The organism is Flavobacteriales bacterium, from assembly GCA_020635855.1.
Classification (GTDB): domain Bacteria; phylum Bacteroidota; class Bacteroidia; order JACJYZ01; family JACJYZ01; genus JACJYZ01.
The window spans coordinates 634,387-749,729 of the sequence record JACJYZ010000002.1 but is presented as its reverse complement, the minus strand read 5'-3'; the positions used below and the strand labels follow the sequence as shown (position 1 = coordinate 749,729).

Here is a 115,343-nt window from a genome sequence, read left to right as displayed (position 1 = left end):
GCCAGTCCGCTCTTCACGTCACCCACAGTGGTATAAACGGTCATCTGGTACGAAAGGCCCGATTCAAAGATCAGCACCTGCAATGAAACCGAATGACGCACCTGCTTCACCCAGGTATGCAGGTTGTTCACCTTTTCAGACAACTTCAGGATTTCCTTAAACCGCTTCTGATGGAACATCATCAGCATGTGGTTGGTACAGGAAATGATATAGTTTCTGGCGCCAAGCTCAATCTGGTCCGGATGGGCATGCATCAGATCAATCACATCCTGGCTGGCCTGAAACGCCTTGTCGACTTCTTTGCGCGACAGGTAGTAATAGCTCAATCCGGCATGCAACTGATACCTGGCATAAAAACACAGGTTGTCTCCCGGCTTGGTGGTAAGCAGCTTTACGCTATCCCGGATGATCGGTTCGGATTCATCCACTCCTTCAAATCCGCCTTTCAGATAGATATCATACATCATCTGTCTGGCAAACCGGTAGCGATTGGCCTCAGACAAATGACGAATGCCTTCACCCACCTCATCCAAAATTTCAATCTGCTGTTTCCGGAACTTATGCACGTTCAGGTAACGGCTGCTGGTGCTAACCTCCCATGTGTTGATCTCCGCCACATACTGGTACAACTCATACCGCTGCGCCTTCTTCCTGGCCCGTTCGAGATGCGACCTGCATTGCTTGTAGAGTCCTTTATTAAAGAGAATCTCGATGCGTGTCATCAGGCTGCGCATGCCGGTCTCAATACTGTCGTAGTATGACTCGAGGCTTTTCAGGATGAGGTTGTAGAGGTAGTTCTTCGCCACCGAGAACTGGTTCACCATCGGATCACCGGCAAATGCTTTCAGCAACTCTTCCTCCTCATAGGACTTTTGCTTGTCGATCAATTTGTACAGCCGCTCGTACTTCTTATTTCCCGACTGCATCGAACTGTACATCATGAAGTACCGCTTTTCGTTACCGGAAAGCGACTTAATCAAATCGAAAAGATCACTAGACTTTGCCATGCTACACCAGATTGAATCCCAATAATAGCATTTATTTAACAAATGGGATACTAAGTTCAAAACTTTCCGTGGCAGAAATTTTCGAATTCATGATAAATCGGAGCTTCCCTGACATCCGGCATGGTCCCGAATATGGTGGTATTTATGAATTAGAGAGGGCAATGAATAAGGCCCGGGAGATGTCCATTTCATCACTACCAAAATCCAAACAAATAAATTCTTCTGACCCTAAAACGGACACGCTGAACCAACCCATTTAACCTTGAATCAAACTCCCATCCGCTTCTATTTCGATTCATTCACAAGTTTCTTGAATGAAACTGTTTGCACTGAAACACAGCCCACCAAGACATATACTTGAAATATGATCCAAATCATTTTTTACAGATCGCTGCTTCGCGATCATTGTACTAAGTTATGATCTCAAAAACGTACCCAACAAATGATCACACGTTATAAATATCTGGCCATAGCAATCGGGTTGTTCTGTTGTTTCCCGCACGACGTAGCCGCCCAGGATGGGGCTGCCATCTTCAAGCAGAATTGTGGTGCCTGCCATATGCTGGGCCAAAGACTTGTCGGACCGGATCTGATTGGCGTCAATGAACGGAGGTCGCAAGACTGGCTCCTTAAGTTTATTAAATCATCCCAATCCGTGATTAAATCAGGTGATCCTGACGCCAGTGATTTGTTTGCCAAATTTAACCAAACAATCATGCCCGATCAATCCCAACTGGGGGATGATCAGATCAAATCGATCCTGGCCTACATATCGGAAGAAACCCAGGCGCGTCAGGTGGTGGTCAGTGCTGTGGAACCCCCTGGTGAAGCAGTACCGGCCCCACCCATTGAATATTCCGATCTGGATATCGCTGAAGGTCGATTGCTTTTCCTCGGCAACAAAAGCCTGTCCCAAGGTGGACCCGCGTGTATCTCATGCCATAACATCAACAACAATGACCTTGTAAGCGGTGGGCTTCTTGCCAAAGACCTGACCAATGTGTACACCCGGTTAGGCGATGCGGGAATAGCAGGTATTCTTGGCGCCCCCCCATTTCCTCCCATGACCACTGCATATACCAATAAAGCACTGGACAGTTTGGAAATTGTTGAACTGACCGCCTTCCTGAAACATGCCGATGATATCAGTCCGGATCAAGAGGTAAAAACAGGCGCCAACATTTTCCTTGTTGGCGGAACCAGCGGGCTGATTCTATTGCTTCTTTTGATCTCCTTCATTTGGAGAAAGAGATTAAGAAAATCTGTTAAGCAGGACATTTACCAGAGACAAATTAAATCTGTATAACCATGAGTTGGATAGTAGACATCATCTCGCCAAAGACCCGGAAATGGGAAGAATTTTATCGAAACAGATGGCAATACGACAAAGTCATTCGCAGTACCCATGGCGTAAACTGCACGGGTGGATGTTCTTGGAACATTCACGTCAAGGATGGCATCGTTGTGTGGGAGATGCAGGCACTTGATTATCCCCTTCTGGAAAATGGACTTCCGCCTTATGAACCCAGGGGATGTCAAAGGGGTATCTCATACTCATGGTACCTGTACAGCCCCATACGTGTCAAATATCCACTCCTGAGAGGTGCCTTGCTGGACATCTTCAGGGAGGAAAAGAAAAAAGCCAACGGTGACCCGGTGAAGGCGTGGGAGAACATACAGAATGACCCTGAAAAGAGGAAACGTTACCAGCGGGCCAGAGGTAAAGGTGGGTTCAGAAGAGTCCATTGGGAAGATGTACTGGAGTTGATCGCTGCCTCCAATCTCTACACGGTCAAAAAATACGGACCGGATCGCCTGATTGGATTTTCTCCCATTCCGGCCATGTCCATGTTAAGTTACGCCTCGGGTGCCCGCTACCTGCAACTGATGGGAGGTGTGAATCTCAGCTTTTACGACTGGTATTGCGATCTTCCGAATGCATTCCCTGAAGTATGGGGCGAACAAACCGACGTTTGCGAAAGCGCCGACTGGTACAACTCCAAGTTCTGTGTCTCAATGGGTGCAAATTTGGGAATGACACGAACCCCGGATATTCATTTCTTTTCAGAAGCCCGGCATAACGGAACAAAAACGGTGGTTATGTCTCCGGACTTCAGCATGGTGGCCAAACACGCTGACCAATGGATTCCTTGCCATGCCGGATCCGACGGTGCTTTCTGGATGGCAGTGACCCACGTTATCCTGAAAGAGTGGCACGTGGATAAGAAAACAGACTACTTCATTGACTATGTCAAAAGGTACACGGATTCAACTTTCCTGGTAGAACTGGAAAAACAAGGGGACCATTACGTTCCGGGTAAACTGGTGCGGGCGAATCAGATCAAAACATTCCAGGGAATCACCAATGGGGAATGGAAATTCCTGTGTCTGGATGAAGCAACCGGTGCGTTTGTTACGCCCAAAGGTACCGTCGGCTACCGTTGGGATGAAGAAAAAGGCAAATGGAATCTGAAATACGAGAATGGTACCGATGACAAAACTTATGATCCCGTGCTTACTTTGCTGGGAAATAGTGACGCAGTTTGCCAGGTTGAATATGAAGAATTTGGGCTGAAGAAAAAAGCACTGCGGGGCGTTCCGGTTAAACACATCGAAACCGTTGACGGAAAAAAGATAGCAGCCGCAACCGTATATGACATCACCATGGCCCACTATGGAGTGGGTCGTGGATTACCCGGTGACTACCCGGGCAACTATGACGACAAAGACGCAGCCTACACACCTGCCTGGCAAGAGATCTTTACCGGTATAGGGCGAAAAACGGTGATAAAATTTGCCCGGGAATGGGCAGGTACCGCGGAAACGACACAAGGCAAGTGCATGGTGATAGTGGGTGCTGCCATCAACCACTGGTTCCACGGGAACCTGATGTATCGCGCCTCAATCATGGCACAGATGCTTACCGGTTGCAATGGTAAAAACGGTGGCGGAATGAACCACTATGTAGGACAGGAAAAACTTGCTCCGGTGGATTCATGGGGAACCGTCATGTCCGGCAAGGACTGGCAAGGCGCCAATCGGTTTCAGCAAGCCCCCATCTGGCATTATATCCATTCAGATCAATGGCGCTATGACAACAACCAGAAATTATACAACAGCGTACCGGAAAACGCCAACGAACTGGCCCATCAACACACTGCAGACTGGGTGGTTAAATCTGTTCGGAACGGCTGGATGCCCTTTTATCCCCAGTTCAACAAAAGCAACCTGGATATTGTCAAGGAAGCACGAGCCCAGGGTGCCAGGGATGAAAAAGAGGTTGTTGATCATGTGGTTCAAAAACTAAAATCCAAAGAATTGTTACACTCGGTGGTGGATCCCGATGATCCCGTGAACTTCCCGAGGGTATGGTTTATCTGGAGGGGAAATGCCCTGATGTCAAGTGCCAAAGGTCATGAATACATGCTGAATCACTATCTGGGCACACATCACAATGACATAGCGGATGAAGTGGCCGGCGAGTCGGTTCAGGATATCATCTACAGAGAAAGCGCTCCTTCCGGCAAAATGGATCTGGTCATTGACATCAATTTCCGAATGGATACGTCGGCCCTGTACTCCGATGTCGTTCTCCCAACCGCATCCTGGTATGAGAAAGCGGATTTGAACAGCACCGATTTACATTCCTTTATTCATCCCTTATCAGAAGCCGTCCCTCCGGTGTGGGAGGCCAAAACCGACTGGCAGATCTTTCAGGCCATTGCCAAAAAAGTGAGCGAGATGGCCAAGAGTTATTTACCCGAGCCTGTAACGGACCTTGTTAATCTACCCCTGTCTCACGATTCAGCCGATGAAATCACCCAACCCAAATTATTGGATTGGAGCAAGGGAGAATGTGAACCCATCCCGGGAAAGACCATGCACAAGATGAAATTGGTTGACCGGGACTACAAACTCATCTATCAAAAATACATTTCGCTTGGTGACGGAGTAGCAAAAAACGGCCTGGGTGCGCACGGCAATCATTACATGTGCGATGACGTGTATGAAGAAATGCTGCAACGCCGCAACCACATCCAGGAAATTGACGGCAAAGAGTACCCATCGCTCAGGGAAGATGTGGAAGCCGCCAACGCTGTGCTTTCCTTATCCACCCTTACCAACGGTAAACTAAACTTCCGGGCCTACCAGAACATGGAAAAGAAAACCGGTTTGGTTTTGGCCGACCTGGGAGAAGGATTGAAAGATGTACGAACAGATTACAAAGACCTCCAGGCACAACCCCGTCGCTACAACACATCACCTGTATGGTCGGGCCTTATGAATAACGGCAGGGCCTATGCCGCATATACCTACAATGTAGACAGGCTGGTGCCCTGGAGGACCTTGACAGGCAGGCAACATTTCTACCTGGATCACGAGGGATACATCATGTTCGGTGAACATCTTCCCACCTATAAGCCCTCTCCGACGCCGGAGGTATATGGTGATCTCCGGAAAACCGTGAACGATGGAAAAGCAAGAATGCTGAACTGCCTTACACCTCACGGTAAATGGCACATTCACTCCACATACGGAGATACACTCCGGATGCTTACACTGTCCAGAGGCATGGAACCATGCTGGATCAATGAAGTGGATGCATCGGAACTCGGCATCAAGGACAATGACTGGGTTGAGGTTTATAATGACCACGGAGTGTATTGTACCCGGGCGTGTGTCAGTGCCCGCATACCTAAAGGAGTATGTATTGTATACCACTCACCGGAACGGACTTACTCCGTACCCAAATCACAGGTAAGAGGCAACCGCCGGGCCGGAGGTCATAACAGCTTTACACGTGTTCACCTGAAACCGAATCTTTTGGTGGGTGGATACGGCCAGTTCAGTTACCACTTTAACTACTGGGGGCCGGTAGGTGCCAACCGGGATACGCATGTACTTGTAAGAAGAATGGATAAAGTTGAATTCTAATCATAACATTTAATAACAGTCCCATGGATATCAGATCGCAAGTCTCAATGGTGTTTCATCTCGATAAGTGTATCGGGTGTCACACATGTTCCATTGCCTGCAAGAACATATGGACCGACAGGAAGGGGGCAGAATATATGTGGTGGAACAATGTGGAGACCAAACCAGGAACAGGTTACCCCACCAAATGGGAAGACCAGGAAATATACCAGGGAGGATGGGTGAAAAACGGTGACACCGTATCGTTGAAGGGTGCCGGAAAACTAAAGGGCCTGAAAAACATCTTCCACAACCCTCACATGCCGGTACTTGACGACTATTATGAGCCCTGGACATACAAATATTCCGATCTGTTTGACGCACCGGAGGGAGATGATCAACCCACGGCAAGACCTGTGTCCCTGGTAACCGGAAAACCGGTGGACGTGCAGTCGGGCCCCAACTGGGATGATGACCTGAGCGGGTCGCCGGATTACGCAAGAAATGACGTGAACTTCAAGGACCTGAGCGGGCCGGAACAGGAAAGTCTCTTCCAATTGGAGCGAATGACCTTTCATTACCTTCCCCGTATCTGCAATCACTGCCTGAATCCGGCCTGCGTGGGTTCTTGTCCGTCCGGCGCTTTGTACAAAAGAGGAGAAGACGGAGTGGTTCTGATCAACCAGGAACGTTGCCGTGCGTGGAGGATGTGTGTAACCGCCTGCCCTTACAAAAAAAGCTACTACAACTGGAATACGGGTAAGTCGGAGAAATGCATCCTATGCTACCCTCGCCTGGAATCCGGTCAGGCGCCGGCATGCATGCATTCTTGTGTAGGTCGCATCCGCTACCTGGGCGTGATGTTGTACGATGCGGATAAAATTCATGAGGTCGCATCTTGTGATGAGAAGGACCTTGTTGACAAACAAATGGCCATTTATTTGGATCCTTTTAGTGAGGAGGTCATCAGGGAAGCAAGAAAAAACGGAATCGCGGATTCTACCATTCGTGCCGCGCAACAATCGCCGGTTTACAAATTCGTAAAGAAATGGAAAATCGCATTGCCATTACACCCCGAATTCCGTACCATTCCCAATCTGTTCTACGTGCCACCGATGCTACCGGCAATGGCGAGCGTGGATAGTGACGGTATTTACGATTCCACCACCAAATCTCTTTGGGCAGGAATCGACCAGTACCGGTTACCGATGAAATACCTCGCATCGCTTTTCACTGCGGGCAATGAAGAAAAAATCAAAGCGGTATTGAGGAAATTGCTGGCCGTAAAAATTCATCGGAGAAACGAAACCGTAGGTGACCTACCCAAAGAAGAAGTAGAAGAAGCATTGGCCCAGGGCAACACAGACCCCAAGGAAGCAGACAGCATTTTCAGACTCACCTCCCTTGCCACGTTTGATGAGCGCTTTGTAATACCTGCAGCTCATCGGGAAGAATCCCTGGAAATGATAGAGGCGACGGCTGATGCAAAAGGTGAAACAGGGTTCGGCTTTAAAATACGACCGGCCCGCGGACTATGATAAAACATGAAACCGACCGACTATACACATTACCGTGCATTTGCAGATGTATTCAGGTATCCTTCGGAAAGCTTTCCGGAGGAAATCCTCAGGTGTAGAAATGTGCTGAAGGACCGATACCCCAAAGTACTTGAATGCTTCGACACATTCGCACAATGGGCGGCAAATACTCCTTTGAACGAGCTGGAGGAAGTATACACCAAAACCTTTCACATTCAAGCAATCTGTTACCTGGACCTGGGGTTCGTCATTTTCGGTGAAGATTACAAAAGGGGATCATTTCTGGTAAACATGAAGAATGAACAGGAGGCAGCCAAAAACGACTGTGGAAATGAGCTACCGGACAACCTGGTGAATGTACTAACCCTGATCCCCCTCGTACATGATTATGCCTTTCGGGATGAACTGGTAGGCCTGATCATTATACCGGCACTGGAAAAGATGCTGGGTGAATTCAGTACGGCAAGGATGGAATTGCGGACAAAAATGCTCAAAAAAAAGCACCATGCCGTTTTACAGGAATCCCAAAGAAACGGCAATGTTTATCAATTTGCCATTCGCGCCCTTCTGGACATATTCCGGCAGGACTTTGAACATGTTCTTAAAGAAAACACAAACACCTTTCAATCACCGGAGGTACTCCACCAGCCAGTAGCAAGTACCTGCGGCACCTGTTCATTTACTTCACATAGACCCATTAAAACCGAAAAGCCATGACGTTGCTATCAACCTATCTACATGACGCTATACTCAGTTTTGTATTTCTCGTCATACTGGTCATCGTATACGCTTCCGCCAATGCCATTCTGAAAGCGAGGCGCACGATCACTGATTTTGGAACAGCTGCACAACCTTCAAAGACTGACTATCCGGGAGTTTTCCTCATCATGGCCGGCGCAGCAATTTCAGCGGTATATCTCCTGTGGTATGGATTGACCAACAACATCGGGATGCTGAATTACATTCTCTTTGCCATATTTCCCTATCTGTCATTGGTCATATTTCTGATAGGTTCAGTATATCGATACCGCAACAGGGGCTTCCAAGTATCCTCACTTTCATCAGAGTTTCTTGAAAGGAAAAAATTGTTCTGGGGCAGTCAACCTTTTCACTGGGGCCTGCTGGTGTTGTTTTTCGGTCACCTGATTGCATTTCTGTTTCCTTCCTCCGTCCTTGCATGGAACGGATCACCAGTGAGGTTGGTGATCCTTGAAACAACCGCATTTGTATTCGGATTATCAGCACTTATCGGCCTGGTATTGCTGATTAAAAGACGTCTTGGCAGCGATCGTGTTCTTGTGGTGACAAATAAAATGGACATGCTGGTTTATGTCACCCTGCTTACACAGATCATTTCGGGACTTGGCGTTGCCTATTTCAATCGATGGGGTTCATCATGGTTTGCCGCCGTGCTCACACCCTATCTGCGATCGGTATTGGCATTCAATCCCGACATCAACGCGGTGAGTGTAATGCCGTGGTCGGTTCAGATACACATCTTTTCTGCGTTCTTCATCATTGCCATTATTCCCTTCACCCGGTTCATTCACTTCCTGGTCGCTCCCATCGACTATATCTGGAGAAGGTATCAACTGGTGATATGGAACTGGAGCCGGAAATCCATTCGTAACTCGAGCAGCTATTACTTTGGCAAGAAGTCGGGAAACCACTGAAGAATACTCCTTACCCGGGAAGATGAATTTGTTTGAATAAATGCAGAGCGTTTTAAAAATTGCCACGAAGGCGCAAAGACACATTGGCCCGTCATAAAATGAGCTATGAATACATGCTTTGGATCTTGGTGCCTTCGTGTCTTCGTGGCAAAAACAATAACGGCATGGCCAAAAGAACAGGGCCATCGCCTTTATATAGTGGAGCTTCCGAGTTAAACCGAAATTCAGCAGGGGAAAGCATCATTGCATGGGGTGAGGTCGCTTAGATGGGACCTCACTCATTTTTTATGCTATAGCTTAGCGTTTGAAGGTCTTTGATGAGCAACCAGTTCTTTCCATAATCTATCAAACCGGTATCCTTCAGCTCCTTCAGGCGCTTCCTCAGGTAGTTGATGGAGATGCCCATTATTTTAGCCAACTCCTTCGTACTATACCTAAGGGTGATGTTACGAAGCGTTTCCACTTGCCTTTCTTCTATCTCGGTTTGCGCCAAGGATGCAAGTGTCTCTGTCAACCTCAGGTCAACGGATTTATGCAAGATGTTTTTGGTTCTGACTTCGATCAGCCCTATCCGGGCGCACAGCATTTTGATTAGCTCATGCCTTACTTCCGGATGACGATCCATCAGCTCGGAAAACACCTCTTTTGAAAGGAATACCGCCCGACACCCCTGCGTTCCGGCGAACGCGGAACAAGCATATTTCTTCTCATTCCGGAAAAAAGATGTGAGACCAACCAATTCGCTGGTCAGGAACAAAAAGATGTTGTTGCCTTTTTCGTCGTGTCTGAAAATCCTGACATTCTGCCCCATCACGTAGTACACGCCCCTCATGGGATCCCCCTCCATGAAAAGAGGTTGCCCAGGTTCATATGTTTGGGTTGTCAGGAGATGATCACCTGACATGAATTTTTCCAAAACAGATACCAGTATTGATGATAACAACATGCCTGCAGGGTATATAAAGTGTTAGCGTTGAACAACCCATTCTAGGTGATCAAATATAACCCGGTGCTTATGGACAGGCTATGACCGGCATCATATAGGCTTATGATACCAGGCTGCGATGAGAAAAGGAAGCAGGATACAGAACCCGTCAATCACACAGGTTGGCAAGTCTGAGCAGGTTAGGTATATCCACAAGTTCTATCCGTTTGCCATTCAGCAGGAGGACATGCTTTTTGTTAAGCTCGGACAAGGTTCGGATGGTCGTCTCGGTGGTCACACCGGCCAGATCTCCAATCTCCCTTCGCGTGAGAATGACGTCTAGGGTCTTCCCGTCTTCCTTCAGACCGAATTTCTCTTTTAGGATCAGGAGTGCTTCCGCTATACGTTCAACAACCGGCTTCTGAGTGATGTGGATTAATTTCTTCTCGGATTCCCTGAGATCTTTGGCGAGCATACGTATCACCTTCAAAGAAAATTCTGTGTTGTTCTCAAGCACCTCCAGAAACTTACTCCTTGGAATGTAACATATGATACTATCTTCCATAGCCGTAGCGGTGGCATTAAAAGGCTCACCACCCAACAACGAACGATAACCGAGTACATCTCCTTCCTTTGCAAATCTCACTATCTGTTCCCGGGCTTCCTCTCCCAACTTATGTACTTTTACCTTTCCCTGGTAGATACAATACAATCCATGGCCGCGATTGCCTTCATAAAAGATCACCTGTCCTTTTTTATAGAAATTATCGCCTCTTTCTTCCGATAATTTGTCCAGCTCCTTATCGGATAAATCACAAAAGAGCATGTTATGACAATGTCCCGGACAGTTTTTACATTCAGGAAGGTCTATTGGGCTTTTGGAACGCATAGTTTTGTATGTATAGATGCTTCTTCAATTTTCAGGAACCTTGCAAAAGCAATTCTTTTCTCTCACCCGCCTCCTTGTATAGCTTCATCTCTTTTCCTCCGGAAGGAAGAATAGCGGGCACGACGCTGGACGTTCCGTTTTCATCAATCGCAACGAAAGTAAAAATCGCCTCATTGGTCTTCATTTTCTTCGCTTTGCTTCGGTTCTCCGACCACACCTCCACCAGTACTTCCATGGAAGTATTGAATGCCCGGGTCAAACTGGCCTGAATGGTGACAACATCCCCCACCTGAATTGACTTTTTAAAATACATGTGAGCGATGGATGCCGTAACGGCCTCCTTTCCGGAATGGCGCTGGGCCGCAATCTCACCGGCAATATCCATCCAATCCAACAATTTACCTCCACGAAGATGGCCCAATGTATTGGCATGGTTTGGCAATACGATCTCACACATGACCGTGCGCGAATCCCTGACTTTCTTGGCTTTTATCATTTGTTGATCTTTCAATCTACATTCCGTCGGTTATCACCCTCCAATGGCAACCATGCTCCGGTTCTGGGTTATCCTTTCCGGATCCGACATATCCTTCAGGGAATTCATTCCTCCCCTCTGCCAGGCTTTCGATCTGATATTTTGCAGAATAAGGGGTGTAACATCACGCCCCTCTCTCATCGGAGTTAGCAAATCGGTTTCGCCATTGGAAAACAGACAGTTTTTCAGCTTGCCGTCTGCAGTAAGCCGAATCCGATTACAATCACTGCAAAACGGATGCGTCACAGACCCGATAATACCGAACGTACCCATGTACCCGTTCACGGTGAAGCAACGCGCAGTTTCATTGGGATTTGCCTGCAAACGGGTGATGTTGTCAGCACCATAGCGAGCAGTCAGCACTTCCATGATCTCGTCATATCCGAATCCCTGGGCCCAAGTCCACTTGTTTCCCCGGAAGGGCATGAACTCAATGAAGCGTACATGCAATGATGTGTTTCGTGTTAATTCCACAAAGTCGGTCAGTTCATCATCATTCACCCCTTTCATCACCACCATGTTCAGTTTCAGGTGAAAGCTCCCATCCTGTAGCAGCTTAACGTTATCTAGGATGCGCCGAAAATAGTTCCTGTGGCTGATCCGCACCTGCCGTTCTTCAACAAGGGAGTCGAGGCTCACATTCACCGACCGAATACCGGCAGCCTTAAATGTATCGACGAACCTATCGACAAGGATACCGTTGGTTGTTACTGCCAGTTCAACAGGTAACGCGCCCAGGGCTTTGATGATCCCGTGGGCATCATTTCTGACCAAGGGTTCTCCTCCGGTAAGACGTATCTTATCAACACCAAGTGCGATGAATTTTTTCGCCATGGCAATCACTTCCTCTGCTTGCATCAACGAGGATCTTTGGGCAAGATCAATACCTTCCTCCGGCATGCAATAAAAACACCGGAGATTGCAGCGGTCCGTAAGAGATATTCTCAGGTAGTTATGGCGTCTTCCGAACGAATCAATCAGCAACGGATCGGAACTTTGCCCCAACCGATGTCTCCCGGAGTCGCCGGCATCGCTTGCATTATCTTGATGTAGGTCCAATTTCACCCCTGATTATGGCATTGAATTCTTCCGTTGTAAGAAGTTGGTGCGCCAACGGAAACAGGATATGATCTTCCCTGTATATGTGCAACCTCAACATCTCGATCAACTCGCGGGCACTGTTAAATGCAGTATCATACACAAACATTCGCGAGCGCTCATCCGGTAGCCTGGCAGCCAGGCCCAGCATATTGAATGCCAATGCTCCCAATTGGATGAACTTGATATGATCATCCTCCATCATATCCACAGCTGTACGCGGAATCGGGCCTTCACCATGTTCATCGGATTCCATCAGCTTTTTGTGAAGCAGTGGAAACAACTGGTGTTCTTCCCGCTGGTTGTGATCCAGGATGTGGTGATCGAAATAGTGAAAGAATTCGGAGAACACCTCATTGATTTCCTGCGTCAACCCATAATGGTTCTCCTTAAAACCCGCCAACGCTTGTTCAAACCGATCAATTTTTTCAATTCCCTTCTTGTGTTCATCCATGAAGTTCTGCAGAACCTTATGCATCTGATCATAGCTCACACCCTCTATCACAGCACCGTCGTATGCTTCAGGGGGATCCATGGGTGAATGTTCTTCCATTTCAAGATCCTTTTCCGCATTCCGCCGGATGGGATCCGATTTGCGCAAATCACCTTCAGGCTTTTTATTTCCCGGCACCAAACGTTTTCCGGTTTTTCTGTCTACTACATCCATGGTCGATATATTTTAGTGTAAATAACGGCGAGAAGGCATTGTAGAAAAATGACGTGCGTCATACATAAATGTGACATTCAACGGAAGGATGCATCGGCCATATATAGCTTATCACCCATATTACATAGCAACACCATACCATTCAAAGAAAATATACTCTTCTCCTTCAAAAGGGTGATTGATGCGCCTTATCATAAATAAAGGTCGTATCGGTTAGCGCCTTGAGAAAACTCACAAGATCCTTTTCCTCCTGCTGGGTCAACTCAAGTTCAAGTCCCCGCATCGGCTTGGTCATGATCGGATCAAGGGTTGCCGAAGGTTGCACATCAAGGTTATAGTGGTGCACCACTTCTTCCAAACTACCGAACCTGCCGTCATGCATATAGGGAGCCGTAAGTTCAATATTCCGGAGTGTAGGTGTTTTGAATTTCCCCATATCCTCGGGGTTCCCGGTCACGTTATACCGTCCTCTTCCTTCTCCGGCATACACCGTTTCCAATCCTATGTTGTGAAAGTCGTTATCTGAAAAGAACGGCGTCGAATGGCAATGAAAGCAATCTCCTTTCTCCGTGAAAAATATACTAAGTCCACTGAGCTCACTGGCATTCAGCAAACCATCCCCCCTGCGCCACCTGTCGTACCTGCTGTTGCCAGAAATCAGGGTTCGGATAAACTGGGCCATGGCCAACTCCGCTTTTCGCGCCGTGATCTCATCACTGGCAAAAGCCTTCCTAAACATTTCTCTGTACGTTTTATCCTGTTGGAGCACTTGCATGTCCGACTGAAAAAACGTTTCCACTTCAAAGCGCATGATATCCTCTATACTTCCGGCCACTTTCCCATCCCATAGGAAATTCTTGTTCCAGCCCAGATTCACATGGGGCAAAACAGCTGTTCCGGTGGTATTCACTGTAAATGATACTTCCTGCACATGACAGGAAGCACATGAGAAACCTTGATTGGGGCCATTGAGGGAAAGATCGGGATCATAGTAAAGCCTCCTGCCTAGCTCCACACCCTCTTTGGTCATGGGGTTATCTCCCGGAACAACCATTGGAGGAAACCTGGGGGGAATGATCAGCTCATACGGTGTGGTTACATATTCCTCATCGCCATCATCACCTTCCTTCCTGCTGCATGCCGAAACAACCACAATCGCAGCTGCGGCACAACAGGTACACAACATCCGTGGACAACGACGCTTTTTCATTTATTTGAATGCAAAAGCATTTGTTCCATTGTTGATCAACTCCAACATCCGGACCTGATCGCCCATGGTATAATTCACCTGATTGAGATCAAGCCGAGTGGGGTTACCAAACCATTCGTTCACATTCATGACCAGATCCAGGCGCTGGTTTTGGAACCTCACGGTTAGGGTGGTATCCAGATATACCGACCCCAAACAGGCATTCGTACCTACATGCAGGGCATAACCGGCCACTGCATTTGCACTATCCAGGAAATGTCCTTCCAATTTGAGAAAGTGATACCCTCCACCCATGGGTTCGGGCCAGGCCATGTTGATGTTCTCCATATTGCCTGGCAGTCCGCCGGTTTTGTTGGAATCCGGAACCAGGCCGATATGAAACGATATCTTGTTATAGTCGCCCACGGGAATGTTTTCCATAACCCATTGGCACGTGGAGGAACGAAAGGCATTCACGTAATGTACCTTCCCATCCGTATAGCTATCAATTCCATCACCGGTCAGGGTGATCCCAGAAACATAGTACTCCAGTTTGGAAACACTGTATTGGTTTCCCGCGGCATTCATATAAACAATGGAATCGGCAAACAATTCCTGTTGGTCAACCTGATGAACGATTCCAAACCGAATGGAGCCCGTTTCGGGAAAAACCGGATGCCGATGACAGGAAGAAAGAAGAAGCAGGGTTACCCAGGCCGGCAAGGCAATACGGATACCGGCCCGGGTGATGCCAGTGGCGGACATCATGAAACCCAATTTTGTCATATCAAATCATTGTTTAACAAATACAGGCTTGAATGTAAACATGAGGTAAGCCCAGTTGTTGACGGCATCCTTGCTTCCGCCTTTCAGTGCTTCCATGGATTTCGTGGCAAGCATCTGGGAGTACCCGGCCTGAAATATCAGTTCTTCCGAAACCTTGTATTGCATACTCAGATCAACCTCCGTACCCAGGGATGCAGACATGGCCTCATATTTTCCTGTTTTGGTCAGCTTTTCGTTGTCCAGTATATCAGCTGCCGAAGAAAACAAATGCACATCCACACCGGCCGAACATTTCTTTTCTTTATAGGCAAGCCTTACATATGCATCCTGCAAACCCACGGTATTCAAATGACTGCCCACATAGAAGTAATCCATAAAACCATTGAACTTGTGGTTGGTACCGTAAAGGGGATTGAACGAGTGATTGTCTTTGTTGGCCGTATCCACCTGACTGGTGCCTGACAGCAATTCATAACCGGCCCCAAGCATCCAGCGCTCGGTGGCATTGTAGTTCAGAGACGCACCCGCTTCATATGCACCCAACTGCTTGTCGGCACCATCTCTGCCCATCTGATAAAACAAATTGGCAGCCGCCTCGCACTTATTTTTTTTGTACGACAGATGGGTTCCTGCTGTCTGACTGTATTTGACACTGTATTCTTTTACTCCGGCTGTATCCGTGGTGGAATACTGCAATCCGTTATTCAGTACAAGAACACTAACCCCCATTGTTTTTAGGTCCCTATGAAACCAGGCATATTGCATGGCTTTATAGTTACCCGTCATTGCGTATACATTTGAGTTCAGCATGGTGGCGTCCTGGTTAAATGCCACACCAACATCAAGCACACACAAACTGTCTTTGTACCGCAATTTCGCGAGATCGTGACTTCGTGCCTGCTGGGTCCACCCGACATTGCCGAATATCCGGTGATCATCGTAAATCAATTCCTGCCTGCCCACCTTCAGCGAAAGGTGTTTATTGCACAATATTTCTCCCCATGCCTCATGAATGGAACTAAATGCATCCGACTTATTGAGTTGAGCTGTACTACCCCAAACCCGCACATCCTGAAGCACAAGCCCGGCCTTGTATGTATCAGAAGCATAATCAAACTTCAACCTGGACCGCTGCTCGGTCCAGAATGCAACATCCTGGTCCTTGGTTGACAATGTTTTGTAGCCATGCAGGTATTCGGTGCGTGGTCTGATTTCACCCGACAAAACAAATTGTGCCGAGGCTGGGGTTGTTTGGAAAGCTGCCATGGCTATTATAGCCACCGTGGCAACGTGAGTAACTTTTTTCATGTCAATATGAATTGGTTCGATGTGTCAACATTGTATTCCGGAATTCTTTCGATCATAAAACCACCAGTTCAGCACCAGGCAAATCAGGTAGTATACCGTAAAACCATACAAGGCATATTCCGGGTGCCCTGCCTTGATCTCCTGACCGAAAATATTGGGGATGATAAATGCTCCGTATGCCGCAATGGCAGAGGTCCAACCCAATACCGGGCCGGCTTTTTCCTTACTGAAGATATATGGGATACTGCGAAAGGTTGATCCGTTCCCGATACCGGTTGCGAGGAACAGCAACATGAAACATCCGAAAAACGGCCACCAGAACTCAAGTGGGTTTGCAGAATTTCTTGCCTTAATCACAAAATAGGCCACCGCAATGGCACCCACTATCTGCAAGACGGTGCTCCACGTGGTCACCTTGGATCCGCTGTTCAGCCGATCGGATATGATGCCGCCTACAGGCCGTATCAATGCGCCAATAGCCGGTCCCAAAAACACCCACAGGCGGTAATTGGCATCGGGGAATATATCCTGGCACAATTTGGGGAAGGCAGCGGAGTACCCGATAAAAGAACCAAACGTCATTGTATAGATGACCGTCATGATCCAGTTATGTTTATCACTCAAAATGGAGAACTGCTTTTTCAGGTTTCCTTGAATGGCCGAAGGTGTTGCATACTTCATCAGCAACACACTGAGAAGAATAACTATAGGAAGCACCACCCACATATTAACCTTCAACCCGATAAGGAGATAACCGCCAACCGCAGCGGCCACCACACCGTAAAACACCATGATCAGCGTTTTGGTGACACCCTGAAAGGTGTTTGGTAATTCCGGCGTTCCGGTAACCACATTGTTCATTCCAATAAATGCGGCAATGGAGGACAAAACCAAGAGCGGTACCCATACCCATCCTGCATTCTGGACCCCAGGAAATGGAACATCGTTTACCACGGCCGTGCTCGCGGATGCAAAGAGGGCAATTGGCACAACAAGGGGGATGAGTTTTTGCATAACCGCCACTCCCAGGTTCCCGATGCCGGCATTCATTCCCAAAGCATATCCCTGCACTTTTTTGGGAAAGAAGTAGCTGATGTTATTCATGGAAGATGCGAAGTTGCCACCACCGAATCCGGACAACAGCGCCATGGCTGCAAAATAGGCATAGGACGTATCCGGGTCACTCAGTCCATACCCGGTTCCCACGGCAGGAATGATAAGCAACGCCGTGGTTACAAAGATCACATTCCGCCCTCCACCCAATGCAATCAGAAAAGAATTCGGCAAACGGAGCGTTGCACCGGCGAGTCCGGCAATAGCCGGCAACGTATAGTACATGCCGTTGATATCCGACATGACCTTTTCATACTCTGCACTTCCTACAGATAGGTTTTTCAACAAACCGAAGGTGAACCCAAAGTCTTTCATGTAGGTAACCAACATGCCCCACATGATCCATACAGAAAATGAAAGGAGCAAAGCGGGGATTGATATCCACAGGTTTTTGTTGGCGATCCTTTTTCCGGTGCTATTCCAGAACTCCGGATCTTCCACATTCCAATGATTGATATTGACTGACATAGCTGATGTTACTATTGGTTCCTATTTAGGTATCCGGCCCTATTTTAATGATGCTCTATCTTCCGCATGGTTTCAGGGTGCTTGGCATGCATCATCTTTTGCACGACACGGCGCATCCATATCAGGCAGATGGCGGAAAGTGCCAGAATAAACATCCAGCAGCTGGTCCATAAACCTGTTCCTTCCAGAAGATAACCGAATATGATCGGGCAGAAGAATCCTCCGAGTCCACCCAACACACCTACCATACCACCTACCACTCCCACCTCATCGGGGAAATAATCGGGGATATGTTTATATACAGCCGCCTTTCCAATTCCCCAGATCGATCCGATCAGGATGGCAAGCACGGCAAACACCCATACATTCGCTTGAAAGTACACATGCGTGATCCCTTTGGCCAGGAGTTGTTTTTTGGTCACCTCATCACCTTGTTTCACCACAGGCTCTTGCCATACCTCTTTTGTAGGAAAAATCAATTCCCTGCTTCCAATATTATCCAACTTGGCTTCCTTGTGTTTTAACGGGTATGTATTGCTTCCAACCACAATTCCCTCGGGAGTAACCTCCTGAACAACTCCACCCGCCCGCGCCATCACTCCGCGGCCCGGAGAGAATATATCCATCCTTGGAACAATCAGCATCGCACTGATCACAACCGATGAACTCAGCACCCAATACATCACCTTTCGTCCACCCCATTTATCCGACAACCAGCCACCCAAAGCCCTGATCACACCGGAGGGAAAACTGAACAGGGCCGCAAAAATCCCGGCGGTGACAAGTGGCAGGAAATACACATTCACGAAATACGGCACCAGCCATTGCGAGAAGGCTACAAAACATCCGAAGACCAGAAAATAGTACAGTCCGAATCGCCACACCCGCAAGGAAGAAAGGGGCGCCAACATACCCGCCAACGTTTTGTTGCTGGTAGCCGGTTTTTTGTTCGTGGTAAAGAGGAAGAAGATAATGGCCATCACCACCAACCCCACAGCGTATATCACAGGCAGCGTTCTCCAACCCTCAATATGGGTTCCGCCATCGGTCAGATTCTTAAGAATGGTAGGGGCCAGCAATGTGGTAATCGCTGCTCCGGCATTTCCCGCGCCGAAAGTTCCCAGGGCTGTTCCCTGCCACTTCTTGGGGTACCAAATCGATGTGAATGCTATTCCCACCGCAAAGCTTGTCCCGGTGAGACCAAACCCGAAACTACAAAGTGCGAACTGCCAGAAACTATTGGCATAACTCAGCAAGAACATGGGAATCGCAGAAATAATCAGCAGCCATGTGAATACCGGGCGTCCCCCGAATTTATCGGTGAGTATTCCAGCTGGTAATCGGAAGATGGCACCTGTTAACACCGGAATACCCATCAACCAGCCAACCTCAACCGGTCCCCACGAAAAAACCTGATTGTCTACCAGAAATGTAACCAGAACACCGTTCAACATCCATGCAGCAAAACATATGGTAAAGGCAAGCGTGTTGAAGAACAAGATGCGGTTGGCTCCTTTGGTAAGTGTTGTCGATTCCATAATTCCAGGGTTTACTGCGTGCGCATTTTACTACAAAAGAAGCCGTTGGCCCATGTACAAAAAATGAGACAGATCATATTTCACCATGAATAAATCAGAATTACATTATCGCGCGAAATACCCGGATAAATGGACAATCCCATCCTCCCATATGTAGAAGAAGCAGCATAAAGGACAGGTCAATGATTTTATAGGTCGTAGCGGTAGATACGGGGCAGATTTTCAATCCTGTTGATGTCGTACTTCAGGTCCTTGATCAGGCCATCTCTTCCGTCATACACCCACCCGTGAATCTGGAGTTCACTGTTCTTCCACGCCCGCTGAACGATGCGGGTTTTCGCCAGGTTGTTGACCTGCTCCATCACGTTCAACTCCACCAACCGATCTTCACGTTGTTCGCGTTCCGTGATCCCGTCAAGTTCCCGGTGATGTATTTCATACACCTGCTTGATTCCTCGCAGCCAATTGTTCACAAATCCGAAATCAGTGTTTTGCATGGCGGCACAGACACCCCCGCATCCATAATGACCGCATACGATCACATGCTTTACGTGCAGAATATCCACGGCATAGTATAAAACACTCAGCAAATTCATATCCGTTTGAATCACCACGTTGGCGATGTTCCGATGTACAAATATTTCTCCCGGGTGTGTCCCGGTCACTTCATTTGCAGGTATGCGGCTATCCGAACAACCGATCCACAGGTACTCAGGAGATTGCCCCAGGGAGAGTTTTCTGAAATAATCCTTATCCTGCCTTACCTGCTGTTCAGCCCAATTTCGGTTGTTACGAATCAGCCTTTGATAGCTCTCTTGCATCTCTCTCGTTCCTTGTTGGTTGTTCATGTAAAAATCCTGCATGCGAAGGACGACAGAAAACCACTTTCAAAACATGACCTGAATCATCAGTCAAACATTCATATCAGATAATCTATGATATGGATCATTGTTTGAGCACCCACACAGCAATAATTTTGGACCATACAATCAAAGGCAAAATCATGATAAACAAACTCGATCAGGTAGGAGCGGTTGTAACTACAGATTACAGAACCGCTTCGGTGTTCCGAAAACATGGTATTGATTTTTGTTGCGGAGGCGGAAAGACCATTGAAAAAGCATGCCAATCCAAAGACGCCAACATGTCATTGCTTTTGGATGAGTTGAATGCCCTCTCCGGTGAAACCGACACGAACGAATCGCGATATACCGAATGGCCATTAACCCAGCTGGTGGATTACATTGTGGATCACCATCACGTGTATACAAAAAGAACCCTTTTGGAATTGGACCAATACCTTTCCAAGGTGGAAAAGGTACATGGCGAACACAACCCGGAGCTAAAAAAGATATACCATCTATTTTCTCTTATGGCCGAGGAATTAACCGTTCACATGTACAAAGAAGAATCGATCCTGTTTCCATACATCCAAACCCTTGACGAATATTGGAGCAAAGGTCAACCGGCACCCAAACCCGGTTTTGGAACCATCCAATACCCCATTCAGATGATGGAACAGGAACACGAACAGGCGGGAGATTGCATGAGTGAAATACGGTCGTTGACCAATGATTATTCGCCGCCGTCCCATGCGTGCAATACATACCGGGTATCTTTTAAACTACTTGAAGAATTCGAAAAGGATCTTCATATGCACGTGCACCTTGAAAACAATATTTTATTTCCACGGGCCATTCAACTCGAAAAAGAATCCAATCAACTATGAGAAAAGAACTAGACCCTACATCTATTGAAAGCAGCGAACTCGTTGAAGAAACGTTCGATTTCTGGTTCCGCGACAGGGAGCATATTCGTTCACCGTTCCCGGAATACATACAACCCAAACTTAAACAGGCATCCATCGAACGTTTCTTCAGCTGGACCAGCAAACTCCAGGATGAAGCGGAAAAAGAAATCACCGACTACATGATTGGTGAACGGTTTGAAGAGATTTTGTTTGAGACCGCACTGGAACTGGTGCAAACGGAGGATGAGAAACTTACCATTTATTACCCTTTCATGCCGCGAATCGGAGACGTAATTGAAGCATCCGATGAAAACAACGGAAAAGCAGGAACCATTTGCGACCGAAGTATTCTAAAAGAAGGAGACAGGACATTCATGAAAGTCGTTATAGATACTAAGACAGAAAACAGCAAATGGGAAACCCGGTTTGAAATCCCAGCCTAACCCGGCGTTTCAACTTACTTACCGAACCTTTATATCATTGCGGTACTGCGTGCGTGTCTCCTCATGCGTCACGGGATTCCATCTCACAAATTCTCCATCCAACCGGTCATTTTCATACCAGCCTTCCGTTAACTTATTTCCGGATGCATCCCAGGTAACCCACAAACCATTACGCTTTCCATTTTTAAAAGCTCCCTCCATCCTTCTCTTACCATTTTCATAGTACCAAACCCATCTTCCATCGGTTTTTGACTGATTGTACCCGCCTGATCGTTTGATCTGCCCGTTACCGTACTGATCCACTTTGTTCCCCGGCCCAGAAAAATGCCAGATGGCCCAAACAAATATGATCAGCGCGGTGATGATCTTATGGTAACTGTTATACCGAAACTGAAACATTCCATTTTGTGGTTACATCTATTCAGGTCTTTTTTCATGGCTGGCTCCGCGCATGATTTTGAAAACATGAAGAATGGATGGAAACAGGGCATCCATTGTTTCCGTTGCCCCCCCGGTTGAACCCGGAAGCGTAAGAACCAATGTGTGCCCGATGGTGCCTGCAATGCCCCTGGAAAGCATGGAATAGGGAGTTCGGGCCTGCCCGTAACTCCGTGCCGCTTCCATCACTCCGGGCATCTGGCGATCCAGGAGGGGCGCTATCGTTTCGGGCGTAACATCCCTTGCAGACAAACCCGTTCCACCAGTATAGATCAAAAGATCCACCCCCAACGCGCAATACACCTGCACCTTTTCCCGGATGGCTTCGGGTTCATCCGGAATGATATCATAACCTGTCACTTTCACATTGCATGCCTTCAACTTATCCATGATTACCTTACCTGCCCGATCCTCTTTCTTGCCGGAAGAGATGGAATCCGAACACACCACCACAGCCGCACTCAGATCCCTCCTGTAGGTATCGGCAAAATCTGATTTACCACCCCGTTTCTCCACCAAACGAATGACGCCTATCTCAATTTTTTTATCAATGGGTTTCAGCATATCATACATGGTCAACGCCACCACCGAAGCCCCGTGCATGGCTTCTACTTCAACACCGGTTTTATATACACTGCCAATCTCCACCCTGATTCTGATTTCCAGATCGAGCACCTCATAAGAAATCCCTGTATACTCAACAGGCAGTGGATGACAATCCGGAATAAGGTCAGGCGTTTTTTTAACACCCAGCAGACCTGCTGCTTTCGCCATTTCAAAAACGTTTCCCTTCGGAACCCGGTTGCTTTCTATCGCCTCAATGGTTTCCGGGAGACTTACCTTAACAACAGCCTCAGCTAAGGCCGTTCGGTAGGTTGTTGGTTTATGGGTGATGTCTATCATGATTCATTTGTTTGTTTTCCACTGGTATGTTTGATCGCCAAAAATCTCCTTGCCGAAGATCGGCACCTTGCTTTTGATAGCCTCAACGATAAAATGAACGGCTTCAGAAGCCGCTTTGCGATGTGAGGCGGAAACAAACACAAAAAGGCATATTCCACCTGCCTCAACAGTACCGAGGCTATGATGAATATGCAGACAGGTAATATCAAATCGAGTGAAGGCGCCTTCCCTGATCTTCTCAAGAACGGGCTCCGCCATTTCCTTATATGCGGAATACTCAATAGCAGATACCGTTTTTCCTTCAACCACATCAGCCCTGACCTGCCCCAAAAACAACTGATGCGCTCCAATCTTTGTTTGGGTCTGATGTTTGGCTATAGACTGCGCAATGGCTGTCGGAGGGATCGCACCCTCCACCCACACTTGTCTTTTTTTCGTTTCTACTTTTTGCATAAACCTTCGTATCATGTATTGTTCATCTCATGCATTCACCGAATGTCAACTCCTAACCTCCGGCGTACGGCGGCAAAACAGCCACTTCGTCACCGGCACGTAGTACCGTTCCACCATTTTCCAAAACCTGATTGACGGCCAACCGGCAGATGGACGGATCCCATGTTTCATATCTCTTTCTCAACAGGAACTGAAGTTCTGCGAGCGTAATCCCTTCGTCAACATCCAGGTTTTCTACCTGCAATCGCACCACGTCACAAACCTGACCGAAATATCTTATTGTAATCTTCATATTGCATCGATTTTCTCCAATTCCCGGGGTGTATTGATGTTCATGAGCACACGCGCTTCAAGAAAAGGATCCTCATCCAATACATCCACATATTTCACGTGCACACTGTGTATGGTCTTTTTCACACTTAGTTGACCCGCCATCAGGCATGCTTCAAATGCAGGCAGGCAGGTACGTTTGTAAACAGCAGTGAGGGGATAAACGGCATCTTTCATCCTGGGAACCACGGCATCAAAACCTTCCGATTGCTCCAACAGCAATCTCAGGAGATCAGGTACCACGAACGGGCTGTCACAGCATGTAAACACATTGACCTCGGTATCAGAAACAGCCAGGGCCGTACAAATACCGGCAAGCGGTCCTGCCCCCACAACCACATCCTGATATATGGGTACGCCCAAACTGTTATACATTTCGCCTTGGGCAACAATGGCCACGGTATTGCAAATAGGTTCCAAAGCACTGATGGCATGCACGATCATTGGCCTTCCCTTCACAACAATCCAGGCCTTATCGCGCCCCATCCGGGTACTCTTTCCACCCGCAAGCACAAACCCTGATATATGCCTTTTCTCCCTCATACCAAAAACAATTTCACACATGCAATCGCCAAAACAAAGGCAAGCATGTATTTTAACCTGGCATTACTGAACCTGCCGCTGCCCATATATCCGCCGAGCATTCCACCGATCATCACCACCGCAACCATTAGGAACGCATCAGAGTCGATGGAAATCCCACTCATCAGCATGCCGCCCATTCCCGCCGCCGAGTTTACCCAGATGAACGGTGCGGACACCGCTGCAGTGGTTTTCATATCGCCCCATCCCATCAGAAGGATAACCGGACTTAATACAATGCCCCCGCCGATCCCGATCATTCCGGACATGAATCCAATCAGAACGCCGGTTACCAATCCCTGCCACAACCTTGGCAATTCAATGTTGGTCCGTTCCCGCCCGAATACGCCTACCATCCGCAAAATGGCAAAAGCCAAAACAACACCCAGCACCTTTTTATATATGGATGCATCGATTCCGACATAACCTCCCAAAAATGCGGCAGGAATAGATGTGATCACAAAAGGATAAAACAAGGACCAACTAAAATGTTTCTGTTTATAGAAATGAATAAAAGCCATTCCCGACACGAACAAATTCAGCAGCAATGCTGTTGGCCGCATCACTTCCGTTGGGAAACTGAACAACGCCATAAGTGCCAGATAGCCGCTGGCACCTCCATGACCAACAGAAGCATATAGAAATGCAATCACCGGTAACAGCAACAAAAAAACACCCACCCAATGAATGGAAGACAACATGGTTAAATAGGGTTTTCTTTTAGCAGGTTTTCCAATTCCTTTTGCAGAAACCGCTCACACCTGGCATTCAGTTGTTCATACAAAGCAATGATCTTCCGTCCGGCATCGGTCAGTTGTGCACCTCCGCCTCCTTTCCCTCCGGGCGCCTTCACAACCAACACCCCATGCGACGTCTGGTTCATGGATTCGACCAGCTTCCAGGCTTTCAGGTACGACATTTTCATTGCCTTGGCGGCTTTGGAGATGGAACCGCACGCATCAATATGCTTCAGCAATGCAATTCTTCCCTCTCCGAGAAATGCACCATTGCGGCCCATGACCCAGAGCCGCTTCTTGATAACAAAGGATGGAAATATATTGCTCACCGTTATATTTTAGAATGTATAACGATCAAATGTAAAAGGTCACAGGAACTCAAAATATGATATGTATCAGTAAAAAGTTGGTTTCCTGCTGAAATGAATCAGCTGGAATTCCTTTGCCCCGGAAGCAACTTCATAGAAGTGGTTTATAATTTCTCGAAACGGGCCTGAAAGAACCTGAGATACTTGGGTTCGTAAATCATCTTCAGACCCTTGATCTCCTCGCGTCTTTCATATACACGAGCAACCGATTCCGCAACAACATCCATGTGTGCCTGGGTATATACACGCCTGGGTATGGTAAGCCTTACTAATTCCAATTCAGGCTGATAGTGCTTCCCCGTTTTTGCATTCCTGCCTGCAGACACGATGCCCCTTTCCATCGTACGTACAGCAGAATCGACATAAATTTCCGCCGCAAGGGTTTGGGCCGGATAAAGTTTTTGAGGAAGGTGGTTAAGGATTTTTTTTGCGTCGAGAAATATACCATGGGTACCAAGCGGCCTGACTACCGGAACATTAGCCGCTTCCAGCTTCCGTCCTAAATAATGTACTTGCCCCACCCTGGCCCTGATATGTAAATCATCAACTGATTCGGCTATGCCGATGGCCATTGCCTCCATATCCCTGCCTGCCAATCCGCCGTATGTATGCAACCCCTCATACACCACCACCAGATTACGGGCTTCTTCAAACAACCGAAAATCATTGATTGCAAAGAAACCCCCGATATTGACCATGGCATCTTTTTTTGCACTCATGGTCGCTCCATCCGTTAACGAACAGATCTCTTTGACAATCCGCTTAACCGGAACATTTTCATAACCCGGTTCACATTGTTTAATCATGAATGCATTCTCCGCAACCCGGGTCATGTCATGGATGACTTTGATTCCGTATTCATTGGTCAGCTTTCTCAATGCCCGTAAGTTCTCCAACGATACTGGCTGTCCTCCGGCCATGTTCACGGTGGTAGCTATCGACACGTATGGTATTTTTTCAGGTCCATGTTTCTTGATCAGGGTTTCCAATTTATTAAGGTCAACATTGCCCTTGAACGGAAACTCACTTTCGGGATCATGCGCTTCATCAACGATCACATCTACAAATTGCCCCCCGGCCAGTTCCTGGTGCAACCGCGTTGTCGTGAAATACATGTTGCCGGGTATGTAGTCACCTTTCTTTATCATTATCTTGGATATAAGATGTTCTGCTCCCCGCCCCTGATGGGTGGGCACCACGTACTTGTATCCATAAAACTCCCGAATGGCTCGTTCCAGGTTGTAAAAATTCCTGCTGCCTGCATAAGCCTCATCTCCCAGCATCATGCCCGCCCATTGCCGATCGCTCATGGCAGCTGTTCCACTGTCTGTAAGCAGATCAATATAAACATCATCCGAATCCAACAAGAAGGTATTATAGCCTGCTTTTTCAATGGCTTTTTCCCTTGCAGTTTTCGAGGGAACATGAACAGGCTCAACAACCTTGATCTTATAAGGTTCAGCCCATGATGACAATGCGGGAATCTTCATATCATTTTTCTTTGGATATGGCCCAAAGCTATGGATGACACAAAGCACACAATATGATCGGTATCATTGTTTAATGAACAGACCACAAACACATCAGCAAGGGTGCCGTTTTAAGGAAGGAAAAAAACTTCAACTTCGCCTCCGGCTTCCACCTCGGTTCTTTCCGCCGGTATATAAACGACAGCATCGGCAAGCGCGAAATCCATCAGCATATCTGAGCCCTGTTTTTCTAATATCTCTACCTGATTCCCATTCGTTTTTGCCTTTAGAAACCATGCGCGTTGATCCTTTTTTCGGAAGGATTGTTTAAGTGACATAATCCTCTTTGCGGGTGTTCCATCTTTATAACCGCTCATTTTTCTCAGGGCAGGAAGCACATACTGGTAATAACACATCAAAACGGCCGCGGGGTTTCCGGGTAAAGCGAACAAAAGGTTTTGCTGAACCAACCCAAAAAACATCGGCTTACCCGGCTTCTGGTTGATTTTATAAAAGATCGGATGAACATTGAGTGCTTCCAGGCTTCGCTGCACAAAATCATATTCACCGACCGAAATACCTCCGGAAACAATAACCACATCCGCTTCTTGTAATGTTTGCCGTATGGCATCACAGGTGGCCTCCAAATCATCCTCCACCATACGAACCCCCGTCGTTTCATATCCTGCAGACGTCAATGCGGTATGTAACAGAACCGAATTGGTTTCATACACCTGTCCCTTGCGCAATGGCTCTCCGGATTTTACCAATTCGCTTCCGGTCACAACCAATCCAATCTTTGGCTTTGCGTACACGCTCACGCGAGTCATACCCAATCCTGTCAGAAACCCAACACCTGCAGGGCCAAGCAATGTGCCTTTGGGCAACGCCACATCTCCTTTGGCCACTTGCCCGCCAACATGTCGGATGTTGGACCCCGCATTGGGGTATACATGCACCGTCATCTCCCAATCTGACCAGGTTGCATCCTCCTGCCGCACAATGCTGAATGTCCCACCCGGCACCATCGCCCCGGTAAATATCCTGAAGGCTTCACCGGGTCCTACAACCACTTCCCTTGTATCTCCCGCTTTCACTTCACCTACTATCTTCCATTGAACATCCCGGTTTCCATCCGGCAACATGCCGATCGCAAATCCATCCATAGCGGATTGCGCAAATGAAGGCAGGGAAATAGGCGCCAGAACATCTTCAGCCACCACATACCCCACCGCATCTTGTACATCAATTCCGATCACAGACAAATGCCCCACGTGATCTTCTATCAAACGCCTGGCATCTTCAACGGCAACATTCGTACGTGTATCGGTCATATCTGAGCATTTTGCAAAACCACAATACATTTCATCACAATAAACCCCACGGTTCTTAACAGGCTTGGCTCTCGGTAACAAGTTCTGACATGCCCTCTCACCGGAGAACAGCACCTATAGCGCCGCATTTTAAATTCCAAATTAACCCAATGAGCAACAAAAAAATACTGACTTATAGCAACCAATCATCTGATCAATATCATTGACCATCCCTGCCAGAATCAGATATCTTGCGGGTTGAATGAAGAGCCTGCAAAAGAAGACCGCTTCTGACACATTGATGTGCACCCACTGCGGTGATCCCTGCAACACATCTCCAATCGTGGATGCGGAGGAACATCCCTTTTGTTGCGAAGGCTGTAAGACTGTTTATGAAATCCTGCATGCATCCGGACTTGACGACTACTATGTGCTGGAGAAAAACCCCGGCCGCAAACAATCCCAGCAGGAACATCGCTATGCCTACCTGGACAACCGGGAGATCGTTGAGAAGTTGCTTCACTTCCACGACGGCCACATGGCCAACATCACCTTGTTCCTTCCACAGATTCATTGCAGCTCCTGTATCTGGCTGCTGGAAAACCTCCATCGGCTGAACCCTGCCATTTACCGCTGCGAGGTCGATTTCGTGAAGAAAGAAGCATTCATCACCTTTGACGAAAGCGCACTCCCGCTGAGACAACTGGCCGACCTGCTGGCCACCATCGGCTATCCGCCCAGGATCACCCTGGACCAGGAAAAACCCGAAAAACCCAAACAGGATCGGGGTTTGCTGTATCGCATCGGCGTAGCAGCCTTTGCATTCGGCAACATCATGCTGCTGAGCTTCCCGGAATACCTGCACAACCCGGTGGAGATCGACGGACATTTCCGATCGGCGTTCGGCCTTATCAGCCTGGCCCTGAGCCTGCCCGTGGCCTTCTATGCAGCATCGGGCTATTTCGCCTCGGCACTCACCGCCCTCCGGAGCAAAACCATCAACATTGACATCCCCATTGCGCTGGGCATTGCAGCTCTGTTCATGCGAAGCACCTATGAGATCCTGGCAGGCACCGGACCGGGATACATGGATTCGCTGACCGGCCTCGTCTTCTTCCTCTTGATCGGCAAATGGTACCAGTCGTATACCTACCGCGCCCTTGCCTTTGACCGCGACTACACCTCCTACTTTCCGATCGGGGTTACTTTATTAAATGGCTCCGCGGAAACCCAGGTCCCAATCCATCAACTCAAAGCCGGGCAACGGGTGCGCATCCGCCACCAGGAACTGATCCCCGCCGACGGTACCCTGGTGGAAGGCGACGGACAAATCGACTATAGCTTTGTCACCGGCGAATCCGACCCCACCCCGAAACATACCGGCGATCCCGTGTATGCCGGAGGCAAACAAACGGGAGAAGCCATCACCGTGGAACTGACAAAGGCCGTTTCCCAAAGCTACCTTACGCGGCTATGGAACCAGGAAGTATTCCGCAAGAACAAAGACCAGGAACTCTCACAAACCGTGCAAAAGGTCAGCTATTACTTCACCATTGGTATCCTATCCATCGCACTGATCACAGGCATTACCTGGTGGTTACTGGATCCGTCAAAGGCCTGGCATGCCATTACCGCCGTGCTGATCATCGCCTGTCCGTGCGCACTGGCCCTCACCCTTCCCTTCACGTTCGGGAATGCATTGCGGGTGCTGGGCAGAAAAGGTCTCTACCTTAAAAATGCCCAGACCATTGAGAAGATGGCGCACCTGGATGCAGTGGTTTTCGACAAGACCGGCACGCTCACCATGGGCGGCAACGCCACGCTGACCTTTGAAAGCGACACACCCCTGGATACGGAAGAAACAAGCCTGATCCGCTCCCTCACCCACCACAGCGGACATCCGCACAGCCGCATCATTTATCAATCATTAAAAGGAAACATTCAACCGGTTGAAGAATACACCGAACTGCCCTTTAAAGGCATCAGCGGTGCTGTTAATGGCATGCGGGTGCGACTGGGCTCGGACGTATTCGTTACCCATCAAACCATACCCGGCCACGACCAGGCCGCAAGGGTTTACATATCGATCAACGGCAACGTCAGGGGATACTTCCGGATCGCACGCCGGTACCGGGACCAAATGAATGAAACGCTGAACATCCTTTCTTCGCAATATGACCTTTCCCTTCTTTCGGGAGACGATGATGCGGACAGACAACAGCTGTCGGCCTGCTTCCCCAACAAAAACCAGCTCCTGTTCCGTCAGAGCCCGATGGACAAACTGCAGTATGTGCAAAAAAAACAGGAAGCCGGCCATCATGTACTGATGGTGGGTGACGGCCTGAACGATGCCGGCGCACTGAAGCAGGCGGATGTAGGACTGGCGATTTCCGAAGATGTGTACAGCTTTTCGCCTTCCTGTGATGCCATCCTGGAAGGCCGGCAACTGCACCAGCTGCCACGCATGCTGCAATACGCGCGGCGGTGCATGCGCATAACATATGCCAGTTTCGGACTCTCGTTTACTTACAACATCATTGGCATTTCATACGCCGCCACCGGCCATCTGACACCCCTGATCGCAGCCATCCTGATGCCGCTCAGTTCGGTAACCATCGTGGCCTTCACCACCGCCGCCACTTTCCTGCTGGGAAGGCGCATCCGGTAACACTTTTCCAAAACGTGACAAAAGTCATGGAGCCGTCTGATAGCAGTCATGATGAATCAGATGCACTTGGCCGTACTTCGCAATTGAATCAGGATTGTACAGCGTCCGAACGATGGGAGTCATCTACATATTAATAGGAGCCAGTTTTCTGGTGGCAGCGATTTTTCTGGTCGCTTTCATCTGGGCCATCCGCTCAGATCAATACAAGGATGACTACACCCCTTCGGTGCGGATGCTGCACGACAATCCACCTAAGCAAAAATCAAATACTACGGACTGATGGAATTGGAAAGATTTTCCTACGACAACAAGATTGTCAGAAACTTTGCCGTCGCCACATTGGTGTGGGGCATAGTGGGTATGTTGGTGGGGCTGGTTGTGGCCCTTCAACTGGTTTGGCCGGATGCCAATGCGGGTGAAATGCTCACCTTCGGACGCACCCGGCCGGTTCACACGAACGCGATCATTTTCGCTTTCGTGGGCAACGGCATTTTCGCCGGGGTGTATTACTCCCTGCAACGCCTGCTCAAGGCCAGGATGTTTTCCGACTTCCTAAGCAAGGTGAATTTCTGGGGATGGCAATCCATCATCGTGCTTGCCGCCGTTAGCCTGCTGTTGGGAAAAACCACCGGTAAGGAATACGCCGAACTGGAATGGCCGATTGACATCCTGATCGCCCTCGTATGGGTTTCTTTCGGGATCAACATGCTTGGCACCATTCTGAAACGGCGGGAGCGACACCTGTACGTGGCCATCTGGTTTTACATCGCCACGTTCGTTACGGTTGCCATGCTGCACATCGTCAACTCCATTGAGATCCCGGTAAGCCTGTTCAAAAGCTACTCGTGGTATGCAGGTGTACAGGATGCGCTGGTGCAATGGTGGTACGGCCACAACGCGGTGGCATTCTTCCTGACCACACCTTATCTCGGACTGATGTACTACTTCATTCCGAAGGCTGCCAACCGACCGGTATACTCCTACAAACTTTCCATCATCCACTTCTGGGCGCTGATCTTCCTTTACATCTGGGCCGGTCCGCACCACCTGCTGTACAGTGCCCTTCCCGACTGGGCGCAATCGCTCGGAACCGTGTTCTCAATCATGCTCATCGCACCTTCATGGGGTGGTATGCTGAACGGACTGCTCACCCTCCGCGGCGCATGGGATACGGTGCGTGAGAACCCGGTACTGAAGTTCATGGTGGTGGCTGTTACCTGTTACGGCATGGCCACCTTTGAAGGCCCGATGATGTCGCTGAAAAGCGTGAACGCCATCAGCCACTTCACCGACTGGACCATCGGTCATACGCACGTGGGAGGTCTCGGCTGGAACGGCTTCCTCACTTTCGGTATGATGTACTGGCTGATCCCGAAGCTTTACAACACCAAGCTGCATTCGGTCCGCATGGCCAACATCCACTTCTGGCTGGGTACCCTCGGCATCGTGTTCTATGTGGTACCTATGTACTTCGCGGGCATTACCCAAAGTCTGATGTGGAAAGAATTCAACCCCGACGGCACATTGGCCTACCCCAATTTCCTTGAGACGGTTCTCCAGATCAAATATGCCTACGCCATGCGCGCCTTCGGTGGCTCGCTCTACCTCGCAGGCGCGGTGGTAATGGTGTTGAACCTGATTAAAACGGCAGCAGCAGGCAGCCTGGTGGCCAACGAAGATGCGGAAGCGCCCGCCCTGGCGAAAGTTTACCAGGCCAAAGCAGGCAGTCACTGGCACCGCGTAATCGAACGCCGCCCCGTGCAGATGCTCGTGTTTTCATTGGTACTGGTGGCTGTTGGCGGATTGGTAGAACTCGTGCCAACCTTCCTCATCAAATCCAACATCCCCACCATCAGCAGCGTGAAACCCTATACGCCGCTGGAACTGCAAGGTCGAGACATCTACATTCGCGAAGGTTGCTACACCTGTCACTCGCAGATGATCCGCCCGTTCCGCTCGGAAACGGCACGCTATGGGGAATACTCCAAAGCGGGAGAGTTTGTGTATGATCACCCGTTCCAGTGGGGATCCAAACGAAACGGCCCCGATCTTCAACGAGAGGGAGGAAAGCGCAACAACGCATGGCACTTCCTCCACCTGATGAATCCCCGACAAACTTCTACGGGGTCTACAATGCCAACGTACGAATGGCTCATCAAACACGAACTTGACACGGCATCCACGGCCGCCAAGATCAATGCGATGATCACCCTGGGTGTTCCTTACCCTGAAGGATATGCCTCACAAGCCAACAATGACCTGATGAAACAGGCCGAAGAAATTTCCGCCGACCTGGCCAAAGCCGACATTGAGGTGCCGAGCACCCGCGAAATTGTAGCCGTGATCGCCTACCTGCAGCGACTTGGAACTGACATCAAAGTCAAAGATGAAGTGGTGAAGACAGCCGAACCCGTGCAGCCTGAAACAACCCCCACAGCATCAACTGACACAACCGCAACTGTTGCACAAACCGGAGAGTAATGCTGAAGTTCATCCAACACCACATGGACACGATCACGAATATTGAAATGTATCCGGTGATCTCCTTCTGCCTGTTCTTCGGCGTGTTCGTGGTGGCCAGCTACCTGGCCATCACCAGTAGCCGTGCACACATTGACGAAATGAAAAACATGCCCCTGGGCAACGACAAGCATGAATCATAATTCAACTACAACACCTACGCACATGAGCCAGCACACATCAAACGGTCGGAGCAACCGAAGATCCGGAAGCGTGAAAGCCCTGACCCTGTCAGCACTCGTGATATTGTTCGCACAACCGGCAGCAGCAGCCACCGGTGATCCCTGGCAACCACAATGGACAGCGTACATCGTTCTGGGCTGCCTTGCTCTCATCCAATTGCTTTTCATAATTGGTATTACCATTGCCATCCGCAACCTGGTAACCCAATGCCACATTGGAAAGAATTCAAACGGTAAATCCACCGCCACGAATGCCGCCGGATTGCCATTTTTATTGGTCACTACATCCGGTTATTTCGACGACCCTTCCCTTATTCTTTTGGTGGTGCTTAACATCATTCTTTTCGGCATATTCATTTCCATGCTGCGAACCCTTCAAAAACTTATCGCTGTGGTTCAAGGCAAAACCGAAGAGGAAGAAACCGATTTCATCACCCAGATTTCCGAAAGCCTGACACGCGCCATCCCCATAGAACGCGAAGAAGAGGTGATGATGGACCACAGCTATGACGGCATCCGCGAACTCGACAACGTACTTCCGCCGTGGTGGGTGTACATGTTCTATGGCACCATCATCTGGGGAGCAGTGTACATTTTCTATTACCACATCTCAGGTGAAGGTGACCTGTCTGCAGTGGAGTACGAAAAGGAAATTGCAGCCGCACAAATAGAAGTAGATGCTTACAAATCCAAAATGGCCAACCTGGTGGATGAAACCAACGTGGAAGCATTAACGGATGCTGCTTCGCTTGAGCGCGGAAAAACGATCTTTCAGACCAACTGCATTACCTGCCACGGCAGCGTAGGACAAGGAACCGGCATGGCGCCGAACCTGACCGACACCTATTGGAAACATGGCGGCGGCATCAAAAATGTATTCAAAACCATCCGTCACGGCGTACCGGAAAAAGGCATGATCTCATGGGAATCCCAGTTATCAGCCGCCAACATTCACGAGGTGGCCAGCTATGTCTGGAGCCTACAGGGCAGCAACCCTCCGGATGCCAAAGCACCTGAAGGAGATCCCTGGTCAGAACAAGACGTTGTTCAGGATGCACCGGCAGACACCACTGCCGTACCATCGGACACCACAAATACAGCGCAGGTTCAGACTGAAACGCCCCAAACCAACACGCCCTGATGTAAAACGGCACAGGGAAAAGAAGGGCAAGATGAGTACATCACATACATCGGAAAGTACATCCTACCGCGACAAGCTGTCGACGGTGGATGAGAAGGGACGGCGGATCTGGATCTACCCGAAGAAAGTAACAGGAAAGTTTTACAACCTGCGCACCTATGTGAGCTGGTTCCTGCTGGCCTTCCTGTTCGCAGGTCCGTTCCTGAAGATCAAAGGCGAACCTTTCCTGATGTTCAATGTACTGGAGCGGAAATTCGTATTGTTCGGGCAGGTATTCTGGCCACAGGACTTCCACCTGTTCGTGCTGGCCTTCATCATCCTGATCGTGTTCGTGGTGTTGTTCACCGTGGCCTTCGGAAGGCTTTTCTGCGGATGGGTGTGTCCTCAAACCCTGTTCATGGAAATGGTCTTTCGCAAGATCGAATACTGGATCGATGGCGACTGGAAGCAACAGAAGGAACTCGACAACGCGCCGTGGACAGCGGCCAAGATCCGGAAAAGAATCTTGAAACATTCTGTCTTTTTCCTGATCGCATTCATCATCTCCAACACATTCCTCGCCTACATCATCGGGATCGGTCAACTGGAAAAGATCATCACCGACCCACCGTCGGAGCACGTGGGAGGGCTTACCTCCATGATGGTTTTTTCGGGGGCATTTTATTTCGTGTTCGCCTTCTTCCGCGAACAGGTATGTACGAATGTTTGTCCGTACGGCCGTTTCCAGGGCGTGATGCTGGACCGCAACTCCATCGTGGTGACCTATGATTATCACCGGGGCGAACCCAGGGGCATGATCCGCAAAAAGGAAGACCAAAGAGAAAAAGGTGATTGCGTGGATTGCCATGAATGCGTACGGGTGTGCCCCACCGGAATCGACATCCGCAACGGCACACAGCTCGAATGCGTGAACTGCACCGCCTGCATTGATGCCTGCAACCACGTGATGGAAAAGATCAAAAAGCCGAAGGGACTGATCCGTTATGCCAGCGAAAGCGAAATCGCCGACCGGGTGAAATTCACCTTCACCAACCGGCTCAAAGGTTATACGGCCGTATTGAGCCTGCTGATCGTGGCCATGGTGGCGCTGCTGGTCACCCGCTCGGATGTGGAAACCACGCTGTTGCGCATTCCCGGCCTCACCTTTCAGAAGATGGATGACGGACGTATTTCCAACATGTACAACTTCAAGGTACTCAACAAAACCGGCCAAGATCTTCCGTTGGCATTCCGCATCACATCAGGTCCCGGAGAGATCAAGATCATCGGGAACCCGGTAGAAGTGGAACCGCATGGCATGAAGGAAGGTGAACTACTTATCATGTTAGACAAAGAAGAATTGCATGATTTCAATGTGAAGGTAACCGTGGGTGTTTACCACAACGAAGAGCTTATTGAAACCATCAAAACATCGTTTTTAGGTCCAATCAAAACTTATTGATCATGAACTGGGGATACAAAATAGCCATTGCCTATACCGCCTTCGTGGTGGGTATATTATATATGGTATACCGCACATCCATCGAAAAGGTAGACCTGATGGACGACAACTACTACGCCAAGGAACTTGCCTTTCAGGAGCAGATCAACAAAATGCACAATGTAAAGGCGCTGGGTGATGACATCGTCCTTTCCCGGAATAATGAAGGAGTGGACGTGAAATTTCCGGAAGAGATTCAGCCCAACATGCCTTCAGGCAAGCTGGTCTTCAAATGCATGGCGGATCAACAGAAGGATTTCGAAGTGGAGATAAGTCCGGACGCAAACGGTATTCAACGCATTCCCATGGAAAAGTTCACCGGGAAATATTACATGGTGCAGGGCGACTGGATGGCGGCAGGCGTGTCCTATTATTCAGAAAAAGAACTGTTCTTAAGATGATCTGGTGGAGCGCCATATTGATGGGACTGGTAGGCGGCCTGCACTGCGTGGGCATGTGCGGACCGATCGCGCTGGCCCTGCCGGTGCATCATCGCCCCTGGAGCGGACGCATCCTGGGAGCGATTATCTACAATGGAGGTCGTGCCGTTACATATGCTATCCTTGGGGCAGTCTTCGGGGCCATCGGAATGACATTTGCCTGGGCAGGACTGCAACAGGCCTTGTCCATCACCCTCGGTGTACTGTTACTACTCACCGCACTCGGCATTCAACTTTCATCGGCACAAAACAAACTATCATCAGGGATCGGCAGGGTGATCACTCCCCTGAAAACAGCATTGGCGAGGCGCATCTCGCTGAAATCATTTCCAGCCTTGTGGATTACCGGAATGCTGAACGGTTTGCTTCCATGCGGCCTGGTGTACATGGCCATTGCCGGAGCCGTAGCCACATCCGGTATCACCTCAGGTGCCTTGTTCATGATGTTGTTCGGTTTGGGTACCCTGCCGGCCATGCTGGGCATGATGCTGGCAGGCAGTCTGGCAGGCAGTCGCATGCGCATGCACTTCCGGAAACTTGTTCCGGTTGTGATCGGTGTGATGGCCATCCTGCTGATCATGCGCGGACTCAACCTGGGCATTCCGTATATCAGTCCGGAACTTACCGGTACCACTCATCACCATTGCCATTGATTTGGACCGGAGTTTAACAGCCTCTCCATTTTTATCCATAATTGAATTTTATTTAGCCTCCCATAACAACCAACAGGCAACACTGTCCAGAATTAAACCTGCGTTAAGCCTTAATTTGGCGCCATAATCAATATTTTATTCCGTATAGAAGGATTACAAAAAAATAGCCAACCCCACTCCGATTCCTTGTTATTCTTTGCAAGTAAAGCCACCATCCCTTACTTTTACCTCACTCCCCACTTCTTGATTATTCTGTGTAGCATAATCTTGAATCTTAGTCTTTCAGTTTTCACCCGCACCTTCCTCCCCACCATGGAAGATGAACAACTGCATACCGGAGAGTTGCTGCTTTTTCACATTTGAAATAAGTTCATCACTGTCGTGCAACCACCCGACCAATGACGGGTATTACCTGGCCCGGCATCACATATCTATTCCACAAGATCTTCTAAAAACATCAGCGGTTTCGGAGCTTCAGAGATCAGGGGTTGACACCACCCCTGAAACATGCGCCAACGGTCGCAACGGAACCGCTGCCCTTATCAACCAATCTGTGTTATGGTGCATCCGAAGGCCCGGTAACCGTATCCATTGCCGGAAGCACACCCGGCACACACCACTGATGGATACCAGGCAACATCACCACAGCTACCCACTCAGGCTTTGTTGCCACTCCCTTGCGGTTACATGGAACGATGCCCGAGGATGCACCTGCACAGTTAAGTTTTCAACACGAAATCCGAAGTCCTGCCAAAACGTTCGTCCCACTTTCGTGCGTGCGGCCCGATACCAAATCCTATACAACCAACACCTGATTTAGCCAATATTTCTTCGGAATTTTTAGTCTCCCGTTGACAAAAATTTGGTTACACTCCAAACAAAAAGCTCATTATATCAACATAAACCAGCTTTTATTTTGTCGGGGCATTTAATAAATTCAGGGCCGAAACCTGAATCAAATGCTTATTTTACATTGCATTTACAGGGTCTATAATGTAAATTTGTTTTAGTTCCGTAACAGAGTGTATCAAGAAGGAATTTGCGAAGGAGTTTAGTTTTTCATCCATTTTATCTATTTGCAACCATTCTCCCCAATGAAAAAGCAAAGCTTTTCTACAAGCGTATTAAGTATCCTGGCCATCCTTATCCTGCCCATACTGGCATGGTCACAACCGGCCAATGATGACTGTAACAACGCAATCCGACTTACCAACCTGAACAATTGGTGTTCCGCCAACGGTGCGTACACGACAGTGGGCGCTACCAACCCCGGCAACCTGGCAAAAGGAACATGCTGGAAAGGAACAGGCACCCACGACGTGTGGTTTGTTTTCACTGCCACCAACAAGGACATAAGGGTTAAGGTAGTTGGTTCCAACCAGCTGGGCGGAAACATGTCACAACCGGAAGTGGAACTTTACACCACCACCGATTGTCAGAACTTCAATATCCTACCCTGTGCCACCAACGACGGATTCATAGATACCGCTTCGGTTTACAAAGGCGGACTGGTGGCCGGTCAGGATTACTACATCCGGGTAGACGGAAGTTTCACTCAGGGAACTTTCAAGCTATGCGTCAACAACTATGATGCACCCGTATATCCGGGATCAGACTGCAACAGTGCACACTGGCTATGCTCCAAAGATCCCGTTACTTCCGGCTCCATTTCGGGTGCTGGAAATGACAACGCGGAGGCCAGCGGTACCTGTGCAGGCGTTTCTCCGGAATCAAACACCGTCTGGTACTATTGGACCTGCAAAACCTCCGGAACACTCACTTACAGCATCACCCCCAGCAACGGTACCGACGACTGGGACTGGGTGCTGTTTGAAATGCCGACCGGCAATTGCGATCAGAAAAGTGCGATCCGATGTGACTATTCCTCCTGCCTGGGTCCGAACGGATCTACAGGAACAGACATGACATCCACAACCACATCCGAGCCGGGCGGCTGCGGAAGTGGTCAAAAACCTTTTGTGAAATATGTGGATATGGTGGCCGGAACCACGTATGGTATCCTCATCAACAACTTCACTTCCGCCAACAACGGTTTTGATCTCACCTTCGGCGGCACAGGCGAATTCGCTTCAGTGGAAGTGGACGCAGGACCCGATCAAACCATCTGCCTGGGAGGAAGCGTTCAGTTAAATGCCACGCCCCAGTACGAATACGGCACCACCACCTATACATGGTCGCCCTCGACCGGACTGAGCTGCACAAATTGCCAGAACCCCATCGCATCTCCTACCACAACCACCACCTACACCGTCACCATTACCGACGAGAGTGATTGCACGTACGAAGATCAGGTAACCGTCATCGTTGACCCCTGTCCGTTTGACATCACCCTACCCGGTGATGAAATCTGCGAAGGCGAATGCACCGACTTGCATGTTACCACAATCGGTGGCACCCAACCATTCAGCTTTGTTTGGGACAACGGGCTTGGAAACGATAGCATCCACAACGTATGCCCGCCTACCACCACCACCTACCATGTAACCGTTACAGACGCCAACGGACTGGAAGCAACAGGCGACACAACAATCACCGTGAACCCGCTTCCGGTGCTCACCACGTCATCCACCCCAACCGATTGCGGCCAATGCAACGGAGGCGTATCGGTAGACGCGGGCACGGGCAACTATACCTATGCATGGGACAATGGTTGCACCTCCGCATCATGCAACAGTCTCTGTCCGGGCAGCTACACAGTTACCGTTACAAGTGAGTTCGGATGCACCTCAACCGCTACCGAGAATGTAAGTAGTTCAGGCGCACCCGTGATCAGCGCCACCAGCACCCCTGAGACCTGCTCGGGTGCCTGCGACGGAACAGCCACGGTAACGGTTGATCAGGACGGTGTTCAACCATATACTTTCGAATGGAGCAACGGCGAAACCAGCAATACTGCCGGAACCATCACCGGGCTTTGCACCGGCGACTACAGCGTGACCATCACCGATGCCACCGGTTGCACCGCAGTAACGTCCACCACCGTGGATGGTCCCGAACCGCTCATCACCACTTCATCAAAAACCGATAACCTCTGCAATGGCGGTTCAGATGGATCTGCAAGTGTGACCGCATCCGGAGGCACGCCCAACTATACGTACCTGTGGGCCCCGGGAGGAGCAACAACAGCAACCGTCAGCGGACTGAGTGCGGGCACCTATAGTGTTACCGTAACCGATGCCAACGGATGTACCTCCGTTTCTACAGAAACCATTGCCGAACCTACAGCACTTGCCATTACCTTCGGATCTGTGGGCACCACTTGCGGAAACCTCGACGGCTCGGTGAACGTGACCGCCTCCGGAGGAACGCCCAATTATTCCTATATATGGATGCCGGGCGGTGCCACCACGGCAACGATGACCGGACTCGGAGCAGGCACCTATGCGGTAACAGTGACCGACGCCAACGGATGTTCCATCACAGGCGATACGGCAGTGGTGGGCATTAACAGTCCGACCGTTACCGTCGACAACACTACAAATCCGCCCTGCAACGGAGACTGTACCGGAACTGCATCGGTATCGAGCACCGGTGGAGCACCCGGATATACTTACCTGTGGAGTGACAACCAGGCTGGCACAACTGCAACCGGACTGTGTGCAGGCACCTATACCGTTACCGTGACCGATATCAACGGATGCACCGCCACCACCACAGCCACCATTACCGAACCCACAGCACTTTCGCAAACCACATCGCATACCGATATCCTATGCAACGGTGAAACCAACGGAACGGCCACCATTACCGTGAGCGGTGGCACTCCCACCTACAGCTACAACTGGCAACCGACAGGAGGCACAACCGCAACAATCAGCGGACTGATCGCCGGCACATACGACGTGACCGTGACCGACGGCAATGGCTGCACCATCACATCATCGGCTACCATCATTGAACCCACCCCGCTCACCCTAACCGTAAGCTCAACCGATGTAAGCTGCGGACAAGCAGGTACCACTACAGCCACACCCGGAGGTGGCACACCTACCTACACCTACCTGTGGGATGATGCAAACGGGCAAACAACGGCAACAGCAACCGGACTCGTACAAGGCACATACAATGTGACCGTCACCGATGCCAGCGGTTGTACCATCACCGACAACGCAACCGTGGGCGGCACACCCCCTCCCACCATTACCCTGCAAGGCACCACCGATCCGCTCTGCAACGGCGACTGTACCGGAACCGCTACCGTGGTTGGCGCCAGCGGAACCCCGCCATACAACTACACATGGGATGATGCAAACAGTCAGACCGCAGCTACTGCCACGGGATTGTGCGCAGGCACATACAACGTTTGTCTCACCGACCAACTCAACTGCCAGGTGTGTACCACCGCTACCATTAACGAACCCACAGCGCTGCTGCTGGAACTGGCAGAAACCGATGAGATCTGTAGCGACAGCAGCGGTACGGTAACCGCTACTCCCGACCAGGGCACATCGCCTTACGGCTACCAATGGAATACCCCTGGCAATTCAACCGCCGCCACCGTGAGCGGACTGAAAGCAGGAACATATGGTGTGGTTGTAACGGATGCCAACGGATGTATCATCGCCGACACCATTTCGGTGCACAACAACATGATCATCCCGCAAGCGAACTTTGTTGCCAATCCGTGGGAAGTTACCATCATGAATCCGGTGATCACTTTTGTAGACAAATCCAGCGATGCCATCTCATGGTATTGGGACTTTGATGACGACAGCACATCCACAAGTCAATTCCCCAGCCACGTCTACCAGGATACAGGCTGCTACAATGTATTGCTGGCGATTGAAAACCAGTACGGATGTGTGGACACACTGGAACAAACCGTATGCGTGAAAGACATTTCAGCGATCTATGTTCCCAATGCCTTTACACCGAACAAGGATGGCGTGAACGACCTCTTCACCGTAGGCCAGTATAACTACTGCGACTTTGAAATGTACATCTTTGACCGATGGGGCAACCTTATTTTCCAAACCACTTCACTGACAGGATGGGACGGCAAAACCAGCGAGAATGTAGTTGCACAGGAAGATGTGTATGTTTGGCTGATCAAGGCAACGGACTGCAATGGCAAAGACTACAAACGCATCGGGCACGTATCACTGATCAGGTAAAGCTATACCGTAGCCAGTTCCCAGGCGGGCAATGCAGCCGTTTCTGTAGCGCTCAGCTTGCGGAGGTCTTGTGAGGTTCCGCCGTCGGCATCTTTACCGAAAACGCTGACAAACCTGGCACCGTGCAACATCTCCTGCCAGGTATAGGAAAGACGGGTATGCACCGTTTGTGAAAAGGTATCATCGAACCCCGTGATGGAGATCAGAAATTCAACGTCCGCTTTTTCATAATCCTTTGCTTCCATTCCGAACAACGGACTATCGGCGTTGATGGGATGGTTCAGTGTCCACGTCATCGGAAAGAACACAATCGATTTCAATTCCAGTTCCAGCGAAAAAAACCTGCGCACCGGAACACCATCTTCTTCTACGACCTTGGCAACGGTTACCTTGGCTTCCATATGGGTGAGCTGGCTGTTGCGCATTTTATTGGCAATACGGCACTGCCAGGCACGCGCGCCTTTGAATGGCGCAATGATGGCGTGGTCGCTCTGCAGCAAACGAGCCTTGGGTCTGGAGAACCGGCCGTACAACAATCCCGTCACGAGGGCGAAACCCAACAGACCCATGAGAGATTCCACCGCTGCAATGGCATTGGTCATGTGGTCACCCGGACTCAGCCTGCCGAAGCCCACCGTACTGATGGTTTGGGTGGAAAAGAAGAAAGCGTTCAGGAACCGGTCGGCAGCATCGGAAGCTTCCGCACCCACAATGCCATTCGGACTCAGGTAATAATACAAAGAAGCGAACACCACATTCACCAGCACAAAATATGCGAATACGATCAGGTTGAACTTCCACCAATGCAAAGTGATCAGTGTATGATACAGGCTGGAGGACTTCCATCTCGATTGTTCGACACGCCGGATATTGAACGAGCCGTTGCGGTTGATCAACCGGGAACGCTGCCCGGAGGTTTTGGTACCGAATCCCAATTCGGATTCGCGGAAGCGCTGGAGGATAGACATAGTTTTTGAGGTTGCTGGCGCAAAGGTAGGCAAAGGAAAAAGGATACCTCCAAACAAAAAGGCCCGTCTGCCAACCGGCAGACAGGCCTTCCCTGCATGAACAAAGGCACACACTTCCAGGGTTGCCTGAACCAGGGCAGTGGCCGGGTTCCTCCTTCCGCGCGTGCCATATGGTTGAACCGGCGGGTCGGATCGCATTTGGTGGTCTCTCCAAATTCTAACCTACATAACGACCCGTCCGAGATCTATACATCGATGCAGAGGTGCGTGCAAAAGTTAAGACGCAAACCGGCGGCATTTGTCTCCCTATAAACGAAACGGCACTTTCAGTTAACGAAAGTGCCGTTTGGGTTTATGAAAAGAAACCACTTACAGTCCTTCCGCCAGTTCCACCAGCTCAATGAAGTCAAGGCGGAAACCATCCGGGTCACTACCCACACCTTTTTTCGCCCACTCCAACACATCCGAAAATCCGGTATTGCCCGCATATTCCGACTTGCGCAACACCATGCCGAAGGCTGACACGGCAGATGCAAACTGCAGCTCGGCAGCCATCCCGGCAGATGGGGCTTCCGCCCGTACCACCTGTGTGAGCAGCTTGCTTTCACTCCCATCGGGAAGTTTGTAGCGCAGCTTGACTGTGGCCAGTTCGCCATCGTTTCCTCTTGTGGCCTGTGTCTTCTGGTATTTCAAAGGATCCACATTTCCCTTTTCGGGGGTTGCACCCACGGGAACGATCTCATACAGGGCAGTCACGGCATGCCCCGCGCCCAGTTCCCCGGCATCCTTTTTATCGTCATTGAAATCCTCCTTCTGCAGCATGCGGTTTTCATAACCGATCAGCCGGTATTGCTGCACTTCCTTTGGGTTGAACTCCACCTGAATCTTCACATCCTTGGCGATGGTGAACAGGGTGGCCTGCATCTCTTTGGAGAACACCTTGTGCGCTTCCTGGTAAGAATCAATGTAGAAGTAATTTCCGTTGCCGGCGTTACTCATCGCTTCCATATCGGAATCCTGGTAGTTGCCTATCCCAAATCCGCATATGGTCAGGAACACACCCTGTTCACGTTTCTTCTCGATCAGCCTGACCAGTCCGTCTTCGGATGATACCCCCACGTTGAAGTCGCCGTCGGTGGCCAATATCACGCGGTTGTTTCCGTCTGCAACCAGGTGTTCGCTTGCCACCTGGTATGCCAGCTCAATGCCAGCACCTCCTGCTGTGGATCCACCGGCCTCCAGCTTATCCAGCGCATCCATGATCGCTTCCTTGTTGTCGCATGAGGTGGAAGGCAGTACCAGTCCGGCCGCACCCGCATACACCACCATCGCTACCCTGTCCCTCGACCCGAGGTTGTTCACCAGCTGTTTGAAGGCACGCTTCAGCAAGGGCAGTTTGTTGGCATCCGACATGGAACCCGACACATCGATCAGGAACACCAGGTTGCTCGCCGGGAGGTGTTCGGTGGAGAGTTTCTTTCCCTGCAAACCGATCTGCAGGAGTTTGTGGGATGGATTCCACGGACAATCGCCATAGGCGGTGTGCACGGCAAACGGTTGATCGTCTTTCGGCCCTTCGTAATCATAAGGAAAGTAGTTGATCATTTCTTCAATGCGAACGGCCCCTGCCGGCGGCAATGATCCAGCCATAAGAAAGCGACGCACGTTGGTGTAGGAGGCGTGATCCACGTCAATGGAGAAGGTAGACAGCGGACTGGCGGCTGCATCATTGAAGCGGTTCTCGGTGGTGTGGGCATAGGATTCTCCCGTCGGTTGTTCTGACTCCCACGCATAGGATTCTGATGCAATCGATTCTGCTTCGGATGCTTCACCCATTTCCATTGCCTCCTCCTGCGTGTATATCTCCATGTTTTCTTTGTAGTGGTTCGTGCTGCATGCGCCCAGTATGGCTACCAGGCCGAAGGCCATCATGGCACCACTCTTTGTTCCAAACTGTATCTTTTTCATGGTCGTTGGTTTTATAGGTTTGACTTACATTTGTGAAGCAAACCTAGGCAGGGGCGAACGGGATGCCCGGCAAAACGGTTGTAAAGACTTTGTAATCCACTTGTAAAAAACCAATCTCCTGTTCACGAAGAAGTTATAGGCAAGCATGCCCACATCGGACCTGACATATTTCGACTTGCTAAAGCAGGAGATCGAGGCCACTTTCCGGTCACGCCACCCGGCCTGTACCGACCCGTTACCGGAATGGAAGGGACAGGACATCGTGGATTTCCAGGAAGACCTCCGCACGGTGGCCGGCGGCAGCATCAGTGAGAAATGGTTTTACACCCACATGAAGAACCGGGCCGAAGCGCTGCCCCGGATCGACATGCTGAACATGCTGAGCAAATACGCCGGACATGAATCGTGGAAGGCATTTTGCTACAAGGCGGATGGTTCCGGTACGAAGGAAGAAGTTGCAGCAGCCGCTCCTCCACCTGAACAACCTGCAACACCCTCCGGGAAATCAAAAAAGAAAAGGAGCAGGATGGCCATCCTGATGGTGATCCTGGCAGCAGCTTTGTCTCCGGTATGGATGAAAAAGAAACCGAAGGTCACCGCATGCACCTTTTGTTTTGTGGAGCACCTTCGCAATGTGCCCGCCTCGGCCGGTCGCATTGAGTTGTTGCTGCTCAGCGACGGTGAGTCGCCCCGGCGCATCCAGGTGGACGCATCCGGGTGCGTAAGCTTCGACACGGAAGACGAGCGGGTGCGGTTCGTGGTGCAATCACCTTATTATAAAACAGACACCATAGAAAGGGTGCTGCATAGGAAGACCGATTACCGGGAGAAATTCTCGCTGCGCCCGAATGACTATGCCATGATGATCCATTACCTGAGCACATCCAACACAAAAGACTGGAAGAAAAGACGGGCACAGCTCATGGACATGATCGCGGAAGACGCCCGCATCCTGCAGGTGGTGGAAGACGGAAACCATGGCATCGAACTCTACAACCGGGAGGAATTCGTGAACAAGCTCACGCTGCCCGTCAAAAGCCTTCGGAACATCGAGGTGATTGAAAGCACCTACAAGGGCGACAAGATATCCTTCCTCCGTTTCATCCAAAACCATGAGGGTCATGAATAGGCTGAACCGGATCTTACCTTATATATGGATGGCCGCCTGGGTGTGGGTCGCCTCCTGTGCATCCGCCCCACAGGACAACGAACAATACGAGGGAGAAGAAACGGAAGCGACTGCGGAAGAATATGTAACAGAGGAACAAGCGATGGCGATGGAAGAATCCGAAGCCGCCGAACCCGAAAGCGTCACCCGGGCCTGGGAAGCGGTGGAAGCGCCCGGTTCACCCACGGCGGAACTGTTCATCCGGCGCGGACTGGAAAAAGCGGAAGACTTTGCCGGATATGTGAACCTGGCCGCCGACGCATCCCTCGATCCGGAAATCCGCAAACAAGCCGGCATCGCTGCGCATGATCTGTTCTCACAGGGTGCAAGGATCAAAGGCATCACCCTGAGAAATGGTGGTTCCGATGAAATGACCGTGGCGGATTTCCTGGACAGCCTCGGATCGTCCGTTGACTCGGTGCGGCTGGCATGGAACAACCCGGAAGCATCCGATCGAACAGAATGGCAGGGCGACACAGTGCTCACCGGCCACGTAACAGGCATGCTTCAGTTGACGGCTTACCAAAAGAACCAGGCGCAGGTATCTTTTCTGAGAAAAGCCACAATCGAGGTGGTGACCAGAAAGGAAATGAAATCATTCGGCGATGAAACCAGTAAAACGTGGGAAGTGAAGCTGGGAGATCTCAGGGTAGAGGCACCACGCTGATGCGGTCATTCAATAACCGATCCTTCACCCCTATAAACGATCAAAGGCCGGAAACGGAGGGTTCCGACCTTTGACCTGTTAGCTCTGTAATGTTCAACTGATAGGGTATATGTCAATTTCGTGCCAGAAACTGTCATCACTCATTTTCAACGTGTTAGCTTTTGGCACACCCTGAATCCTTCCCAAATCGGGACGGAAAAATCCCGGATCCGGAAAAGGGCCGGACATAAAAAGGGCCGGAAGTTTTCTTCCGGCCCGTGCCTGGATTGATCCGGCACCCGCATCTACGTCACCAACGGAATCTTCCATTGCTTCGCCTCATCCACAATTCAACCATTACCATCTGCCGGAACACTTGTTCACATCCGATCATCCGCAAGGTTTTCAGATGGCCGGATTCCTTGTTCAAAACAAAAATCGGGAATCATGGATGGGCGAAGGGAAAAGTATGATAAACGACAGCCTTCATTTAGTAAGCGCTGCCCAAAGGTTGATTGAACGATCCTTATGGGTGGACGTTTGTCTTGTGATCCGGATTAACCATCTGCTTTCGGGCGTATCTTTGCCGGAATGTCAACGCTGCGTCTCCTGTTATTGTGGATCCCCTGCCTACTGACCGGATTGACTCCGGCAGCCGGCCAACAAGCCCATTCCCACCACTACACCATGGAAGACGGATTGCCTTCCACCACCCTCTATGAAGTGATCCAGGATGCACAAGGTTATATCTGGCTCAGTACAGACAATGGCGTAAGCAGGTTTGATGGTCGTCGATTTGAAAATTTCGGCATGGCAGAAGGGGTAGCCGACAATTAAGTCTTTCATATTTATGAGGACCGTAGCCAACGATTGTGGTTCCTTACAATGAACGGCAAATTATCTTACCTGAAAAACAACCGCATTTACAACGAAAACAACAATCCCATTCTGAGGCTGTCAAAACCCGGAAACATGTCCAGTACCGCGTGGGAAACCAAAGACAGCTCCCTGTACATATTCCCAACGGGCGACAACTATGTGTATCAAATTAACAACAGCGGTGTAAGCACTTTCATGATCCCGGAAGAAATGTCAGGCATCAAGGGCATCCTATCTGACAAAAACGAAACGCATATGGTGGTTACCTACAGCGGTCATGTTGCCAGAACAAAGGACTTTCACCACTTCACAAATACGGATTACATACCACTAAGCGGCAACGGGCGGGTAACCTATTGGCACAACAAAATGTTCTTCTGTATTCAGAACAAAATATTCAGCATATCGGGTGCAACCGGCAAATCGAAATTGGTCCACGAACTTCCTCCCGGAACAGAAATCATCTACTGTGGCATCGGGCCTAAAGATGAACTCTTCATTGGCACCAGGAACGGACTGGGCATTTTCAAACTGCAGGCAGACAATATCCTATTTAAACGTTGGATGTTAAGAGGTCAACCGATATCCGGGGCATGCACCGACCGGGAAAATGGGATATGGATCACCAGCCTGCACAACGGTTTGTACTACATCCCCAATCCGAATATCTGGGAAATGAAAACGGCAGACGGTCTGCCCAACAACCGCCTCTTGAGCGTCAAACGGGACCTGACCGGGCGACTCTGGCTGACATCCGTTAACAGCCAGTACTGCATATGGTCTCCTGGCACCCCTCCTGAATGCAGGGAATTGGATTCCCAAATAAAAAATGCCGTAACCAATACGTACATGGCCGATAATGGTGACGTGTGGGTGGTAGGTAAAAACGGTGTTCAGACCATCGGAGATGGTTGGTCAGACAGATACATGTTTGGCGGAGATGATTTTCTGATCGACCATAATGGCATCGCCTGGTTGGCCGGATTCAAAATCGCCCGAATAAATAAAGAGGACCTGAAGATAATGAGGCAGCTTGCGCTTGATGCTACAAAACCCGGGTTCACAGTCAAACCCACCCATGATGTTTCTGTGCGTATCACGGCAAGCAGCCAACGCGGATGGACGATATGTGAAGACAAACATGGCAGGGTGTGGGTCGGATCAGACAATACCCTGCTCCGTTGGGAAAACAACGAAATGAAAGATGTATCGGTGATTGATGAAAGGCTGCGTCAAAGGATCAACATACTCGCATACGACAGCCTGCACGATGAGATGTGGGTTGGCACCAACAACGCGGGGTTGCTTTGCCTGCATAACGATTCGGTGATAGCCAGTTTCAGCACCGACAACGGCTTGGTTAGTTTAACTGTCAAATCACTCCGGTTTTCGCCGCAGGGTTGCCTGTGGATCGGAACAGACAAGGGGTTGAACTGCCTGCGCAGAGGCAAACATACGGTCGACAACCTGTCGGTGACCGTTGGCATCGGAAATATGAACATCATCGGAATCGAAGTTTCTGATCATACCATTTACCTGGCCACCGACAACGGATTGATCTATTTCCGGGATAGCATCGATAAACATGTAAGCCATCCCCATCCCGTTCTGATCACCGGCACACGGGTGCAACAGCAGGAAATAAACGAAGCCGAACTGAGTGATCTTCCCCACAACCGGAATGCCATCGGTATCTCATTTTCCTCATTGAACTTCCGGGACATGGGAAACACCGTTTATCGCTACCGGATGAAAGGAGCTGAAGACACCTGGACAACGACAAACAGAACTGAGGTCGAGTACAAATACCTGGCACCCGGCGACTACTTTTTTGAGATCACCACACTGGACATGACCGGGCATCCCAATCCAGGCATCCGCGAAATACACATTCACATACGACCTCCCGTATGGGCAACCTGGTGGTTTAGATTAGGCATCCTGTGCCTAATCATACCCATTGGTATTTTCTTATGGCGCAGGCGACTGCGTACACTACAAAAGCGGTACGAGTTGGCCCAGCAAGCCATGGAAGCGGAAAAGGCCAGAATTCAGATGGAAAAAAGCCTGATGGAAATTGAGCAGAAAGCAAGGCGCATGCAGATGAACCCGCATTTTCTCTTCAATGCCCTGAACACCATCAAAGGATTCTATGCCGCCGACAAACCCGATGAAGCAGGTGAATACATCACCAAACTGGCCCAGTTGCTGCGAATGATCCTGGATCACACCGACCACGAGATCGAACTGGAAAAAGAACTCGACATTCTGCGCCTATACATTGAACTGATGCAGGAACGCTACCAGGATCGTTTTGACTGTGAGATCCATTGTGAACCGGATCTGAAAGACGCCCTGGTACCGCCCATGGTGCTTCAGCCCTTTGTGGAAAATGCGATCATACACGGACTGATACCCCGGAAATCAAAAGGACTCCTGACCATCCGATTTCACAAGGAAGCCGACCGCATCATCTGCCGGATCACCGACAACGGGATCGGACGCGAGGCATCGGGAAAGATGCAAAGTGATCACACCCATCAATCACATGCGACACGCCTCACCGAAGATCGTTTGCAGTTGTTGCGCAACCTCGGCATGACCAACCTCGAGCTGAACATCCGGGATCTGGAAGGCACCGGCGGAGAACCGGCAGGAACAGAAATCATCATCACCTTACCATATAAAACATCATGGGACCTATGATTCGTACCATTATCATCGATGACGAAACACATGCGCGCATGGCGCTGAGGAAAGAAATTGAAAGAAACTGTCCGGAGGTAGAGATCATCGGCGAAGCAGACGGAGTAGAATCCGGCGTTGACATCCTCAAAAACAGCAACCCCGACCTGGTATTCCTGGATGTACGCCTGGCCGATGGCAACGGCTTCGACATCCTGGACCAAACCAACCACCTGTCATCCAAAGTAATCTTTACCACCGCATACAGTGAATATGCGATCAAAGCCATCCGGTTCAGTGCACTCGATTACCTGCTCAAACCCGTGAACGGTAAAGAACTCAAGGAGGCCATCGAACGCATATCCAACAGAAAACAGGAAGAACTGCAACTGAGCCTGGAAAGCTACTTTCACAACCTGAAAGCTGTTGCCGGAAGAAAACGCATCGCCCTGCAGTCGTCGGATGGCATCCACCTGATTGAACTGTCGCGGATTGTCCGGTGTACATCTGAAAGCAACTACACCAGCTTCTTTTTCACCGACGGCAAACGCCTGATGATCGCCAAAACGCTGAAGGAGTTCGAAGAGCTGCTCGTTCCCTCCGGCTTCATACGCATCCACCGGTCTTACCTCATCAACCTGGAACACCTGAAAAGCTACATCAACAAAGACAACGGGTATGTGAAGATGAGTGACAACACCGAACTGCCGGTATCCCAAAGAAAGAAACAGCACCTCATGGACATCATCCACCAAATGAATGAATAGTTACCCCTATAAAAAGAGGTAGGGCCAAAAGCAACGCTTTTGACCCTGAACCCATCTTGTTCAGCCATCCCCTCGCGACAACCCCCACACGATCTCGATGCTGTCTTTGCTGTCTGCTTCGCTGAACACCCATAATTACGGGGGTGGTTCACGCTTTGTTCTCACAAACAGACAGACCTTCGGTTTGCCTCCTTTCAACGTTCGATTTTTATCGATGAGGCCAAAACAGCCCTCCTCTCTTTCCTGAAAATGCCCGATCTTGCGGCTGCATCCACCCTAAAAACCAACAGCCGTGAGCAAACGACTCCTCCGCATCCTGCTGATCCCGCTGGCCCTTTCGGTGATGACCTTCGCCCTCATCCGCCACTACTTCGGATCGGAAGCCGGCCTCCGGGGATTGTACGCCATACCCGGAGACGCCATATATATTATTGAAACAACCGAGCCATTCAACGCATGGGACCGGCTCAGCAACAACCCGGCATGGCAACACCTGAAAACACACCCCCTGTTCAATGAGATCGCTGAAGGAGCCGACGCCCTGGATTCAATGCTGCACGACAACCCGTACCTCACCGACCTGATTGGCGACCGGCAACTGTTGATCTCCGCCCACATGATCAAGCGGAATGATTACGACTTCCTTTATGTCGCCGACCTCGAAAACCCTACCTGGGGAAGCCTCCTGACCGACAACCCCGATGCCCTCAGCAGTGAAGGATACAAAATCAGCAAGCGTACATACCACGACCATACCATCGTGGAGCTTTACGATACGGAAGACAAGGAAACCCTTTATATCTCTGCCATCCAAAACCTGCTCGTGGCATCCTACACCCACACCCTGGTGGAGAAAAGCATTGACGAAGTGAGCCTGCCCGACATCGGAAGAGACCTGCGTTTCATCCGTGTGCAAAAAGAAGCGGATGGTGATGACGTGCTGCGCCTCTACGTGCAGTACAACCGCCTGCAGGATTATCTCCGGTGCTACACCACCGCCGACAACCCATACGTGCGCGACCTGAGTCGGGCACTTGCCTGGTCGGGTATATCCGTTACATGGGATGACGCCTTGTGGAAGATGCGCGGATTCACCCTGTCCAATGATTCGATCCCATCTTACCTCCAGGCCCTTCAGCACGCAGGCACAGGGAAAAGAAGCGCAGTGTCGGTGATGCCTCATCACACCGCATTCTGCCTGAGCCTCGGCTTCGGTAGTTTCGGGAAGTTCCTGAATGGCCTGGAACAGGTTCTGCAGAAAGACACGGCTGCCTGGAGCAACTACCGCCACCGCATCACCCAAATGGAAAAACTCCTGAAAATTGATTTCAGGAAACACTTCACCAGCTGGATCGACGACGAAGCAGCCTTCGTACAAATGCAACCTTCCGGCCTCGGGAAAAACAACGAGATGGCTTTCTACCTGAAAACCACCGACCCGGAAGAGGCCAGGAAAAACCTCGACTTCATCAAATCGCAGGTGCGAAGAAAAACCCCCATCCGGTTCAAGGAGATCACCTACAAAGGACATGTCATCAGCTTCCTTTCCGTGAAAGGATTTTTCAAACTGCTGCTGGGTGATTTCTTTTCGGGACTGGACAAACCGTACTATACCTTCATCGGCGACTTCGTGGTGTTCAGCAACCATCCCCAAACATTGAAGCGCATCATCAATGATTACCAGTCCGGTGAAACCCTGGCCGCCGATGACGACTTCAAAGCATTCGCCGGCAACCTCGACGAAAAGGTGAATGTGTTTGCTTATGTACAGATGCCGCTACTCACAGACAACCTGAAACCATTGGTAAGCGCAGACACATGGCAGGACATCAGCCGGAACAAACCCTACCTGGTGTGTTTCTCCCAGATCGGCCTGACCTTAAAGGAAGATGGTGACGGCTTCGACACCAAACTCGCCATCGGTTACCTCCCGCCCGATTCAGCCATGGTTAAATGGGCAAATCCCATTGCCAAACATGAAACCAGCAACGAACCCGACACCACACACATGGTGTCTGTCTCCGAAGACGAAATCATCAACCTGGACGAGATCACACCCGACGACCTCGATGCCGACCTCCACCAGGAACTCTTCCCCGACGGCAGTGTGATGCTGGAGGTGAACATGAAAGACGGGGAGAAGCACGGCAACTTCCGCGAGTACCACCCGAACGGAAACCTGAAGATCAAGGGCAGATACAAACACGACCAGAAAAACGGCACGTGGAAATTCTACGACGAGGAAGGCAACCTGCTGGAGAAACGGAGATACCGAGACGGAAGTCAGATGTAGGGGTTCGTTGATCGTTTTTCGTGGTTCGGATGAACAATGGTCATTTGTGCGGTATGGCTAGTCAATGGTCAGTAAGCTGCGCAGTCAATGGCTCCCTCCGGTCGCGTCAATGAAATCGAGCGGCCATTGACTATTGACTATTGACTTCCCCACCCACCGAAGCTCACTCTTGCCGGATGCCCCATTTTCAAATTACCACATCCTCACATTTTCAAATTACCAAATCACCGTCTATTCTCACCTGAGCAAGATTTCACATCCCTTTCGCTCATACCTGAATTGAAATTTGACGAACTTGTTCCGGGGAGGGAAGCGCGTGTGCCCAATACAATTACGTATTGTCAATTGCGAATTAGGAATGGGCGGCAGACAGATGTGTAAGGCGGCTAGTCAATGGTCAGTAAGCTGCGCAGTCAATGGCTCCCTCCGGTCGCGTCAATGACGTCCGACTCCCATTGACTATTGACTATTAACCATTGACTTCCCCACCCACCGAAGCTCACTCTTGCCGGATGCCCCATTTTCAAATTACCACATCATCACATTTTCAAATTACCAAATCACCGTTTATTCTCACCTGAGCAAGATTTCACATCCCTTTCGCTCATACCTGAATTGAAATTTGACGAACTTGTTCCGGGGAGGGAAGCGCGTGTGCCCAATACAATTACGTATTGTCAATTGCGAATTAGGAATGGGCGGCAGACAGATGTGTAAGGCGGCTAGTCAATGGTCAGTAAGCTGCGCAGTCAATGGCTCCCTCCGGTCGCGTCAATGACTTCCGACTCCCATTGACTATTGACTATTAACCATTGACTTCCCCACCCACCGAAGCTCACTCTTGCCGGATGCCCCATTTTCAAATTGCCACATCATCACATTTGCACATTCACATCGCCCGCATCCGTTCATACGCCACCCAAAAAACGACCCACGAAAAACGATCAACCATCATATACAATACCACCCGCCCACCACCTGTTAACCTATAAACCCCATTACATGATCGCACTCCGTACGCTCTTCATATCCCTGTTCCTGTTCACTGCTTCACCCCCGCCTACCTATACTTACCCCTGGCTTGAAAACCAGGACCATTACACATCTATCAACGACCGGTTTCCGACCCCATCAGGGTTCACCCGTACATCCGATGAAGGGTTTGCCGGGTGGTTGCGCCACCTTCCGCTCATGCCTCCGGGTTCACCCATCCATTCATATGATGGCAACATCCTTTCCTACCGCACCAGTCATGCAGCGGTGATTGACATTGATATCGGTAACCGTGACCTGCAGCAATGCGCCGACGCAGTGATCCGCCTGCGGGCCGAATACCTGTATGCCAGCAACCGCATGGAAGATATCCTCTTTCATTTTACCAGCGGGGATGCAGTTCCGTTTTCAAGATGGATAAAAGGAGACCGTCCGAAAATATCCGGCAACAAGGTATCCTGGCAGCACACTGCCCAACCTGATGACAGCCACTCTTCCCTTCGTGCATACCTCAATCAGGTGTTCACCTACGCGGGCAGCCTGTCGCTCAGTCGCGAATTGCAACCCGTTACCAACCCCAATGACATTCGCGTGGGCGACGTATTCATCCGCGGTGGAAGTCCGGGCCACGCTGTACTTGTGGTGGATATGGCCACCGATGCGAATGGCAGGAAAGCCTTCATGCTGGCCCAAAGCTACATGCCCGCCCAGAGCATGCATGTACTCCGGAATCCGGCAAGTTCATCTGACAACCCATGGTTTTACCTTCCCCCGGCGGGGCGCGACCTGGAAACGCCCGACTGGAATTTCAGTCTTTCCGAGCTGAAACGATTCCCCTGAGATACTTTCTTTCGATTGATAAATTATTATTCAACATCAACAAATACATCACCTCCATTTCTTACATTCAGCCTGCCTAATTGCGCATCAACATGACAAAGAAAAAAATCCTCCTGATCGGCGGAGTGGCCCTGACCGTAGCTGCAACTGTACTTCTTTTTACAAAAACTGCGAAATCCAAAGCCAAAACCGTTGAGATCAATCCTGCATTCGGACAATATGTCTCGGCATATACGGCAGGGGTGATCCAGAGAAATCAGTCCATCCGCATCCACTTCACTTCCGATGTGGCCACTACCGAGCAATTATCACGGCCGGTTGATGACAGGCTTTTTTCTTTTCAACCATCCATTGATGGAAAGACCACATGGCTTGATGCGAGCACCATCGAGTTCAAGCCCGACAAAAACCTACCCAGCGGCCAAAAGTATTATGCGGAATTCGGTATCGGCAAAATCATGGAGGTACCCGAAGCGCTGGAGGTATTCGCATTCAACTTCGAAACGCTCCGGCAATCCATGGAGGTGCAAGTTGAAGGCATGAAGGCCTTTGACAAGAAAACCCTACAATGGCAGCGCATCTTCGGTCAGTTGATGACCGCCGATATTGAAGAACTTGATAAAGTAAAGCAAACGTTAACAGCAAGTCAAAACGGAAAACAACTTCCTATCCAATGGCAACAGGAAATCGGACAGGTGCGGAACCATTTTACCGTTGACAGCATTGTTCGCGGTAACGATGCTTCGGAAGTAATCATCCAATGGAATGGGAAAGCCATCGGGTGTGACATCACCGACGAGAAGAAGGTAGAGGTGCCTGCCCTCGGCGACTTCAAGCTGACCGGATACAGCGTCATTCATGATCCCGATCAATACATCAAGTTGCAATACTCCGACCCATTGGATGAGAACCAGGACCTCAGGGGCCTGGTCACACTCACCAACACATCACAACTCAGGTATGTGATCATCGACAATGAGATCATGATCTATCCAGCCAGTCGCATTCAAGGGCAGCGTACCTTGAACACAGAACCTGGCATCCAAAATATCATGGGATACAAAACCCAGGAGAGAAGGGAATTCCCTATAACATTCGAAGTGCTCAAACCCGCCGTCAGGTTTGTGGGTGAAGGTGGCATCCTTCCGGAATCCAAGGACGGACTGGTCATTCCTTTTGAAGCTGTTAGCCTGAGATCCGTTGACGTACGTGTTATCCGGATTTTTGAAAGCAACGTCAAACAGTTCCTTCAGGTGAACAACATCACGGGTGAAGACGAACTCGCAAGGGTGGGCAAACCGGTATTACAGAAAACCATCCGGCTGGATCAGAGCGGCATCGTGGACTTGGGAAGATGGAACCGTTATGCGCTGGACTTGCGGGAACTGGTTCAAAAAGAGGCTGGGGCCATTTACCGCATCACCATTGGCTTCCGTAAATCTCAATCCCTCTACCTGTGCAATGATGCAGACAACGGAGAGATCGATGACATTTCACAGTCGTTCGACAAATGGCAGGATGCTCCGGTTGAGCATGATGCTAGTTACTGGGACGGCTATGAGGACTATTACTATGATGAAGACTACGATTATTCCGAACGGGACAATCCATGTCATCCGTCGTACTACGGATCAAGAAGATCTGTCAGCCGGAACATCCTTGCATCTAACATCGGACTGGTTGCCAAACGAGGAGAAGAAGGAAGTATGTCGGTATTCGTAACCGACCTGCGCACTGCCCTTCCCCTTTCAGGTGTTACACTGGAAGTGGTCGACTATCACCAGCAGGTACTAGCAAGTGCCTCGACGGATGGAGATGGCAAAGCAACCATCGCGGTGAAGGAAAAGCCCTTCCTGTTGATTGCAAAACAAGGGGCCGAGAGAGGATATCTGAAACTGGATGACGGCTCATCCCTTTCCCTCAGTCAGTTTGATATTTCAGGAGAACGTATTCAGAAAGGCGTGAAGGGGTTTTTATATGGGGAGAGAGGCGTATGGCGCCCGGGTGACTCCCTTTTCGCAACCTTCATCCTTGAAGATAAACTCAAGACACTCCCGGAGAATCATCCGTTGGTATTCGAATTCCGGAACCCGGAAGGTCAATTGGTGAAGCGCATCGTAAACCCCAAGTCAGAAGACGGATTTACACGCCTTGCCTTTAAGACGGACGAAGATGCTCCAACGGGAAACTGGGGAGGAAAAGTTAAGATTGGCGCCATTGAGTTCAGCAAAACTTTCAAGATCGAGAACATCAAACCCAACCGGCTGAAGATCGATATGAAGTTTGGAACGGAAAGCATCGACGCTACTTCACTGGCGGGTGGCATTCCCTTCCACACCGAGTGGCTGCACGGCGGAAAGGCAAAGAACCTGGATGTGAAAGTAGACCTGACCCTGGCACCTTCGGTCACACATTTCCCCAAATACAACGATTATGTATTTGACGACCCTACCACCAAATTCTATGCAGAGGAGCAGACGCTTTTTGAAGGCAAGGTGGATGAGGAAGGAAATACGCGCATCGAAGGAAAGATCGAATCAGAAAATCGGGCACCCGGGATGCTGACCGCCAAGTTCCTGACCAAGGTTTTCGAACCGGGAGGTGATTTCAGCCAGGATCGCTTCTCGATCCCTTTCCATCCTTTCACACATTACGCCGGATTAAAGCTACCCAAAGGCGATGCAACCCGGGGCATGCTGTTGACAGACCAGGATCATCCGGTGTGGCTGGTGGCAGTGGACAACAAAGGGAAGCCGGCACCCAACCGAAACCTGAAGGTGGAATTTTACAAAGTAGAATGGCGTTGGTGGTGGGACACTTCTCCGGACAACCTGACCTCCTACAACAATGACAACTGGCACAGTCCCCTTCAGCAGGAAACCGTAACCACGAATGAGAAAGGCGAAGCCACTTTCAACATCCGTATCAACTATCCCGACTGGGGGCGTTACCTGGTGCGTGTAACAGATACCGAGAGTGGCCACAGTTCGGGAAAAACAGTATACATCGACTGGCCGGGATGGGCTGGCAGAGCCAGAAATGATGGGAACGGAGCTGCCCTGCTCACCTTCAATACCGATAAAGAATCTTACACCGTCGGTGAAGAAGCTGTTGTCACTATTCCTTCAGCCAAAGGTGGGCGTGCATTGCTGAGCATTGAATCCGGCAGCAAGGTATTACAGTCGTACTGGCTGGGCACCGAAGACGGGCAAACCGTTTTCAAGCTACCGGTGACAAAAAACTTCGCACCCAACGCCTACCTTCATGTCACCTTACTTCAACCACATGGGCAAACCGTTAACGACCGTCCCATCCGGATGTATGGCGTTGTTCCGATCAAGGTGGTGGATCCATCCACCGAACTTCACCCGGAGATCAAGATGCCTGAAGTTTTACGGCCAGAAGAGGATGTAAAGATCACCGTATCGGAAAAAGACGGACACCCGATGTCGTATACCCTTGCCATTGTGGATGAAGGTTTGCTCGGACTCACACGATTCAAGACCCCGGATCCATGGCCGGTATTCTACGCACGCGAAGCCCTCAGCGTAAAAACATGGGATCTGTATGACCAGGTGATCGGTGCATATGGTGGCAAGTTGGACAAACTGTTGGCTGTAGGCGGTGATGAAGTGAACAAACCCAAGGGAGGGAAAAAAGCACAGCGCTTCAAACCTGTGGTGAAGTACCTCGGCCCGTTCTATCTCAATGGAGGGTCAAGGACACACACTGTACATATCCCCCAGTATGTGGGAGCAGTGCGTACCATGGTTGTGGCGGGGCATGACGGCTCTTATGGTTGCGCCGAAAAATCCACACCTGTAAAAAAACCCGTGATGGTCCTGGCCACCATGCCAAGGGTACTTTCTCCGGGCGAAAAGGTCAGCCTTCCGGTAACGGTATTTGCCATGGAAAAAAATGTACGGAACGTGGCGGTACATATCGAAACCAAGGGCCAGTTGAAAATATCGGGACAGCAGGAACAAACGATCAACTTCGATGAACCGGGCGACCAAACGGTGAATTTCAATCTGAAGGTTATAGATGCAATCGGCACCGGCAAGGTCACCGTAAAAGCAACGAGTGGTTCGGAAACAGCAACGTATGAGGTGGAGCTGGATGTAAGGCCACCCAATCCTGCTGAGATGAATGTGGTTTCACAGGTACTGGATCCAGGAGCCTCCTGGTCACCGGACATTACGGCTTTCGGGTTGCCGGGAACGAACAAAGCCACGGTAGAGATTTCCACACTCCCTCCCATTGACCTGGAGCGCCACCTGAAATACCTCATTCAATATCCGCACGGGTGTGTTGAACAAACCACATCCGGCGTGTTTCCCCAGTTATACCTGGATGCACTCATGGAACTCCCGGAAAGCAAACACATGGAGATCAACCGCAACATCAACGCGGGCATTCAGCGTTTGGTGAGTTTCCAGGGGCCTTCCGGAGGTCTTTATTATTGGCCTGGCAACAATTCCGAATACAGCGAATGGGGCACCTGTTATGCAGGGCACTTCCTGATCGAAGCGGCTGCACGCGGATACAATGTGCCCTCTTCATTTTTCTCGAACTGGGTGAACTACCAAAGCAACCTGGCGGTGCAATGGCGTTATTCCAGGAACAACAGCGACCTGCTGCAGGCATACCGGTTATATACCCTGGCACTGGCAAAGAATCCGGATATCGGCTCCATGAACCGGTTGAAAGAACAACCAGGCATTTCCGAAAGTGCACGATGGAGACTGGCGGCTGCCTATTCCATCATCGGACAACCAGAGGCCGCAGCGAAACTGACCCAAAGCATAAGTACGGATGTCAAATCATATCATGAACTGTCATACACATTCGGTTCCGACGACCGCGACCTTGCGCTGATCCTGGAGACATTGGTATTGATGAATAAGAAAGAAGACGCTTTTAAAGTGATGAAAAAACTTTCGAACAGCCTGAGCAGCGACAAATGGATGAGCACCCAGACAGCATCCTACGCTTTGCTGTCCATCGGTAAGTACGCCAAAAACATGTCTGCGGATGCGATGTCGTTCCAGGCTGATATCAATGGAAGTGTCATGAAGATTGAGAACCTGAAAAAGTTTGTCGCACAGAAGAAGTTCACGCTCAAACCAGGATCAAACAAAGCCACGATGAAAAACCAAAGTAAAATGGGACTTTACGTGAGGGTAATCATAGAAGGCATACCAAAAGCCGGAGAAGAAATGGAAAGTGCAAAAGACCTTCAGATCAGTGTTGCCTACCGAAATCTGGATGGAAAAGAAGTGGATCCCGCATCCATTGAACAGGGTACCGATTTCATGGCGGTGGTCAAAGTAACCCATGCAGGTTCCCGGGCAGAGGACTATCAGCAAATGGCCCTCACCCAAATCTTCCCTTCAGGATGGGAGATCATCAACGATCGCATGGACGGGCAAAGCGAAACTGAGGGCTACGATCTTCCGACGTATGAAGACATCAGGGATGACCGGGTACACATGTATTTCAATCTGAACCGCGGCCAGACCAAAGTGTTCAGGGTATTGTTGAATGCCAGCTACCTGGGCAGCTACTATCTACCGGCTGTGCAATCGTATGCGATGTACGATGAATCCATACATGCCCGCACCAAGGGAAGATGGGTGGAAGTCATACAAACACCAAATCCGTAAACTCACAGGCACGGGTTGGTTGCAATGGCAGGACGCAGGAGATGGGTGTGGCGCATCATTGTCGCATGCAGTGTAGTTGCTCTTTACCTGTTTTGGACATGCCTGCCAGAACCCTTGTTTGATGACCCGGTATCAACCGTTATTGAAGACACCGATGGCCATCTGATGGGCGCACGAATAGCTGCAGACGGTCAATGGCGGTTTCCTCCAGGTGATTCGGTGCCCGAGAAATTCCGGCGGGCCATCATCTGTTTTGAAGACAAGAGATTTTACCGTCACCCCGGTGTAGACCCGCTTGCCTTAGCTCGGGCCATCAAACAGAACCTGCAGACAGGCCACAAAGTAAGCGGAGGCAGCACATTGTCCATGCAGGTAATACGCCTGTCCAGGAAGGGAAAGTCACGTACAATATGGGAAAAAGCCATTGAGATCTGCATGGCAATCAGGCTGGAGTTGCGATATTCCAAAACCGAGATACTGGGTCTCTATGCTTCCCATGCCCCGTTTGGTGGAAATGTAGTCGGCCTTGAAGCTGCGTCATGGCGATATTTCGGCCGAAGCCCGGACCAATTGTCATGGGCCGAATCCTCCGTGCTTGCCGTTTTACCCAATGCTCCTTCCCTGTTGTTTCCGGGACGGAATAAAAAGGCTTTGCAGAATAAGCGCGACAGGCTTTTGCAACAGCTTCAGGTACATGGCGACATTACAGCCGAAGAAGCTAAACTAGCGGCCCTTGAAACCACACCGAACCGCCCGCTTCCTTTGCCACACATCGCCCAGCATCTCCTTAACAGAATCCACCTTGAACACGGTCCCGGAAGGTACCGCACTCATGTGCAACTCGACATGCAGTTGCACGCAGTGGACATTGTCGAACGTCACGGAAAAGAGCTGGCTGCAAACGGAATCTACAATGCAGCCGTACTGATCGCCGATGTCAATTCCGGCGACGTGAAGGTATACATCGGAAATGAACAAGGTACTTCCGGAGACGACCATGGCAGGCAGGTAGATGTAATACCTGCAGGACGTAGCACGGGCAGTGTACTCAAACCGTTCCTCTATGCCTCCATGCTCACATCCGGTGATATTCTGCCAAATACGCTTGTGCCGGATATCCCGATTAATATCGGCGGATATGCTCCCACCAATTTCGACAACGATTACAGGGGAGCTGTTCCTGCCCACCGGGCCTTGGCCAAATCGCTGAACATTCCCGCCGTACTGATGCTGCAACAATTCGGCATCGAGAAATTTCATCATATTTTACAAAGCTGCGGCATCACCACACTCAACCGTTCACCACAACACTATGGTCTTTCCATCATTCTGGGTGGTGCCGAAGCCAGCTTATGGGACCTCGCGGGTGCTTATGCTTCCATGGCACGCACGCTGAATCATTTCCGAGCAAACAACGGACAATACGACCCCGGTGATTACCACACACTCCGATACCTCCCGGATACCACAGATAACAAGCGCATGCTTCTCAATGGGTCACATCTAAGTGCAGGTGCGATCTGGACAACATTCAACGCCATGCTGGATGTGGAACGTCCCGAAGAAGAGGGTGCATGGAGGGAATTCGCATCTTCGCGGATGGTGGCCTGGAAAACGGGAACCAGTCTGGGATTTCGAGACGGATGGGCCATTGGTGTCACACCGGATTACGTAGTGGGAGTATGGACGGGCAATGCGGATGGCGAGGGGCGTCCGGAACTCATCGGTCTGAGAGCCGCAGCCCCGATCCTGTTTGATCTGATCCGGATACTTCCCCATGGTGAAGCATGGTTTGATACACCCTGGGATGACCTCGAAAAAATCACCACATGCAAAGAAAGCGGGTACCGGTCCACACCTCTGTGCGGTATCCCCGACACCCTTACGGTTCCAAAGTCAGGCGTACGGCTTTCCGCATGTCCATATCACAGGATCGCACACATCACCCGAGATGGAAAATGGCAGGTACATGCTTCCTGTGAACAGGAGGGTGACTTCATCAACGAATCCCGTTTTGTACTTCCTCCCGCCATGGAATGGTACTATAAGAAAACCAGCAGTCAATATCAAACCCTTCCCCCTTACCGATCGGATTGTTTGAACGACATGAGTTCAGATGAAACACACCGATCCATGGAACTTGTATATCCCCGACACACCGCCAGGATTTTTGTACCCCGTGAATTGGATGGTAACATGGGCGCCACCATATTCAAAGCAGCCCATCGCGAAGCAGATGCGGTCATTTACTGGTACCTTGACCAAACGTACCTGGGAAAAACCAGCGACTTCCATCAGATGGCCATAAGTCCACCCGAAGGAAAACATGTGATCACCCTGGTAGATCAGCGGGGTGAAGAATTAAAAAAGAGTTTCGAGATCATCGGGCGGGATCGGTAATGGTCAGTACGTTGCGCGGTCAGTTGCTCCCGATGGTCGCGAAAGTGGCAAGGTGCTCCCGTTGGGAGCATAAATGGTAAAGCGCTCCCTTCGGTCGCGTCAATGACAGCCGACTCCTATTAACTATTAACCATTAACCATTAACCATTAACTATTAACTATTAACTATTAACTATTAACTATTGACTATTAACTATTAACTATTGACTATTGACTTCCCCACCCGCTCCGAAGTTCACCTTCATCGCAAAGCATCATTTTCAAATTATCACATTGGCACATCAACACATGCCATCCTATTTCGGCAACAGCTGCTTGGCCATGGCTGCACCGATGAGTGATTCAAGCGGGGTTCCTCCTTTGGAATCGCCGATGATCATGGTGGTGGGGAATTGGATGTTGGCCAGTTGGGAAGCCACACCGATGGCGGTTTCCTTTTCGAAGGTTGCCTTCTCTTGTGGTGTCAGACCGGCGGAAACAAGCTTCGCATTCTTATAGGATTCAGCATCAGCCTTCACCTTCTCCGCATCCGCTTTGAGTCTTTCGGTTTGCAGGGTGATCTCTGCCAGCTTCCGGTTGGTCTCTTCCTGTTTCAGCTTGGTTTCAATAGCGATGAGCGCCTTCACCTGCTCTTTTTCCTGTGTGACCCGTTCGCTGGCCTTGTCGCGCTCACCTTCCGCAATGATACGGGCCTGGGCATCTTTTGCCGTTTTGATTTTCTGTTGTTCCAGCTGGCGTTTGGCGGACTCGTCCCGCTGGGCTTCCAATCGCTTCTTGAAGGCCTCTTCCAGCACCACATCATCCACGATCACCTGCGCAACAATGATGTTGTTTTGGATGATGTCGTGGGGAATACGCAGCACCTGTCCGTCCTTACCCATGCGTTTCTTCACTTCGTAACGCGTGCGTATTTCGTTGATGGTGCGGTCTTCCTGTTCGATGGGCACGACGACGGTATCCCTGTATTCGGTTTTTTCCACGCTATATGTTCCGTATTTCAGCTGGTCGTCAATGGCCACCCTGAAGTCAGAAGCGGAACCGGATATATAATCCTGTGCGGCGAACATATAACCGGTGTTGCTCACAACTTCCCGTACGGTCGGAATCAAGGTGTTTTGCACCAGGTTCTGAAGTGAGCGGAACTCAATGGCCAGTTCAATGAATGAGGCTTCGTCGGCGGGCAGCTGAAAGCGTGTAGACAGCTCGGCGGTTGCCGTCACCTGGTCGATAAAACGCATGGGAATGGGCGACATCACACCTTCAATTTCTTCGATGCCCTCACCTGACTCCACCACTTTCACATCAATGAACTTCTGCCACGGAATGATTTGTGCAAACCCGCGCCATTTGATACCCTCGGTCATGATGGCACTATTTGTTCCGGTTGGATATACAAGGAAATACTGGTACCCGGGTTCGGCCCAGAAGAACAGGAACGGCAGGATGATCAGTACCGCACCTGCAACGAATAACCCTCCGATGATTCTATTGGAGATATTTGCAAGCAAACTCACAAGGGATTGCCAGATGTTTGACACACCGCCTTTTTCACGCTGTTGCTTATCCGACTTGCGAAACAACGGCACCACCAGCAAAAGGGTAATCGACACGATCACCAGGAAAATTCCAAGAGAATTCATACGAACATGTATTAGTTAACAGACAACATAAATCCGGATGAAGATAAAAAATAAAACCACATGCGCTTCACAGCCGGAAGCTCTCGGTGGTCGCGGAAGTGGCAAGGTGCTCCCGTTGGGAGCGTAAATGGTAAAGTGCTCCCTTCGGTCGCGTCAATGACAGCCGACTCCTATCAACTATTAACCATTAACCATTAACCATTAACCATTAACTATTAACTATTGACTATTGACTATTAACTATTGACTTCCCCACCCGCTCTGAAGTTCACCTTCATCGCAAAGCATCATTTTCAAATTGTCACATTGGCACATTATCAAATCGCCGCTTATTCTTACCCGGGTATGATTTCACATCACTTTCGTTCATACCTGAATGGGAATTTCACGAACTTGATCCGGGGAGGGGAGCGCGTGTGCCCCGGGGAATTACAAATGACGGATTGCGAATGACGAATGGGCGGCAGGCGGATATCTGAGGCATGGAAGATCAATAATCAGTATGCTGCGCGGTCAATGGCTCCCGATGGTCGCGGAAGTGGCAAGGTACTCCCGTTGGGAGCGTAAATGGTAAAGTGCTCCCTCCGGTCGCGTCAATGACGTGCGACTCCCATTGACCATTGACTATTGACCACCAACCTCCCTACCCGCTCCGAAGCTCACCTACACCGCAAAGCATCATTTTCAAATTGCCACATCATTACATTGTCACATTCACTCCTTACCTCCTTACCTCCTTACCTTCTTACCCTCTCCCCTCTTCTCCTTCCACCAGCACCCAACCTTTGTCTTCAGCGCCTTCCACACCTCCATCTGTCAGCCGGGTGACGGTCAATAAATGAAACACCGACATCACCTGTGAGCGGGCATCCACACTACGAAGGAAACGAATGAGCACGTGGCGGGTATCTGCCGGTTCCAGGGGCAGGGCATTGTCGAGTTCCACCACCAACCACTGACGACCTGTTTTCTTTTGGGATCCAGCTCCGATGAATGACTTGTCAACCGCATCCAGCGGCAGGGCATTCACAATGCGACCTTCAACGGGTCCCGGCATATTGTTTTCCAGATGGATATTTCCTTTGAGTGGACGGATGAACACACGCATACCCACCAGGTCTTCACTTTGCACCTTCATGGGATGCTGGGGGATGAGCTGGAAGCGAAGCGGGTTCCAGTAACCCTGTGCAAGGTTGATGCGGCTCAGGCGTGAACCGAGCAACAGGATCAGGAAGCTGCCCTGGATGAACGCGGTTTGGAGTGCCTGGTTGGCGGTGAATGCGCCCCACTCCCACCCGTTAACAAAGTACTCAAAGGCAAGGATGGCGGTGAGTGACACCACCAGGAAATGACGTACCTGGTCGGCGTTCACCTGGAGTTCATAGGAGAAGCGGGGCGACTGGTTGAGGGCATTCTTGATGAAGGTGATCCACAGGCGCACACATGCCAGGAAGAACAGGTAGAAAATCACCATGGCCCGGTTGAACACCCAGAAATCGTAGAGTCCGTGCGCCACAGCGGCAATCAGCAATCCCATGACCACCCCTACGAACATGGGCATCTTTTTCCAGCGGTATTTGGAGAGCACCATGCAGTATGCCACGATGCTGGAATCGAACATATGGCCCAGCACGGCGGTGAGGGAACGTGCGTGGATGATGGTGAGGTGGGTACCATCGTAGTACATCAGGTTCTCTACAAACGCAAAGCCGAGGGCCGACACCGAGGCGTATAGAATGTAGTCGAACGGGTTGTTCACAGCACCGGAGCGCACCAAAAGGATGAGCAGGAACGGCAGGAACTTCACCACCTCTTCCACCAGTCCGATGCCGAGGATGGTATAGCGCAGGTCGTTGAGGAGGTTGCCCGTGAGCCCCATGTGGAGGTAGAATCCGAGGAAATCCGACAGGATAAAGGTGAGGAAAGAAAACACCATACCCAGGACGAGGGTGAGCGCGAGGTTGAAGAGGTTTTCCTTTTCGTAGATGTCCACGCGGATGAGAAACACCAGCCAGGTGAGCATGACCAGGGTGGCGGCGATCCATCCGACGGTGGTCATGGAGCGGGCCATCATGCGGAATTGGGTTTGGTAGTACCGGAGGAAATCGTGCAGTTCGAAATACACATTGCTGAGGATACCCAGGGGCATGTAGGGTTGTGTATGCGGGGAGCGGTTGAGGGCCAGGAGGCTGTCGTACTGATCGGTCTGGTAGTAGATGCGTGCGAGCAGGTCGGTCGCAGCGGCGTGGTAGCCATTGTCCAGCGAGAGTTCATGCTTCAGGTCGCGGATGGCGTTGGCGGTGAAGCCGGTTTGGTAGAAGCACCTGCCGCGGAGGTAAGATACGCATGGCACGGACGGATCCCTGATGTTGCTGAGGGTGATGGGGGCGGTGGCATAATCTTCCCGCATCACGCGAACGGCACCGGCCCCGAAGTAACCGACGAGGCGTGTTTGCGGGTCGGGATCAACGGTCATGTGGGTATAGCGGAGGGCCATGGCCTCTTCGTCGCGGGTATGTGCAGTGCCGTCGAGGGAGGTCCACTGGTAGGGTTGGCGGAAGTACGCTTCGATATACCGGAGGTGATATTGGAGGTTATGTGGTTCGTGTTGGATGAGGCCCTGGTAGCCTTCCGCCTCCAGGTAGGGTTGCTCCTTTGCCTGCCCGAAAGCAATTTCCTCGTCGGGTGTGGAGAACGGCTCGTGGTTGAGGAAAAGGTTCACGCCCAGCAGCGCGGCAACCAGCACCAGGGTGGCGATGGTTTCGGTGCGGAACTGGATGTATAGAGTTTCAAGTTTCAAGTCGCGAGTCTCAAGTTGCGAGTTTCAAGTTGGGTCAATATGCTGCGCGGTCAGTGGCTCCCGTTGGTCGCGTAAGTGGTAAAGTGCTCCCTTCGGTCGCGTAAATGGTCAGTAACCACCCGCCTTCGCTGAAGCTATGGCGGGCGAGGCAAACTCAAATATAGGCACTGGGCGTCACATACCCGAACGGCGGGCCTGTGTTACGGATCTGTGGTTTTTTTTCTACTTTTGCCCTCCGTTCAGGTCTGCCTGTAGGCGGCTCCGAACGGGCACACCATTTTCAAATTGCCACATTCACAAATTGGCACCTTGAAACTGGCCCTGTAGTTTAATGGATAGAACGAGAGTTTCCGGAACTCTTGGTGGGGGTTCGATTCCCTCCGGGGCTACTAAAACAGCAAGAGCATACGGCAACAGCATACAGTGAGCGCGAGTTGGCTTATGCTCTTGTTGTTTTTGGCCCTGTTGCAGTATGCAGTTGCTGTATGCTGAAAATCTTCTCCGGAGGGAGCTTGCCCTACATGCTGGCTCCTCCCTAAAAAAGCCCACTGGGCTTTTTCTTAACGGTCGGCCCTCTCCGGGGCTACTAAAACAGCAAGAGCATACGGCAACAGCATACAGTGAGCGCGAGTTGGCTTATGCTCTTGTTGTTTTTGGCCCTGTTGCAGTATGCAGTTGCTGACCTTAACTATTCCGACAATTTCCTGATCATGCTATAAAGCATCTTCGACAATTCTTCCAGCTTGTTTAGAAAGTCTTGGCAGGAACCTTCCGCTTTAGGATGGAGATCCCGGAGGTAGTCAAAGATCCCAGCGCATTCAAATACGGAGCCCCTTGCCACGATAAAAAAGTTCTTCTTATCACGTTTGGTGAACCGGCCGGCGCCTTCGGCAATGTTCAGCATGATGCTGAACGAAGCGCGCTTCAATTGGTCATTGGTAACCGAGTCAGTTTTGGCCTCTTTCAGAAACTGCACTACATCTTTGTGCAATTGCTTGGCTTTGTGGTAAACGTCCAGTCTTTGAAAATCGAACATTGTGTGTGATTGCGTTGGGACAAAGCTGGGGATTTCCCGGAATGCAATGGAAACAAAGGGATGTAAAAAGTCACCGGAGTAATTTTAGGGCGCACATTGGCTCACATGCTCAGCTTAAGAAACAAACCATTTCCACCTGAAGGCGGGAATTATCGGGTACCGAACTGTATGCTGTTGCTGTATGCAGTTGCTGTCTTGGTCCGCAATCCGGGCAAGTCATTCCTCGCCCACCGTAGCTCCGACGCAGGAGGAGCGAAGGTGGGCATCTATGTCTTCCAGACGACCAAAGAGGGCAATTTCCGTGGGGCCAACGCCTTTCAGCATGATGTGGATGTAGTCATTGAACTGCCCGAAAAGGCCGTGCCGTACAGTTCGGCAGGTTTAACCAGGGCGGGGAGATTAATGTGTTTACAACATCTTTTCAGAATTTTTAGATATGGCTCAGCATTTAATCGACCGTAATTATAAAGACCCTACCGCAATTCTTGCTGATTCAACTTTAGAAAGTCATTAGATAAACACCCCACTTGAGGGTATTCAGCATCCTCTATTTCCTCAACATGCTGAAATCAGTTTACCACTACTTTTTGCTTTTACTAACGTTTTCATTTCCTATATTAGCCATAATTTGACAAGTCATATATTAACAGGTCATGCGATTTGGTGAAAGAATAAGAGAGCTAAGAGAAAGCCAGGGATTGTTGCAACGGCAGTTAGCCGCCAGTCTTGAAATAGACACCCCTATGTTCAGCAAAATTGAACGTGGTGAACGGAAAGCTAAACGGGAACAGGTAGAGCAGTTAGCCTCTTTGCTTCATGCCAACTTATCTGATTTGCTCAGGATTTGGCTGGCAGACCAGATAATAGATTTAGTCAAAGACGAGCCACAGGCAAGTGAAGCATTAAAAACCGCATTAAAAGAGATAAAGAAAGATGAGCATTAATATCCTCAAATACGAATCAGACGTTTGGCGCACAGCCGATTTATTGATTGGTGCAGGAATCAAACAGAGTGATTTCCCCAAATACATGATGCCCTATTTCGCCCTGCTCATGGTCGAAAGTAGATTGATTAGAGAAGCCAGCCGATTAGAAGAAGAAATTGGCAAAGACAACATTGATGATTTCGTAGAAATGTTCCAGCTCGAAGGATTAGGATATAACGACTACCTCATCCGCAAGGGCAAAACACTCAAAGACATTTGTAAGAATGACAAAACCTTTGACATTGACTTCCATGCTTACCTGAAATCATTCGACCCGGAAACCAAGTATTTGTTAGGGGTAGATAAAGGCACAGAGGAAGAAAAGTTCCTCGACATTTCGGGCGTAAGCGGTCAGCTTAAAAAGAAGCGCATCTTATTTGAAACACTCAAGGCGTGGAGCGAAATTGATCTTACCCCATTCAACAACTCTGAAATCACCACCCTTGAAGAACACATCAAACGCAAGTGGGCAGACATTTCAGCAGAAACCGCAGGGGAACAGTACACCCCTGACGACATCATTTCATTGATTTCCGAACTCATTGCCTCCAAGATTGAAGACAATGGCAAGTTCCTTACCATCTATGACCCTACTTGCGGAGGTGGAAACTTACTCTTTGGTGTAGAAGATAAAATCAAAGAAAAGTTCAAACGCCCAACCAAAACATTCGGTGAAGACTGGAGCGATAGCCTTTACGCATTGGCTAAGATTGAAAGCCGTTTCAGGGCTGATTCCGAAATCAAATACGGAAATACCCTCACCAACATTTCATTCATCGAGAAACGCTTTGATATAGTGGTAGCCAACCCACCTTACGGTGTGGATTGGAAAGGCTACCAAAAAGACATTCAAAACGATACTACTGAGCGATTTGTAGCCCTGCCTTCTATCTCAGATGGGCAGTTCCTTTTCACACAGCACATTTTGTATCAATTAGCCAATGACGGCCTATCAGTAGTCGTTCACAATGGCTCTACATTGTTTAGTGGTGATGCAGGAAGCGGTGAAAGCGCCATCCGCAAGCACTTCTTTGACAATGATTGGGTGGAAGCCATCATTCAAATGCCTACAGATGAATTTTTCAACACGGGCATTTACACCTATCTATGGGCATTCAACAAGAACAAACCAGCCGACCGCAAAGACAAAGTAATCCTCATCAATGCCAGTGAGCTTTACGAACCGCTCAAGAAAAGCAAGGGTAAGAAGCGCAAGCAGATGAACCCTGATAACAGGGCTGAGATTGTAAAAGCCTTCACCGAATTTCAGGACAATGCCTTTTGCAAGGTGTTCGACAAATGGCATTTCTATTACAACCGCCAAAGCATCATGCTTACCAATGTGGATGTAAACGGTAATTTCCTTGAAATGCCCATGAAGGAAAACCGGGCAGGTGAAATGGTAGAAGAAAAATTCATCAAACTCAATCCGGTAAAGATTACCGTACATGATGAGGCAGGTACTACCACCATCGACAATTTTGAAATCACCGACTTTGATAAAGCCAAATACAAGTCATTAGAAGTAAGATTCAATGAGGAGGTAAAACCCAACATTGCGGCCCTGGACTACAAGGAGCAGCAACTCAAAGTAGTAACCAAGAAAGCAACCTACTGGTATGATGAAGACAAAGACACCATCATAGAGGAAACAGGAGGCAAACAAACCGAATTGGGTTGTGGCAAAATCGTTATCAGAGCTGCCTACAAGAAATCCACCAAGACCAAAGGAGCTTACATAGCCATTACGGTAGAGCTGACCAAAGACCTGCAAAAGGATTATGAAATTATCCCCTACTCACCGGACGAAACAGAAAACCAGCAATGGATAGCCGATTTCATGGCCAAGTATGTAACCAAGCCTTTTGAGTATGTGGACAATGTGATTGGGGTGGAAATTAACTTCAATAAGGTGTTCTACACTCCTGAGAAGCTACGGGAAGTTTCGACCATCAATAAGGATTTGGAAGACCTTGAAGAAAAATTGGCAAATCTTGAAAAAGAAATAGTTAACCTATGATGCGGTACGAATCATACAAGGAAACAGAAATACTGTCATTGGATGTTTGTCCAAGTCATTGGTTTGTCAACAGAGTAAAATCAATGGGGGTTATCCGGTATGGCCTAGGACAGCCGCCCCATGAACTTGAGAACGGGTTACCAATCATTAGAGCAACAAATATTTTTTCTGGACGCATTAGTTCAGAAAATTTGATATTGGTCGATCCAGACGATTTGCCATACGAAAGAAAACCAATTCTAAAAGAAGGAGAAATCATTGTAGTACGGAGCGGTGCATACACTGGTGATAGTGCTATGATACCTAAAGAATTTGAAGGTGCAGTTTCTGGTTATGACATGGTTTTTACTCCCGATAAAAACAAGATATACCCTAAATTCTTATCCTATTGCTTACTTAGCCAGTATGTTTTCAAAGACCAGCTTGTTTTAACATCACTTCGAGCAGCACAGCCACATTTGAATAAGGAAGAATTAGGAAGTACACTAATAACCTACCCCTCTTCTATAGTAGAACAAACCGTAATCGCTGAATACCTCGACACCAAGACTCAAGCCATTGACAAGAAAGTAAGCCTACTGGAAAAGAAAATAGGCTACTATCAGGAGTTGCGTAAAAGCCTGATTAATGAAACGGTTACAAAGGGGCTGGATAAAAATACAGAGTTAAAAAACAATGAGCTTGGTTTCACTACACCCAAAAGCTGGCTCAGATACCGCCTCAAAGATTTAGGAGCATTGTATAGCGGTCTTTCGGGCAAAGGCGGTGATGATTTTAACCAGGACGATAACCCGGACAACAAAGGCTTTATACCATTCACCAACATTGCGAACAATACCTATTTGAAGCGAGATCATTTGGGTACGGTAGTAGTCTATGAAGGCGAAAAGCAGAATCGGGTAAGAAAGGGCGATATTTTCTTCCTGATGAGTTCAGAAGGTTATGAAGATATTGGCAAATCAGCAGCCTTAGCGGAAGATATTGAGGAAACTTACCTCAACAGCTTTTGCAAAGGCTATCGGGTAAACCCTCGTAAAACCAACCCCTACTTCCTGAACTACCTGATGCTATCCGATTATTACAGGCAGTTGCTAATTGTGGAGGGCAAAGGTTTCACCCGCATCAATTTGAAAATGGAGAAGGTCAACGACTTTTTGGTGTACATCCCTGATACGCTTTCAGCCCAAGATGAAATCGTAAAATTTTTGGATGCCAAACTGGACACCATCGCCAAAATCATCACAAACATTCAAACCCAGATAACCACCCTCAGAGAGCTTCGCAAAACGCTCATCAATGATGTGGTAACGGGCAAAATCAAGGTAAGCCATGAGTAAAACGTTCAACATATATTGTGACGAAAGTTGCCATATAGAGCATGACCACAAACCGTACATGTTCTTAGGTTCAATAAGTGTGGCTTACAATCAGATAAAGCTGCATACGGAGAAAATCAAGGAGATAAAGGAAAAGCACCATTTCTATGGTGAAATTAAGTGGACTAACGTTTCCAAGTCCAAGTTTCATTTCTACATGGAACTGGTAGAGTACTTCTTTGCCACTGACCTGAAGTTTAGAACCGTAGGTGTGGACAAAAGCAAAATCAACAATGAAGCCTTCGGGTGTTCGTATGATGATTTCTACTACAAAATGTATTACTACCTCTTGAATCACAACCTGAACAGCCTTTACAACTACAATGTGTATCTGGACATAAAAGATACTTTGAGTGCCTATAAGGTGAATAAGCTGAAAGACATTCTGAACACCAAATTTGGCGTATTCAGGAATGTGCAAAATATCCGTTCGCATGAGAGTTTGTTGATGCAACTGACAGACTTTATGATGGGTGCTATCAGCTACCAGCACAATAATGAAGCGAAGCAGAATCAGGCCAAAGCCCATATAATCAGGAAAATACAGCAGCACTCAGGCGACAGTCTGATGAAGACCAATTATTCCGGGAAGTTGAACCTATTCTTTATCGAATTACAGTAAGCCATGCCATTTAATCTGTTAAAGACATACAATCAATTATTGGAACTGGCAGGGTTCAACGAACACCAGAGAAGGCAGTCGCTCATGGGCATTTTCGACCGTGACTTTACCAACAATCCCAACCTACGGTTTCGCAATATTCAAATTACCCCAACTCCTCAGGATGGGGCGATTGAAATGGCCACCTTGTTCACCCACCTCACTACCGTGATAGTGGACAAGGCAACACGGGCAAGGGAATTTGACATACATAGAAGCCTAAGGCTTCATTGGGTACGTTTTCATATAGACTGTCGCAAACAGGAAGATATGCTCCATTTTTCGGTAAAAGAGCCGGAAGGAATCAGGACTTACATCTATGACATACCGGAGAAATACGTGGTGGTTTTAGAACCAAAACCAGCCCAAAACGTCTATTTCCTCCTTACTGCCTACCATTTGCAGGGGAAGGATTCACAAAGGGATAAAATTTTGAAAAAATATAAGAGGAGGCTGAATGAGATACACTAAAAAAGCAAAAAACGCAGAGCTTCTTGGCTTGCGTTTTCCGATTTCCTTCTTTCGAATGAAAGATGAACTCGCTGCAAATGTATGCAATGAAAACGGATTTTCCAAGCCTAAGGTTCATTTTCATGCACCCTCCCACACAACGCAAGTAGTATGAAAGAGTTAGACTTACAGGATAAATACCTCATCAACTTCCTTTGCGAAAGACCTGACGGTCTTCGCTACAAGGAAGCCAAGGCAAACACCGTTTCGCCTCAATTCTTCATTATTGAGGATCTGAAGCATTTCATTTCGGAAACCGAACTGAATAAGGGCAACTACAAAAAATTGCTCAAGAAGTTCCCGAGCGAAAAAGACCTCCTAAACGCTTTTACCCTGTTCCTGGACGAGAAGATAAAATCATCCATGAACATGGCTGTTTTCATCAATACCAACAAGTCAGTAACCTTTGAGGGTGTTAAACTGCATTTGTTCTATCCAAGCGGTAGTGAGTTTGAGGAAGACAAATTGTTTGAGCAGAACATCTTTTCGGTAGTTCAGGAACTTCCTTATTCCTTCAAGTATGAAGGAAAGCAGTATTTCTCTTTCCGTCCTGATTTGTCCTTTTTCCTCAATGGTATCTTTTTAGGATATAGTGAACTCAAAAGTAATTGGAACAACCAGACTTCCATGAAGAACGGACGAATGAAGGTAGTGAAAGACTACCTCAATGCCGTTCAGGAATACCTCACCATTGCCGATAAAAACGACCTGTCGCAAACCATCCGCAAAGACTTTCTCAAAATCTTTGAAAAGGCCATTCACATCACTTCTACGGACATTGCCGAAACCTATGTCATCCGCAATATTTCCAACCATTTTGATGAAATCAAAAACACGGTATTGAATGGCAGCTATGATTTTGAGCAGTACGAAAAGAAGGTTTTAAAAGACTTCAAGCCTTACCCACTCAAAAACCGTGAAGGTTCTAAAACGGAACGATTTGAGGAGGTTTTCAAAGCCTTGTACGATAAGAAGATGATAGAGAAAGAAATCCTCTACTACAACTTCATAGAACGGGAACTGATAAAGAAAGAAGGCAGCAAGACCAAGGAGTATAAGCACAATGACGGTAGGCTGATAAGTCCAAGACCAAAGCAGAAATTCGGTACAGATAAAATCTTGGCCAAAATCAATGAGTTTCTGGAGCATGAAGATGAACAGGACTACTTCATCAAAAAACTGGAAGCGGAACTAAGAGCCAAAGGCATAGGCGAAGGGCAGATAAAAGAACTGATTGCCAAAAGGCAGAAATACCAAAACAACAAAACCGTGTATTCCCTCCTGATGCAGTACGCAGCAGGGTTCGGGAAAAGTAATATCATTGGCTGGACAGCACTCCAACTCAAAGACCTTCGCAAAGAGGGTGAGTATGTCTATGATAAAGTGATGTTGGTAGTGGACAGGTTGCAGCTTAGGGACCAGTTGGATTCCAAACTGCACAACATGAATATTCAAAAAGGGATGTTCATTGAAGCCACCGACAAGAAAAGTTTCATCACTGCCCTCAGCAGCGACAAACGCATTGTAGTTGTCAACCTGCAAAAGTTCACTTCGGTAGACAATATTCTGGATGCTTCAGTTGTAAAGAAGCTATCCAAAATGAGAATTGCATTTCTGATTGATGAGATCCACAGAAGCAACAGCGGTGTGCAGCATGAAGAAATGATAAGCGTGTCCAGCGTAAGCAAAATTCGGACTGTTAAGGTACAATAGTTTAGTCACAGTTTTTTACCTTGAAAGCTAGCTTTCAAGGTAAAAAACCGGAACCTTGAAAAACAGTCCAAACATGAAAAAGAAAGATCAAAGTCCCGAAGCGGTAGTCCGTGAGATCAAACGCAGGACCCGCCGCAAGTTCTCCGCTGAGGAGAAAATCAGAATCGTACTGGAAGGCCTCAAGGGCGAGCTATCCATTTCAGAGATATGTCGCCGTGAAGGTATTGCCGCCAACCTCTACTATCGCTGGAGCAAAGACTTCCTGGAAGCCGGTAAGAAACGGCTTTTAGGAGATACCCTCCGAGAGGCCAACACCACCGAAGTGGATCATTTCCGCAAGGAGAACAGCCAGCTGAAAGAAGTGGTCGCCGAGCTCACCCTGCAGAATAGGGTCCTAAAAAAAAGTTTGAGTGGGGACGCTTAAAAAGGCAGCGGTATATGCGATACAGTCAATCAGAGAAAATGGAGATCATTTCCATAGTGGAAAACAGTGATCTGAGCGTACGGGCCACCCTGAAAGAGCTGGACATTCCCAAGGCGACTTTCTATGACTGGTACGACCGGTATCTGCGGGAAGGGTTTGAAGGACTGGCTCCCAAGAAGCGGGCGGCAAGAAGCCAGTGGAACCGGATCCCCGATGAGAAACGCCAGGAGGTGGTAGAGCTGGCCCTGGACATGGAAGACCTCTCATCCAGAGAACTGGCCTGGCACATCGTAGATCACCGGGGCTGGTATATCAGCGAGTCCAGCGTGCATGCCATTCTCAAAGAAAGAGGGCTGATCACTGCACCGGCCTTTGTGGTGGATCATGCTGCCAACCAGTACAAAGACAAGACCTCCCGGGTCAACCAGATGTGGCAGACCGATTTCACTTACCTGAAAGTAGTGGGACACTGGGGATGGTATTACCTCTGCACGGTACTGGATGATTACTCCCGCTACGTGATCCATGCCGAACTATGCACCAACATGGCAGCCGATGACGTACAGCGCAATATCGATAAGGCCATTGAGATCACCGGTGTGGTTCCTGACAAAACCACACAGTCTCTCAAAGTACTCAGCGACAATGGCCCGTGTTACATCGCCAAAGACCTGGCTGACTTCTTCCAGGACAGAGAGATCAAGCATGTGCGCGGAAGAGTCCGTCATCCACAGACCCAGGGAAAGATCGAGCGCTGGCATCAGTCCATGAAGAATGTGATCAAGCTGGACAACTACTATTCACCCGATGAGTTGCGCCAGGCACTGGCTGAGTTCATTGAATATTACAACAACCGTAGATACCATGAATCACTGGAAAATCTCACCCCTGCCGACGTATTCTTCGGCAGGGATAAACAGATCCTGGCCAGACGAAAACAAATCAAAGAAAGAACCATGAAACAAAGAAGAAAATACCACCGTCAGCAAATGTTAAATCTATGACTTAAATTAGATCGCCTTTTGTCCGGATTTGTTTTAAGACGCACACTCCAGAAGTATTCGGGTTGCAACATTTCCAGGTTCAACGGTTTGATGATGCGGTTATACAATTGGGCCTCATACGGCTCTCCGCCGGCCCGCTCAATGACCGCTCCGAGCAGGTCATAACCCCAGTTGGAATAATTACCGATGCTGCCTCCGACCGTACATGATCCCAGCAAAGGCTGATCTTTGAAGATATCAAGCGCCGCAATGGGATTGTACGAGAGATTGGCATTCATGTACGACGTATTCGTGGAGCTGTTGTCCTGGATACACCCCGTGTGGGACAGCAGGTCGCCGACGGTGATCGTTTTGCCCTTGTCAGGGAACTCCGGAACATAGGTCCGGATATCATCATCGGGTGACATGTAACCCATTTCAAACAACTGGTTGGCCAATACGGAGGTGATGAATTTCGACATCGAACCGATGCGGTACAATGTACATTCGTCGGCGTTGATGTTATTGGCCACATCCGACTTGCCGTATCCTTTGATATAAACGATGTTGCCATTCTTGACCGCCGCCACGGAAAAGCCCTTGATGTTGTTGGCCGACATATAGGCGGACACGGCCTGATCAATCTGGGACGCATCGCCGCTGTAGAGCCTGTTGAACTGCGCCTGTGCACCTGCCGCATAGAGCATCAGCGCACAAAGTATGATTCTTCTCATGGCTTACTGTTTTGCGGATTTGAGTGCTTCAATTTCCTTCTGCATCTCGATCATGTATAACGTCATCTCTTCGATCTTCTGCAGCAGTTTGGTATTGATCTCTCCCAGGCTGGCTCCGTTCTTCTGCACTTCTTCTGCGGAAGGAACATCGGGCAGGTGACCGTGTTCAGAGATGAATGACTCCACTTCCGGAAGCGTACGCAGCTTGTAATCTTTCTTAAAAACGTAATCGGCCCAGCCCGTCTCCACCACGATTTCCTCGGCACGGATCTTTCCCTTCACAGCCAGTTTATAGGCACCCGGATTGGATGTGGTACCAATCGTGATGGGGTCGGCAAAGTAGTTGTAGCTTCCATCATAACCCCAGCTGAAATAGGTACCGTTGTACCACAATGCCTCTGCACTGTTTACACGAAGCGCCACCCCGTAATACCCTTTGATCAGGTTGGCAACGCCCACCACATCCAGGGGATAAGATGGAGAGAACGTTCCAATGCCCACATTTCCGCCATTGGGATTGAGGGATATGCGGCTGCCATCACTGGTGGAAAGAGTAAGGGGCGAGTTTTTGGAATACAGCGTAAAATCACCGGTTGTTCCGTATTGCGGGTAGGAAGTGCTCTTTTTATAGAGAAGTCCGCCGCGGTAAGTCCCGCCATTGTCCTTGATGGTGGTGTAATCGTAATAGGTTGATGTATTCCCATTAATGATATTCTTAATGGTATAGTCCTGGGCATGCACCTGCGCCATTCCTGCAAATGCAAGCATGATACCGGAAATCCAAAGTTTTGTTTTCATGATGATTGATTGTTGGTGAAATTAGGATAGGTTCAATCCTGAAATTTATTTCACCGATGACAGGAAGTAACAGGCAAGTTCATGAACAGAATATCCGGGTTTACAAAAGACCGGGATATACGATTGAAAGAGCAAGAGTAGGCGTTGTGGTCGCTTGGGCGTTCGGGCATGGGTTGTACAGATAGACGCCTTTAAGATTTGGGTTGGAGGGGAATACGCTTGCCCTTGCCATAAATAATTCCGTAACTTTAAATAAGCATCCGAAGACATGTTGATCCAAACGAACAACCATGTACAGGATCATCACATTCCTCTTGTTCTTCTCCCTGTCCTGCGGGGCACAGATCATCCCTGCGTCGCGCAGGGTGCAATGGAACCTGGCGGGATTCCGGGGAAACATCCCATCCTACGGCAGATTGGTGAGCATCACCTCCTTCGGCGGAACCGGCGATAGCGTTACCGTAAACAATTCAGCATTGCAACATGCCATCCAGTCGTTGGGAGGACACAGCGGCGTGATCTATTTCCCCGAGGGCACCTACCTGTTCACATCCGCATTCACCATACCCGACAGCGTGGTAATCAGGGGCGCCTCCTCCGACTCCACCTGTTTAAGATTCAACCTTGCGGGCAACAACCAGGATCTTTTCACTGTACAGGGCTATTTATCGGAAGTGCATGCGTTTTTCACGCAACCTGCGGAGAAAGACAGCAGTTTCATTTCCGTCGACAACGTTGCAGGACTGGCACCCGGAGACTACATCCGCATTGTTCAGAACGACAGTTCCCTTGTCACTTCATCCTGGGCGTATGGCTCGGTCGGACAGATCGTCCGGATCCTGTCAATAGACAGTACCCGCATCCATCTTGACAGTCCGTTGCGAAAAAGTTATGCACTTTCCGAACATCCCCGGATGATCAAGATGCTCCCCGCACGGTATGCTGGATTTGAATGCTTCCGCATCGAGCGGATGGATGTTACAACCGGCCAAACATCGAACATTCAATTCACCTATGCTGTGAAATGTTGGGTAGCGGGGTTGGAAAGCGACAAGGCCAATTACGCGCACATCAACATTTCAGCCTCATCCAACGTGCTGGTCAGCGGATGCTACTTCCATCATGCCTTTGACTACGGAGAAGGTGGGCGCGGATATGGGGTGGTGCTGGAATATACATCGGGAGAATGCCTGGTGCAAAACAACATCTTCAATTTTCTGCGCCATGCAATGTTGTTGCAGGCAGGCTCCAACGGCAATGTGGTTGGGTATAACTATTCCCTGAACCCGAATTGGGACCAGTTCCCGTTTCCCGACAACGCATCCGGAGACGCCGTCTTGCATGGAAACTACGCATACGCCAATCTCTTCGAAAGCAACATCATTCAGAACATCGTTATCGACGATTCGCATGGCATCAACGGCCCTTACAACACTTTTTTTCGCAACCGGGCCGAATTGTACGGCCTTGTGATGAACAACAATCCTCCGAGCAACTACCAGAATTTCGTGGGCAACGAGATCACAAACACCGGTTTCCTGAAAGGTCAATATGCACTCAACGGAGCAGGTCATCTGGAATACGGCAACAATGTACGTGGCACGATCACACCCACCAACACCTCAAACCTTCCGGACAGCTCATACTACCTGAAATCCTATCCGGAATTTTATCCTCCACTTTACACATGGCCCTCCATCGGCACACCTGCACCTTATAACCAGCTGGGTATTCCGGCAAAAGATCGTTTTACGTCCGGCATGTACACCGTTTGCTCCACCAATGTGCATACATCCGTAAATCCAGGCCCGAACAGAAACCGGATCAGGCTGTTCCCGAACCCGGCCGAAAATGTTGTGTACATAAGTTCCGATGGTCAGAACGTACTTCCCGCCGATATCGAAGTGCGTGACGGAACCGGGCGACTACTCATCCGAACCAAACACAACGCCTGCAAATGCATTCACCTGAATGGTCTCCCCGAAGGCATCTATTTCATCCGGATAGGAACACAGTACTTCCGGATAATAAAGCGGGAATAAACCAAACGAAAAGAGCAACGGCAAGAGCAAGAGTAGCTTCCCCCCAACCCAATCATAAATGCGTTTCACTGTACAATCCATGCCCGAACGCCCGAGAACTACAACGCCCACTGTATGCTGTATGCTGTATGCTGCATCATTCACTTCCCCATTTTCATCACTCGCTCACTTGATGGCCGCGTTCACATAATAGCGAAAAGTACCAGCACCTCTTGTATGTACCTTTGCTATGCAATGTCTGCATAAGGCGCCGGAAGCGGCATAGCGGGATTTGCATCCCCACAAGATGCAACAGCCGCTCATCTGAAATGAGCCATAAAATCTTATTACAATGAAACACTTAAAGACACTTACATGTCTGCTGTTTATGGCAGTCACGCACGCATTCGCATTTGATATTTCTTTGATAAGCAATCCCAGCGCGAAAAACGTTTGTCCGGGATCCACTGTCACCTATTTAAGTGAAGTAACCGCCGACGGATTAGGTGAGTGGGTCAAACAGATCAAATGGACGTGCAGCGCAAACGGCGTATTTACATCTACGGGAACCAATACCATTACCTATACATACGAAACGCCATACTCAACACCCAGTATCAGCGAAAAGAACCAGGCCGTCACCTGGACAACCACCAACGGTGCTACCGGCTGGGTTCAGGTAGAATACACGTGGGGCTATCTCAATTTCCCTTTCACCGGGACCAAAACCCGGACGATCGATGATATCAAGATCGGTTTCCAAACCACGCCCGGGATCATCTACACCCCCCAATCTTTGTGTACGAACAACAGCGGTAGCTACCCGGTATCCACACCGGCCGGCGTACCCACGGATTACCCATACAACGTTACCTATGCATGGTCTGCAACCAACGCATACATGGGAGCAAGCAACGGTACCAGCAATTCCATCCAATGCTCGCCTTCCTGGAACGGAAACGTGAATGTAACGGTGCGCTACCAAATCCCGCAGTGCAGCCTCTACTCCGCACCCACCACGGTAAGCATTCCCAGGACATCCAGCCCGCCCACCGCACAACCCAACTACACCTCCACCAACCTCAACGGCGGTTGTATTGTCAGGTTTGTGATGCAAAACCCGGCCAACGGATACGGATTCGAAATGTCCTACAACAATTCCTCGTGGACAGCCACCAATGGTGTATTCGATGTGCAGAACGGAACCACACTGCATGTATATGTTCGCTCGGTGAACGACTGCGGCGCAGGTCCTTCCAGGTACTGCATCCTGAATGCTCCGTACAAATCCGGTTGTGCACAGAAAACGGTTGAAACCGATCCGAACGCGGTCATCACAATCGACGCCGCTCAGTTCGAGGTAAAAGCCAACCCAAACCCGGCCAACCAGAATGTAACGGTGACCATCAACACACCCGAACAGGTGAACTGCACCATCCAACTTTTTGATATGATTGGCAAAGCCATGATTACAAAAGAACAGGTGGTAGATGCGGGTTCCAACAGCCTTACACTGGATGTGGCTTCTGTTCCTGCAGGCGTTTACTTCCTGTCGGTGTACGACGGCGTGAACATCCAGAAAGAAAAACTGGTGATCTCACACTAAGATCAGCATTGCTCATAAAAAAAGGCTGCCTGTAAACAGGTGGCCTTTTTTTATGAGCAAGAGCAACGGCAAGTGCAAGAGTAGCTTTTTCCCAACCCAATCATAAATGCGTTTCACTGTACAATCCATGCCCGAACACCCGAGCAACTACAACGCCCACTGTATGCTGTATGCTGTATGCTGTATGCTGTATGCTGAGAAAATGTCATGCACATTCTTACCTCGCAACCTTTTGAAAAAACTTTTGGGATATATTGGCTTGCCAGGAGGACGCACAGCATACCATCCGAATATTATCCATTCAATGCATCAACAATTATGCTACCTGCAGGAAACATGGACCGCGCTATTCTTTTCATCCGGGGGCATAGGGTAATGTTGGATACAGACCTCGCAGACGTGTATGGTGTACCCACGAAACGACTGAATGAACAGGTAAAACGAAACATCCATCGTTTTCCTGCAGACTTTATGTTCCAGCTGAACCCGGAAGAAAAATCCGAGGTGGTCGCAAATTGCGACCACCTCCGGAAGTTGAAATATTCCTCGCATTTGCCCTATGCTTTCACCGAGCATGGGGCGGTGATGCTGGCCGGTGTGCTGAACAGTCAAACCGCTGTTGAAGCCAGCATCCATGTAGTGAGGGCATTCGTCAAACTAAGGGAATGGCTTGCCACCCACAACGAGCTGGCAAAGAAATTGGAGGAAATGGAAAAGGCCTACGACAAACAATTCAGTTTTGTCTTTGATGCCCTTAGAAAGTTGATGACCCCTCCATTACCCGAACGAAAATCCATGGGGTATGAATTGAGCATACAGCAAGGGCAAGAGTAGCTCCCTTCCAACCCAATCATAAATGCGTTTCATTGTACAATCTATGCCCGAACGCCCGAGCAACTACAACGCCCACTGTATGCTGTTACGGATAAACAGCCGTTCAACATTACATCTGCAACTTCCGGCATTGCTTTCGTCCGGTTTCTTCACCTGGAATATCCAGATTTGTCAAAAAGCAATCCAACAGATAGATCACCTGAGAATGATGTCAAAAAGCTTAGCTAAACACACAGTACCAGACGAAGTGATCATGAGCAAGATCCATATCATCCGCGACCAGAAGGTGATGCTTGACCGCGACCTCGCAGAACTGTATGGTGTACCGACAGGCCATCTGAATAAAGCCGTAAAACGTAACATGAAACGCTTTCCTCCGGATTTCATGTTTCAACTCAGCCAGGAGGAATTTAAAAACTTGATGTTCCAAAATGGAACATCAAGTTGGGGTGGAACAAGAAAGCCTCCATGCGCCTTTACGGAACAAGGTGTTGCCATGTTGTCGGGCATTTTGAACAGCGACCGGGCCATCGGGGCAAACATCCTTATTATCCGCACCTTTACCCGATTGCGGCTGTTGACATTGACGCACAAGGACATCCTCCTGAAGTTGGAGCAAATGGAAAATCATGTCGCCCGGCACAACAAAGACATAAGATACATTTTCGACATCTTGAAACAACTGCTACAAAAACCGGAACAACCCAGAAAAGAAATAGGCTATAAAACCGGAACAGGAAAAACCTAGCGCTCCGGAACACGTGGTGAAAACAGCAAGAGCATACAGCAACAGCATACAGAAGCTTCCTCCCTACCCAATCATAATGGCGTTCACTGTACAATCCATGCGTGACCGCCCGAGCAACTACAACGCCCACCGTATGTCTTGTCCGCCGTAGCCCTGGCGAAGGAGGGCTCTTGCTGCTACAATTTCTCTCCCTTTTACATCTCCCCTTTCTTTACTTTTGACCATGTCCGACCGCGATCCCGTCAAAGGCCAGGGAGCCCAGTTCAACACACACAACCCGTTTCTCTCCGTCCGATATGTAAAAGAACATATGGAGGGTTTGGATGAAGAAGAAACCATCAACCCGAAAACCGAGTTCCTCACGGAAACGCCGAGAAAGATTGTGAACAAGGTGACCAGTCCGGACATCGGACACGCCCTCTCCATGAATCCTTACCAGGGCTGTGAACACGGGTGCATCTACTGCTATGCACGCAACAGCCACCAGTATTGGGGCTATAGCGCAGGGGTGGATTTCGAGCGGAAGATCATCGTAAAACCCAACGCCCCGGAACTGCTGGAGAAACAATTGAAAAGCAAATCGTGGAAGGTGTCCCCCATCATGCTATCGGGCAATACCGACTGCTACCAGCCCATCGAACGAAAGACGAAGCTCACACGTCGCATGCTGGAAGTGTTGCTGAAGCACCGTCATCCCGTGGGCATCATCACCAAGAATGCACTCATCCTGCGCGACCTCGACCTCCTCACCGAACTCAACAAACACAACCTCGTGCACGTGAACATCAGCCTCACCACTGTGGATGAAGACCTGCGCCGGCGCATGGAACCCCGCACAGCATCCGCCAAACGCCGGCTGGAAGTTGTCTCCACCCTCACGTCAAATAACATCCCCGTGAACGTGATGGTGGCGCCGGTGATACCCGGACTGAACAGCCATGAAATACCTGAACTGGTCAAAGCCGCTGCTGACCACGGTGCGCAATCAGCTGCCTACATCATGGTGCGACTGAACGGTTCAATCAAAGACCTGTTTGAAGACTGGGTACAACAACACTTTCCCGATCGTGCGGAAAAAGTATTGAACCAGGTGAGGGCTTGTCATGGAGGTCAACTGAACGACAGCCGGTGGGGCAAACGCATGAAAGGCGACGGACCCGTGGCGGTATCCATCGCCAACTTGTTCGCAGTAGCACGACGCAAACACATGGCAGGAAGAAAAATGAAACCGCTGAACGTATCCGCATTCAGGAACAGGGGACTGGACCAGCTGGAGTTGTTTTAGCAGGAAGCGGTGTAACGGACCACGGAAAGGATGCAACCTACCTGTATGCCTTGATAAATTTACCCATGAATACCTCCCCTGCTCCATCCGCATATTGGGCACGTACAAAATACAACCCGTTGCTGAGGGCAGTGATATCCAGACTTGATCCCGCACCCGGCGGATACGTCATGACCAGCATACCCGAAGTATTGTAAATGGAAATTTGCATGTCGCCGGTGGTGCCGGTCATCTGCACCTCCAGCCTGTTGGTGATGGGATTGGCAAACAGAAAGGCCTGTTGGTCTTCCATGCTTTCCGAACCAACCGCTACCGTTTTCAGGTCTTCGGATGTTCCGTCGTAATCGGTTTGGCGGAGGCGGTAGTATGAAACGCCGTTGTAAGGGTTGTGATCGTAGGCAGCATAGTATTGTTCGGTGCTGCTGTTTCCGGCGCCCTGCACCTGAGACACGAATGTCCAATGCTTTCCGTCGTCGGATTTCTCAACGGTATAATGGTCGTTGTTGACCTCAGATGCCGACACCCAGTCGAGCCGAACCATGCTTCCGGTCATGCCGGCCCGAAAAGAAACCAATTCGATGGGCAGGGAGATTTCGCTCCCGGATGATGCCACGGCAAACCCATCGCCATCGCCACCTGTATATTGGGCCATGACGGGAAAGCTGATGGAACAACATGCTACCATCATACAGCGTGCGATTCCCTTGCTCCGGATCTTCATATTCCTTTTCATTTATTTACACTTTAAGGTGCGGTGCGTACGCCTCTGCCACCTACGTGTGTGTCGCGGTATGTAGCAGAGTACACAGCAACCCCGCGGTCGGATACACGCAGACTGCTGCTTCCGTTCACACGATCACCTCCACGGAAACCCATGCCCACACAATCAGTAGCCGGCCAGTTGGTAACGTCTGCATCACCGGATGCGTTCAGGGTACCATCACCCTGCGCACCTGTATATGCCCTGCCTGTTGCTTCTCCAACCGTAACCGCCTTTTCCCAAACGTTGCCGCTCATCTCCATGATACCATAGTAAGTTGCGCCTGAAGTGACCCTTCCGGTATTGCTGCCATTCGCAGCGAATATTCCCTGTCGCAGGGGCCCCACGATGCTTCCGTTGGTGGATGAGAATGTGACATTACCGGCAGTGGTGCTGTAGTTGGTGGCAATTCCTTCATTTGCCGAACCCGCATTGCTCAGGGTGTATGCCGACGAAGCGTAGCTGGTGGTTCCCCATGCGCGTTCGTTGGCCACCGGGCTGGCGGTGCCACGGCACGCCTTTTCGAATTCCAGCTCGGTGAAAGGCCGCAATCCGCTCCAGTCCAGATATGCTTTCAGATCATTTGAACTCAGAAAATTGCAGGTGATGTTTTGTCCGTCATCGGACTCATCGCCTGTCCCGTTCCCATTATAATCGCAATAAAAAGTAATGGGTGTGGGACTTGCAGGCAGGGTAGCGTCGCAGCGAATGCCATTCCGGTATTGAACGGTTGTCGAGGGTGAAGGCCCCATCACATATACATCCGTAATGGATGTACCTGACACATTGGTTTGCGTACGCGTGTTCTGTTGGGTGCGCGTGAGGGTGTTCAGAAACGCAACGTACTGTTCCTGACTGACCTCATATTTCATGCAATAGAATGCGGCATATCCTTTCGGAAAAGCTGCCGGTATCGGTCCCGACTGGTCTCCGCTATACGCTGTGGATGGATAGTAGAGATTGCCGCTTGCAGTCCCCACGGTAATTGCGCCTTCACTAGCTACCGAGTAGGTATCCGTGGTGGTGGGGTATTTATAGAATGCACCGTTTTCAGTACCTCCGCTTCCAAGCGCAAATGCTCCCTGGGGGACATACACCATTTCAATGGCATACACGCGAACCTCCACCATGGCATCATCGGCCAGACCGTCAGTACCATAGTCCCACTGCAACTCAACCCCGGTTAAAGAAAAGGTACCCGTACCGTTGGAACTGCGGTAAATAAAAACGCCTTTGCCATCAGAGGGCGTATCAATCGTACTGCCACTGGGAGCCGTGTGTCCGCTGGTGTTCAGTGTGGCATGGTACCAGGTGGTGGAACCCTGCTCCCTGTACTTGACAAACACCCAGGCCGCATCCCAGTTGTTGGGCGCAGAACCGGTTCGCCATGAATTGTCCCAGGAAATATCAAACGACACCATGGTATAGTCGCTCGACGTATTCTGATCGGAAAGTCCAAGATTGGTAACATCAATATTATTAGCTGATGCCCGGAATGACAAAAGACCGGTAATGCTCAGAAAAATAAGCAGACATTTGCGGAACATATACGGAGGTGTTTTTTTATATGCCGTTCCTTAACGCATACAAGTTAATGCTAAATTTCTGTATCTCATAACTTATTCCATAGTTTTTGTGATTCACAACCGGGACAGCAACTTCGGCGCATATGAAAAGAAAGCATATGGAACCGGATACTCCTGGCACAGGAGGAATACCAGTGTGGCGGTCTTTGTCTATATAACAAAACCCTTTTCCATTCGCCTCCCGGTCGGATTCCAATCGCTATTTCAAAAAACCGGATCTCTCGTTCAATAAAAACATCCGGTGGTTGAGCCGGAATGCTGTTTCGTTGTTTCCTTCCAGCCATACCTCCCGACTTGCACTACTCTTGCACCATTAATTCAACCCTAATCACACTTCAATGAAAAGAATTCTTCTATCCGCCGCCTTTCTGATGGGATTGGCACATGTGAACATGGCAGGAACCGTGACCCCGGAACGGGCCCAATCGGTTGCCAGCCATTTTCTGCAATCCGGGCAACCCAATGCCCTTAACAAGGTAGCGCCCAAAGACGCCGTACTGGCGTACACCGAAACCCTGGGCGCCGCAATGAACAATGCCCCCGCATATTATGTCTTCAACGATCCTTCCGGGAAGGGATTTGTCATCGTCGCGGGAGATGACCTGATGGAACCGATTTTGGCATACAGCCGTGAGAGCCGGATTGACATGAACCAACTATCTCCTCCCTTCAAAGCATGGATGAACAGGTACAAGGTCACAGCCCAAAACATGAAGGCCACCCGTCGCGCTGCCTCAGCCGAGGTGCAAAACATGTGGAACGATGCCACCCGTTTAAACTATGCCGGCGTACCGGTTGTGGAACCCCTGATCAGAGCCAGGTGGAACCAGTTCGATCCTTACAACGCCATGTGCCCGGCGCCCGGCGGTTCCACACAAAGGGCTCCGACGGGTTGCGTGGCCACAGCCATGGCACAAATCATGTATTACTGGCGGTATCCGAACACCGGCCAGGGTTCCAAATCCTACACCCCCGACGGCTACCCGAAACAAACCGTTGACTTCAGCAAAACCAGCTACGGCTGGGGATACATGCGCGACATTTACGATCCCGGTCAAACCTATACCCAGACAGAACGAAATTCCGTTGCCACCCTCATGTACCATGCGGGTGTGAGCGTGAGCATGGAATACGGCACAACCAGTGAAGGAAAGGGTTCGGGCAGCAGCGCCAAAACTGCCTCCGCAGCCACCGCCTATGCCAAGTACTTCCGTTACCCGAGTACCACCTCCTATAAAAAACGTTCGAGCTATTCCGTAAGCAGCTGGATCAGCCTGCTGAAGTCGGAGCTGGACCAGTTCAGGCCCATGCAGATCCGTGGCAGCGACCCCGTCAAAGGTGGCGGACATTCATGGGTATGCGACGGATATGACAACCTCAACCTGTTTCATTTCAACTGGGGCTGGGGCGGTCCGGAAGGATACTTCAATATGAGCACCCTCGACTTCACGTTCAAGTCGGATGTAGCCGTGGTCACCGGCATTGAAAAACCCAACCGGCTCACGATCTCAAATGTTACCTCCAGCGTAAATGTGATCTGCTCCGCCAAAACATTCACCTGCTCGGTTCCCAAACAATCCAACATGAGCGGAATATTCTGGACGGTGCCTTCCGGTTGGAAAGTCGGTTCGGTGGTCAGCACAGGTCAGCCCATCCGTGCATCCTTCAGCGTTACCATCTCTACGCCTTCATCTTATTCCCCTACAGGTGGATATGTGGTGATCAGCGCCAGCGGAATAGCCTATTCCGGAGAAAGAACCCTTACGCGCTCGGTATTGATCGGTACCGGCAAACCCAGTTTCACCTATAGAAAAACACTGGATGTGGGTTCCGCAGAACATTGCTTCCTGCCTTCACCCGGCGCTTCCATCCAGTTCCTGGTCAGTGGCAAATGGGTCAGCGGCGATGCGTGCATCGAACTGTTCAACGGCGCCATCAAAACCGTAACGGTAAGAGCTACCAACGGATGCGGAAGCTCAAGTGGTGTCACTTACAAACTCACCAGTCCCATCGATAAACAGATCCTCTATAAAAGCGGAGACGCCATGGAAGAAGCAGCTTTGAGCATTTACCCGAACCCGACGCACGACTACATCCGGATCCGGTCAGCATCGGATATCCAGGGTGTTCGTTGCTTCAACGCCATCGGCGAAATGGTGAACGTGGAATCCAAAGAGAACAACCTCTCGGTGGCCCATCTTCCGAACGGTGTGTACTTCCTGTACATCACCCTGCAGGACGGTCAAAAGGAGATCAGGAAATTCATCAAAGAATAACATCCACCTGTCATTGATAAAAAAGCCGGCTCGAACGAACCGGCTTTTTTGTTTTCATGACCGCTCCCTCCCGCCGATTTCCACCCGATCCTTACGCTTATGTAATGAATGCTACCGGATATGAAGACATCCCCACACGCCCTGTCTCATGATTTATCTTGGACAAGGAAGCATGCCTTCCTTTTGACATGTCCCAGTAAAACCCAGTACCATGTTTCAAAAAATGAGAAATACGTTCAGCAGCTGGATCACGGCGTCGCTGCTGCCTTGGCTGTAACATACAGCATACAGGATACAGCATACAGCATACAGCAAGAGCAAGGGCAAGGGGAACAGTAGGATTGTAGTCAATTGGGCATTCAGGCATTGATTGCGCAATGAACGCCTTCAGGATTTGGTTGGAGGATATCACGCTTGCACCTGCTCTTGCTCTTACCAAGGGTAAGGGTATCGGTTGAAAATTCGGCTTCATGGCATCTCAAATTCCTATATTTGATTGCAGCACAATGTCTCTCACCAATCACGTCATCTTATGATGCACCAGATCATGATCGTACCCAAACCCCAAGTACGCTGCTCATCCAAATATCTGTGTACACTTATTGTGTGTCTGACATCATTCACATGCCAGGCACAGATCGCATGGGAATGGCTCAACCCGCTTCCCCAGGGAAACACCCTGTATGCCTTTGAAATGATAGACACGAATGTCATGTACGCCGCAGGCGACATCGGCACAGTACTCAAAACCACCAACAGCGGACAAAGCTGGCAACTGACACGGCTTGATTCAATGGCACGTGTGAGAGATTTGTTCTTCCGGTCGGAAGAACTGGGATGGGCCGTCACCGAAAAGGGTGATATATTCAAGACCACAAATGGCGGACAGCATTGGATACACCAGTACAAAGCCCCGGGAGAATACCTCAGTGCCATTCATTTCATTGATGACATGAATGGATGGGCTACATCCAGCTTTGAAACCATCCTACATACGGAAGACGGCGGCGAGAACTGGACCGTGCAAGTATCTTCGGGCAACTCGGAAGCCTTCTTGGATATTTTCTTCATTGATTCCCTGAATGGCTGGGCATACGGAACCGGCGGCATCAATCTTCATACCAGCAACGGTGGTAAAAGCTGGCACAACCACCAGTATGTGCCGAGCATGAATTTCAGGAGCATTTCCTTTATTGACGCGCAGTATGGATGGGCCGCTGCAAACAGCAGCATCATGGCCACATCCGACAGTGGCAACACATGGGTTGAACAAACCACCACGAATGGAGCGGCGGCAAATTGCATCCACATAGACCCTGTTTCGAAAAAAGGATGGGCAGGTGTTGGCACCGGTATTTACAGAACAAAAAACGGACTCAAGGGCGGATGGCATCAAATGTCCTTCAGTTGGGCAGACCAAAGCAGGCAAAGAACCAAATACGCCATGGATGCGTCCGACAGCAACCATGTATGGATCGTGGGAAGGAACGGGCAAATGGTTCGCTCCAATACAGGCGGGTTATCTGAAAACACCTGGGACATATTCCCATACACCGGGCTGTTTCAGGGACTGAAGGATTTTTCATTTGCCAACGTGAACCAGGGTTGGTTAATCGACGAAGACAACATCATCTGGAGTACGGACAACGGTGGCAAAGACTGGAACATCTACATTGACCCCGGCCCCACCTTCACATCCGATTTCAATGCCATCGACTTCTACGATGAAAACACCGCGTTGCTTGTAGGCGATAACAATGGCAGCAGTGCGCTTATTTGGTACACATTCAATGGTGCCATCTGGCAAGGAGGAGCCTATTACAATGAATGGCCGCTGCGGGACGGATTCATACTGAACCCCGGGTTTGAAGCGGTTGTGGGAGATAACGGCACCATCGGAATCCTCCGGGACACCTCCGGATGGCATTTCAAATCTTACAGTTCCTATCAATTGCGCTCGGTGTTTTTCGCAGATACGTCAAACGGGTGGACGGTCGGCGAAAACGGCGCCATCCTGCACACATCAAATGGTGGTGACAGTTGGAAGAAACAACCATCTGACACAACTTCTGATCTGAATGATGTGTATTTCACCGATCCCCTGAACGGGTGGGTCGTAGGAAATAACATCGCATTGCACACAAAAGATGGAGGCTATCATTGGGCGCCATCCGGATATTTTGAATATGAAGATTTGAACCGGGTCTATTTCAAAGATCCGGCGAACGGAATTGTCATCTGTGCAACCGGTTCCATTTATGGTACTGCAGACAGCGGGAACACCTGGGTGCGTGAACCGGTCCCCATGACCAATCAGAGTCTGCGTGCCTTCGCTGCAGCAGGAGGTGAATACTGGATACTGGGCGGCGAGAGCATCCTCCTGCACGGGAAAGGAGATTCGTTTGTAGGGATGAAAGAAGCCCTTCCTCACACCAACGACCTCCCAATGATCATTTATCCGGTTCCGTTTCATGACCACGCGGTCATTCAGGTAATGGACCCATCACTGCGCATGGCGTCTGTTCGCCTCTTTGGGATCAATGGCCAGATCATGCAACAGGCAGATCACCTCCTAACCAATCAATACATGATAGGAAATGCAACACTTCCGCCCGGTGCGTATATCGTTCAGGTGACTTTCACCAACCACGTCACATGCTACCGGAAAATGATCAAATACTAATCCGATTCATCAGTTACATGTCTCAAAAACATACAAACGCATCATGCACATCACTTCAACCCGATGCTTCACCCGGGTACGTCCTTGGATAACCCTCATTGCCCTCATGCTGGTTTCAGAAACATTGCCGGCCCAATGTGACCACGGTTATCTGAATGTAGCATCAGCTGATAATGACAATACCGCCATGAGGGGCATGGCTGTTGACAAAAACGGCAATGCATACATGACAGGTGACTTCAACCATACCCTGACCATCGACGGATTCACCAAAAGTTCAACCAAAAAAGAAACCCTGGATATATTCCTTGCCAAGTTCGATCCGCAAGGGAAATGCCTCTGGCTGAAAAGCGCAGGCGGCACATTGGATGACAAAGGATACGATGTGACGGCAGATACCAGCTCTGTATACATCACCGGATCCGCAGGCTTTGCCACTTTCGACTCCCTGATCGTGAACCCCGACAGAAACAACTTCTTCCTCGCAAAATATACCAGCTCCGGTGAACTGCAATGGGTAAGGACCCTGGCCCCCGGTTTCACGGGATTGAAAATCCTCCATAGCAACACCGACAACACCCTATTGGTGGGAGGCTCATTAACCGCAGATACCCTCATATTCGCCGGTGATACCATCCGGAGGGCAGGACGCACGGATATCGGACTTTTTAAATACGATCCGGACGGCAACGAAGTGTGGGGCATGGCCATGGGCGGGCCATCCGATGAAGGAATATGGTATATGGACAATGACAAAGATGACAACATATACCTCACCGGTTCTTTCAAGGACAGCACTACACTCGGAAACTTTCATTTCAACTCGGATGCGGAAGGGGATGGCTACATCACAAAAATTACCAAGGGAGGAAGTGTCGCATGGGCCAAAAAGATTGACATACCCGGTAAACTGATCAATGACTTCTCCATGAAATCCCTGGAAGTGGACGACTATGGAAAAGTGTACCTGACCGGCAAATGTGATTTCCAGGTGGACTTCGGCGGCTGCATCACCTCAAACGTAAAAAGAGGCGCCTTCATCGTGAAGATGGATACAACCGGTCAATGCCTCTCCCTTGAACAACTACCCGATATCGATGTCAATGACATCAAGGCGCCTTCTGACAAAGACCTTATCATCACCGGAACTTATAACCAAACCACAACCGTCTGGGGAGAAACGCTGGCCATGGAAACCGGGCAACCGATCGAAGATCACACCTTCCTCTTTCACACAGATACGGCATACAACGCGGATTGGCTCAGAACTTCAACGGGAGGAAGATTCAGTGCCATCAGGTTGAGTCTCCTCAACAACAACATATACATGGCAGGAGGTTATGGCGGAATGCCGATCTTCCAGGGTTACCAGGTTCCGCAATACGGCAAATATGCGTCCTTCATTGCAAAGGTGAATACCTATGGCGAACTGGTGCCCTCAGATCCGGCCGGACCGGATCAAACGGTGGTGAGCTGCGACAGCGCAACCCTGGGGTTGGTGAACCTGACAACGGACATATACGCCTGGGCGCCGAACATCAACGTAACGGATACGTCATCGGGTATCGTGAAGGCCAGCCCGTTAAACGATACCTGGTACCACCTGTCCATCCAAACACCTCATTGCACCTTCTCCGATTCGGTGCATGTGTCCGTGGTTCCCATCACTGTTTCGGCAATGACCGATACCTCCATCACCTGCGGAAAACTGAATATGTGGGTGTCTACCAATGCCATTGATCCGGGGATTCAGTGGTTGCCATCATCCAAGTTCAACAACAGCACCGTCAGCAACCCGGTTGCCACCCTCACAGACACAACCCTCGTAAGGGTTCAGATCACCAACGGATCCAGGTGTCCCACCGTGGAAGATTCCGTTCAGGTGAACGTGGCGCCCATTCCACAAATAGACATACTCGGCCCTGACACGGTCCACTGCGGACTGCTGACCCTGAATGCAGGAACCGGATATACCTACTACAAGTGGTCGAACGGATCCCTGATACGAACCACAAACGTGGTATACCCCGGCATGTTAAGTCTGGAAGTCAGGGATGATAACGGTTGCCCGATCTTTGATTCGTTGTACGTGAACATCATCCCGGTTCCCAACCTTGACTTGGGCAATGACATCGTCTTATGCGATACACCTTCCGTTTCATTAACACATGGGATCGCAAATCACGCGGCGTATACCTATCTATGGTCCACCGGAGAAACAACCGACACCATCTCGGTCGACACAAGCGGCACATACGGAATCTTAGTGCAGGACACCACCGGGCATTGTAACTTCGCCGATTCCATTCACGTCAGTTTCGGAACCTCACCCAAACCGTCCATTTTGGTGGCAGATAGCGGTGTGACGGGCGTACCCCTTATGTTCATTAATACAACGACAGACCCATATGCTACCTGTCATTGGTATTTCAGTGACGACTGGATCGGCTACCCCTGCTCCGACACGATATATCACACGTTTACAGATCCCGACACATACCGCGTATGCCTGGATGCCTGGGATTTGAACTTCGGATGCAGCAGCTCGACCTGTGATTCCATCCGGGTCTTGACTGGTTTAACAAACTTGGCAGGCCTGAACAACCAAACCCGACTTTTTCCCAACCCTGCAACAGATCACGTCAGCCTCAGTACACTCAATCCCAACCAACCGATTACTTCCGTGGATATTTACCAACCGGATGGCAAGCTGATCCTAGGTACGGATCAACTCCGCAAATCAATTATAAACCTGGATGTAACCCGACTTCCTTCAGGGCTATACATTGTTTTCGCGTACCACGACTCAACCCTTCTGGGCATTCACAAATTCAGTGTACAGCGATAACATACAGCAAGAGCAAGGGCAACAGTTGGATTATAGTCAATTGGGCATTCAGGCATTGATTGCGCAATGAACACCTTCAGGATTTGGGTGGAGCGTATCACTCTTACACTTGCTGTTGCTCTTGCTCATTTCACTTCCGTCCCGTCCTTCATCACGAATGTGACCTTGCGCATGGCAGTGATATCGATGGTGGGGTCACCGTCTACCGCAATGAGATCGGCAAGCAAGTCTTTTTGCACGGAACCCAACCTGTCGGTGAGGTGAAACACTTTTGCATTCACAGAGGTAGCTGAACGAAGTGCGTCCTGCGGCTTCATGCCGTACGCCACCATCAGCTCGAGTTCACGCACATTGTCGCCATGGGGGAACACACCCACATCACCGCCGAAGCAAATCGTAACACCCGACGCCAATGCCAGCGCAAAAGTTTTTTTCTTGTTGGCCACACGCGCCGGATCGGCATCCTCTCCTTTCTTCCAGCCGTTGTATTGTGAGATGGCTTCTCCTGCGGCCAGGGTCGGACAAAGCGCCACGCCTTTCGTTGCCATCAGTTTGAATACGTCAGCCGTTCCTTCATCTCCATGTTCGATGGTCTCCACACCGGCCATGATCGCACGCCGCATGCCTTCTTCCGTGGTGGCGTGTGCCACAACCGGGCGACCACTGCTGCGGGCCGTTTGCACCATCTGCCGGATCTCCTCTTCTGAAAAAGTAGCGCGTGCTTCGCCGTTCACACCCCACCGGTAGTCGGCATATACCTTGATCACGTCCACACCCCCTCCTGCCTGTTCACGAACCACCCGCGTAACACCTTCGATGCCGTCGGCGGTTTGCGCACCGAGGGGTACCTGCATCCCATCACGGAAACCCTTCGGACCATAACTGCCCGTGGCCACGATGGCAGGACCTGCCACCAGCATCCTCGGTCCGGGAATGATGCCCTTTTCAATGGCATGCTTGATGTCCACATCCGCATAACCGGCGCCTTCCGATCCCAGGTCGCGCAAGGTGGTCACACCCGCCATCAGGGATTTCTCCGCATGAACGGCTGCACGGATGGAGCGTTCGGCCACCGACTCTTTCAGCACCTGGTCGTTCCATGAAGTTTCGTTGTAAGGATGCAGGAGGATGTGGCTGTGCCCTTCGATGAGTCCGGGCATGAGGGTCTTTCCTTTCAGCTCGACGGTTTCGGTATGTTCAGGCAGCGTGACACCAGCTTCCGGACCGGCATACGCGATCTTCCGGCCTTCCACCAGCACCACCCAACCGGTGTGCATGCTTGTGCCGTCAAACACCCGATCTGGACGAAGCAGGGTTTGCGAAAAAGCGGGAAGAGACAAAACAATCAGGATCAGGATGAGCAGGCGACGATACATGGCGTGAGGGATTGAAGGGTAAAGATAGAAAACAGCAAGAGCATACGGCAACAGCATACGGCAACAGCATACAGCATACAGAATGGGCGCTTAGGCATTGATGGGACTGAACGCCTTAAGGGTTTAGGTGGAGGGCATCACCCTTGCACTTGCTGTTGCCCTTGCTCAAAACCACCTATCATTCCATCATGGACGAAGCACATCCCAAACAAAAGCCGACCTGATGCTATCCACCTTCAACCTCTGTTGTTCATTGAGTTGAAACGTAGTCGTATCGACTCCTCCGTTTTGTACAATGTCGAGAAACACGTGCCCTACGGGCAGCTCACTTGTCATACAACCACAGGCATACTCAACCAGATCACCATCATCCAGATGCTTCATCAGGATGTCATAGACATGTTTATTTCCTCTGCGCGCAAGACCCTGAAAAGCATAACATCTCACCGCCGGATTGGCATGATCCGTCAAACGAATCAATACATCATCGGAAGCGATCGTGATTAACCTTTGGTATCGTTGAAACTGGCGGGACGACTTCGCACCTAACCCTCCGCTGATGGCGCACTCCACTTTATTGTTCCAGGCCATAACGCGTGTAATCAATCCCGCCTTATTCGAGTTCAACACACATGCTGTCGTGGCCAGCAACACCGCCAGAATGATGATCCGTTCTTTCACCTTTCCCTTCAGCATGTCTTTACGCTTCTGTTGGAGGGTTCGCTTGCCCGCCGTAGCCCTGGCGAAGGAGGGCTGTGTGCAGTATGCTGTTATCCTCTTCCAATTCAAACAGGGTGATCTCCGGGCGCACGTTGAAACGCATCTGGTGCAGGTTGCCCAGGGCACGGTTAATGTAGAGCGTGCGGCCGTCGTACAGATCGATCTCGCCGGCCGAATAGCGTTTGTTCTTTACGGGCAGCACGGGCGGATCAAGGAATGGCGGCTTGAACTGACCACCATGTGTATGTCCCGACAGGATCCATCCCTGGTAGTTGTTCCAAACGTTCATATCGCATACATCCGGATTGTGGCAAAGCGCAATGGTAGGCACATCCGCGATGTAACCGCGCATGGCATCGTGCGGCCTGAAGTTGAGTCCCCAGTAATCATCGAAGCCGATGAAGTTGAGTCCGGCCACATCGTATCCACAGTTTCGTAACACAGGAATGTCATACCATCCGAACACGCGCACGATGTGTTCGGCCACTTCGGGCATCACCCAGTTGATGCCGTAGTCATGGTTGCCAAGAATGGCTACGGTTCCCAGCTTGCCTTTCACCGCGCTTTTCTCCATCACCTCCTCAAGTTGTTTGAGTTGCTGATCGGTGCGGTAGGTGACGTAGTCGCCCGTGTACACCACGATGTCGGGTTGGTAGTCTCGGGCTTTGATGAATGAATCGATAATGAACTGATAGTCGAACTGGTTACCGACGTGGATGTCGCTGATCTGCATGAGGGTTTTGCCGGCCAGTGCGGGCGGCAGGTTTCTGACGGGCATCTTCCTGCGCACGAACTCCAGCCAGAACGGCTCGATCATCTTGGCATACACACCCACCCCTACGCCCATTCCGACGACACTCAGAAATGTATTCCGGATAAAACGCCTTCTCTTCATGTTCCCTTGCCGGCTTGTTGATTGGCCGGATTCCCTGCAAAATTACAGGTTTTCCAAGGAATGAACGTGGATCATCTCCGGTGTTTTCCAAATAATTGTTAAAGGAAGGGGACGCAAGAATCAACGTGTCATTACCCACGATCGGGAAATGAAATCATTGAACCACGATGCGCTTCAGGACATGGCCCTCTTCGGATGCCAACCGCAACAGGTAAACGGCCTTTGGCAGGTCATCGGGAATATCAACGAACAACACATGGTCGCCGGGTGTATCCGATTCAATCAACCTGGTAATCCACATCCGCCCCTGCATATCCAGCAAAGCAATGGAAACCGGAGATGCTTTCCGAAGGGTGTATGACACATTCACACGGTTTGTTGCAGGAATGGGAAACACCCGGACGGATTGGCCGAATGGATCTCCATTGTCCACACCGGTATACGGGTAAATGGTGAGGGTGGTGGTATAGGTCTCATCCAGGGAGTCATTCACGCCGTTGTTGTTGGCTGCAAGAAAAGCGGCATAAAAAGTAATGGCTCCTTCATTCGCAGGTGGGGCCGTCCACTGGAACGACCATTCCCCCAAATTGGTTGATGCCGGAAACGTACCAAAGTACTGGTGCATGACATACCACCTGTCCTGGCAACACCCCCAGGTGGGACGCTGCATACGTACCTTGGAGGTATCGGCCAACACAAACCGGCCGGCATTGCTGTTGTCAAGATTTTTCAACGCTACGATCTGAAAACCGAAGCGGTCCACACCGGCGTGGTAGATGGAAGGTTTGATCGTGTATGTTTGTCCGGGCACATAGTAATTGTTCCCGGCATTGAACAGGATGGCCGGAACACCGGAGCCGGGGTTATCCACCACGCCGACCCCACCATGACAAGCATTGCCACTTTCGCCTCCGCTGCAGGTCTTTTCATCGGGAGCCCCTGTGTTGTAAGGCGGTCCGCCTGCACTTTTCCGGATACCGACCCCTGTAACGATCATCAGGATCGCTGCTGAGAAAATGGTCAGGAGTATTTGCTTTCTGAATCTCATAGGGAGGAAACAACCATGATCTTTTTGAGTGTAATCTCACCCCCACCGTCTTTCATGCGCAACAGGTATACCCCGGGTGCTACATTCAACGGGATGGTTATGCGAACAGAACCGGCATCCACCACCCTGTCCGCTTGCATCATAACACTCTTTCCTTCCAGGGTTAACAGATCCATGGTCACCCGTTGCCGGCGATCCGAAACAAATGACACATGCAGCATGTCTTTAGCCGGAACGGGGTACACCTGGAATTCGCTCAACCCAATCTGATTGGAGATTCCCGTAGCAGCCGGCACCAATGTAAGGGTGGTGGTGTACACCTGGTCGCCGAGGTCGGTGCCATCGTTGTTGGCAGCCACACCAGCCAGGTACAGAGTGATGTCTCCTTCATCGGTTGCGGGGGCGGTCCAGTCGAACTGCCAGCTGTTGGACCCTGTTTGGGGTGCCACGCTTCCTGCATAGGTATAGGTTGCATACCTGCGATCATCAAAGCTGTTGAATCCGGGTACCACCCAGTTTCGATTGGGATCGGTAACGGTGATTGTTCCTGCGTTGGCCTGGTCGCTCTTCCGCAGGGCCACCCATTCGAAACCGAACCGGCTGACATCCTTTTCACTGAGTTCCACCTGAACCGAATACGTTTCACCGGGCACATAAAAACCGGAACCATCACCCACCTGCATGGAAAGGATTCCGGTGCCGGTATTGACTGCATAGGTGGTATGGCATCCGCTGGTGGTGCAATCGTGTTCGCCGGGCGCCCCGGTAGACGATGCGGGCGCTCCGTTGCTTGCCACCCTGCTTGTTGCGGATGTGAGTACGATCACACAAACCACTGCAACACCGGAAAGCCATATGAAGTAACGGCGTATCACAAATAAGTCGGAATTGGTTAAACACACTCCGCAAAACCGGAAACTTCGGTTCCGCACAGACAGGACGCTAATCAAAGTTAACACATCCGGGGACAAATTCAAATGAACATCGGCACAAAATCAGCGTCGCACCTGGTATTTCAGCAACTGGGCATTGATGGCAACGATGACGGTGCTCAGGCTCATGAAAACCGCTCCCACAGCCGGCCCCAAAACAAAACCTTGTGAATACAGCACGCCTGCGGCCAATGGTATGGCAAAGGCATTGTAGGCCGTGGCCCAAACCAGGTTTTGTATCATCTTTCTATACGTGGCCTTGCCGAACAGGATCAGGTGAAGGATGTCTTGCGGATTACTGTTGACCAGGATGATGTCGGCGGTTTCTGCGGCCACATCGGTACCGGAACCAACGGCAATGCCCACGTCTGCCTGTGCCAATGCAGGCGCATCGTTTACGCCGTCTCCGGTCATGGCCACGAACTCACCTTTTGTTTGCAGCTCTTTCACAATCTCCACTTTTTGATGTGGCAACACTTCAGCGTAGTAACCGTCCAATCCGAGTTCATTGCTTACCGCTTTGGCCACCGCTTCGTTGTCTCCGGTGGCCATCATTACCTTGATGTTGTTCTTTTTGAATGTGCGGATGGCTTCGTGCGATTCAGGCCTGATTTCATCTGCCAATGCAATGTAGCCTGCCAGTTGTTCATGGATCATCACAAAGACAACCGTTTCAGCCGCATTGCCAAAGGCCCCTTCGGGAACGGGAATACCTTTGTCTTTCAGGTAACCCGGACTGACGACTTTTACGTCGTGGCCTTCCACTTTGGCCTCCACCCCTTTTCCGGTGATGGCATTGAAATGTTCGGCCGGGGGAACAGGAACGTTCAACTGTTTTGCTTTCTTCATGATGCCAACCGCGATGGGATGTTCCGAACTTTGCTCCAGTGCACCAGCCAACCGCAACACTTCCTCTTTTTTGAATGTATCGGAAACCGCCTCGTAGCGGGTAACACCAAAATCACCTTTGGTCAGCGTACCGGTTTTATCAAAAAGAAGGGTGGATATTTTTCTTGCATTTTCAAAAGCGGTACGGTTGCGTATCAGCAATCCGTTTTGTGCGGAAATGGCTGTGGATATCGCCACCACCAGCGGTATGGCCAGTCCCAATGCATGCGGACAGGAGATCACCATCACCGTCACCATGCGTTCGAGTGCATATACAAAATCAAAACCCAGTGAAAGCCATACGGCCAATGTGGCCAAACCCACGGTGAGTGCAACATAGGTGAGCCATCTGGCTGCTTTGTCCGCAAAATTCTGTGTTTTGGATTTGGCCTTTTGCGCCTCCTGAACCAGCGTTATCACCTTGTTCAGGTAACTGTCTTTCCCGGTATGCAGCACTTTTACCTTTAAGGATCCATTGCCATTCACAGAGCCTCCGATAACCTGCTGATCGGTTCCTTTCTTCACCGGTTTGGACTCTCCGGTCAGCATGGATTCATTCAGGTAGCTTTCCCCTTCGATGACCACGCCATCCGCCGGTACTTTCTCTCCCGGCTTGATGAGGATCACATCCTCCTTGTTCAAATCTTCCAGTTTCACATCCATGATGTGATCACCATGTACTTTGTGCGCTTCGGATGGCATCATGCTGACCAAAAGTTCCAACGCTTTGGATGCGCCCAGAACGGACCTCATCTCAATCCAATGTCCCACGAGCATGATATCGATCAGGGTAACCAGCTCCCAGAAAAACATCTTGCCCTGCAATCCGAACACAACGGCGCTGCTGTATACATACGCCACGGTAATGGCCACGGCGATCAGGGTCATCATGCCGGGTGCACCTTTTTTCAGTTCATTGATGAGCCCTTTAAGGAAAGGCCATCCTCCATAGAAAAACACCAGCGTCGAAAGCACAAACAACACATACATGTTCCCATCAAAAGCCCATTTGAATCCCAGGAATCCCTGGATCATGGGAGAGAGTATCAACACAGGAACGGAAAGCACCAGGGAAACCCAGAACCGTTTTCGGAAATCGGCGATCATCATTTTGTGGTGATCGTGCCCCATATGACCATGAGGTGGGTTGTGGCCGGAATGATCCATCATGGCATGGTTCATTTTGCTGTGATCCATGTGTTCGTGTTCGTCGGGGTGACCGGCTGTCGTGTGGGTTGTATGTTGATGTTCCATGTTCGTTTGTTGATACGTACAGATCAATGTGCTGAATCCCGCAAAGAATCCAGGTAAGAAATGAGCGTGCTTTTATCGTCTTCACTCAACCGTGCTTCCTTGTGCATGAGTGTATAAGAAGACAAAGGCATTCCACCATCTTTGACCTGATGAATCATTGACTTTAATTTGCTTCTTTTTCTCCTGGAGGAATAAGTGTCAAACGCACTTAGGTTCAGATTTTCTTTGCCTTTGTTGATGTGACGTTCCAAATACCACCCTACCGGTTGAACATAACTGTACCATGGATAGTCGGTATGGTTGCTGTGGCAATTGTAGCAGGCATTTTTCAGAAGCGTGCTGATATTCGCCGGCGGATGATAGGTTTGGAGAAAGTCCGAAGAAGTCCCTTCATCTTGCTGATTTCTATTGACGGGGATAAACTGCATCCCCGCAAGCACAATCAGCAAAACAATTCCGGCTTTTCCAGATCTGTTCACTCCACCGAAATTTCAGCTTTTACCGTACCGCAGGTCATCATTTTACTTCCCATGTAGGGATTCTTGATTTCATTGGAGGCACTCAGCCACATGGCTCCTTCATTGTCGTTGGCCATCGGACAGTATATTTCATACAGATTGCGGTCGGAGCCGGTCAATGCCACCAGGTCCCTGATATCGGCAAACAGTTCGGCCAGGTGTTCCCGCTGATGATCGATATTGCCTTGGTTCTCGGAAATATGTTCGGCATTTTCTCTTGCATTATCGATGATATCGTCAACTTCCTTCATTTGATCCTGCGAGACCGAAGACTTATCCATGTGATCAAATGCAGCAACCAGTTTTTTTCCTGCCTGGGCTGCTTTCGCATCATCATCTTCCACCAGGGCATTTTTGATATCGAGGTAGGCATTAAGAACCTCAGAGGCTGAGGCTGATTGCTCCACGCTCATGGATGTAGCATCCATGTGGTTATCAGATTGTGCATGATGGTGTTCTTCTCCTTCATCATGATGTTCTCCCATGCCGTGGTCATGATCCATTGCAGCTTCGTGGTGCTGGTCCGGGTCTTTTTCTGCATTTCCGCAGCCCATGAAGAGAGCAAGACTGATCGCAAACAAACCTGTTGTTCCGATGATAAGGATTCTTCTTTTCATTTTATCTGGGTATTAGTGAATGATTGGTTATTTGATTTCTTTGGTCACGGATCCGCACCCGACCATGCTTTGTCCGAAGTAAGGGTTTTGAATGATCTTCTCCTCGCTGATCCAGTCGGCACCTTTGTTGTTATTTGCCATCGGGCAATGCTGGATGTACAGCGCTTCCCGGTCGAACGGGCCGAAGGCCACCGCCATCAGGATCATGTGATCCGACACATCCTTGAAGGCCCGCCTCACGCCACCGATGTTCTCCGCTTTCCCAATCATCTCGAGTGCATTCATCACCGCCTGGCTATGCTGCATCCATGTCATGTGCTCATCCCCTTTGAACATTTCCATGTTTACATCCTTCATGTGTTTTTGGAGGGAACCGGCTACACGTTGTGCCGATCTGAAATCATCAGTCACAAGTGCATCCTTCAACGCCAGGTAGTCCTGAAAGAGCGGCACCAGGGATTCTTTCACCTGTTTGCTGATGGTCATATTTTCGGAATGGGTGGTTGATGGTTGCGCATCGGAAGTCATACTTCCCGATCCACCCGTCATACCAGCATGGTTGTGCCCTGTCATTGCCGGTCCGCCTTCGGGATTCATCATGCTGGGTTTGCCCGCCAGTTGTGCAGCAGCATCAATGCTGAATGTTCCTTGGGTGGCAATCTCCTCACCTGCCTCCAGGCCTTGCGTCACCACATAGCTGTCACCCAATGCAGGGCCCAATGTCACTTCGCGCATCATAAAACCCACTTCCTTTCCAGTGTTGCTTTTCACATAAACAACAGACCTTTTTCCGGTCCACATCACAGCCGTTTTGGGTACGATCAGTCCATCCTGCTCTTGCCGAAGTTCACTTGTAATGATCCCGCTGGCGAACATTTCAGGTTTCAGTTTGAGTTGCTGATTGGGGAACTCCACCCTGGCTTTGGCCACACGGGTTTGCGGATTGATCACCGGGTCAATAAATGAGACTGTTCCTGAGAATGTTTCTCCGGGAACGGAAGCAACGGTAAAACTTACTTTGCTGTGGGTTGTTACCCAGGGCATATCGCTTTCATACACATCAAACAATATCCACAGGTTTGAAAGATCAGCCACATCGTAAATGGACATGCCCTTCATGATATAGTCACCTGTATTGACTCTTTTTTTAAGCACCACCCCCGATACATCCGCCAACACCGGAAACTGTTCCTGGGGCTTTCCGGCGGCGATGATCTGATCGATCTGTCCGTCGGTAAGTTTCCAGCTTTTCAATTTGTCCCTGGCTGCGTTGAACAATGCAGGCTGTTGTTCTTTGATTTTCATGGCTTCAAATAATTCCTCCTGGGCGGAAATCAGTGCCGGGGAATAGATGATCGCCAATGTTTGCCCTTTCTGTACCTGCTCTCCCGTATAGTTGATCATCAGTTGCTCGATCCGTCCCGGAATATGGGAAGCCTGGGAATAGATTCTTCTTTCATCCGCCTGCACCTTGCCGGTCATTCTTATCTCCTTCACCGGTTTTTGATTACCGACAACAGACGTCTGAATGCTGGCCAGTTGCATGGCTGTGGGTGACATGGCAACAAGCATGGGGTTTTCATCCGAACCGTTTTCACTGTTCAATGGTATCAGGTCCATGCCACATATCGGGCACTGACCCGGTGCGTTCCGGCGGATTTGCGGGTGCATGGAGCAGGTCCAGATTTGCTCCCGGGCTGCAAGATCGCTCTGTCTCTGCTCCACGGATGTACCATGTGTTGGTTTGATCAGCCATCCGATCCATATTCCCAGCAACACCAGGAATCCGAACTGTATGTATTTATTCTGAATGATCTTTTTCATGTCCGTTAATTTGTTGCCGTTAAATATTCAAGCCTTGCAACAGCTGTAAAATAGTTTTTGACAGATGTAGCCGTTGCTATTTTATATTTCAGCAACAATTGCTGCATCCGGAGCACTTCTTCAAAGTCTTTTCCTGATGTGCTGTATGCAGTCAAAAGGAGGCTCTCTGCCTGGCGGGTTTTTTTCATTTGTGCAGCCAACAGTTTGTATTCCTCATTTGCCTTTTCCAGTTCATAACCGGCCATTTCATAAGAGGCCAGCAGATCATTGCTTACCTCCTGTTTCATCTGTACTGCGGAGGTATGCATGAACTCGGTTTCACTCGCCATCGCCTTGTATTTTTTTCTGTAAATCGGAAGAGAGACGGATATCATAGGCATGATGGCATCCTTCCCGTTCCCAGGCACATCCATATCGGTTCGTTTACCGATAACGGTATAGTTCAGGCCTGCACCCAACTTAGGCATACCCTGTTTTCCAGCTGCTATCTGCTGTTGTTTCCAGGCTTGCGCTTTTTTATCCAGTTCAATCAACCTGGGATTGTTTTGCAGCATACTGTCCGGGGAAAACGCACCGGGTGAATCATCGGGAATCAAAGCATCGGCCACAACCACCTCACTGTTTACATCCCGGTTCAACAGCTTGTTAAACATCGCCAACAAAGGTTTTCTTTTGTCTTCCAGCAATGTCAGTTCCGTCCCGGCATCCTCCAGCATGATGTCCACACGAAGCACATCCACCATGGTTCCATTGCCATTTTTGAAGCGTGTCAGGGCAAGTGTTTTATAAGATTCCAGTATGGATATGTTTTCCCGCTGGTATCGGATGGTTTGGTCCAGCTCATACAAAGGATACCAGGCAGATTTGACCTGGTAGATAAGTGCGTTGCGTGCATCCAGCCATGCCTGGAATCTGGCTTCTGCAAACAATGCCATTGCATCGCCCCGGGCTTTCAGGGTTCCGAACCAGGGAAACATCTGATTGAAAATAAATATGGCTCGCTGCGGACCGACCCTGGTTTCAATCATTTGTCCGAAGGCACTCACTGAAAAAGTGGGATCCTGCAATGATTTCACCTGTGGGATTTTTTGCATGGCCGCTTCAAACTCGGCGTACCGGGCTTTTAATCCGGGGTTGCTGTCCGTTGCTATTTCCAGGTAGTTCTGTAGGGTTTGTGCCCGGACACCTATTCCTGGAAACAATATGAACAGGACGAATATCACCTTCCTCATGATACCTGGTTGTTTTGTTTTTTAATCACCGATTCTCTCCAGTATGCCTGTAGTACCGGCACCACAAACATGGTCATGATCTGTATGGTCATACCACCGAAAGTGGGAATGGCCATCGGAATCATAATATCTGCTCCTTTGCCTGTGGAGGTAAGTACCGGTAGCAGGGCGATAATGGCAACAGCTGCCGTCATCATGGCCGGGCGCACCCGCTTCTTACCAGCTATCAGCACTGCCTCTCGAACGCCTTCAATGGTTTGCGGTTTCCGTTCCTTAAATACCTGATGAATATAGGTTCCCATGATAACCCCGTCATCGGTGGCAATACCGAACAAGGCGATAAATCCCACCCACACGGCCACACTTAGATTGATGGGATGCATCTGGAACAGATCCCGCATATTTACATCCGCCAGCGTGAAATTCATGAACCAGTTCTGCCCATACAGCCAAAGCATGATAAAGCCTCCTGCGAAAGCAACAAACACGCCCGAGAAGTGAATGGAAGAAGCAATGATGGTTTTAAACTGAAAAAAGAGCAGAAGGAAAATCAGAACCAGGCTGATGGGGATAACAACAGCCAGGCGTTTCACAGCCCTCACCTGATTTTCATAGCTCCCGGAGAATTTATAGCTGATACCGGGGGGAACCGTCAGCTCTCCGGCATTGATCTTATCCTGAATGGCTTCCCGGGCATCATTGACCACATCCACTTCTGCCCGGCCTTCCTGTTTATCGAACAGCACATACCCTACCAGGAAAGTATTCTCACTTTTTATATTCTGTGGCCCGCGCACGTATTCAAAGTCCACCAGTTGTGAAAGCGGAATCTGCGCTCCGGTTGGGGTAGCGATCAGAATTTTACCCAGCGATTCGGGGTCGTCCCTCAACTCCCTGGGATAGCGAACCCGGATGGGAAAGCGCTCCCTGCCTTCAACACTGGAAGTGATTTTCATACCACCAATAGCGGTTTCAATGCTTTGCTGCACGTCTTCCACATTCAGGCCGTACCTTGAAATTTCATCGCGGTTGATGTTCAGGTGCAGGTAAGGCTTACCGACAATGCGATCGGCAAATACCGCTTCCGCCTTTACCGACGGAACCTCTTTCAAAACACCTTCCAGCCGCATGCCGAACTGTTCGATGGTGGCAAGATCAGGCCCGAACACTTTAATTCCCATCGGTGCACGCATTCCGGTTTGCAGCATCACCAGTCGGGTCTCAATCGGTTGCAATTTAGGTGCGGAGGTGATACCCGGGATGTTGGCCACTTTCACGATTTCATCCCAGATATCATCGGGTGATTGGATGCCGGGTCTCCAATTGCGGTAAAACTCCCCGTGATCATCCCGGATCAGATCGGTTGCCGTTATTCCTCGCTTCAATCCTTCTTCATTGGTGAGGGTATCTCCGCGAACCGTGATGAAACGCTCGTGTTTATCCACTTTGAACCGAACCCTGTGACCGTTCTCGTCAAGAATGTATTCAGGCCTGTAATTGATGATATTTTCATACATGGAAACCGGAGCCGGATCAAGGGCAGATTCCACCCGTCCCATTTTACCCACCGCCAGTTCCACTTCCGGGATGTTGTTCAGCATCATATCCAGTTGCCCCACAACTTTGCGGTTATACTCCACCCCGGAATGCGGCATGGAGGTGGGCATCAGCAGGTAGCTACCTTCATTCAACGAAGGCATGAACTCCGAACCTATGCCGGGAAAGCGATGGGATGATGTCGTCCAGAAAGACGTTTGCCGGATGTTCCAGCCCATTCCTTCCACTCCATTGGCCACAAAGCCAAAGGTGCGGTCAAACCCCAACCAGATAACGATTCCGAAAAGCAGGGTGGATAAGGGAAGCAACATGAATTTCCCCTTGTTTGCCAGACACCATTTCAACACCCGTTCATAGTAATGAACAATGCCGAGTAATATGCCCAGGATCAAACCCAGCAATACGATCACAAATAAATAATTCACCAAAAGGCTGTTCTGAGGGCCCAGCGGCATCCACTCTTCGGTAAGAAAGAATGTGGCAATGAGTACGGTAAGTCCTAAATTGACATAGTTAGGCCAGGCTTTATATTTGGCAGGATACCTATGTTCCAACAACCCGTTCAGGCCGATACAACTCAATGCCAGCGGAAGAATCATTCCTGCGGATACCGCTAGCAGGATACCGCCGGCAAGGAGTATAAGGCTCCACAACCTTCTCACCCGCTTCCTGCTGTAGTCGATTCCGAAAACAAGGTGGGTGAATGCGGGCAACACCACCAATCCCAGTACAAATGCACCCAATAGGGCAAAGGTTTTGGTGAAGGCGAGGGGTCGGAACAGTTTGCCTTCGGCAGATTGCATGGCAAAAACCGGGATGAAACTCACAATGGTGGTTGCCAGCGCAGTGGTTATGGCAGAAGCGACCTCCACGGTTGCTTCATAAATAACCCACATCAGTTCTTTTCCTTTCACCCCATGATTCTCAGGTAACTCAAGATGACGGATGATGTTCTCCACAAATACGATTCCCACATCCACCATCACACCAATGGCAATGGCAATTCCCGACAAAGCGACGACGTTGGCATCCACCCCGGAATAGCGCATCACGATAAATGTCATCAGCACAGCAATCGGCAGAAGCGTTGAAATGATAACGGATGCCCGAAGGTTCAATACCAATATCAGAACAACGATCACACTGATCAGCACCTCATGGGAAAGGGCGCTTTCCAGCGTACCGATGGTTTCATGAATGAGTTGGGTGCGGTCATAAAAAGGCACGATGGTCAGCTGGCTTTCCACGCCGTTCGCCAGGGTTTTCTTCGGCAACCCGGGAGCAATCTCTTGTATTTTTTCCTTTACCTTATTGATGACGTGCAAGGGATTTGAGCCATAGCGCGCCACAACCACACCTCCCACCACTTCTGCTCCACCTTTATCCAACAGTCCCCTCCGGGTGGAAGGACCCAGTGTCACAACACCGATATCGCCGATTCGGATCGGGACATTGTCCTGAACAGCCACCACTGCTTTTTCCAGGTCTTCGGTTTTCCTGACATATCCCAACCCCCTGATCAGGTATTCGGCTTGGTTGATCTCAATGGTTTTTGCCCCTACATCCCTATTCGATTTGCGGACGGCTTCCATTACTTTTTGCAATGGAATATGATAGGCTTTCAGGGCATCCGGATTTACGTCTACCTGGTACTCCTGCACGAAGCCGCCAATGGAAGCCACTTCGGAAACACCTTCAACTGCGTTGAGGCCGTACTTCACGTAAAAGTCCTGGACGGTGCGTATTTCATGCAGATCCCATCCCCCGGTGGGGTTCCCGTCCTGATCGCGCCCCTCCAACGTATACCAGAAAACCTGTCCCAGGGCCGTTGCATCCGGCCCGAGCGTTGGCGTTACGTTTTCCGGCAAAAGACCGGCAGGTAACGAATTGAGTTTTTCCAGGATGCGGGAGCGGGACCAGTAAAAATCCACATCTTCAGAAAAGATGATATAGATGCTGCTGAACCCAAAGATAGAAGAGCTACGAATGGTTTTCACTCCCGGTATCCCCAATAAATAGGTTGTAAGGGGATACGACACCTGATCCTCGATATCCTGAGGGGAACGCCCCATCCATTGGGTAAAAACGATTTGTTGGTTCTCACCGATGTCCGGTATGGCATCTACCGGAACCGGATCGGAAGGCAACCCATCCAGCTTCCAGCCAAAGGGAGCGGTGATGATGCCCCAAATGACGAACAGGCAAACCAGCAGGAAAGTGACCAGTTTATTCTCCAGAAAGTAACGTATGGTTCTATTGAGCAATGTTGCGGTATTGAATGACACAAGAATTGATTTCACACATAGTCCGCTACCGAATACCGGTTGCCGGACGTGTCAGATCAAAGTGTCATCAAATACGAAAGGCCTGGATGCTCACCAGTATATCGGCATCCAGCAATGGTGGTAGATAGTTGAGGTAATCCGCGTGGTTGCGGGCAGGCTCCACCCTGGAGAAAACGCGAACCGGAAATGAACAAAACGTCCACAATGAACCTGTATCAGACATTTGTCGGACGTCCCCCTTCTCGAAAGAATCACGGATATTCACCTTCTGGTATTGGGTATCACAGCAACTCTTCCGATGAAAGGACGAAGAATTTCCGCCATGTTCACATGGAAAATCCATTCCTGACATCCCGCAATCCAACGGTTCTGCGGAAACAGCCACCGCATGCCTCACCGCTTTCCCTCCGCAGTAATGTGTGGCGAACACAAAGCCGGGGGAAACGGCAAGCATAACGACCGAAAGAAATATGGCAAAAACTTTTCTCACAAATTGCAGAATGAGAATTTATATGCAAGATACTCATTCCTCTCGTCGAATTCCAATGAGAAATGTCATTATCGACGGATGATGTTGGTCAGATCCTTGGATGTGTAATTTCAAGACAGCACGCCACCTTATCAATTGATTTCGTAATTTTATACCATGCCAAAACTGATCCTTCATACTACTTCGGATGTGGAAGCGGTAATGCGACGCAGATTGTTGGAAAACCTGCAACGATCGCCGATGGAGCGCCTGCTCCATGCTTTCCACCTGATGGAACTGGCAAGTTATTTCAAACAAGGGCCACTGAAAAATGTGCAGGGAAAAGGTGTGGTGCTCCGATTGAAAGAGAACCAAGAATCGCAGGATTAATAAAAAGGATACCCCTACCTCACCACCACCTTCCCATACCAACTGCGTGCATCCGTTTCCAATTTCACGAGATAAACACCTGCCGGCATTCCACCCGCATTCCAGGTAAACGCACGTGTACCCTCCGGTAAGGCACCCCCATATATGTCAGTCACCTGCTCACCAAGCAGGTTGTATACTTTCAGTGTTGCATGCGAACACCCATGCGGCAGATCCACCACGATCGCCACCTGATCAATGGCGGGGTTCGGATACAGGAACAGAGATGTGGTTACACGTACATTGCTGTGTATTCCGGTATACACATCCGTGCTGCGATGGATCACATTGCCGTTGGTACCCACATACAGGTAACCGGATGCGGCGGTGTCCAGTGCGGTGATGTTCAGGCTGCGCAAACCTGTATTGACTTGTGACCAGTTGTCGCCCTGATCCGATGAACGGTACACACCCGAATCGGCGGTGGCTGCATAGAGGTCTCCGTTGCGGCCGATCGCCAGTCCGGTGATGGATTGATAACCGCCGTTCCCCATCCCGCTAACCACCTGCTGCCAGTCGGCGGAATCCAACCGCGTGCGGTACACGCCGTTACCCGATGTACCGGCATACAGGTAATTCCCGGCGGTATCCACCGCGAAATGCTGCACGGAAGGATCATACCAGTTGGTGCCACCGTTGAAGGCCGTCCAACTGTCGCCGTTGTCGGTCGACCGGAACACCCCGCCAAGCCAGGTACCCACATACAGATCCTGACCGGAAGGATCCAAAGATATGCTCACGATGTTGGAATCCACAAGGCCTGTGTGGATACGCTCCCATGTTTGTCCGCCGTCGGTGGTGCGGAACAATGCGTTACCCGTTCCTGCGAACACATCACCTGCAGCATTGAGTTGCAGGGCGGAAATATTTTTGTTGGATGGCTGGGCGGGCGTTGGCTGCCAGTTGTCTCCCGCATCTGAAGATTGATATACACCGGTGGTGAGGCCGCAATATAAAACGGGGTTGCCGGGATATACGGTAAACACATGCGCAAAACGACCGCTGAGACCGGCGTTGCTTCTTTTCCATGTGGCACCGTTATCGTCTGACACGAAGATGGAATCGTTCGTACCTGCCAGCACACGACCGGCGGCGGGCCAGGCAGCGAAGGAATACACATATGCATATGGCACACCCACGCGTTCCCAGTAGTCGGTACTTATGGAAGAACGATACACCCCATTGCCGTTGGCGCCGGCATATACTTTTCCATCCACTGCAACAGACCGCATGAAGAGCGAGTCGGTCAGGTTCTGGTTGAACGCCTGCCAGGTCTGACCTTCATCCGCCGACTTGTATATACCGAGTCCGGTCGCCGCCCAAACGGTACCGCCATCCACCTTCAGATCGTAGATGGTGGTTTGGTTGTCGAGGCCGACCTGGGTCCACGTGTCGCCACGGTTGTCTGAGCGGAAGATCCATCCGTTGGTGCCGGCGAAGAGGATATCGTTTTGAAGCGGCCCGCGCCGGATGATGGCCATGGACACCACGCCGGAGGTGGTCATGCCGGTGTTCACCAACTGCCAGCTTTGTCCGTTATCGGTGGTACGCCAGACGCTGCTACCGTATGTGCCGGCGTACAGGGTACTGTCGGATCCCACGGCCAGTCCTTCCACATCGGTGGCAAAATCTCCTCCTGCCTGGATGGTATCCCAGGTAGTTCCTTCATCTTCCGACTTCATCACGATGCCACCGTTCCCGCCGGCATACAGGGTATTTTCAGATGGCCTGAATGCAACTGCGCGCATGATGGGCTGGTTGAACCCGGTGGGCATCCAGCTATCGCCATCGTCGACCGAACGTGCAATGCCGGAAGAGGTGGCAGCAAAAAGATGACCGTTTCCTTTGCTGCGAACATCAAACACCGCCGTGGCTGTCAGGCCCGACACCGCCCAGCTGCTGCCGTTATCGGTTGAACGGAAGATGCCCTTGTCGCCACCTGCGAACACGGATCCGGACGGTGCCACATCCATGGCCCAGATGTACCCGCTTTGCAACCCGGATGTGGGCATCCAGAAATCATTCTGTGCATGTGCCTGTATGCCAACAAGGATAAGGCCGGTCAAGAAAAAAACTAAGAGGGTCTTCATGATTTTTCACCTGTTAAAACATGGATGGTTTTCTCCAATGTACAAGTTGAATCCGTTACCGCACCTATACCACAAGATGATTTTTGTCAGGCAGGCCACACCGCTTTACCCACTGGCATCCGAAAAATACCGCGCCTACAGGTCCCTGGCAAAAGACCCGTTTTTACGGGCATCGCCCCGAAACAGGCTGTCCATCACCGCCGATACCGAAACAGCTCCTTCCCATGCGCAATCACCAAAGCAAGCACGCGTAAAACTTCCACGGGATATTTAACTTGACAACGCACGATTCTTGCCTGCAGGATCATCCGACACACGCAGGCGGGTTTTCCAACAACCCCACTTCGCAACTAATAATTTATACATTCACGCGTTCCATTGACTATCCGGTCAATTTGAACATATATACACACACTACCACACCATCACATGAAAGAATTCACAGGACGCTACCTGCTGCTCTGCTTGTTGCTTTTTACATTTGGCCTGGTTATCATTCCACATGGCGGTCATGAATGGGACATGCGATGCTGGGCGAGATGGGCAGAATATATTTCCGGGAACGGTTTGGGAAATGTTTATGAAAGCGGCTCTGACTATCCACCTGTGGTGTACTACCTATTGGTTGCCTACAATGCCTTCCTGGGCAATCCGGAAAAAACCTACCAACGGGTTTATTACCTGAAGTACGCTGCACTTCTGTTTCACTTCATATCCGGGTTTGTGCTGGCGTTGTTGATTAAAAAGAAAGGCGACAGCCCCGAACGGATGATATACCTCGTTTTGTTTTATCTTCTCAACATCGCTGTTCTATATAATACGGTTATCTGGGGACAGTTTGATGTCATCCAGACTTGCCTTGTGTTCACCAGTTGTTATTTCGCCTACCGGCAACAAGTGGTTCCATCCCTCATCTTTCTGGTAATTGCAATCAACTTCAAGATACAGGCTGCAA

General features: G+C 49.9%; 83 protein-coding genes, 1 tRNA gene and 2 pseudogenes (2 of these 86 only partly in view). 43 read left to right on the top strand and 43 right to left on the bottom strand.

The window, feature by feature from the left end:
* On the bottom strand, nucleotides 1–1,007 hold the 5' portion of the coding sequence (locus H6585_03120) for a hypothetical protein (protein ID MCB9447319.1). 517 nt of this gene lie to the left of the window's left edge; the window shows 1,007 of its 1,524 coding nt (coding positions 1–1,007); the start codon lies at nucleotides 1,005–1,007; its stop codon lies off the left edge, out of view.
* A 442-nt stretch (nucleotides 1,008–1,449) separates the two neighbouring features.
* Here H6585_03120 and H6585_03115 point away from each other — a divergent pair, with 442 nt between their 5' ends.
* The 5 genes from H6585_03115 to narI are packed head-to-tail and all read left to right on the top strand — an operon-like array spanning nucleotide 1,450 to nucleotide 9,132.
* Nucleotides 1,450–2,313 carry a cytochrome c gene (locus tag H6585_03115; protein ID MCB9447318.1) on the top strand — a complete coding sequence of 288 codons (864 nt, stop codon included), beginning with the start codon at nucleotides 1,450–1,452 and terminating at the stop codon, nucleotides 2,311–2,313.
* 2 nt (nucleotides 2,314–2,315) lie between these two features.
* Complete coding sequence (locus H6585_03110) at nucleotides 2,316–5,942, top strand: nitrate reductase subunit alpha (protein MCB9447317.1); 3,627 nt, start codon at nucleotides 2,316–2,318, stop codon at nucleotides 5,940–5,942.
* A 23-nt stretch (nucleotides 5,943–5,965) separates the two neighbouring features.
* On the top strand, nucleotides 5,966–7,459 hold the full coding sequence (gene narH / locus H6585_03105; protein ID MCB9447316.1) for a nitrate reductase subunit beta: 1,494 nt from the start codon (nucleotides 5,966–5,968) through the stop codon (nucleotides 7,457–7,459).
* Between the two features lie 6 nt (nucleotides 7,460–7,465).
* Nucleotides 7,466–8,176: a hypothetical protein gene (locus tag H6585_03100; GenBank protein MCB9447315.1), complete on the top strand. Its 711-nt coding sequence runs from the start codon at nucleotides 7,466–7,468 to the stop codon at nucleotides 8,174–8,176.
* Complete coding sequence (gene narI, locus H6585_03095; GenBank protein ID MCB9447314.1) at nucleotides 8,173–9,132, top strand: respiratory nitrate reductase subunit gamma; 960 nt, start codon at nucleotides 8,173–8,175, stop codon at nucleotides 9,130–9,132. Before H6585_03100 ends, narI begins: the two co-directional genes overlap by 4 nt.
* A 274-nt stretch (nucleotides 9,133–9,406) precedes the next feature.
* Here the strand turns inward: narI and H6585_03090 are convergent, their stop codons facing one another.
* The 11 genes from H6585_03090 to H6585_03040 form a co-directional block, all read right to left on the bottom strand.
* On the bottom strand, nucleotides 9,407–9,979 hold the full coding sequence (locus H6585_03090) for a Crp/Fnr family transcriptional regulator (GenBank protein ID MCB9447313.1): 573 nt from the start codon (nucleotides 9,977–9,979) through the stop codon (nucleotides 9,407–9,409).
* Nucleotides 9,980–10,226: 247 nt separating this feature from the next.
* The gene (locus H6585_03085; protein ID MCB9447312.1) at nucleotides 10,227–10,883 is read right to left on the bottom strand and encodes a Crp/Fnr family transcriptional regulator; all 657 of its coding nucleotides are present in this window, start codon (nucleotides 10,881–10,883) and stop codon (nucleotides 10,227–10,229) included.
* 94 nt (nucleotides 10,884–10,977) lie between these two features.
* Nucleotides 10,978–11,442: an acyl-CoA thioesterase gene (locus H6585_03080; protein MCB9447311.1), complete on the bottom strand. Its 465-nt coding sequence runs from the start codon at nucleotides 11,440–11,442 to the stop codon at nucleotides 10,978–10,980.
* 33 nt (nucleotides 11,443–11,475) lie between these two features.
* Nucleotides 11,476–12,486 (bottom strand): GTP 3',8-cyclase MoaA, encoded by a 1,011-nt coding sequence (gene moaA, locus H6585_03075; GenBank protein MCB9447310.1) that lies wholly within the window; start codon nucleotides 12,484–12,486, stop codon nucleotides 11,476–11,478.
* A gap of 34 nt (nucleotides 12,487–12,520) precedes the next feature.
* The gene (locus H6585_03070; protein ID MCB9447309.1) at nucleotides 12,521–13,246 is read right to left on the bottom strand and encodes a hemerythrin domain-containing protein; all 726 of its coding nucleotides are present in this window, start codon (nucleotides 13,244–13,246) and stop codon (nucleotides 12,521–12,523) included.
* A gap of 166 nt (nucleotides 13,247–13,412) precedes the next feature.
* Nucleotides 13,413–14,432 carry a cytochrome-c peroxidase gene (locus H6585_03065; GenBank protein ID MCB9447308.1) on the bottom strand — a complete coding sequence of 340 codons (1,020 nt, stop codon included), beginning with the start codon at nucleotides 14,430–14,432 and terminating at the stop codon, nucleotides 13,413–13,415.
* A gap of 24 nt (nucleotides 14,433–14,456) precedes the next feature.
* Entirely contained in the window at nucleotides 14,457–15,203 is a 747-nt protein-coding gene (locus H6585_03060) for a hypothetical protein (protein MCB9447307.1), read from the bottom strand.
* A gap of 24 nt (nucleotides 15,204–15,227) precedes the next feature.
* Nucleotides 15,228–16,529 (bottom strand): hypothetical protein, encoded by a 1,302-nt coding sequence (locus H6585_03055; GenBank protein MCB9447306.1) that lies wholly within the window; start codon nucleotides 16,527–16,529, stop codon nucleotides 15,228–15,230.
* 24 nt (nucleotides 16,530–16,553) lie between these two features.
* Nucleotides 16,554–18,110, bottom strand: coding sequence for a NarK/NasA family nitrate transporter (locus tag H6585_03050; GenBank protein MCB9447305.1), 1,557 nt, complete (start codon nucleotides 18,108–18,110; stop codon nucleotides 16,554–16,556).
* Nucleotides 18,111–18,154: 44 nt separating this feature from the next.
* Nucleotides 18,155–19,648 carry a NarK/NasA family nitrate transporter gene (locus H6585_03045; protein ID MCB9447304.1) on the bottom strand — a complete coding sequence of 498 codons (1,494 nt, stop codon included), beginning with the start codon at nucleotides 19,646–19,648 and terminating at the stop codon, nucleotides 18,155–18,157.
* 188 nt (nucleotides 19,649–19,836) lie between these two features.
* A complete protein-coding gene (locus H6585_03040; GenBank protein MCB9447303.1) occupies nucleotides 19,837–20,469 on the bottom strand; it encodes a carbonic anhydrase in 633 nt (210 codons plus the stop codon).
* Between the two features lie 182 nt (nucleotides 20,470–20,651).
* Here H6585_03040 and ric point away from each other — a divergent pair, with 182 nt between their 5' ends.
* Nucleotides 20,652–21,377, top strand: coding sequence for an iron-sulfur cluster repair di-iron protein (gene ric, locus H6585_03035; GenBank protein ID MCB9447302.1), 726 nt, complete (start codon nucleotides 20,652–20,654; stop codon nucleotides 21,375–21,377).
* Entirely contained in the window at nucleotides 21,374–21,841 is a 468-nt protein-coding gene (locus tag H6585_03030; protein ID MCB9447301.1) for a hypothetical protein, read from the top strand. Before ric ends, H6585_03030 begins: the two co-directional genes overlap by 4 nt.
* 18 nt (nucleotides 21,842–21,859) lie before the next feature.
* On the opposite strand, the gene H6585_03025 is transcribed toward H6585_03030, so the two are convergent.
* The 9 genes from H6585_03025 to H6585_02985 all read right to left on the bottom strand — a co-directional run bounded on the left by H6585_03025 (nucleotide 21,860) and on the right by H6585_02985 (nucleotide 28,455).
* Nucleotides 21,860–22,240, bottom strand: coding sequence for a hypothetical protein (locus tag H6585_03025; GenBank protein MCB9447300.1), 381 nt, complete (start codon nucleotides 22,238–22,240; stop codon nucleotides 21,860–21,862).
* A gap of 18 nt (nucleotides 22,241–22,258) precedes the next feature.
* Nucleotides 22,259–23,182, bottom strand: a complete 924-nt coding sequence (locus H6585_03020) for a bifunctional molybdenum cofactor biosynthesis protein MoaC/MoaB (GenBank protein ID MCB9447299.1) — start codon at nucleotides 23,180–23,182, stop codon at nucleotides 22,259–22,261.
* A gap of 3 nt (nucleotides 23,183–23,185) precedes the next feature.
* Nucleotides 23,186–23,635 (bottom strand): molybdenum cofactor biosynthesis protein MoaE, encoded by a 450-nt coding sequence (locus tag H6585_03015; protein MCB9447298.1) that lies wholly within the window; start codon nucleotides 23,633–23,635, stop codon nucleotides 23,186–23,188.
* Between the two features lie 52 nt (nucleotides 23,636–23,687).
* Nucleotides 23,688–23,927, bottom strand: a complete 240-nt coding sequence (locus H6585_03010) for a MoaD/ThiS family protein (GenBank protein MCB9447297.1) — start codon at nucleotides 23,925–23,927, stop codon at nucleotides 23,688–23,690.
* Nucleotides 23,924–24,508, bottom strand: coding sequence for a molybdenum cofactor guanylyltransferase (locus H6585_03005; GenBank protein ID MCB9447296.1), 585 nt, complete (start codon nucleotides 24,506–24,508; stop codon nucleotides 23,924–23,926). Before H6585_03005 ends, H6585_03010 begins: the two co-directional genes overlap by 4 nt.
* Entirely contained in the window at nucleotides 24,505–25,248 is a 744-nt protein-coding gene (locus H6585_03000; protein MCB9447295.1) for a sulfite exporter TauE/SafE family protein, read from the bottom strand. Before H6585_03000 ends, H6585_03005 begins: the two co-directional genes overlap by 4 nt.
* Before the next feature lie 2 nt (nucleotides 25,249–25,250).
* A complete protein-coding gene (locus tag H6585_02995; GenBank protein MCB9447294.1) occupies nucleotides 25,251–25,565 on the bottom strand; it encodes a LysR family transcriptional regulator in 315 nt (104 codons plus the stop codon).
* Between the two features lie 191 nt (nucleotides 25,566–25,756).
* Complete coding sequence (locus H6585_02990; protein MCB9447293.1) at nucleotides 25,757–27,142, bottom strand: tyrosine phenol-lyase; 1,386 nt, start codon at nucleotides 27,140–27,142, stop codon at nucleotides 25,757–25,759.
* A gap of 110 nt (nucleotides 27,143–27,252) precedes the next feature.
* Nucleotides 27,253–28,455, bottom strand: coding sequence for a molybdopterin molybdotransferase MoeA (locus tag H6585_02985; GenBank protein ID MCB9447292.1), 1,203 nt, complete (start codon nucleotides 28,453–28,455; stop codon nucleotides 27,253–27,255).
* 241 nt (nucleotides 28,456–28,696) lie between these two features.
* Between H6585_02985 and H6585_02980 the strand changes: the two genes are divergently transcribed.
* From H6585_02980 to H6585_02940, 9 genes are all read left to right on the top strand, one after another.
* A complete protein-coding gene (locus H6585_02980) occupies nucleotides 28,697–31,102 on the top strand; it encodes a heavy metal translocating P-type ATPase metal-binding domain-containing protein (GenBank protein MCB9447291.1) in 2,406 nt (801 codons plus the stop codon).
* A 112-nt stretch (nucleotides 31,103–31,214) separates the two neighbouring features.
* The gene (gene ccoS, locus H6585_02975; protein MCB9447290.1) at nucleotides 31,215–31,382 is read left to right on the top strand and encodes a cbb3-type cytochrome oxidase assembly protein CcoS; all 168 of its coding nucleotides are present in this window, start codon (nucleotides 31,215–31,217) and stop codon (nucleotides 31,380–31,382) included.
* Complete coding sequence (gene ccoN / locus H6585_02970; GenBank protein ID MCB9447289.1) at nucleotides 31,382–33,583, top strand: cytochrome-c oxidase, cbb3-type subunit I; 2,202 nt, start codon at nucleotides 31,382–31,384, stop codon at nucleotides 33,581–33,583. Before ccoS ends, ccoN begins: the two co-directional genes overlap by 1 nt.
* Nucleotides 33,583–33,765 carry a CcoQ/FixQ family Cbb3-type cytochrome c oxidase assembly chaperone gene (locus H6585_02965; protein ID MCB9447288.1) on the top strand — a complete coding sequence of 61 codons (183 nt, stop codon included), beginning with the start codon at nucleotides 33,583–33,585 and terminating at the stop codon, nucleotides 33,763–33,765. Before ccoN ends, H6585_02965 begins: the two co-directional genes overlap by 1 nt.
* Nucleotides 33,766–34,165: 400 nt before the next feature.
* On the top strand, nucleotides 34,166–34,945 hold the full coding sequence (locus H6585_02960; GenBank protein ID MCB9447287.1) for a c-type cytochrome: 780 nt from the start codon (nucleotides 34,166–34,168) through the stop codon (nucleotides 34,943–34,945).
* 31 nt (nucleotides 34,946–34,976) lie between these two features.
* Entirely contained in the window at nucleotides 34,977–36,386 is a 1,410-nt protein-coding gene (ccoG, locus tag H6585_02955; GenBank protein MCB9447286.1) for a cytochrome c oxidase accessory protein CcoG, read from the top strand.
* 2 nt (nucleotides 36,387–36,388) lie between these two features.
* Nucleotides 36,389–36,826 carry a FixH family protein gene (locus tag H6585_02950; protein ID MCB9447285.1) on the top strand — a complete coding sequence of 146 codons (438 nt, stop codon included), beginning with the start codon at nucleotides 36,389–36,391 and terminating at the stop codon, nucleotides 36,824–36,826.
* Nucleotides 36,823–37,518 (top strand): sulfite exporter TauE/SafE family protein, encoded by a 696-nt coding sequence (locus H6585_02945; GenBank protein ID MCB9447284.1) that lies wholly within the window; start codon nucleotides 36,823–36,825, stop codon nucleotides 37,516–37,518. Before H6585_02950 ends, H6585_02945 begins: the two co-directional genes overlap by 4 nt.
* Nucleotides 37,519–38,612: 1,094 nt before the next feature.
* Nucleotides 38,613–42,653 carry a gliding motility-associated C-terminal domain-containing protein gene (locus H6585_02940; GenBank protein ID MCB9447283.1) on the top strand — a complete coding sequence of 1,347 codons (4,041 nt, stop codon included), beginning with the start codon at nucleotides 38,613–38,615 and terminating at the stop codon, nucleotides 42,651–42,653.
* A gap of 2 nt (nucleotides 42,654–42,655) precedes the next feature.
* On the opposite strand, the gene H6585_02935 is transcribed toward H6585_02940, so the two are convergent.
* Both H6585_02935 and H6585_02930 read right to left on the bottom strand, forming a co-directional pair.
* Complete coding sequence (locus H6585_02935; GenBank protein ID MCB9447282.1) at nucleotides 42,656–43,621, bottom strand: potassium transporter; 966 nt, start codon at nucleotides 43,619–43,621, stop codon at nucleotides 42,656–42,658.
* Between the two features lie 369 nt (nucleotides 43,622–43,990).
* On the bottom strand, nucleotides 43,991–45,550 hold the full coding sequence (locus H6585_02930; GenBank protein MCB9447281.1) for a VWA domain-containing protein: 1,560 nt from the start codon (nucleotides 45,548–45,550) through the stop codon (nucleotides 43,991–43,993).
* A 184-nt stretch (nucleotides 45,551–45,734) separates the two neighbouring features.
* On the opposite strand from H6585_02930, the gene H6585_02925 reads away from it, so the two are divergent.
* From H6585_02925 to pbpC, 9 genes are all read left to right on the top strand, one after another.
* Nucleotides 45,735–46,718, top strand: coding sequence for a hypothetical protein (locus tag H6585_02925; GenBank protein MCB9447280.1), 984 nt, complete (start codon nucleotides 45,735–45,737; stop codon nucleotides 46,716–46,718).
* Nucleotides 46,711–47,424: a hypothetical protein gene (locus H6585_02920; protein MCB9447279.1), complete on the top strand. Its 714-nt coding sequence runs from the start codon at nucleotides 46,711–46,713 to the stop codon at nucleotides 47,422–47,424. Before H6585_02925 ends, H6585_02920 begins: the two co-directional genes overlap by 8 nt.
* 570 nt (nucleotides 47,425–47,994) lie before the next feature.
* The gene (locus tag H6585_02915; protein MCB9447278.1) at nucleotides 47,995–48,240 is read left to right on the top strand and encodes a hypothetical protein; all 246 of its coding nucleotides are present in this window, start codon (nucleotides 47,995–47,997) and stop codon (nucleotides 48,238–48,240) included.
* Nucleotides 48,241–48,375: 135 nt separating this feature from the next.
* The gene (locus H6585_02910; GenBank protein MCB9447277.1) at nucleotides 48,376–50,988 is read left to right on the top strand and encodes a histidine kinase; all 2,613 of its coding nucleotides are present in this window, start codon (nucleotides 48,376–48,378) and stop codon (nucleotides 50,986–50,988) included.
* Nucleotides 50,985–51,734 (top strand): response regulator transcription factor, encoded by a 750-nt coding sequence (locus H6585_02905; GenBank protein MCB9447276.1) that lies wholly within the window; start codon nucleotides 50,985–50,987, stop codon nucleotides 51,732–51,734. Before H6585_02910 ends, H6585_02905 begins: the two co-directional genes overlap by 4 nt.
* A gap of 292 nt (nucleotides 51,735–52,026) precedes the next feature.
* Nucleotides 52,027–54,027: a DUF3352 domain-containing protein gene (locus H6585_02900; GenBank protein MCB9447275.1), complete on the top strand. Its 2,001-nt coding sequence runs from the start codon at nucleotides 52,027–52,029 to the stop codon at nucleotides 54,025–54,027.
* Between the two features lie 1,002 nt (nucleotides 54,028–55,029).
* Nucleotides 55,030–55,860, top strand: a complete 831-nt coding sequence (locus H6585_02895) for a DUF4846 domain-containing protein (protein ID MCB9447274.1) — start codon at nucleotides 55,030–55,032, stop codon at nucleotides 55,858–55,860.
* 92 nt (nucleotides 55,861–55,952) lie between these two features.
* Nucleotides 55,953–61,526 carry a hypothetical protein gene (locus tag H6585_02890; GenBank protein ID MCB9447273.1) on the top strand — a complete coding sequence of 1,858 codons (5,574 nt, stop codon included), beginning with the start codon at nucleotides 55,953–55,955 and terminating at the stop codon, nucleotides 61,524–61,526.
* Nucleotides 61,527–61,550: 24 nt separating this feature from the next.
* Complete coding sequence (pbpC, locus tag H6585_02885; GenBank protein ID MCB9447272.1) at nucleotides 61,551–63,926, top strand: penicillin-binding protein 1C; 2,376 nt, start codon at nucleotides 61,551–61,553, stop codon at nucleotides 63,924–63,926.
* 296 nt (nucleotides 63,927–64,222) lie between these two features.
* Here pbpC and H6585_02880 read toward each other — a convergent pair whose 3' ends face one another.
* Complete coding sequence (locus H6585_02880; GenBank protein MCB9447271.1) at nucleotides 64,223–65,566, bottom strand: hypothetical protein; 1,344 nt, start codon at nucleotides 65,564–65,566, stop codon at nucleotides 64,223–64,225.
* Nucleotides 65,567–66,311: 745 nt separating this feature from the next.
* The gene (locus tag H6585_02875) at nucleotides 66,312–68,366 is read right to left on the bottom strand and encodes a PrsW family intramembrane metalloprotease (GenBank protein MCB9447270.1); all 2,055 of its coding nucleotides are present in this window, start codon (nucleotides 68,364–68,366) and stop codon (nucleotides 66,312–66,314) included.
* Between the two features lie 317 nt (nucleotides 68,367–68,683).
* Between H6585_02875 and H6585_02870 the strand changes: the two genes are divergently transcribed.
* Nucleotides 68,684–68,755, top strand: a tRNA-Arg gene (locus H6585_02870).
* Nucleotides 68,756–69,054: 299 nt separating this feature from the next.
* On the opposite strand, the gene H6585_02865 is transcribed toward H6585_02870, so the two are convergent.
* Nucleotides 69,055–69,402: a four helix bundle protein gene (locus tag H6585_02865; protein ID MCB9447269.1), complete on the bottom strand. Its 348-nt coding sequence runs from the start codon at nucleotides 69,400–69,402 to the stop codon at nucleotides 69,055–69,057.
* A 653-nt stretch (nucleotides 69,403–70,055) separates the two neighbouring features.
* On the opposite strand from H6585_02865, the gene H6585_02860 reads away from it, so the two are divergent.
* From H6585_02860 to H6585_02830, 7 genes and pseudogenes are all read left to right on the top strand, one after another.
* Nucleotides 70,056–70,346 (top strand): helix-turn-helix transcriptional regulator, encoded by a 291-nt coding sequence (locus H6585_02860; protein ID MCB9447268.1) that lies wholly within the window; start codon nucleotides 70,056–70,058, stop codon nucleotides 70,344–70,346.
* Entirely contained in the window at nucleotides 70,336–72,408 is a 2,073-nt protein-coding gene (locus tag H6585_02855; GenBank protein ID MCB9447267.1) for an N-6 DNA methylase, read from the top strand. Before H6585_02860 ends, H6585_02855 begins: the two co-directional genes overlap by 11 nt.
* Complete coding sequence (locus H6585_02850; protein ID MCB9447266.1) at nucleotides 72,405–73,745, top strand: restriction endonuclease subunit S; 1,341 nt, start codon at nucleotides 72,405–72,407, stop codon at nucleotides 73,743–73,745. Before H6585_02855 ends, H6585_02850 begins: the two co-directional genes overlap by 4 nt.
* Nucleotides 73,738–74,406: a DUF3800 domain-containing protein gene (locus H6585_02845; protein ID MCB9447265.1), complete on the top strand. Its 669-nt coding sequence runs from the start codon at nucleotides 73,738–73,740 to the stop codon at nucleotides 74,404–74,406. Before H6585_02850 ends, H6585_02845 begins: the two co-directional genes overlap by 8 nt.
* Before the next feature lie 3 nt (nucleotides 74,407–74,409).
* On the top strand, nucleotides 74,410–74,916 hold the full coding sequence (locus tag H6585_02840) for a hypothetical protein (protein ID MCB9447264.1): 507 nt from the start codon (nucleotides 74,410–74,412) through the stop codon (nucleotides 74,914–74,916).
* Between the two features lie 150 nt (nucleotides 74,917–75,066).
* Nucleotides 75,067–76,629 (top strand): annotated as a pseudogene (locus H6585_02835) (DEAD/DEAH box helicase family protein).
* A gap of 112 nt (nucleotides 76,630–76,741) precedes the next feature.
* A pseudogene (locus tag H6585_02830) lies at nucleotides 76,742–78,096 on the top strand (IS3 family transposase).
* Here the strand turns inward: H6585_02830 and H6585_02825 are convergent.
* Nucleotides 78,075–78,809 carry a serine hydrolase gene (locus H6585_02825; GenBank protein ID MCB9447263.1) on the bottom strand — a complete coding sequence of 245 codons (735 nt, stop codon included), beginning with the start codon at nucleotides 78,807–78,809 and terminating at the stop codon, nucleotides 78,075–78,077. The pseudogene H6585_02830 and the gene H6585_02825 sit on opposite strands and share 22 nt — an antisense overlap.
* Nucleotides 78,810–78,812: 3 nt before the next feature.
* Nucleotides 78,813–79,607: a hypothetical protein gene (locus H6585_02820; GenBank protein ID MCB9447262.1), complete on the bottom strand. Its 795-nt coding sequence runs from the start codon at nucleotides 79,605–79,607 to the stop codon at nucleotides 78,813–78,815.
* A gap of 290 nt (nucleotides 79,608–79,897) precedes the next feature.
* Between H6585_02820 and H6585_02815 the strand changes: the two genes are divergently transcribed.
* The 5 genes from H6585_02815 (at nucleotide 79,898) to H6585_02795 (ending at nucleotide 86,101) form a co-directional block, all read left to right on the top strand.
* Nucleotides 79,898–81,649: a T9SS type A sorting domain-containing protein gene (locus tag H6585_02815; protein MCB9447261.1), complete on the top strand. Its 1,752-nt coding sequence runs from the start codon at nucleotides 79,898–79,900 to the stop codon at nucleotides 81,647–81,649.
* Nucleotides 81,650–81,980: 331 nt separating this feature from the next.
* Nucleotides 81,981–83,234: a T9SS type A sorting domain-containing protein gene (locus H6585_02810; GenBank protein MCB9447260.1), complete on the top strand. Its 1,254-nt coding sequence runs from the start codon at nucleotides 81,981–81,983 to the stop codon at nucleotides 83,232–83,234.
* Between the two features lie 318 nt (nucleotides 83,235–83,552).
* On the top strand, nucleotides 83,553–84,068 hold the full coding sequence (locus H6585_02805) for an ORF6N domain-containing protein (protein ID MCB9447259.1): 516 nt from the start codon (nucleotides 83,553–83,555) through the stop codon (nucleotides 84,066–84,068).
* A 208-nt stretch (nucleotides 84,069–84,276) separates the two neighbouring features.
* Entirely contained in the window at nucleotides 84,277–84,816 is a 540-nt protein-coding gene (locus tag H6585_02800) for an ORF6N domain-containing protein (protein MCB9447258.1), read from the top strand.
* Between the two features lie 223 nt (nucleotides 84,817–85,039).
* Nucleotides 85,040–86,101 carry a PA0069 family radical SAM protein gene (locus tag H6585_02795; GenBank protein MCB9447257.1) on the top strand — a complete coding sequence of 354 codons (1,062 nt, stop codon included), beginning with the start codon at nucleotides 85,040–85,042 and terminating at the stop codon, nucleotides 86,099–86,101.
* A gap of 37 nt (nucleotides 86,102–86,138) precedes the next feature.
* Here H6585_02795 and H6585_02790 read toward each other — a convergent pair whose 3' ends face one another.
* A complete protein-coding gene (locus tag H6585_02790; GenBank protein MCB9447256.1) occupies nucleotides 86,139–86,834 on the bottom strand; it encodes a T9SS type A sorting domain-containing protein in 696 nt (231 codons plus the stop codon).
* An 11-nt stretch (nucleotides 86,835–86,845) separates the two neighbouring features.
* The gene (locus H6585_02785; GenBank protein ID MCB9447255.1) at nucleotides 86,846–88,408 is read right to left on the bottom strand and encodes an SUMF1/EgtB/PvdO family nonheme iron enzyme; all 1,563 of its coding nucleotides are present in this window, start codon (nucleotides 88,406–88,408) and stop codon (nucleotides 86,846–86,848) included.
* A 377-nt stretch (nucleotides 88,409–88,785) separates the two neighbouring features.
* Here H6585_02785 and H6585_02780 point away from each other — a divergent pair, with 377 nt between their 5' ends.
* The 3 genes from H6585_02780 (at nucleotide 88,786) to H6585_02770 (ending at nucleotide 96,254) form a co-directional block, all read left to right on the top strand.
* On the top strand, nucleotides 88,786–90,723 hold the full coding sequence (locus H6585_02780) for a thiol protease/hemagglutinin PrtT (protein MCB9447254.1): 1,938 nt from the start codon (nucleotides 88,786–88,788) through the stop codon (nucleotides 90,721–90,723).
* 532 nt (nucleotides 90,724–91,255) lie between these two features.
* On the top strand, nucleotides 91,256–93,406 hold the full coding sequence (locus H6585_02775) for a T9SS type A sorting domain-containing protein (GenBank protein ID MCB9447253.1): 2,151 nt from the start codon (nucleotides 91,256–91,258) through the stop codon (nucleotides 93,404–93,406).
* Nucleotides 93,407–93,449: 43 nt separating this feature from the next.
* Nucleotides 93,450–96,254, top strand: coding sequence for a T9SS type A sorting domain-containing protein (locus H6585_02770; GenBank protein MCB9447252.1), 2,805 nt, complete (start codon nucleotides 93,450–93,452; stop codon nucleotides 96,252–96,254).
* 125 nt (nucleotides 96,255–96,379) lie between these two features.
* Here the strand turns inward: H6585_02770 and H6585_02765 are convergent, their stop codons facing one another.
* The 12 genes from H6585_02765 to H6585_02710 all read right to left on the bottom strand — a co-directional run bounded on the left by H6585_02765 (nucleotide 96,380) and on the right by H6585_02710 (nucleotide 111,890).
* On the bottom strand, nucleotides 96,380–97,630 hold the full coding sequence (locus H6585_02765) for an amidohydrolase family protein (GenBank protein MCB9447251.1): 1,251 nt from the start codon (nucleotides 97,628–97,630) through the stop codon (nucleotides 96,380–96,382).
* 186 nt (nucleotides 97,631–97,816) lie between these two features.
* Nucleotides 97,817–98,326 carry a hypothetical protein gene (locus H6585_02760; GenBank protein MCB9447250.1) on the bottom strand — a complete coding sequence of 170 codons (510 nt, stop codon included), beginning with the start codon at nucleotides 98,324–98,326 and terminating at the stop codon, nucleotides 97,817–97,819.
* Between the two features lie 4 nt (nucleotides 98,327–98,330).
* A complete protein-coding gene (locus tag H6585_02755; protein MCB9447249.1) occupies nucleotides 98,331–99,245 on the bottom strand; it encodes a metallophosphoesterase in 915 nt (304 codons plus the stop codon).
* Between the two features lie 154 nt (nucleotides 99,246–99,399).
* Nucleotides 99,400–100,293 (bottom strand): T9SS type A sorting domain-containing protein, encoded by an 894-nt coding sequence (locus tag H6585_02750; protein ID MCB9447248.1) that lies wholly within the window; start codon nucleotides 100,291–100,293, stop codon nucleotides 99,400–99,402.
* Nucleotides 100,290–101,168: a T9SS type A sorting domain-containing protein gene (locus H6585_02745; protein ID MCB9447247.1), complete on the bottom strand. Its 879-nt coding sequence runs from the start codon at nucleotides 101,166–101,168 to the stop codon at nucleotides 100,290–100,292. Before H6585_02745 ends, H6585_02750 begins: the two co-directional genes overlap by 4 nt.
* A 120-nt stretch (nucleotides 101,169–101,288) precedes the next feature.
* The gene (locus H6585_02740; protein ID MCB9447246.1) at nucleotides 101,289–103,367 is read right to left on the bottom strand and encodes a copper-translocating P-type ATPase; all 2,079 of its coding nucleotides are present in this window, start codon (nucleotides 103,365–103,367) and stop codon (nucleotides 101,289–101,291) included.
* A 23-nt stretch (nucleotides 103,368–103,390) separates the two neighbouring features.
* Nucleotides 103,391–103,795 (bottom strand): heme-binding domain-containing protein, encoded by a 405-nt coding sequence (locus H6585_02735; GenBank protein MCB9447245.1) that lies wholly within the window; start codon nucleotides 103,793–103,795, stop codon nucleotides 103,391–103,393.
* A gap of 47 nt (nucleotides 103,796–103,842) precedes the next feature.
* Nucleotides 103,843–104,502: a DUF3347 domain-containing protein gene (locus H6585_02730; GenBank protein ID MCB9447244.1), complete on the bottom strand. Its 660-nt coding sequence runs from the start codon at nucleotides 104,500–104,502 to the stop codon at nucleotides 103,843–103,845.
* 27 nt (nucleotides 104,503–104,529) lie between these two features.
* Entirely contained in the window at nucleotides 104,530–106,326 is a 1,797-nt protein-coding gene (locus H6585_02725; GenBank protein ID MCB9447243.1) for an efflux RND transporter periplasmic adaptor subunit, read from the bottom strand.
* A gap of 5 nt (nucleotides 106,327–106,331) precedes the next feature.
* Entirely contained in the window at nucleotides 106,332–107,558 is a 1,227-nt protein-coding gene (locus H6585_02720) for a TolC family protein (GenBank protein ID MCB9447242.1), read from the bottom strand.
* Complete coding sequence (locus H6585_02715) at nucleotides 107,555–111,379, bottom strand: efflux RND transporter permease subunit (GenBank protein MCB9447241.1); 3,825 nt, start codon at nucleotides 111,377–111,379, stop codon at nucleotides 107,555–107,557. The genes H6585_02720 and H6585_02715 overlap by 4 nt, the downstream gene beginning before the upstream one ends.
* Nucleotides 111,380–111,467: 88 nt before the next feature.
* On the bottom strand, nucleotides 111,468–111,890 hold the full coding sequence (locus tag H6585_02710; protein MCB9447240.1) for a hypothetical protein: 423 nt from the start codon (nucleotides 111,888–111,890) through the stop codon (nucleotides 111,468–111,470).
* Between the two features lie 156 nt (nucleotides 111,891–112,046).
* Here H6585_02710 and H6585_02705 point away from each other — a divergent pair, with 156 nt between their 5' ends.
* Nucleotides 112,047–112,259 (top strand): hypothetical protein, encoded by a 213-nt coding sequence (locus H6585_02705; protein MCB9447239.1) that lies wholly within the window; start codon nucleotides 112,047–112,049, stop codon nucleotides 112,257–112,259.
* A 14-nt stretch (nucleotides 112,260–112,273) separates the two neighbouring features.
* On the opposite strand, the gene H6585_02700 is transcribed toward H6585_02705, so the two are convergent.
* Nucleotides 112,274–114,388, bottom strand: a complete 2,115-nt coding sequence (locus H6585_02700) for a T9SS type A sorting domain-containing protein (GenBank protein MCB9447238.1) — start codon at nucleotides 114,386–114,388, stop codon at nucleotides 112,274–112,276.
* Nucleotides 114,389–114,817: 429 nt separating this feature from the next.
* On the opposite strand from H6585_02700, the gene H6585_02695 reads away from it, so the two are divergent.
* Nucleotides 114,818–115,343 carry the 5' end (the start) of a hypothetical protein gene (locus H6585_02695; protein ID MCB9447237.1) on the top strand. It continues 719 nt past the right edge of the window, so the window shows 526 of its 1,245 coding nt (coding positions 1–526); it begins with the start codon at nucleotides 114,818–114,820; its stop codon lies off the right edge, out of view.

What these genes read in the sequence shown, in the direction of transcription:
- H6585_03115 (MCB9447318.1), top strand. Translation starts at nt 1,450, where the DNA reads ATGATCACACGTTATAAATATCTGGCCATAGCAATCGGGTTGTTCTGT.
- H6585_03110 (MCB9447317.1), top strand. Translation starts at nt 2,316, where the DNA reads ATGAGTTGGATAGTAGACATCATCTCGCCAAAGACCCGGAAATGGGAA.
- narH (MCB9447316.1), top strand. Translation starts at nt 5,966, where the DNA reads ATGGATATCAGATCGCAAGTCTCAATGGTGTTTCATCTCGATAAGTGT.
- H6585_03100 (MCB9447315.1), top strand. Translation starts at nt 7,466, where the DNA reads ATGAAACCGACCGACTATACACATTACCGTGCATTTGCAGATGTATTC.
- narI (MCB9447314.1), top strand. Translation starts at nt 8,173, where the DNA reads ATGACGTTGCTATCAACCTATCTACATGACGCTATACTCAGTTTTGTA.
- H6585_03090 (MCB9447313.1), bottom strand. Translation starts at nt 9,979, where the DNA reads ATGGAGGGGGATCCCATGAGGGGCGTGTACTACGTGATGGGGCAGAAT.
- H6585_03085 (MCB9447312.1), bottom strand. Translation starts at nt 10,883, where the DNA reads ATGCTCTTTTGTGATTTATCCGATAAGGAGCTGGACAAATTATCGGAA.
- H6585_03080 (MCB9447311.1), bottom strand. Translation starts at nt 11,442, where the DNA reads ATGATAAAAGCCAAGAAAGTCAGGGATTCGCGCACGGTCATGTGTGAG.
- H6585_03070 (MCB9447309.1), bottom strand. Translation starts at nt 13,246, where the DNA reads ATGGATGTAGTAGACAGAAAAACCGGAAAACGTTTGGTGCCGGGAAAT.
- H6585_03065 (MCB9447308.1), bottom strand. Translation starts at nt 14,432, where the DNA reads ATGTTGTGTACCTGTTGTGCCGCAGCTGCGATTGTGGTTGTTTCGGCA.
- H6585_03060 (MCB9447307.1), bottom strand. Translation starts at nt 15,203, where the DNA reads ATGATGTCCGCCACTGGCATCACCCGGGCCGGTATCCGTATTGCCTTG.
- H6585_03055 (MCB9447306.1), bottom strand. Translation starts at nt 16,529, where the DNA reads ATGAAAAAAGTTACTCACGTTGCCACGGTGGCTATAATAGCCATGGCA.
- H6585_03050 (MCB9447305.1), bottom strand. Translation starts at nt 18,110, where the DNA reads ATGTCAGTCAATATCAATCATTGGAATGTGGAAGATCCGGAGTTCTGG.
- H6585_03045 (MCB9447304.1), bottom strand. Translation starts at nt 19,648, where the DNA reads ATGGAATCGACAACACTTACCAAAGGAGCCAACCGCATCTTGTTCTTC.
- H6585_03040 (MCB9447303.1), bottom strand. Translation starts at nt 20,469, where the DNA reads ATGCAAGAGAGCTATCAAAGGCTGATTCGTAACAACCGAAATTGGGCT.
- ric (MCB9447302.1), top strand. Translation starts at nt 20,652, where the DNA reads ATGATAAACAAACTCGATCAGGTAGGAGCGGTTGTAACTACAGATTAC.
- H6585_03030 (MCB9447301.1), top strand. Translation starts at nt 21,374, where the DNA reads ATGAGAAAAGAACTAGACCCTACATCTATTGAAAGCAGCGAACTCGTT.
- H6585_03025 (MCB9447300.1), bottom strand. Translation starts at nt 22,240, where the DNA reads ATGTTTCAGTTTCGGTATAACAGTTACCATAAGATCATCACCGCGCTG.
- H6585_03020 (MCB9447299.1), bottom strand. Translation starts at nt 23,182, where the DNA reads ATGATAGACATCACCCATAAACCAACAACCTACCGAACGGCCTTAGCT.
- H6585_03015 (MCB9447298.1), bottom strand. Translation starts at nt 23,635, where the DNA reads ATGCAAAAAGTAGAAACGAAAAAAAGACAAGTGTGGGTGGAGGGTGCG.
- H6585_03010 (MCB9447297.1), bottom strand. Translation starts at nt 23,927, where the DNA reads ATGAAGATTACAATAAGATATTTCGGTCAGGTTTGTGACGTGGTGCGA.
- H6585_03005 (MCB9447296.1), bottom strand. Translation starts at nt 24,508, where the DNA reads ATGAGGGAGAAAAGGCATATATCAGGGTTTGTGCTTGCGGGTGGAAAG.
- H6585_03000 (MCB9447295.1), bottom strand. Translation starts at nt 25,248, where the DNA reads ATGTTGTCTTCCATTCATTGGGTGGGTGTTTTTTTGTTGCTGTTACCG.
- H6585_02995 (MCB9447294.1), bottom strand. Translation starts at nt 25,565, where the DNA reads ATGGGCCGCAATGGTGCATTTCTCGGAGAGGGAAGAATTGCATTGCTG.
- H6585_02990 (MCB9447293.1), bottom strand. Translation starts at nt 27,142, where the DNA reads ATGAAGATTCCCGCATTGTCATCATGGGCTGAACCTTATAAGATCAAG.
- H6585_02985 (MCB9447292.1), bottom strand. Translation starts at nt 28,455, where the DNA reads ATGACCGATACACGTACGAATGTTGCCGTTGAAGATGCCAGGCGTTTG.
- H6585_02980 (MCB9447291.1), top strand. Translation starts at nt 28,697, where the DNA reads ATGAAGAGCCTGCAAAAGAAGACCGCTTCTGACACATTGATGTGCACC.
- ccoS (MCB9447290.1), top strand. Translation starts at nt 31,215, where the DNA reads ATGGGAGTCATCTACATATTAATAGGAGCCAGTTTTCTGGTGGCAGCG.
- ccoN (MCB9447289.1), top strand. Translation starts at nt 31,382, where the DNA reads ATGGAATTGGAAAGATTTTCCTACGACAACAAGATTGTCAGAAACTTT.
- H6585_02965 (MCB9447288.1), top strand. Translation starts at nt 33,583, where the DNA reads ATGCTGAAGTTCATCCAACACCACATGGACACGATCACGAATATTGAA.
- H6585_02960 (MCB9447287.1), top strand. Translation starts at nt 34,166, where the DNA reads ATGCTGCGAACCCTTCAAAAACTTATCGCTGTGGTTCAAGGCAAAACC.
- ccoG (MCB9447286.1), top strand. Translation starts at nt 34,977, where the DNA reads ATGAGTACATCACATACATCGGAAAGTACATCCTACCGCGACAAGCTG.
- H6585_02950 (MCB9447285.1), top strand. Translation starts at nt 36,389, where the DNA reads ATGAACTGGGGATACAAAATAGCCATTGCCTATACCGCCTTCGTGGTG.
- H6585_02945 (MCB9447284.1), top strand. Translation starts at nt 36,823, where the DNA reads ATGATCTGGTGGAGCGCCATATTGATGGGACTGGTAGGCGGCCTGCAC.
- H6585_02940 (MCB9447283.1), top strand. Translation starts at nt 38,613, where the DNA reads ATGAAAAAGCAAAGCTTTTCTACAAGCGTATTAAGTATCCTGGCCATC.
- H6585_02935 (MCB9447282.1), bottom strand. Translation starts at nt 43,621, where the DNA reads ATGTCTATCCTCCAGCGCTTCCGCGAATCCGAATTGGGATTCGGTACC.
- H6585_02930 (MCB9447281.1), bottom strand. Translation starts at nt 45,550, where the DNA reads ATGGCCTTCGGCCTGGTAGCCATACTGGGCGCATGCAGCACGAACCAC.
- H6585_02925 (MCB9447280.1), top strand. Translation starts at nt 45,735, where the DNA reads ATGCCCACATCGGACCTGACATATTTCGACTTGCTAAAGCAGGAGATC.
- H6585_02920 (MCB9447279.1), top strand. Translation starts at nt 46,711, where the DNA reads ATGAATAGGCTGAACCGGATCTTACCTTATATATGGATGGCCGCCTGG.
- H6585_02915 (MCB9447278.1), top strand. Translation starts at nt 47,995, where the DNA reads ATGTCAACGCTGCGTCTCCTGTTATTGTGGATCCCCTGCCTACTGACC.
- H6585_02910 (MCB9447277.1), top strand. Translation starts at nt 48,376, where the DNA reads ATGTCCAGTACCGCGTGGGAAACCAAAGACAGCTCCCTGTACATATTC.
- H6585_02905 (MCB9447276.1), top strand. Translation starts at nt 50,985, where the DNA reads ATGATTCGTACCATTATCATCGATGACGAAACACATGCGCGCATGGCG.
- H6585_02895 (MCB9447274.1), top strand. Translation starts at nt 55,030, where the DNA reads ATGATCGCACTCCGTACGCTCTTCATATCCCTGTTCCTGTTCACTGCT.
- H6585_02890 (MCB9447273.1), top strand. Translation starts at nt 55,953, where the DNA reads ATGACAAAGAAAAAAATCCTCCTGATCGGCGGAGTGGCCCTGACCGTA.
- pbpC (MCB9447272.1), top strand. Translation starts at nt 61,551, where the DNA reads ATGGCAGGACGCAGGAGATGGGTGTGGCGCATCATTGTCGCATGCAGT.
- H6585_02880 (MCB9447271.1), bottom strand. Translation starts at nt 65,566, where the DNA reads ATGAATTCTCTTGGAATTTTCCTGGTGATCGTGTCGATTACCCTTTTG.
- H6585_02865 (MCB9447269.1), bottom strand. Translation starts at nt 69,402, where the DNA reads ATGTTCGATTTTCAAAGACTGGACGTTTACCACAAAGCCAAGCAATTG.
- H6585_02860 (MCB9447268.1), top strand. Translation starts at nt 70,056, where the DNA reads ATGCGATTTGGTGAAAGAATAAGAGAGCTAAGAGAAAGCCAGGGATTG.
- H6585_02855 (MCB9447267.1), top strand. Translation starts at nt 70,336, where the DNA reads ATGAGCATTAATATCCTCAAATACGAATCAGACGTTTGGCGCACAGCC.
- H6585_02850 (MCB9447266.1), top strand. Translation starts at nt 72,405, where the DNA reads ATGATGCGGTACGAATCATACAAGGAAACAGAAATACTGTCATTGGAT.
- H6585_02845 (MCB9447265.1), top strand. Translation starts at nt 73,738, where the DNA reads ATGAGTAAAACGTTCAACATATATTGTGACGAAAGTTGCCATATAGAG.
- H6585_02840 (MCB9447264.1), top strand. Translation starts at nt 74,410, where the DNA reads ATGCCATTTAATCTGTTAAAGACATACAATCAATTATTGGAACTGGCA.
- H6585_02825 (MCB9447263.1), bottom strand. Translation starts at nt 78,809, where the DNA reads ATGAGAAGAATCATACTTTGTGCGCTGATGCTCTATGCGGCAGGTGCA.
- H6585_02820 (MCB9447262.1), bottom strand. Translation starts at nt 79,607, where the DNA reads ATGAAAACAAAACTTTGGATTTCCGGTATCATGCTTGCATTTGCAGGA.
- H6585_02815 (MCB9447261.1), top strand. Translation starts at nt 79,898, where the DNA reads ATGTACAGGATCATCACATTCCTCTTGTTCTTCTCCCTGTCCTGCGGG.
- H6585_02810 (MCB9447260.1), top strand. Translation starts at nt 81,981, where the DNA reads ATGAAACACTTAAAGACACTTACATGTCTGCTGTTTATGGCAGTCACG.
- H6585_02805 (MCB9447259.1), top strand. Translation starts at nt 83,553, where the DNA reads ATGCTACCTGCAGGAAACATGGACCGCGCTATTCTTTTCATCCGGGGG.
- H6585_02800 (MCB9447258.1), top strand. Translation starts at nt 84,277, where the DNA reads ATGTCAAAAAGCTTAGCTAAACACACAGTACCAGACGAAGTGATCATG.
- H6585_02795 (MCB9447257.1), top strand. Translation starts at nt 85,040, where the DNA reads ATGTCCGACCGCGATCCCGTCAAAGGCCAGGGAGCCCAGTTCAACACA.
- H6585_02790 (MCB9447256.1), bottom strand. Translation starts at nt 86,834, where the DNA reads ATGAAAAGGAATATGAAGATCCGGAGCAAGGGAATCGCACGCTGTATG.
- H6585_02785 (MCB9447255.1), bottom strand. Translation starts at nt 88,408, where the DNA reads ATGTTCCGCAAATGTCTGCTTATTTTTCTGAGCATTACCGGTCTTTTG.
- H6585_02780 (MCB9447254.1), top strand. Translation starts at nt 88,786, where the DNA reads ATGAAAAGAATTCTTCTATCCGCCGCCTTTCTGATGGGATTGGCACAT.
- H6585_02775 (MCB9447253.1), top strand. Translation starts at nt 91,256, where the DNA reads ATGATGCACCAGATCATGATCGTACCCAAACCCCAAGTACGCTGCTCA.
- H6585_02770 (MCB9447252.1), top strand. Translation starts at nt 93,450, where the DNA reads ATGCACATCACTTCAACCCGATGCTTCACCCGGGTACGTCCTTGGATA.
- H6585_02765 (MCB9447251.1), bottom strand. Translation starts at nt 97,630, where the DNA reads ATGTATCGTCGCCTGCTCATCCTGATCCTGATTGTTTTGTCTCTTCCC.
- H6585_02760 (MCB9447250.1), bottom strand. Translation starts at nt 98,326, where the DNA reads ATGCTGAAGGGAAAGGTGAAAGAACGGATCATCATTCTGGCGGTGTTG.
- H6585_02755 (MCB9447249.1), bottom strand. Translation starts at nt 99,245, where the DNA reads ATGAAGAGAAGGCGTTTTATCCGGAATACATTTCTGAGTGTCGTCGGA.
- H6585_02750 (MCB9447248.1), bottom strand. Translation starts at nt 100,293, where the DNA reads ATGAGATTCAGAAAGCAAATACTCCTGACCATTTTCTCAGCAGCGATC.
- H6585_02740 (MCB9447246.1), bottom strand. Translation starts at nt 103,367, where the DNA reads ATGGAACATCAACATACAACCCACACGACAGCCGGTCACCCCGACGAA.
- H6585_02735 (MCB9447245.1), bottom strand. Translation starts at nt 103,795, where the DNA reads ATGCAGTTTATCCCCGTCAATAGAAATCAGCAAGATGAAGGGACTTCT.
- H6585_02730 (MCB9447244.1), bottom strand. Translation starts at nt 104,502, where the DNA reads ATGAAAAGAAGAATCCTTATCATCGGAACAACAGGTTTGTTTGCGATC.
- H6585_02725 (MCB9447243.1), bottom strand. Translation starts at nt 106,326, where the DNA reads ATGAAAAAGATCATTCAGAATAAATACATACAGTTCGGATTCCTGGTG.
- H6585_02720 (MCB9447242.1), bottom strand. Translation starts at nt 107,558, where the DNA reads ATGAGGAAGGTGATATTCGTCCTGTTCATATTGTTTCCAGGAATAGGT.
- H6585_02705 (MCB9447239.1), top strand. Translation starts at nt 112,047, where the DNA reads ATGCCAAAACTGATCCTTCATACTACTTCGGATGTGGAAGCGGTAATG.
- H6585_02700 (MCB9447238.1), bottom strand. Translation starts at nt 114,388, where the DNA reads ATGAAGACCCTCTTAGTTTTTTTCTTGACCGGCCTTATCCTTGTTGGC.